93 protein-coding genes and 2 pseudogenes (2 of these 95 running past the window's edge) are annotated in these 115343 nt (G+C 70.6%); 42 read left to right on the top strand and 53 right to left on the bottom strand.

Annotation, left to right across the window (positions count from 1 at the left end):
- From ACWDR4_RS05745 to ACWDR4_RS05765, 5 genes are all read right to left on the bottom strand, one after another.
- A protein-coding gene (locus ACWDR4_RS05745) for a chaperone modulator CbpM (RefSeq protein ID WP_389616000.1) crosses the window boundary here: on the bottom strand, positions 1–77 show its beginning. Its footprint begins 292 nt before the window's first position; 77 of the gene's 369 nt are visible here — the first part of the coding sequence; the start codon lies at positions 75–77; its stop codon lies beyond the left edge, outside the window.
- Positions 77–1012, bottom strand: a complete 936-nt coding sequence (locus ACWDR4_RS05750) for a DnaJ C-terminal domain-containing protein (protein WP_450404300.1) — start codon at positions 1010–1012, stop codon at positions 77–79. Before ACWDR4_RS05750 ends, ACWDR4_RS05745 begins: the two co-directional genes overlap by 1 nt.
- A gap of 6 nt (positions 1013–1018) precedes the next feature.
- Complete coding sequence (grpE, locus tag ACWDR4_RS05755; RefSeq protein ID WP_450404302.1) at positions 1019–1603, bottom strand: nucleotide exchange factor GrpE; 585 nt, start codon at positions 1601–1603, stop codon at positions 1019–1021.
- A 10-nt stretch (positions 1604–1613) separates the two neighbouring features.
- A complete protein-coding gene (dnaK, locus tag ACWDR4_RS05760) occupies positions 1614–3521 on the bottom strand; it encodes a molecular chaperone DnaK (protein ID WP_450404305.1) in 1908 nt (635 codons plus the stop codon).
- A 68-nt stretch (positions 3522–3589) separates the two neighbouring features.
- A complete protein-coding gene (locus ACWDR4_RS05765; RefSeq protein WP_450404308.1) occupies positions 3590–4117 on the bottom strand; it encodes a general stress protein in 528 nt (175 codons plus the stop codon).
- Between the two features lie 251 nt (positions 4118–4368).
- Between ACWDR4_RS05765 and ACWDR4_RS05770 the strand changes: the two genes are divergently transcribed.
- Complete coding sequence (locus tag ACWDR4_RS05770) at positions 4369–6129, top strand: PucR family transcriptional regulator (protein ID WP_450404311.1); 1761 nt, start codon at positions 4369–4371, stop codon at positions 6127–6129.
- A 257-nt stretch (positions 6130–6386) separates the two neighbouring features.
- Here the strand turns inward: ACWDR4_RS05770 and ACWDR4_RS05775 are convergent, their stop codons facing one another.
- Positions 6387–7505, bottom strand: coding sequence for an acetate/propionate family kinase (locus ACWDR4_RS05775; RefSeq protein WP_450404314.1), 1119 nt, complete (start codon positions 7503–7505; stop codon positions 6387–6389).
- A 117-nt stretch (positions 7506–7622) separates the two neighbouring features.
- Here ACWDR4_RS05775 and ACWDR4_RS05780 point away from each other — a divergent pair, with 117 nt between their 5' ends.
- The 3 genes and pseudogenes from ACWDR4_RS05780 (at position 7623) to ACWDR4_RS05790 (ending at position 9115) form a co-directional block, all read left to right on the top strand.
- Positions 7623–7958, top strand: coding sequence for a phosphoketolase family protein (locus ACWDR4_RS05780; protein WP_450404317.1), 336 nt, complete (start codon positions 7623–7625; stop codon positions 7956–7958).
- Between the two features lie 164 nt (positions 7959–8122).
- Positions 8123–8870: pseudogene (locus ACWDR4_RS05785) on the top strand (transposase family protein).
- 17 nt (positions 8871–8887) lie between these two features.
- Positions 8888–9115, top strand: coding sequence for a hypothetical protein (locus tag ACWDR4_RS05790; RefSeq protein ID WP_450404319.1), 228 nt, complete (start codon positions 8888–8890; stop codon positions 9113–9115).
- A gap of 110 nt (positions 9116–9225) precedes the next feature.
- On the opposite strand, the gene ACWDR4_RS05795 is transcribed toward ACWDR4_RS05790, so the two are convergent.
- Positions 9226–10782 carry an oxidoreductase gene (locus ACWDR4_RS05795; protein WP_450404322.1) on the bottom strand — a complete coding sequence of 519 codons (1557 nt, stop codon included), beginning with the start codon at positions 10780–10782 and terminating at the stop codon, positions 9226–9228.
- 333 nt (positions 10783–11115) lie between these two features.
- On the opposite strand from ACWDR4_RS05795, the gene ACWDR4_RS05800 reads away from it, so the two are divergent.
- The gene (locus ACWDR4_RS05800; protein WP_450404325.1) at positions 11116–11850 is read left to right on the top strand and encodes a dienelactone hydrolase family protein; all 735 of its coding nucleotides are present in this window, start codon (positions 11116–11118) and stop codon (positions 11848–11850) included.
- Between the two features lie 229 nt (positions 11851–12079).
- On the opposite strand, the gene ACWDR4_RS05805 is transcribed toward ACWDR4_RS05800, so the two are convergent.
- The 4 genes from ACWDR4_RS05805 to ACWDR4_RS05820 all read right to left on the bottom strand — a co-directional run bounded on the left by ACWDR4_RS05805 (position 12080) and on the right by ACWDR4_RS05820 (position 15733).
- Positions 12080–12826, bottom strand: a complete 747-nt coding sequence (locus ACWDR4_RS05805) for a nucleotidyltransferase domain-containing protein (RefSeq protein WP_450404328.1) — start codon at positions 12824–12826, stop codon at positions 12080–12082.
- Positions 12827–12935: 109 nt separating this feature from the next.
- A complete protein-coding gene (locus ACWDR4_RS05810; protein WP_450404331.1) occupies positions 12936–13808 on the bottom strand; it encodes an NAD-dependent epimerase/dehydratase family protein in 873 nt (290 codons plus the stop codon).
- Between the two features lie 119 nt (positions 13809–13927).
- Complete coding sequence (locus ACWDR4_RS05815; RefSeq protein WP_450404334.1) at positions 13928–14800, bottom strand: LysR family transcriptional regulator; 873 nt, start codon at positions 14798–14800, stop codon at positions 13928–13930.
- A 108-nt stretch (positions 14801–14908) separates the two neighbouring features.
- Entirely contained in the window at positions 14909–15733 is an 825-nt protein-coding gene (locus ACWDR4_RS05820; protein WP_450404337.1) for a hypothetical protein, read from the bottom strand.
- A gap of 255 nt (positions 15734–15988) precedes the next feature.
- On the opposite strand from ACWDR4_RS05820, the gene ACWDR4_RS05825 reads away from it, so the two are divergent.
- Positions 15989–16594 carry a hypothetical protein gene (locus ACWDR4_RS05825; RefSeq protein WP_450404340.1) on the top strand — a complete coding sequence of 202 codons (606 nt, stop codon included), beginning with the start codon at positions 15989–15991 and terminating at the stop codon, positions 16592–16594.
- Between the two features lie 35 nt (positions 16595–16629).
- Here ACWDR4_RS05825 and ACWDR4_RS05830 read toward each other — a convergent pair whose 3' ends face one another.
- A complete protein-coding gene (locus ACWDR4_RS05830) occupies positions 16630–17589 on the bottom strand; it encodes a hypothetical protein (protein ID WP_450404343.1) in 960 nt (319 codons plus the stop codon).
- On the bottom strand, positions 17586–17993 hold the full coding sequence (locus ACWDR4_RS05835; protein ID WP_450404346.1) for a hypothetical protein: 408 nt from the start codon (positions 17991–17993) through the stop codon (positions 17586–17588). Before ACWDR4_RS05835 ends, ACWDR4_RS05830 begins: the two co-directional genes overlap by 4 nt.
- Positions 17994–18078: 85 nt before the next feature.
- Between ACWDR4_RS05835 and ACWDR4_RS05840 the strand changes: the two genes are divergently transcribed.
- Positions 18079–22119, top strand: coding sequence for a CHAT domain-containing protein (locus tag ACWDR4_RS05840; protein WP_450404349.1), 4041 nt, complete (start codon positions 18079–18081; stop codon positions 22117–22119).
- Positions 22120–22140: 21 nt separating this feature from the next.
- On the opposite strand, the gene ACWDR4_RS05845 is transcribed toward ACWDR4_RS05840, so the two are convergent.
- Positions 22141–22671, bottom strand: a complete 531-nt coding sequence (locus tag ACWDR4_RS05845) for a cupin domain-containing protein (protein WP_450404352.1) — start codon at positions 22669–22671, stop codon at positions 22141–22143.
- Positions 22672–22810: 139 nt separating this feature from the next.
- Here ACWDR4_RS05845 and ACWDR4_RS05850 point away from each other — a divergent pair, with 139 nt between their 5' ends.
- The 12 genes from ACWDR4_RS05850 to ssuE all read left to right on the top strand — a co-directional run bounded on the left by ACWDR4_RS05850 (position 22811) and on the right by ssuE (position 35591).
- The gene (locus ACWDR4_RS05850) at positions 22811–23245 is read left to right on the top strand and encodes an RrF2 family transcriptional regulator (protein WP_450404355.1); all 435 of its coding nucleotides are present in this window, start codon (positions 22811–22813) and stop codon (positions 23243–23245) included.
- Complete coding sequence (locus ACWDR4_RS05855; RefSeq protein WP_450404357.1) at positions 23242–24168, top strand: DsbA family oxidoreductase; 927 nt, start codon at positions 23242–23244, stop codon at positions 24166–24168. The genes ACWDR4_RS05850 and ACWDR4_RS05855 overlap by 4 nt, the downstream gene beginning before the upstream one ends.
- A gap of 495 nt (positions 24169–24663) precedes the next feature.
- On the top strand, positions 24664–26235 hold the full coding sequence (locus ACWDR4_RS05860; protein WP_450404360.1) for an ABC transporter substrate-binding protein: 1572 nt from the start codon (positions 24664–24666) through the stop codon (positions 26233–26235).
- Between the two features lie 60 nt (positions 26236–26295).
- On the top strand, positions 26296–27324 hold the full coding sequence (locus tag ACWDR4_RS05865; RefSeq protein ID WP_450404363.1) for an ABC transporter permease: 1029 nt from the start codon (positions 26296–26298) through the stop codon (positions 27322–27324).
- A gap of 3 nt (positions 27325–27327) precedes the next feature.
- Positions 27328–28215 (top strand): ABC transporter permease, encoded by an 888-nt coding sequence (locus ACWDR4_RS05870; RefSeq protein WP_450404366.1) that lies wholly within the window; start codon positions 27328–27330, stop codon positions 28213–28215.
- Positions 28215–29093, top strand: a complete 879-nt coding sequence (locus tag ACWDR4_RS05875; RefSeq protein ID WP_450404369.1) for an ABC transporter ATP-binding protein — start codon at positions 28215–28217, stop codon at positions 29091–29093. The genes ACWDR4_RS05870 and ACWDR4_RS05875 overlap by 1 nt, the downstream gene beginning before the upstream one ends.
- Positions 29090–29956, top strand: a complete 867-nt coding sequence (locus ACWDR4_RS05880) for an ABC transporter ATP-binding protein (protein ID WP_450404372.1) — start codon at positions 29090–29092, stop codon at positions 29954–29956. The genes ACWDR4_RS05875 and ACWDR4_RS05880 overlap by 4 nt, the downstream gene beginning before the upstream one ends.
- A gap of 84 nt (positions 29957–30040) precedes the next feature.
- Complete coding sequence (locus tag ACWDR4_RS05885) at positions 30041–31381, top strand: LLM class flavin-dependent oxidoreductase (RefSeq protein ID WP_450404375.1); 1341 nt, start codon at positions 30041–30043, stop codon at positions 31379–31381.
- Positions 31382–31391: 10 nt separating this feature from the next.
- Positions 31392–33164, top strand: a complete 1773-nt coding sequence (locus tag ACWDR4_RS05890; protein WP_450404378.1) for an FAD-dependent oxidoreductase — start codon at positions 31392–31394, stop codon at positions 33162–33164.
- Between the two features lie 18 nt (positions 33165–33182).
- Positions 33183–34223 (top strand): LLM class flavin-dependent oxidoreductase, encoded by a 1041-nt coding sequence (locus ACWDR4_RS05895; protein WP_450404381.1) that lies wholly within the window; start codon positions 33183–33185, stop codon positions 34221–34223.
- Between the two features lies 1 nt (position 34224).
- Positions 34225–34977 (top strand): alpha/beta hydrolase, encoded by a 753-nt coding sequence (locus ACWDR4_RS05900; RefSeq protein WP_450404383.1) that lies wholly within the window; start codon positions 34225–34227, stop codon positions 34975–34977.
- 56 nt (positions 34978–35033) lie between these two features.
- Positions 35034–35591 carry an NADPH-dependent FMN reductase gene (gene ssuE, locus ACWDR4_RS05905; protein WP_450404386.1) on the top strand — a complete coding sequence of 186 codons (558 nt, stop codon included), beginning with the start codon at positions 35034–35036 and terminating at the stop codon, positions 35589–35591.
- A gap of 44 nt (positions 35592–35635) precedes the next feature.
- Here the strand turns inward: ssuE and ACWDR4_RS05910 are convergent, their stop codons facing one another.
- The gene (locus tag ACWDR4_RS05910; protein WP_450404389.1) at positions 35636–36589 is read right to left on the bottom strand and encodes a helix-turn-helix transcriptional regulator; all 954 of its coding nucleotides are present in this window, start codon (positions 36587–36589) and stop codon (positions 35636–35638) included.
- A gap of 200 nt (positions 36590–36789) precedes the next feature.
- Here ACWDR4_RS05910 and ACWDR4_RS05915 point away from each other — a divergent pair, with 200 nt between their 5' ends.
- Together ACWDR4_RS05915 and ACWDR4_RS05920 are read left to right on the top strand one after the other, a co-directional pair.
- Positions 36790–37203, top strand: coding sequence for a (R)-mandelonitrile lyase (locus ACWDR4_RS05915; protein WP_450404392.1), 414 nt, complete (start codon positions 36790–36792; stop codon positions 37201–37203).
- A 51-nt stretch (positions 37204–37254) separates the two neighbouring features.
- Positions 37255–38289 carry a zinc-binding dehydrogenase gene (locus ACWDR4_RS05920; protein ID WP_450404395.1) on the top strand — a complete coding sequence of 345 codons (1035 nt, stop codon included), beginning with the start codon at positions 37255–37257 and terminating at the stop codon, positions 38287–38289.
- 79 nt (positions 38290–38368) lie between these two features.
- On the opposite strand, the gene ACWDR4_RS05925 is transcribed toward ACWDR4_RS05920, so the two are convergent.
- Positions 38369–39268, bottom strand: a complete 900-nt coding sequence (locus ACWDR4_RS05925) for a helix-turn-helix transcriptional regulator (protein WP_450404397.1) — start codon at positions 39266–39268, stop codon at positions 38369–38371.
- A 258-nt stretch (positions 39269–39526) separates the two neighbouring features.
- On the opposite strand from ACWDR4_RS05925, the gene ACWDR4_RS05930 reads away from it, so the two are divergent.
- From ACWDR4_RS05930 to ACWDR4_RS05940, 3 genes are all read left to right on the top strand, one after another.
- Complete coding sequence (locus ACWDR4_RS05930; protein WP_450404400.1) at positions 39527–41095, top strand: MFS transporter; 1569 nt, start codon at positions 39527–39529, stop codon at positions 41093–41095.
- Between the two features lie 514 nt (positions 41096–41609).
- Positions 41610–42821: an aldo/keto reductase gene (locus ACWDR4_RS05935; RefSeq protein ID WP_450404402.1), complete on the top strand. Its 1212-nt coding sequence runs from the start codon at positions 41610–41612 to the stop codon at positions 42819–42821.
- Positions 42822–42956: 135 nt separating this feature from the next.
- Positions 42957–43253 carry a hypothetical protein gene (locus ACWDR4_RS05940; protein ID WP_450404405.1) on the top strand — a complete coding sequence of 99 codons (297 nt, stop codon included), beginning with the start codon at positions 42957–42959 and terminating at the stop codon, positions 43251–43253.
- Here the strand turns inward: ACWDR4_RS05940 and ACWDR4_RS05945 are convergent.
- From ACWDR4_RS05945 to ACWDR4_RS05965, 5 genes and pseudogenes are all read right to left on the bottom strand, one after another.
- Positions 43169–43723: a winged helix-turn-helix transcriptional regulator gene (locus ACWDR4_RS05945; RefSeq protein WP_450404646.1), complete on the bottom strand. Its 555-nt coding sequence runs from the start codon at positions 43721–43723 to the stop codon at positions 43169–43171. The genes ACWDR4_RS05940 and ACWDR4_RS05945 overlap by 85 nt on opposite strands.
- 110 nt (positions 43724–43833) lie before the next feature.
- Positions 43834–44061, bottom strand: a pseudogene (locus ACWDR4_RS05950) (ABC transporter ATP-binding protein); the annotation flags it as partial.
- A gap of 193 nt (positions 44062–44254) precedes the next feature.
- Positions 44255–46849 (bottom strand): M48 family metalloprotease, encoded by a 2595-nt coding sequence (locus ACWDR4_RS05955; RefSeq protein ID WP_450404407.1) that lies wholly within the window; start codon positions 46847–46849, stop codon positions 44255–44257.
- A gap of 15 nt (positions 46850–46864) precedes the next feature.
- Positions 46865–47392: a hypothetical protein gene (locus ACWDR4_RS05960; RefSeq protein ID WP_450404410.1), complete on the bottom strand. Its 528-nt coding sequence runs from the start codon at positions 47390–47392 to the stop codon at positions 46865–46867.
- A gap of 298 nt (positions 47393–47690) precedes the next feature.
- On the bottom strand, positions 47691–49106 hold the full coding sequence (locus ACWDR4_RS05965) for an MFS transporter (protein ID WP_450404412.1): 1416 nt from the start codon (positions 49104–49106) through the stop codon (positions 47691–47693).
- Between the two features lie 95 nt (positions 49107–49201).
- Here ACWDR4_RS05965 and ACWDR4_RS05970 point away from each other — a divergent pair, with 95 nt between their 5' ends.
- Together ACWDR4_RS05970 and ACWDR4_RS05975 are read left to right on the top strand one after the other, a co-directional pair.
- Positions 49202–49786 carry a TetR/AcrR family transcriptional regulator gene (locus ACWDR4_RS05970; RefSeq protein WP_450404414.1) on the top strand — a complete coding sequence of 195 codons (585 nt, stop codon included), beginning with the start codon at positions 49202–49204 and terminating at the stop codon, positions 49784–49786.
- Positions 49787–49839: 53 nt separating this feature from the next.
- Positions 49840–50271, top strand: a complete 432-nt coding sequence (locus ACWDR4_RS05975; protein WP_450404417.1) for a GNAT family N-acetyltransferase — start codon at positions 49840–49842, stop codon at positions 50269–50271.
- A gap of 6 nt (positions 50272–50277) precedes the next feature.
- Here the strand turns inward: ACWDR4_RS05975 and ACWDR4_RS05980 are convergent, their stop codons facing one another.
- From ACWDR4_RS05980 to ACWDR4_RS06080, 21 genes are all read right to left on the bottom strand, one after another.
- Entirely contained in the window at positions 50278–52665 is a 2388-nt protein-coding gene (locus ACWDR4_RS05980) for a penicillin acylase family protein (protein ID WP_450404420.1), read from the bottom strand.
- Positions 52652–53959: an MDR family MFS transporter gene (locus ACWDR4_RS05985; RefSeq protein WP_450404423.1), complete on the bottom strand. Its 1308-nt coding sequence runs from the start codon at positions 53957–53959 to the stop codon at positions 52652–52654. The genes ACWDR4_RS05980 and ACWDR4_RS05985 overlap by 14 nt, the downstream gene beginning before the upstream one ends.
- A complete protein-coding gene (locus ACWDR4_RS05990; protein WP_450404425.1) occupies positions 53956–58152 on the bottom strand; it encodes an amino acid adenylation domain-containing protein in 4197 nt (1398 codons plus the stop codon). The genes ACWDR4_RS05985 and ACWDR4_RS05990 overlap by 4 nt, the downstream gene beginning before the upstream one ends.
- Positions 58153–58188: 36 nt before the next feature.
- A complete protein-coding gene (locus ACWDR4_RS05995) occupies positions 58189–64962 on the bottom strand; it encodes an amino acid adenylation domain-containing protein (protein WP_450404428.1) in 6774 nt (2257 codons plus the stop codon).
- A 22-nt stretch (positions 64963–64984) separates the two neighbouring features.
- Complete coding sequence (locus ACWDR4_RS06000; protein ID WP_450404430.1) at positions 64985–68368, bottom strand: AMP-binding protein; 3384 nt, start codon at positions 68366–68368, stop codon at positions 64985–64987.
- Positions 68365–70674 carry a pyridoxal-phosphate dependent enzyme gene (locus ACWDR4_RS06005; protein WP_450404432.1) on the bottom strand — a complete coding sequence of 770 codons (2310 nt, stop codon included), beginning with the start codon at positions 70672–70674 and terminating at the stop codon, positions 68365–68367. The genes ACWDR4_RS06000 and ACWDR4_RS06005 overlap by 4 nt, the downstream gene beginning before the upstream one ends.
- 2 nt (positions 70675–70676) lie before the next feature.
- Positions 70677–71705 carry a GHMP family kinase ATP-binding protein gene (locus tag ACWDR4_RS06010; RefSeq protein WP_450404435.1) on the bottom strand — a complete coding sequence of 343 codons (1029 nt, stop codon included), beginning with the start codon at positions 71703–71705 and terminating at the stop codon, positions 70677–70679.
- A gap of 36 nt (positions 71706–71741) precedes the next feature.
- Positions 71742–73235: a lyase family protein gene (locus ACWDR4_RS06015; protein WP_450404437.1), complete on the bottom strand. Its 1494-nt coding sequence runs from the start codon at positions 73233–73235 to the stop codon at positions 71742–71744.
- Between the two features lie 79 nt (positions 73236–73314).
- Positions 73315–74244, bottom strand: coding sequence for an isopenicillin N synthase family dioxygenase (locus ACWDR4_RS06020; RefSeq protein ID WP_450404440.1), 930 nt, complete (start codon positions 74242–74244; stop codon positions 73315–73317).
- A 59-nt stretch (positions 74245–74303) separates the two neighbouring features.
- Positions 74304–75536 carry an ABC transporter permease gene (locus ACWDR4_RS06025; RefSeq protein ID WP_450404443.1) on the bottom strand — a complete coding sequence of 411 codons (1233 nt, stop codon included), beginning with the start codon at positions 75534–75536 and terminating at the stop codon, positions 74304–74306.
- The gene (locus ACWDR4_RS06030; RefSeq protein WP_450404445.1) at positions 75536–75940 is read right to left on the bottom strand and encodes a hypothetical protein; all 405 of its coding nucleotides are present in this window, start codon (positions 75938–75940) and stop codon (positions 75536–75538) included. Before ACWDR4_RS06030 ends, ACWDR4_RS06025 begins: the two co-directional genes overlap by 1 nt.
- Positions 75937–76599, bottom strand: a complete 663-nt coding sequence (locus tag ACWDR4_RS06035; RefSeq protein WP_450404448.1) for an ABC transporter ATP-binding protein — start codon at positions 76597–76599, stop codon at positions 75937–75939. Before ACWDR4_RS06035 ends, ACWDR4_RS06030 begins: the two co-directional genes overlap by 4 nt.
- On the bottom strand, positions 76589–77827 hold the full coding sequence (locus ACWDR4_RS06040) for an ABC transporter permease (protein ID WP_450404451.1): 1239 nt from the start codon (positions 77825–77827) through the stop codon (positions 76589–76591). Before ACWDR4_RS06040 ends, ACWDR4_RS06035 begins: the two co-directional genes overlap by 11 nt.
- Positions 77828–77838: 11 nt before the next feature.
- The gene (chrA, locus tag ACWDR4_RS06045) at positions 77839–78987 is read right to left on the bottom strand and encodes a chromate efflux transporter (protein ID WP_450404453.1); all 1149 of its coding nucleotides are present in this window, start codon (positions 78985–78987) and stop codon (positions 77839–77841) included.
- Complete coding sequence (locus ACWDR4_RS06050) at positions 78984–80036, bottom strand: ABC transporter ATP-binding protein (RefSeq protein ID WP_450404456.1); 1053 nt, start codon at positions 80034–80036, stop codon at positions 78984–78986. Before ACWDR4_RS06050 ends, chrA begins: the two co-directional genes overlap by 4 nt.
- The gene (locus ACWDR4_RS06055) at positions 80033–80872 is read right to left on the bottom strand and encodes an ABC transporter permease (RefSeq protein ID WP_450404459.1); all 840 of its coding nucleotides are present in this window, start codon (positions 80870–80872) and stop codon (positions 80033–80035) included. Before ACWDR4_RS06055 ends, ACWDR4_RS06050 begins: the two co-directional genes overlap by 4 nt.
- A complete protein-coding gene (modA, locus tag ACWDR4_RS06060) occupies positions 80869–81648 on the bottom strand; it encodes a molybdate ABC transporter substrate-binding protein (RefSeq protein WP_450404461.1) in 780 nt (259 codons plus the stop codon). Before modA ends, ACWDR4_RS06055 begins: the two co-directional genes overlap by 4 nt.
- A gap of 5 nt (positions 81649–81653) precedes the next feature.
- Positions 81654–81926, bottom strand: a complete 273-nt coding sequence (locus ACWDR4_RS06065) for a MoaD/ThiS family protein (RefSeq protein ID WP_450404464.1) — start codon at positions 81924–81926, stop codon at positions 81654–81656.
- A gap of 11 nt (positions 81927–81937) precedes the next feature.
- Positions 81938–82714: a HesA/MoeB/ThiF family protein gene (locus ACWDR4_RS06070; RefSeq protein ID WP_450404467.1), complete on the bottom strand. Its 777-nt coding sequence runs from the start codon at positions 82712–82714 to the stop codon at positions 81938–81940.
- Between the two features lie 374 nt (positions 82715–83088).
- Entirely contained in the window at positions 83089–84528 is a 1440-nt protein-coding gene (locus tag ACWDR4_RS06075; protein WP_450404469.1) for an ATP-binding protein, read from the bottom strand.
- A 13-nt stretch (positions 84529–84541) separates the two neighbouring features.
- Positions 84542–85228, bottom strand: a complete 687-nt coding sequence (locus tag ACWDR4_RS06080) for a response regulator transcription factor (protein WP_450404472.1) — start codon at positions 85226–85228, stop codon at positions 84542–84544.
- 583 nt (positions 85229–85811) lie between these two features.
- Between ACWDR4_RS06080 and ACWDR4_RS06085 the strand changes: the two genes are divergently transcribed.
- The 8 genes from ACWDR4_RS06085 (at position 85812) to ACWDR4_RS06120 (ending at position 95963) form a co-directional block, all read left to right on the top strand.
- On the top strand, positions 85812–87050 hold the full coding sequence (locus ACWDR4_RS06085) for a cytochrome P450 family protein (RefSeq protein WP_450404474.1): 1239 nt from the start codon (positions 85812–85814) through the stop codon (positions 87048–87050).
- Between the two features lie 14 nt (positions 87051–87064).
- Positions 87065–90097, top strand: a complete 3033-nt coding sequence (locus ACWDR4_RS06090; protein WP_450404477.1) for a non-ribosomal peptide synthetase — start codon at positions 87065–87067, stop codon at positions 90095–90097.
- Between the two features lie 13 nt (positions 90098–90110).
- Entirely contained in the window at positions 90111–90887 is a 777-nt protein-coding gene (locus tag ACWDR4_RS06095; protein WP_450404647.1) for a leucyl/phenylalanyl-tRNA--protein transferase, read from the top strand.
- Positions 90888–90926: 39 nt separating this feature from the next.
- The gene (locus ACWDR4_RS06100) at positions 90927–91679 is read left to right on the top strand and encodes an N-acetyltransferase (protein WP_450404480.1); all 753 of its coding nucleotides are present in this window, start codon (positions 90927–90929) and stop codon (positions 91677–91679) included.
- 91 nt (positions 91680–91770) lie between these two features.
- On the top strand, positions 91771–92829 hold the full coding sequence (locus ACWDR4_RS06105; protein ID WP_450404482.1) for a methyltransferase: 1059 nt from the start codon (positions 91771–91773) through the stop codon (positions 92827–92829).
- The gene (locus ACWDR4_RS06110; protein WP_450404484.1) at positions 92826–94646 is read left to right on the top strand and encodes an acyl-CoA dehydrogenase family protein; all 1821 of its coding nucleotides are present in this window, start codon (positions 92826–92828) and stop codon (positions 94644–94646) included. The genes ACWDR4_RS06105 and ACWDR4_RS06110 overlap by 4 nt, the downstream gene beginning before the upstream one ends.
- On the top strand, positions 94636–95340 hold the full coding sequence (locus ACWDR4_RS06115; RefSeq protein ID WP_450404486.1) for a thiaminase II/PqqC family protein: 705 nt from the start codon (positions 94636–94638) through the stop codon (positions 95338–95340). Before ACWDR4_RS06110 ends, ACWDR4_RS06115 begins: the two co-directional genes overlap by 11 nt.
- Positions 95340–95963 carry a pyridoxamine 5'-phosphate oxidase family protein gene (locus tag ACWDR4_RS06120; RefSeq protein WP_450404488.1) on the top strand — a complete coding sequence of 208 codons (624 nt, stop codon included), beginning with the start codon at positions 95340–95342 and terminating at the stop codon, positions 95961–95963. The genes ACWDR4_RS06115 and ACWDR4_RS06120 overlap by 1 nt, the downstream gene beginning before the upstream one ends.
- 32 nt (positions 95964–95995) lie before the next feature.
- Here the strand turns inward: ACWDR4_RS06120 and ACWDR4_RS06125 are convergent, their stop codons facing one another.
- A complete protein-coding gene (locus tag ACWDR4_RS06125; RefSeq protein ID WP_450404491.1) occupies positions 95996–96961 on the bottom strand; it encodes a hypothetical protein in 966 nt (321 codons plus the stop codon).
- A gap of 238 nt (positions 96962–97199) precedes the next feature.
- Here ACWDR4_RS06125 and ACWDR4_RS06130 point away from each other — a divergent pair, with 238 nt between their 5' ends.
- The 5 genes from ACWDR4_RS06130 to ACWDR4_RS06150 all read left to right on the top strand — a co-directional run bounded on the left by ACWDR4_RS06130 (position 97200) and on the right by ACWDR4_RS06150 (position 104447).
- Entirely contained in the window at positions 97200–97460 is a 261-nt protein-coding gene (locus ACWDR4_RS06130) for a heavy-metal-associated domain-containing protein (RefSeq protein WP_450404494.1), read from the top strand.
- Between the two features lie 108 nt (positions 97461–97568).
- A complete protein-coding gene (locus tag ACWDR4_RS06135; RefSeq protein WP_450404497.1) occupies positions 97569–99854 on the top strand; it encodes a heavy metal translocating P-type ATPase in 2286 nt (761 codons plus the stop codon).
- A 153-nt stretch (positions 99855–100007) separates the two neighbouring features.
- A complete protein-coding gene (locus ACWDR4_RS06140; protein WP_450404650.1) occupies positions 100008–100790 on the top strand; it encodes a TSUP family transporter in 783 nt (260 codons plus the stop codon).
- Positions 100791–100926: 136 nt separating this feature from the next.
- Entirely contained in the window at positions 100927–102822 is a 1896-nt protein-coding gene (locus ACWDR4_RS06145) for an SMI1/KNR4 family protein (RefSeq protein WP_450404500.1), read from the top strand.
- A 173-nt stretch (positions 102823–102995) separates the two neighbouring features.
- Positions 102996–104447, top strand: coding sequence for a DUF1996 domain-containing protein (locus tag ACWDR4_RS06150; RefSeq protein WP_450404503.1), 1452 nt, complete (start codon positions 102996–102998; stop codon positions 104445–104447).
- Positions 104448–104536: 89 nt separating this feature from the next.
- Here the strand turns inward: ACWDR4_RS06150 and ACWDR4_RS06155 are convergent, their stop codons facing one another.
- From ACWDR4_RS06155 to ACWDR4_RS06165, 3 genes are all read right to left on the bottom strand, one after another.
- A complete protein-coding gene (locus ACWDR4_RS06155; protein ID WP_450404651.1) occupies positions 104537–106183 on the bottom strand; it encodes a SpoIIE family protein phosphatase in 1647 nt (548 codons plus the stop codon).
- A gap of 373 nt (positions 106184–106556) precedes the next feature.
- Positions 106557–107201 carry a class I SAM-dependent DNA methyltransferase gene (locus tag ACWDR4_RS06160; protein WP_450404653.1) on the bottom strand — a complete coding sequence of 215 codons (645 nt, stop codon included), beginning with the start codon at positions 107199–107201 and terminating at the stop codon, positions 106557–106559.
- A 177-nt stretch (positions 107202–107378) separates the two neighbouring features.
- Positions 107379–107852 (bottom strand): winged helix-turn-helix transcriptional regulator, encoded by a 474-nt coding sequence (locus tag ACWDR4_RS06165; RefSeq protein ID WP_450404654.1) that lies wholly within the window; start codon positions 107850–107852, stop codon positions 107379–107381.
- Between the two features lie 146 nt (positions 107853–107998).
- Between ACWDR4_RS06165 and ACWDR4_RS06170 the strand changes: the two genes are divergently transcribed.
- On the top strand, positions 107999–109012 hold the full coding sequence (locus tag ACWDR4_RS06170; protein ID WP_450404506.1) for an NADP-dependent oxidoreductase: 1014 nt from the start codon (positions 107999–108001) through the stop codon (positions 109010–109012).
- A gap of 25 nt (positions 109013–109037) precedes the next feature.
- On the opposite strand, the gene ACWDR4_RS06175 is transcribed toward ACWDR4_RS06170, so the two are convergent.
- From ACWDR4_RS06175 to ACWDR4_RS06185, 3 genes are all read right to left on the bottom strand, one after another.
- Positions 109038–110048 (bottom strand): enoyl-CoA hydratase/isomerase family protein, encoded by a 1011-nt coding sequence (locus ACWDR4_RS06175; RefSeq protein WP_450404508.1) that lies wholly within the window; start codon positions 110046–110048, stop codon positions 109038–109040.
- On the bottom strand, positions 110045–110182 hold the full coding sequence (locus ACWDR4_RS06180) for a hypothetical protein (protein WP_450404510.1): 138 nt from the start codon (positions 110180–110182) through the stop codon (positions 110045–110047). The genes ACWDR4_RS06175 and ACWDR4_RS06180 overlap by 4 nt, the downstream gene beginning before the upstream one ends.
- A 250-nt stretch (positions 110183–110432) precedes the next feature.
- A complete protein-coding gene (locus tag ACWDR4_RS06185; RefSeq protein WP_450404513.1) occupies positions 110433–110933 on the bottom strand; it encodes a PaaI family thioesterase in 501 nt (166 codons plus the stop codon).
- 91 nt (positions 110934–111024) lie between these two features.
- On the opposite strand from ACWDR4_RS06185, the gene ACWDR4_RS06190 reads away from it, so the two are divergent.
- Positions 111025–111492, top strand: a complete 468-nt coding sequence (locus tag ACWDR4_RS06190; protein ID WP_450404516.1) for a winged helix-turn-helix transcriptional regulator — start codon at positions 111025–111027, stop codon at positions 111490–111492.
- An 81-nt stretch (positions 111493–111573) separates the two neighbouring features.
- Positions 111574–112146, top strand: a complete 573-nt coding sequence (locus tag ACWDR4_RS06195; protein WP_450404657.1) for a TetR/AcrR family transcriptional regulator — start codon at positions 111574–111576, stop codon at positions 112144–112146.
- Positions 112147–112180: 34 nt separating this feature from the next.
- Here the strand turns inward: ACWDR4_RS06195 and ACWDR4_RS06200 are convergent, their stop codons facing one another.
- The 4 genes from ACWDR4_RS06200 to ACWDR4_RS06215 form a co-directional block, all read right to left on the bottom strand.
- Complete coding sequence (locus tag ACWDR4_RS06200) at positions 112181–113047, bottom strand: alpha/beta fold hydrolase (RefSeq protein ID WP_450404519.1); 867 nt, start codon at positions 113045–113047, stop codon at positions 112181–112183.
- Between the two features lie 152 nt (positions 113048–113199).
- Complete coding sequence (locus tag ACWDR4_RS06205) at positions 113200–114165, bottom strand: YihY/virulence factor BrkB family protein (protein ID WP_450404522.1); 966 nt, start codon at positions 114163–114165, stop codon at positions 113200–113202.
- A gap of 271 nt (positions 114166–114436) precedes the next feature.
- On the bottom strand, positions 114437–114679 hold the full coding sequence (locus ACWDR4_RS06210; RefSeq protein WP_450404525.1) for a DUF6411 family protein: 243 nt from the start codon (positions 114677–114679) through the stop codon (positions 114437–114439).
- Between the two features lie 220 nt (positions 114680–114899).
- Positions 114900–115343, bottom strand: the 3' end of a protein-coding gene (locus ACWDR4_RS06215) for an alpha/beta hydrolase domain-containing protein (RefSeq protein WP_450404527.1). 1059 nt of this gene lie beyond the right edge of the window; only the last 444 of its 1503 coding nucleotides appear in the window; its start codon lies beyond the right edge, outside the window — the gene reads right to left on this strand; its stop codon occupies positions 114900–114902.

Genomic DNA, 115343 nt, shown 5'->3' on the forward strand with positions numbered 1-115343 from the left:
GGCACGATCGCGTACTGCACGCCCACCTCGGTCGTGCGTGCGCGGGGCGGGCGGGCCTCGGCGGGTCGGTCGCTCATCAGGTCCTCCTGGGGTCGAACGAGGAGACAGCGGCAAGTTCCTCCAGCAGCTCGCGCTCCCGGTCGCTCAGCCGTGGCGGCACCATGATCCGCAGCTCCGCGTACAGGTCTCCGTTCGCGCCGCGCGGGCCCGGCATGCCCTCGCCGCGCAGCCGCAGGCGCCGTCCGCTGGAGGACCCGGCGGGCACGGTCACCTTCGCCGTAGCGCCGCTCGGAGTGGGCACCGGTACGGTCGCGCCCAGCGCCGCCTCCCACGGGGTGACCGGAAGCGTCACGTGGACGTCCCGGCCGTCGAGGCGGAACTCGGGGTGCGGCCGGATCCGCACCCTCAGGTACAGGTCCCCGGCGGGAGCGCCGTCACCGCTCCCGCGCCCGCCCTCCCCGGCCAGCCGGATGCGCTGCCCGTCGGTGGTGCCGGGCGGCACGTCGACCTGGTAGCGCCGCTGACCGGTCGGCCCGGCGAGGGTGACCGTACGGCGGCCGCCCCGATAGGCCTCCTCGACGGTGAGCGGCAGTTCGGCCTCCTGGTCGGCGCCGGGCACGCGCATCCGCCCGGCACCGCCGAACAGCGAACCGAACAGATCCTCGACGTCGACCCCCTCGCCCTCGAAGCCTGCCGTGGAGTACCGCACCCGGGGACCGCCTCCGGTGGTCCAACGGAAGCCGTTGCCGGTTCCAGCTCCGGCGGCGACCCGCTCCTCCCAGTCCTCCGGGACCTTCCGGAAGTCCTCGCCGAAGCGGTCGTACCGGGCTCGCTGCTCCGGATCGGACAGGACGCTGAAGGCCTCGTTGATCTCCTTGAACCGCTCCTCCGCCTCGGGGTCCTTGTTGACGTCGGGGTGGTACCTGCGGGCAAGGGTGCGATAGGCCCGCTGGATCTCGTCCCGGTCGGCGGTGCGCGAAACACCGAGCACCTCGTAGAAGTCGCGTGCCATGGACGGTCACTCCCGCTTGGCGACGGTCACGGCGGCAGGCCGCAGCTGCCGCTCGGCCTCCCCGTAACCGGGTCGCAGCACTTGGACCACGGTGTTCGGATCGGCGTCGGGATCCTGAACCACGCCGACCACCTCGTGCCGGGCCGGGTCGAACGCCACGCCCTTCTCTGCGTGGCGCGGGTAGCCCAGCCGCTCCAGGACGTTCACGGCCTGGTCACGCACAGCCCGGACACCTTCGACAATCGCACCGGGGTCGGCGGCCGCGTGGCTCAGGGCAAGTTCCAGGTTGTCGATGACGGGCAGGAAGGCCGCAGCCGTACGGGCGCGTTCGGCCGCGGCCTCCCGCTCCAGCTCCCTGGCGTGGCGTTTGCGCAGGTTGTCGAGGTCGGCCAGGGCGCGGCGCCAGCGGTCCTCGGCCTCTCGCAGCGCGGCCGCGGATTCGTCCTCGGGTGCGGCGCTGCCGGTTGCGGCGTCGGGCCACGGCTCGGCTTCCTCGGTCGGCGGTCGAGGCTGTGCAAGGTCCCCGCGCGGCGGCTGTACCGCGCCTTCCGGCGACGGGTCGGGCTCTCGGTCCTGGGGTGGGATGGGCATGGCGGGCACCTCAGCCCTTGTCGAAGTCGGCGTCGATCACATCGTCGCCGCCCCCGGCGCCGCCCGGCGCGGCCCCGGATCCGTCCGGTGAGCCGGTGCCCGCCGGACCGCCCGCGGCGGATCCCGCCTGGTGGGCTGCGAGCCCCGCGAAGACCTGCTGGAGTTCGGATGTCAGCGGCCGGACCTTGTCCACCCCGGCCTCGTTCTTGACCGCCTCGCGAGCCTCGGCCACCAGCATCTCGGCGCGGGCCTTCTCATGTGCGGGTGCGGCGTCGCCGAGCTCGCCGAGGCGCTTTTCGACCTGGTAGGCGATGGCGTCAAGTTCGTTGCGGGCGTCGACTGCCTCGCGCAGGGCCTGGTCCTGGCCGCGGTTGTGTTCGGCCTCCTGGACCATCCGCTCGACCTCGCTGCGGTCGAGGTTGGAGCTCTCGCTGATGGTGATGCCCTGCTCCTTGCCGGTGTCCTTGTCCCGCGCGGTGACGTTGAGGATGCCGTTGGCGTCGACGTCGAAGGTGACCTCGACCTGCGGCTCGCCGCGCGGCGCGGGGCGGATGTCGGTGAGCTGGAAGCGACCGAGGACCCGGTTGTCGGCGGCCAGCTCCCGCTCGCCCTGCAGGACGACGACATCGACTGCGGGCTGGTTGTCCTCGGCGGTGGAAAAGGTCTCGGTGCGGCGCACCGGGATGGTGGTGTTCCGCTCGATGATCTTCGTCATCACGCCGCCGCGTGTCTCCACGCCCAGCGACAACGGAGTGACATCGAGCAGCAGGACATCCTTGACCTCGCCCTTGAGGACCCCGGCCTGGATCGCGGCGCCCATCGCCACGACCTCGTCGGGGTTGACGCTCATGTTGGGGTCCTTGCCGCCGGTCAGCCTCCGCACCAGGGCCTGGACGGCGGGGATGCGGGTGGAGCCGCCGACGAGGATGACCTCGTCGATGTCGCTGTCACTTACCTTGGCGTCGTCCATGGCCTGCCGCACCGGGCCCAGGCAGCGCTCCACCAGGTCGCCGGTGATCTGCTCGAACCTGGACCGCATGATCGTCGTGGTCAGATGCTTGGGCCCGGAGGCATCGGCCGTGATGAACGGCAGGCTGACCTGCGTCTGGGTCACCGAGCTGAGCTCGGTCTTGGCCTTCTCTGCGGCCTCGAACAGGCGTTGCAGCGCCTGCGGGTCCTGGCGCAGGTCGATGCCGTTCTCCTTCTGGAAGCCGTCGGCGAGCTGGTCGACCAGCCGGCGGTCGAAGTCGTCGCCGCCCAGATGGCTGTCGCCCGCCGTGGACCGTACCTCCACCACGCCGTCGCCGACGTCGAGGATGCTGACGTCGAAGGTTCCGCCGCCCAGGTCGAAGACGAGCACCGTCTCGTGCTGCTTCTTGTCCATGCCGTAGGCGAGGGCGGCCGCGGTCGGCTCGTTGATGATCCGCAGCACTTCCAGGCCGGCGATGCGTCCGGCGTCCTTGGTGGCGGTGCGCTGGGCGTCGTTGAAGTAGGCGGGCACCGTGATGACCGCCTCCGTGACCCGCTCGCCCAGCTGCTTGGAGGCGTCGTCGGCGAGCTTGCGCAGCACCTGCGCGCTGATCTCCTCGGGCGCGTAGAGCTTGTCGCGCACCTTGAAGCGGGCGGCGCCGCCGTCTCCCTCGACCACGTCGTACGCGACGGCCTTGGCCTCTTCGGAGATCTCGTCGAAGTGGCGGCCGATGAACCGCTTGGCCGAGTAGATGGTGCCCTTGGGGTTGAGGATCGCCTGCCGGCGGGCCAGCTGGCCCACCAGGCGCTCGCCGGTGTCGGTGAAGGCCACCACGGACGGCGTCGTCCGGTTGCCCTCGCTGTTGGGTACGACCGTCGACTCGCCGCCCTCCCAGACGGCGATCACCGAGTTCGTGGTGCCCAGGTCGATGCCTACTGCCTTGGCCATGAGGAACTCCTTCCGCGACGGGCGGTCCCCGGTCGCCCTGGGAGCCGCGCCCGGTCTTCCGCACTCGCTCAGGTGACGGCGGGACCGCCCTGCGGGCGGCTGCTCTTCCAAGCCCCGCTGTCTGTACTGGTGCCGGTTCCGCTGGGCAGCTCGGCCAGCAGCCGCACCGCTTCCTCGGCGACCGCGTCGTCGGCGACGACGTCGTACCAGCTGGGCTGCATGAACCTCACCGAGGCGAAGTTCCTGCGGCCACGCTGGGCCGCGTACACCAGCAGGCCGAGCAGAGCTCCGCCGAGTGCTCCGAAAACCAGCCCGTACAGGGCGAGGAGCAGTCCCGACACGACCGGGTCCAGCCAGTTCAGCAGCCCGAAGATCCACCCGATCAGTGCGCCGGGCAGCGCGCCGCTCGCCGCGCCGTGCAGGGCGGCCCCGCCAGGTCCCATGCCGCCGGTCACCTGCTCGACCAGGCGCACGTCCTGCCCGATGATGGCCAACTTCTCTACGGGAAAACCCTGATCGGCAAGGTGATCGACGGCGCCTTCCGCCTCCTGGTAGGTCGTGTACGAGGCGATGGTCCTGCGGGCCTGCTCGCTCATCAGCCGGTCCTTCCTGCCACGGCCACCGGTGCGCCGACGATCCCTGACGAGCCCAGAGTGGCAAGAGAGCAGCGCGCTCCGCCTGCACCTGGCAGGTCGGAAATCGGCGCGGTCGGTCGGTCCACGAGAACAAAGATCAAATTGGGACAAGTCGGATGCTCTTGCCTAGGCTGGGTGCTCAGGCTCGCCCAGGCGTGGATCCCGCGACTCGCTCGATCGCCTCCGATGACCGGAGGGGAACGGAGTGATCTATGGCCGGCCATCCGTCACAGAGGCTGTCCCTCAATGTCTCCGACCAGGAAGTGACCCGTCATCCGAGCGACACCGCGGGCACCGAACGGCACGATCCCCGTCCGTTCGCGGCGCTGGACCCACACGGGCTGCTGGTGCTGTCCCGCACCCTTTTCACCTGCGCGGAGCAGAGTGAGGTCGTGCGGTTGGCCATGCGGCACGTCAGTGCCCTGGGTCCTTACCACGCCGAGGCCGGATACCTCGCGACGGGCGACGGTTTTTCCCGCGTCCCAGGCCACGACGCGGGAGCGCCAACGGTCGACGACGCACGGATGAAGGAGTTGGGCGAGGCTGACGGCTCCGTGTCCCTTCCGGAGCGGGTCTGGACCTGGGCGTTCGGCCTGCGCGGGGCCGGCGGTCTGCTCGGCTACATCGTGGTCTCCTCCCACTCCGGTCCCGATGAGCAGGGGCACTTCCTCCTCTCGACCCTCGTGGGGCTCACATCGGCGGCCCTGTCGCTGGCGGCCATGCGCCCTGCGCACCACGACAGCGCCGGAGAACTGAGCCGACTCCGTGCCGAACGGGACGCCGTATTGCGGCAGTTGGACACAATGCGCTCCGAGCTGCACCTGCAGAAGACCGTGCACGAGACCCTCGCCCGTGTCGCTGCCCGGGGCGGCGGCGAGGACGCCATCACCCAAGCGCTGTACGAGCTCACCGGGCTGTCGGCGCTCATCGAGGACCGGTTCGGCAACCTGAGGTCCTGGGCCGGTCCCGACCGGCCCGACCCCTATCCGGTGCGGTCCTCGACCTACCAGGAGGAGATGCTGCGGCAGGTCGCGCGCGAGGCGGGCCCGGTCAGAGTCAAGGACCGGCTGATCGCTTTGGCCCGCCCGCGCGGCGACGTCCTCGGCGTACTCGTCATCGAGGACCCCGAGGCGACGGCCGACGAGCACACCATGTTCGCCCTGGATCACGCCCAGCGCTCGCTCGCCCAGGAGCTCATGCATATGCGCGAACTCACCGAGGTCGAACTGCGGCTGCGCCGCCAGCTGATCGACGACCTGTTGGAGGGCACTGACGAGACGAGTGCCTACGCCCGGGCCGAAGCCGTCGGCCACGACCTGCAACGTACCCATTACGTGGTCGTGGTGTACTGGCCCGGCAACGCCCCTGACGACTCCTTCACCCGTGCCCTCGATCAGGCGACGGCCACCACGGCGACCCGTCCGCTGATCACCCGTCGCGGTGACCGGGTGGTCCTGCTGACCGAAGCAAGGCCCCACGACGATGCCGTGCACGCTGCGCTGGCGCATGAACTGGGGACGCCCGACGGTGCGATCGGGGTGAGCACCCGCTGCGACTCCCCGGACGGTGTTCCCCGCTGCTATCAGGAGGCCCTGCGGGCCTTGGAGGTGCGGCAGAACTCCCGCCAGCGCAGCGGGACGACGTTCTTCGACGACCTCGGGCTGTACCGGATCCTGGGGCCCGGAAACGATCTCCGGGAGCTCGAAGGCTTCGTGCGGGAGTGGCTCGGCCAGCTGATCGACTACGACGCGGGGCACGACACGGAGTTGGTGGAGACGCTCTCGCGTTACTTCGACTGCGGAGGCAACTACGACGATGCGGCCGCCGCGCTGACGGTCCACCGCAGCACCCTGCGCTACCGGCTGCAGCGCATCCGTGAGATCAGCGACCGCGACCTGGCGGATGTGGACACCCGGCTCAATCTGCAGGTGGCAACTCGCGTCTGGAAGATCATCTTGGGCGGGCGGCGCTGACCGCAGCCACCCGGAGGGCCGGTGCAGCAGGTCAGCCCGGCTGCCGGAGCCTGCCGACAACTGTCTTGGAACGCTGCTACCCGTGCATTCGCGGCCTTCCGCCGACATCGCCCTGCGCACGTGGGCTGACGGGATGGGAACGGCGCCACTGCGCGCCGGGCCAGTAGAAGCGGTAGCGGTGCTGTGTCGGCCGGTCACGGCCTTCTCGCACTTCTCCTACGAACGCGACGAGGCGAGGCGGAAGGCTCGCATGCGCCTCACGGGCCGCGGAGAAGGGTTCGGGTCTCGTGGTCGATCTGCTGGGCCTCTCCGGTGGGTACGACCACGATCGGTATTTCCGCCCCCGGCCCGCTGACGATTGCCGGACGGCTCGCGTCGTCGGGCGTGCGCAGGCCGCCGGTCAGGCCGAGGGCGGTGAGCCGGGTGCATACCTCTTCGCGGACCTCGGGCTGGTCTTCGCCGATCTCCCCGGTGAAGACCAGGGCGTCGAGCCGGTCGAGGGACGCGGCCATCGCAGCGATGCCGCGGCGACAGTGATGAGTGAAGACGTCCAGGGCGAGAGCGGCGCGCTCGTCGCCCGCTGCCCGGCTGCGGACGAGGTCGCGAGTGTCGTCGGAGGTTCCGGAGAGGCCGAGCAGACCGGAATGGTGATTCAGTACGTCCTCGATGTCGTCGGCGGACAGACGGTGCCGCGTCTGCAGCCAGGTCAGGGCGCCGGGGTCCACGCTTCCGCTGCGATGGCTCATCACCAACCCCTCCAGCGGTGTGAAGCCCATGGTGGTGTCGACGCTGGTCCCGTTGTGCACCGCACAGGCGGAGCAGCCGCCACCGAGGTGGGCGATCACCAGGTGGAGCTGCTGGGGGCGCTGACCGAGCAGTTCGGCCGTCCGGCCGAGTGCCCAGGCGTAGGACAGCCCGTGGAAGCCGTAGCGGCGCATCCCGTACTCCTCGCGCCAGGTGGCGGGCACCGCGTACTCGCGGGCGGCGGCGGGCAGGCCGGCGTGGAAGACGGTGTCGAAGCAGGCTGCGTGCGGGACGTCGGGTAGCAGGTTCCGGGCGGTATCCAGGACAGTGAGGGCCGGCGGGACGTGCAGCGGTGCCAGGTCGGCCACATTCCCGAGGGCGGCCCGGACGTCGTCGTCGACCAGGACGTGGCTGCGCAGTCCGGGTCCGCCGTGGACGATGCGGTGACCCACGGCAGTCGGCGATGGCGTTTGGGCCAGCAGTTGCCGCAGAGGGCCGGACACGTCTTCGCCGGGTGCGGAGGCGCTGTGGTGTTCGGCCAGGACCTGCCCGTCGTCGCCGAACACGGTCAGCCTCAGGCTGGACGAGCCTGCGTCGGCCACCAGGACTGGGCCGGTGTTTCCTGCCGACACGGTGCTCCTTCCCCGCGGTCCCGGACCGCGTCGCACGGCTGTGCCCGCAACGGCTCGGCGTGTGTGCCGAGGCAGCCGGGTACCCGCCTGACCTCGTATGAAACGGAGGCCCATCGGATGAGCTCGGCACACCAGGAAGGTGCGGCGTACCGGCGGGCGGCCGACCATGTGGCCGCATCAGTGATCTTCCTGCGCGGCAACGTGCTGCTACGGGAGCCGCTGCGGCCGGAACACATCAAGCCGAGGCAGCTCGGCCACTGGGGCTCGTGCCCGGGGATCACCATGGTGTACGCGGCGCTCAACACGCTCGTCCGTGAGCGGGACGCCGATGGGCTGTCGGTGCCCGGTCCCGGCCACGGCTCCCCGGCCAACCACGCCAACCTCTGGATGGAGGGCACCCACGAGGAGTACGACCCCGCGCATGTCCGGACCGGCGCAGGTCTGAGGACCTGACAGTCCCGACGTGCGTGACGTGCGCATCCTCGCAATCGGGGAATCATTGAGCCATTTCAGCGCGGGCCCCGATCGGGCGACGCTCGCGGTGTGCGCAACGGACGCGGCTCCCGCGCCGTTGGGGGAGGTGTTCGGAGTCTCGACCCACAGGCCCAGGAGCCGCGTTGGTTCCGTGTTCTGCCGTACTCGACCTGCCCCACGCGCTGGTCGAGTGGGTGACCACGCTCATCGTCACCCGCGAGGGACCGTCGCTGCGAACTCCCTCCGCACCGGCGTGCGCTGGTCGGCCTGGTATACCTGCGCAGGCACGACACGCTCGCGCAGATCGCCGCCGGCTTCGGGATCTCCGTGAGCAGCGCCCACGCCTGCACCACCACGGTGATCAGGCTGCTCGCCGAGCGTGCACCAGGCCTGCTCAAGGTGCTGCGGGAGGCCGATCCCGACTACGTCCTGCTCGACGGAACTCCCGCCGTGTGCGACCGGGTAGGCGACGGCCGGACCGACTGCTCCGCCAAGCACCGTCGGCATGGGGTGAACGTGCAGCTGGTGACCGATCCGGACGGACGACTGCTGTGGATCTCGCCCGCGCTGCCCGGCCGTGCGCACTACCTGACCTCGGCCCGCACCCACCGGATCATCCGGATCTGCGAACGCCAGGGCATCCCGATCCTCGCCGACCGCGCCTACATCGGAGCCGGCCCATGGGTGACAACACGCCTCAGACGCCCGCCAGGCGGGAACCTCACGCCAACCCAGCAGACCGTCGACCACGCGCTGTCCGCAGCACGGGCACCCGTCGAGCGCGGCGTCGCACGACTGAAGTCATGGCGGATCTTCCGCAGGTCCCGACGCAGCCCGAATCGAATATCGTCAATCACCACGGCCATCCTCACCCCGGAGCGGCAACGCTGAAGAAGCTCAGTAGGCCAATGCCGGGCGAGGCTGACGAAGACGTCGTCGAATCGGGGCGCATACTCCCCCAGGCCCTCGGCCTTCCCGTCGGCAGTGACCACGGCCAGTGGGCGCAGGGCCGTGTGCGCGACCGCGCCGATTCGTCGATGCGTGAGCCACTGATCGTTCACCGGGGCAGCGAACGTGACTGCGGACTTCGCGCCCAACGCCGGGGCGTCCAGCGCGCGTTCGCCCATCTGCGCTGATTTCGCCGCCTGCGGGTGCGCCGGCAGATGCGCGACGACCTCCAGGAGGCCTTCCTCACCCTCGGATGCGCACTGCTCTGCCGGTGGCGCCTGGCCTCGGCTGTCGACCCCTAACTCTTCTGCAGAGTGCGGCTGACGCCCGCGATGACCGCGGTCGTCAGCACCCATCCGAGGGCGATCAGCAGGTAGGCCAGCCACTGGAGGCCGTCGTTCGACCAGTACCACGCCGTGCGTTGGCCCAGACCACCGATGGGGATCAGCAGGTCGAGTGTGTAGACGAGGGGCTGGAACGGGGCGCCTTCGCCTCGTTGGAGCCGATGAGGGGAGTGCGTCCCGAAGGACAGCATGCCCAGGAAGGTCAGCGCGAGGAGCCAGACGCCGGCCAGCCAGGGGCGGTAGCCATAGCCGACGGTCACGTCGAGCAGGTGTCCCCACACGCGCGCGGCCGGGAGCAGGGTTTGACGCCGATGGCGCTGTTTGGCCAGGAGTACGCGGCGGGCGTCGTCGTCGTGGCCGGCCTTCCGGTACCAGCTCGCCAACTGCTCATAGGGCTGGGGGTTGTAGCCCGGGCTGTGTCGTATCCACGCCACGCGGCGGGTTACGGAGTCCCGCCGGCCCACTGCCTCCCGCCGCTCGCCTGAATCCTCCACCTTGATGGAGCCGTAGACGAAGCCGTCCAGTTCCACCACGTCCGGCCAACTGTGCTCGCTGTCGTGGAGGTAGGACACCTGCGCGCCCCGCAGGTCCACGGTGCCGGCGGGTGACCGGGCGAGGGTGAGGTCGAAGTCGACGGCCTGCATCAGCGGGGCGACCAATGACGGGCCGTGGCCGTCGGACGGCCCGTTCAGGACGGCTCCTTCGAAGGTCAGGTTGTCCGAGATCCGGGCACCCCGCAGCCGTACGGTCCCGTTCGCGACGAACCCGTCGGAGAAGTCGAGCGTCGAGGCCACGGCGTTGTCCAGGGCGAGCGCCACCCCACGTCGGCCGGGGCGGTCCAGCAGCGCGCCCCGCATGTGCAGCCCGCCGGGCAACTGTGCCCCCATGAGTCGGACTTCGCCGTGCGCGACGAATCCGTCCACACAGTAGACGCCGCCCTCTGCGACGAGTCCGCCGGCGGACACCGCCCATTCCTCGGGTGCGGTGATCTCGGCGCCGCTGAGGTTCACGGCCCCGCTCACGCGGGCGTTGATGAGCGACAAGGCCGTGACCCTGCGGTGGAAGGGCGAGGCAGAGCCGCTTGCGATGCGAGAACGCCGCAGGTCGAGGCGCCCCTCGATCCGGATCAAGCCGGCTTCCACGCCCGGCACTTGACTGCCCACGATCGCGATCGACTGGGTCGACGCACCCGAGAGATCCACGCCTTCCTCGAACCAGCAGTCTTCGAGCCAGAGGGCGTGAGCGACCTGCGCGCCGGCCAGGTCGAGGTGCCCGGATATCCGTGCCCCGACGAGCCTCAGACACGCGACGGCGCCTGGCTGCGCGGTGTTCGCCCCCAGGAGGAGCGCCACGATCACGGCGGCCCGGACCGTCCGCCCGGGACCCCACTGCCCACCCTCGGCAACTCGGTCGTCCTCGGGCACACCAATGCGCAGGTCCACGCGGCGTCCCTCGGGGAACGCGTCCCACAACTCACGCTCTGGTGAAGTCAACTCGTCGTAGGAAAGCACTCATGCAGAGTAGTGATCTTCCTTCGCCCTCGCCCTGCCTCACCGCACGCGGCAGTACGTGGTGAAGTGAACGGGAGCCCGCTCGGGGTGCGCCCGGCCCAGCGCGGAGGCGCTTGGCGGAGGCGGGTGGCTCCGTGGCATCCGGCGATGGAGCCTCCGTAAAACCCGTTGGCGGACCGTGGCGGCCACTGCTAGTTTTCCGGAGGCCGTGCGAGAGAACGAGGAGGTGGTACCCGTGAACGCAGTATCGACATGGGTGCTTCCCTCCGGGGTCACGGTCGGGCGATAGGTCGTCCGGGAGCGCCACTCTGAGCACTCCCGAAAGGCACGACCATGCACTTCATCTCCGAGCAGCGCCTCGACGACGGCGTCCTCGAACGCGAATTCACCCTCGGCGAGATCCCCGGCACCCTGTGGACGCCTGAATCCGCCACATCCGCCACTCCGGCCCCGCTGATCCTGATGGCCCACAACAACGGCCTGCCCAAGCGTGAACCCCGGTTGGTGGCCCGGGCCCGGTACACCGCGGCGCGCGGTTACGCGGTGGCCTCCATCGACGCCGCCGGGTGCGGCGACCGGCCCCGTTCCGCCGCCGACGAGCAGACCCGCGCCGACCTTCGCCGGGCGATGCGGGCCGGCGAGCCGGTCGCCGAAATCTTCGAGTCCCTCGTCGGCCCGCTGGTCGAAAACGCGGTCCCTGAATGGCAGACCACTCTGGACGCCCTCCTCGCGCTGCCCGAGATCGGCGGCCCCGTCGGGTACTCCGGAGGGTGGACCGCCCTCGGCATTCGTCTTGCGGTGGCCGATCCACGCATCGCCGCCGCCGGTTTCTTCGCCGGGGGTTACGTGCCCCGCGCCCAGCGCGAGGAGGCCCGACAGGTCACCATTCCGCTGCTGTTCCTGGTGCAGTGGGACGACGAGGGGAACCCCCTGCAGCAGGCGCTGGACCTGTTCGACGCCTTCGGCAGCAAGGAGAAGACGCTGCACGCCAATCTGGGCGGGCACACCGGCACCCCGTGGTTCGAGCTGGAGGACGGGTGCCGGTTCCTGGACCGACACCTGAAGTGAGGCCGGGCTGTCTGGAGGGCAGCCAACGGTAGTCGGTAGGCGGTGTCGGCCAGGGCGCCGCTCATCGAGGGCAGGCCCCTGCTCTCTTCCATGGCGGTGGCCAGCAGATGCACGACCGCCCCGACCGGCCGGTACCGACCAACGGCGGTACCGGCCGGTCGGGGCGGCGCCCGGCCACCAGCGCCTCCATCAAGCTGGGCCCACGCCCGCGGACTGCCGTCAGCCCCCGTCAATGCCTCCCAGCAGCGGCAACCGATTCAATGACGCCACGCCAGGTCCGGCGATAGCCCTCTCGAAGAGGCCCGCCGACCAGGTCGAGGATCTCCGATACCGCGTCGATCATGAGCATGGGGTCTCCCGACTCGCACAAGTGCCGGTGCCCTTCCAGCAGGGCGGCCCCACGCTCTGGGTCCGCCGCCAGAAGACGTCGCGGCAACCACTTCCCGCCGCCGATCCAGGCATGGTGGTGGTCGCAGAGCAGGTCGGCCGCTGTGTTGAGCACGAACCCGGCCACTGCCAGCCGCTCGATGCGGTCGCCCGCATCAGCGAGATCGTCAAGGGCGTCCGTCAGCCCGTACCTCTTCGTCTCGACCGACGCCGGTTCCAGCGCCGGCGGACCCTTTCGCAGGTCCGCCTCGGCCAGGGCACGGGCCCGCCCGGCCTCACCATTCGTGTCGACCAGGACGATCCCGGCGGCATACATGTTCTGAAGGACCGCACGACGTCCAGCAACGTCCGCTGCGAAGAGCTCCACGAGACCGGCACGGGTGTGGACGAAGAGCTCCACGACACGGCCCTCGTACCGAATCGTCTCCCGGCAGGTTTCGCCGCCGTCCCCGATGAGGACCGCGATGTCCAAGTCACTGTGGGCGGTGGCCCGTCCGGCAGCCGTCGACCCGGCAAGGATCACGGCGAGCGCATCGGGGAAACGGTCACGGGCGAGACGTCGCGCTTGGTCGACGGGATCCGTGTTCATGACGGAATGCTTCCAGGAGCCCTGATCAACAGCGACTGGGTTTCTTGCGACGAGTCCCGATCAACTTTCGACGGCCGGGCAGCCGACCGGTCACCGGGAGTGGGTGGTTTCAGCCCTGGGAGAGTTCAGCCAGGGCGTCGAGCCGCGTGGGTGTCCAGCCGAGTTCGCGCTGGGCCCGGGCGCCGGTGAGCTGCTGGTCGAGGGCGAACGCCTCGGCGATCGGGCCCATCTGCCGCAGGGCCTCGTCCAGGGACAGCGAGTTGATCCTGCCCGGGCATCCGGCGGCGTGGCTGAGGGCCAGGGTGATGTCCGCCAGCGGGAGGTTCTGGCCGCTGACCCCTGCGTAGACGGCACCGGCCAGGGCGTTCAGGGCCAGGACGTACAGCTCGGCGATGTCGTCGACGTGGACCAGTGCCCAGTGGGCGGAGCCGTCCCCGATGCAGGGGACAGCACCGGCGGCGCGCCCCGGCTCGACGAAGAACGACTGCGCGAGCCCTCCGCTGTGGCCGTAGACCAGCCCGGGCATCACCACCACCGGGTGCTCTCCTGTGGTGGCCCGTGCGAGCACGCGCTTCTCGTTGTCCAGCCGCCAGGCGGTGATGCCCGGCGGGTTCAGCGGGGCGTCCTCGTCCACGACCCCGTCGGTGTCCCCGTACACCCACGCTCCGCCGGTGTGCACGTACGGTCGGCTCCCCGCGCCGTCCTGCATCGCCTCGGCCGCGGCGCGGTCGACATCCGCGGTGCCCTCGGAGTAGTCCACCCCGAGGTGGATCACACCGTCGGCCCGTCCTGCGGCCTCCCGCAGGACGTCGGTGTCGGTGTCGGTGAGTGCCCCTACCAGGGGAGTAGCACCCAGGTCCGACACGGTGCGCGCGGACCGCTCGCTGCGCGCCAGTGCCGTCACCTCGATGCCGCGTCGGATCAGCGCCGCGATGACGGAGCGGCCGATGTAGCCGGAGCCGCCGGTGACGAAAACCTTCATTGTCCTCACGGTCCTTTCGGATGTCGGATACGGCGGGAATCCCGCCGCTCCCCCACCCTGCGGCCACGCTGCCGTGAGCGTCCAAGACCTCTTCTGTCAGTGACGATGCCCTGGGGGCATCAGCGCTCGGCGGCGGTGACGTCGGCGAACTCGGACATCAGCGCGGAGTGCCGGTCCGCGCTCCAGGCAAGACAGACCTCATTGGGGCCGATGTCGTCGATGGGCACGTGGGCGACATCGGTGTGGGTGTAGTAGGCCGCGGTCGACAAGGGAAGGACCAGCACGCCGCCCGAGGTCGCGACATGCTCCAGCTTCTCCTCCACACTGCCGAAGGCGGGCCGCTCGCCGACCTCCTCGTCGCTGATCCGGTCCGGGAGGTCGCGCCACTCGGGGACGGCGTCGGGGTCCTGCAGCAGCCGCTCGGCGGCCAGGTCCGCGATACCGATGGACGTCTTGCCCGCCAGACGGTGGTGCGACGGAAGTACGGCGACGCGCGCCTCGCGGAAGACAGAGCGCAGCGTCAGGCCGCGGCGCTCGACCGGCAGCCGCACGAAGCTGACGTCGAGGAGGCCCTCGTGTACGGCCTGGACCTGGGTGTCCCAGGAGGTGCGCACCACCTGCACGTCCAGCTCGGGGTGTCTGGCGGTGAAGTCCCGCACGGCGCCGGTCACGGTGATCCCCGGCATGAATCCGACCGTGAACGTGGACGCCCCGTGCGCGGCCCGCTGGACGCGGCGGCCGAGCGCCTGGGCGGAGGCCAGCAAGGGTCGGGCGTCCTCCAGCAGCTGGTGGCCCGCGGCCGTCAGCTCGGTGGACTGCTTGCCCCTGGTGAACAGCTGCGCGCCCAATTCGTGTTCCAGGGCCCGGATCTGCCGGGAAAGCACCGGCTGTGTGATGTGCAACCGCTCGGCCGCCCGACCGAAGTGTGACTCCTCGGCCACGGCCACGAAGTAGCGCAGCTTGCGCAGGTCGACATCCACGGCATCTCCCACGGTACGAACAGCAACCCCTCAGCCTAGCCCCGCCGGGCCGAGCCGTCGGGGTTGCTCATGCCAACGGGGCGCGTCCCGAGTACGCGCCGGCGGTCCCGGTCAGAAGCCTCACAGACGTGGGCCGCGGACCCCGGGAATGTCGATGCCAGAGTCGTCGGACCCGTCCCCGAGGGACATTCTCTTGGTCGCCGTTCCAGCCTCGCCCGTGTGGACCAGCGAAGGCCCGTGAAAGACGATCACCGGCACGTCGGGCGCCGTTTCCATGATGAGCGGGGTCGGTATGTACGGCAGCTCTGGCGGGAGTGGGGCAGCGGCTCCCGCGTAGTGGCGCAGCGAGGTGGCCAGTTCCCTCAGGCGGCGCACATGGATGTTGTGCAGGGCTTCGCCGATGATGCGGGTCGTGTCGTCGGTGAGGGCCAGGAAGGTGGGGTGCAGGACGTATTTGCCGAGCTTGACCGCCGTCTCCAGCCTTTGGTCGCCGCGGGCCAGGTCGGTGACGAGGGTGGCGGTCCAGCCCTCGGGCGAGGAGTTCGGGAGCAGCAGTCGCCCGAGGACGTCGAAGGTGCCGGCCGACCGGAGTTCCCCGGGGTGCGGGACGTCGGGCTGCCCCGGCACACCGGCCGCGCCGAGGTCGGCCTTCGCCCAGCTGTGCGCCCGTACATGCACGGCGAGAGCAAGAGCGGTACGGACGAATCCCTCCTGCGCCGCGACCCCGACCGGCGGGTGGTCCGGCAGACCGGGCCCCAGCATCGCCTGCGTCTGCCCCGCCAGCATGCCCAGGGCCCAGGTCCGCCGTTCCGGGTCCGGAGGATCCCGCCGCAGTTCCCGGGCCGCCTCACGGGCGGCCATCAGCACCCCACGGGCCGGCCGGTCGAGGTGCTCGGGTGACGTGGTGGCCCACTGAGGCGGCCCCGTACCGTCCTCGGAGCCCACGTTGCTCCCCCTCCCCGGCCGGTCCGACAGTACGAGCGGAAAAGGCCGGTAAGCCCAGGGTGCCCCGCCCGATCCCGTTGTTCCAGCCTCAGTACCGAACGCGGCAGCGCCGGGACGACCGGGGACAGCTCCGCCAGCCCCAGCACCTGCCGACAGCCTCACCCGCCGGCCCGGATGCGCGGCAGGCTCGGCGCCGTCCGGACGACCGCCGTGCCGCCTATGCTGCGGCGAGGCAAGAGGCACGGGGAGGCATGCATGCGTAAGCCTGGCGTCCAGGTGCTGGCCTGGGGTTCGGCGTCGGTGTGGGTGATGGCGGCCGTGGTGGCATGCGGTCACCCGGAGTCGGCGGCCGACGATGCCGCCCGGAGCGCCTCCCAGGATTCTTTCCGGGACTCCTCCACGTACACCTCCGAGTTGCAGAAGAGCGACCTCCCCTGGAGCGGCAGTCCCAGTCCGTACGACGCCGAGGTGAGACTCGATGACGGTCGCCGGGTGGCCATGCACTACCGGCGGGGCCAGGGCCTCGTCGAGCAGCACTACAGTCCTCGGGCGAAGGCCTGGACCCGCGCGGTGGTCATCCACCGTACCGAGGCGGACGCATGCCAGGGCATCGAGCTGCGGGCGAACGGTGGCACCGTCGCGGCGATCGCGGACTTCGGCCCCTACTGCTACGACGGCGAGCCGCCGGCCGTGTCGATCGCGGCCGTCGGCACGGACAGCCTCACCGAGTGGGACGTCAACGTCACGAAGGATTTCGACGGTTGGGAGCGGGCCTCCGTCTCCGACGACGGGGGTGAGGTCGTCTTCAGGAGGGACATCACCCTCCGTTGGAGCCGTACCGACGGGTTCGGCGATCAGTGACGGGCCTTCAGCGCAACGACGGGACCGTCCTCACCTCAGGCCGGTGGGCGCTCGGGGTCCTGTGGGGTGGTCGGGTGGTCGTAGCGGGAGGTCGTGGGGGTGGCCTGGCGCCAGGCGGAGGAGAGTTCGCGGTTGAGGGCGCGTTCTGCCTCCGGGCCTTCCGGCAGCGGGAGGTGAAGGGCCGTCAGCATGTCGAAGCGGTGCAGGTCGAACGCCGTGCGTACGCACTCGCTGTAGGCGAGCGCCGCCCGGACCGCCCCGACGTACGCGACGCGGGCGACGGCGAGCGGCAGCAGAGCGAGACACGCCCACCAGCCCGCGGACGGCAGGAGCAGCGCGGCGGACGTGACGGCGGTGGCCGCCATCGTCACCGCCAGCCGGGCGGCCCCGTCGAGTGTGTTGCGGCGGTCGGTGACGATCGCGCGGGTCGTCTCGCCGAGCACGGGATACAGCCGTGGCCAGGCGACCACGGCATCGAGCCCGTACGGCTCACCGGCCTGCCGTTCCATGGCTGCCAGGACGTTGCCGAGCGCCGTGGGGCGGACCTGTTCCGCAGGCGGAAACCCGCGGCGCAGCCGGGTTCCGGCGAGTCCGGCGGCCTGGATCTCCGCGTTCGAGGGCTCCGTGTCGGCGTCCTCGGGCAGTTCGGCCCGTTCGGCGAGGAGTGCCCTGCGCCGCAGTTGGCGTGCTCGTGACGCCCGGGCCACGGGCGTGGTCCAGCATGGCCAGCCGCCTTCGAGGAGCCGGACGACGGCGAGTTGGAGTGGGTGGCCGAGGGTCGCGCCCAGGGTGACGGCGAGGGCCACCAGCAGGACCTCGCCCGTGCCCAGGTCGGCGGCCGTCCGCCAGGCGCGGTCGAAGTCCGGGGGGCTGCCCGGCGCTCCGGCCCAGACCAGGGTCAGGACGAAGAGTGCCGCCGCGTAGGTGGGCAGGTGGTCGACCAGGAAGAACCGGACGCCTTCGAGACCCGGCCTGGCGGCGGTGTCGAGTCTCACCGCTGGAGTTCCAGGTCGCCGTGTCCGTTCGGACACACCGGAGCGGGGCGGGTGTCGGCGTGGATCCGGCGGCGCAGGGTGTCGCAGGAGGGGCAGCGGTAGCGCAGGATCTCGTACCGCAGCGACTCGCCCGGCAGGGTGGCCCCGTCCCCGTCGCCCACCGAGCGCAGCACCGGCGTGCCGAGTCCGCTGAGGTAGGCGCGGGTGGTGATCCCCACGATCCGGCCGCCGACGCCGACGGCGACCTCCCGCAGGGTGCGGTCGGTCACGAAGAGCGACTCCAGCGCGTCCGCCGCGTCAGGCACCCGGCAGCCCGGCGGCAGGTCGAGGACCGGTATGCCGTCCGGCAGGGGCTCGGCGGGTCTCGACGCGTCGAGCAGGATGTCGAACTTGTCATCGGTCATGACCCATTGAGGTATCAAGCCGTCACGGTCCGCGTCCAGCGCCGTACATTGAGTGCGGGGAGACGCCGGGCGGGGGAGGCCTGTGATGGGGAAGCAGCCGACGGCCGCGCTGTGGGCGCGCATCGAGGCGTACGAGGCGGGCGACGACGAGGCGCTCACCTCTCCGGCGGCGGTCGCCGCGGCCGAGTCGCTGCGCGCCGGCCCCGGTTCCGAGGACGGCGACGTCCTGGCCGTGCTGACGAAGTACCACTGGTACCGCTTCCACGCGGGCCTCGGACCCGAGGAACTGGCCGCTGCCGCACGGACGGGCGACCGGCTGCGCGAGGGGGACCCCGACGCTCTGCCCGGGGCGCTGCGCGACGTCCTCGAACTCGTCGACGCGACCCTCGCGGGCGAGGGGACGACGCTGGACTTCGAGGGCGACGGCGATTGGCGCGACGCGTACATCAACCTCTTCTTCACCCTGGCCCAGGCATGGTGGTTCGCCCACGAGGACGCCGACCCGGCCGCGTCCGCCGCGCTGCACGACCGTGCTGTGGCGGCGATGGGCCTCACCCGGGCCCTCATGCCCGCTGACGACCGGCTGCGCCCGCTGGCCACGGGCCTGCTCGGCCGGTACGTGTCGACGCGGGGCGCCCGCACGGGAGACCGGGACGATCTCACGTCCGCCCTCGCGCTGCTCCACGAGGCCCTCGACACCACCGCGCCCGGCGACGAGTTCCGCGGAACGTTGCACAGCTTCCTCGTCGAGGCGCTCGCCGGCGCCGCCGTCCGGGACGACACCCCCGCCGCCGGCAGCGCCTTCGCCCGGGCGGCCACCTCCGCGTTGCGCGAACTCGACCCGGACAGTGTCGACTTCGGGCACATCGCCGAACTGTCCCGAAGTCTCGCCGCCCGCCGCCTGAGCGTTGACCTGGCCGGGGACCGGGACATCGACGAGCGCGTCGACCACGCCCGGCTCGATGCCGCCGCCCACCCCGTGGCGGACCGGGAACGCGCGGTGGCGCTCTTCCTGCTGGGCACCGCGCTGCAGGCCCGCGCGGGTGCCCGGCTGTCGATCGAGGACAACACCGAGGGGATCGCGGCGCTGCGCGAGATGGCGGGACTCGTCGCGGACGCCGAACTGCCCGCGCAGCGCGCCCTGCCGCACACCCTGCTCAGTGTGCTCCTGGACCAGCGGCTCGGGTTCACCGGCGACACCGCCGCCGCCACCGAGGCGGTCGCCGCCGCCCGTCACGCGGTGGAACTCATGCCGCCGGGCGCGGAGTTGCGGGCGTACTGCCTGGCGAATCTCGGCGCCGCCCTGTCCATGCGGTACGACGTGAGCGGCGCGCTCGCCGACCTGGACGAGGCCATCGACGTGCTGAGCGGCGCCATCGGGGAGGGCGGCGCCGTCGAGGCGAGGACACTGTCCGTGCTGGGCCTCAGCTATTACTACCGCTACGACAAGACGGGCGACGTCGCCGACCTCGAAGCGGGCGTGCACTGGTCACGTCGGGCCGTCGCCGTGACGACCCCCGCCGATCCGGGGCGGCCCGACTGGCTGGGCAACCTCGCCACCGCCCTGCTCATGTGGCACCGGCACGCGGGCGCCCCCGAGGTGCTCGACGAGGCCGTGGACCTGATGCGGGAGGCGGCCTCGCTCACCCCGCCGGAGCACGGCGACCGGGAACGTGCGCAGTCGAACCTGGGTGACGCGTTGTTGGAGCGCTACCAGTCCACCGGCTCCCCCGACGACCTGCGGGAGGCCGTCGCAGCCGTCCGGGACGCGGTGACCCACTCCGTGCCGGGCACACCGGGCGCGGCCAAGGCCCGGACCATGCTGGGCAACACCCTGCTCCAGCTCTACGAACTCACCGGGGACCCGGCCGACCTCGACGAGGCGATCGAGCTGTCGGACCTGACGGACCGCGCGGGCGGCTCCGTACCGGTGACGGCCCGGGATCTGAACAACCTCGGTGTCCCGCTCCTGATCCGCTACGACCTGACGGGCTCGGGCACCGATCTCGACCGGGCGATCACCGCGTACCACGAGGCGCACCGGCTGGCGGCACCCGGCAGCACCGAGGCGGTCCGCGCCCTCCTCAACCTCGGCAACGCTCTCGAATACCGCTACCGGAAGAGCGGGCACCGTCCCGACCTCGACGAGGCCATCGTCTTCCTGGGACGCGCGGCGGACTCCGGTCCCGCCGCGGCCGAACGGCCCATGGTGTTCATCAACCTCGCCAAGGCCCTCGCCGTGCGGTACGAACTCTCCGGTGAGGCCGAGGACATCGACCGGTCGGCCGACGCCATGAAACAGGCGCTCGCCGCCCTGCCGGCCGGTCATGCCCGGCGGCACCGCTATCTCTCGGCGTACGGGAGCGTGCTGGTCCGGCGCGGCGCACGCACCGGCTCCCTCACCGACCTCGACGGCGCCGTGGCCCACGCGGGGGCGGCCGTCGAGGCGACACCCGACTCGGACCCGCGCCGCAGTGCTCACTTCATCAACCTCGCAGCCGCCCTCGTCGCCCGCTTCCGGCACACGGGAGACCCTCAGGACCGGGCCGACGCGGAACGGCTGCTGGGTACGGCCGCCGAGGCGACGGTCTCCCCGGCCGCCGTGCGCGTCCAGGCCGCGCGCGAGGCGGGCGCGCTCGCTCTGGAACGCGGGGACACCGAGGCCGCGCTGGCCTTCCTCGAACAGGCCGTGCTGCTGATGCCGTTGCTGGCCTGGCGGGGCATCCCGCGGGCCGATCAGGAGCGCAGGCTCACCGAGTTGGCCGGCGTTGCGTCCGTGGCCGCCGCGGCGGCCGTCGCCGTCGGCCGCCCCGAGAGAGCGGTCGAACTGCTGGAGCAGGGCAGGTCCGTCCTGTGGTCGCAGATCCTGGACACCCGGGAGGATCTCACCGCTCTGCGTGCCGTACGTCCCGACCTCGTCGACCGGCTCACCGAGGTCCGGGCCGCCCTCGACGTACAAATCGACCACGACTTCGCCGGCCGCGCACCGACGGGGGCGGGTGACCGCACCGCGTCGGCCAGGAGCTGGGACCGACTGGTCGCCGAGGTGCGGTCGTTGCCGGGCTTCCAGGGCTTCCTGAAACCCCGTTCGTTCGAGGAGCTGTCGGTGTCCGCCGCCGAGGGGCCGGTGGTCGTCGTCAATCTCAGCGCGCTGCGCTGCGACGCCCTGGTGATCGTCGACGGCGCGGTGCGGGTGGTACCGCTCCCCGGCCTCGACCCGGAGCGGCTGGTGGAGCACCTCAACGACGTCTTCGGCACGTTCGACGATCCCCCGGCGGGCCTCGCGGCCGTCGTCCGTGCCCATCTGACGGTCACCAGCCTCCTGGAGTGGCTGTGGACGGCCGTCACCGGCCCGGTACTGGCGGCCGTCGGTCCGGTACGGCGCCTGTGGTGGTGCCCCACCGGGCTGCTGGCGTTCCTGCCGCTGCACGCGGCCCTCCGTCCGGGTACGGACGAATCGGCCCTGGACCACGTCGTCTCCTCCTACACCCCCACCCTCCGCGATCTGATCACCGCCCGCTCCCGGCCCGAACCGCCCGACCCCCGCGTGCTCGTCGTGGCCATGCCCGAGACACCGGGGGCGCCCGACCTCGCGGTGGAACCCGAGACCGACGCGCTGAAACGGCTCTTCGGGTCCCGCGCCACCGTGGTGACAGGTCCCGGGGCCACTCGCGCCCGCGTTCTCGACGAAATCGGCCGCCACTCGTGGGTGCACTTCGCGTGTCACGGACACCAGGACCTGGCGGATCCCTCCCGCAATGCCCTCCTGCTGGCCGACGAACCGCTCACGGTCCTGGACCTGGCCCGACTGCGGCCCACCGGCGCCGAGTTGGCCTACCTCTCGGCCTGCCGAACGGCGGCCGGCGGGGCCGCCCTGCCCGACGAGGCGATCCACCTGGCCTCCTCCCTGCGCCTTGCCGGCTTCCGGCATGTCATCGCCACCCTGTGGCCCCTCTACGACTCGGTGGCGCCCCAGGTCAGCGAGGACGTGTACCAGGCACTGGCCGACAGCGGCGGGACCTCCGGCGCGGCAGAACTGCTGCACGCGGCAGTACGCCGGCTCAGGAACGCCTCTGTCGGCCACTCACCGGCCGTGTGGGCGCCGTACGTCCACATCGGCCCCTGACGCCACCAGGGCCGCCCGGAGTCAGCCCGGGAAGTCGGCAGGAGCAACAGCGACCTCTGCCTGGAGCGCGTACAGCCGCGGAAGGTTGACCACGATCGCCTCCTGGGTGCTGCGGGCGATCACGACCACCGCCTCCTCGGCGGGGTCCGGGTTCTCCTCGCGGTGGGGGACGAACGGGGGGACGAAGATGTAGTCGCCCGGGGAGGTGCGCAGGCGGATCTCCTCCGACTGTGGGCCGGAGTCGTCCAGGAAGACGAACTCGGGGTGTCCGCTGACGATGTAGATGGCGGTCTCGGACTCGCCGTGGTGATGGTCGGAGGACGAGGTTGAGGGGGCGACGTGGGTCTGGCCCATCCACAGCTTCTCGGAGCCGACCGTCCGGCCGCTGACCGCGGCGAAGCGCCGCATCCCCCCGGTCTGTGCGGTGTCGCCGTCGAGCGCGTCGGCACGGACGTGGTGCAGCCGGGTGCGCAGGGGCGATGCCGGCTGCCCGGCGGTGTCGTGGAGATGGGGGTGGAAACCCTCGCCCGGGGTCGTCAGCGGCTCGCTCATGGGTCGGGACGCTAGAGCCGTCCCGAAAAGGATGTCAAGAGGTGTCCATTACGCTTCACCTGCGGCAATGTTGCCGCAATGTTCGAGGGGAAGCTGCGGAGACCCGCACCACGGGCGTCTTGTCGGGCATCATGTGCGCATGCATATTTCCGCGAAGGCGGACTACGCCACGCGGGCCCTTCTGGAGCTCGCCCGCGATCCTGCCCGCCCCCTCACGTGCGAGGCCATCGCCTCCTCGCAGCAGGTTCCGTTCCGTTTTCTGAAGTCCGTGGTCGGCGAGCTGCGGAAGGCCGGTCTGGTGCGCAGTCAGCGTGGCTGCGAGGGCGGGTACTGGCTCGGCCGGCCCGCCGACGAGATCACGCTCCTGGATGTGGCGCGTGCCGTGGACGGTGAGTTGATCACCCTGCGCGGCGAGTCGCTGGCCGGGCTCGACTATCCAGGACCCGCCTCCGGCCTGCCCGAAGTGTGGCGGCGGATCGAGGCGGAGGCCGCCGCGATCCTGGGCGGTACGACGCTGACCGCGCTGTTGGCGGATGGGGTGGCCGGGCAGTTGAGCCGGAAGGGAGCGGCGTGACGGTCGTACCGAGCGAGGCGTCGGTGGACGTGGTGGAGGTCGTGGAGTACACCGACCCGCTGTGTCCCTGGTCCTGGGGTGCGGAGCCGGTCCTGCGCGGGCTGCGGGCCGCGCTGGCCGGCCGGGTGCGCTGGCGTCGCGTGTACTGCGTCCTGTTCGACGACCACGACGACCCGGCGCCCGACCCGGCCGCGGAGACCGCCTGGTACTCCCGCTACGTCGAGGACATCAGCGGCCACACGCATGCGCCGAGAGCGGTCAACCTGAGCCGGGTGGCGGCGAGTTCGTGGCCGGCCTCCCTCGTCGCGAAGGCCGCCGAGGCGCAGGGCGCCGAGGTCGCCGAGCGGGTGCTGCGCCGGCTGCGGGAGACCGTCTTCGCCCTCGGGGAGCCTGCCGACACCCCGGCGCTCGCGCTGTCGGCCGTACGGGGCGTGCCGGGACTTGACCTGGAGCGGCTGGCGGCCGACGCCGCGTCGGCCGCCGTACTCGATCACGTGCGCGCCGACCACGCCGAGGCGCGTCGGCCGGTCGCCGAGGTGCTGTCCGTGCGTGCGGGGTCTCCGCATCCCGGTGCCGCGAAGGAGACGCCCGACGGTGGACACCGGTACGCGCTGCCGACGGTGCTGGTCCGTTCGGCGGCCGGGGTGCGTGCGGTGCCGGGCTGGCGGTCGTACGACGAATACGCCTCCGCCGTCGAGGAGTTGACACCCGGGCTGCTGCCGACGCCGGTGACGCTGGACCCGGCGGAGGCGCTCGCGCGGTACCGGAGTCTGACCGACCCGGAGTGCGGGCTCCTGACGCACGGCCCGTGGCCGCCCGCCGGCGCCGTACGCGTCGAGACCGGCAACGGGCCTCTGTGGCTGCATCCCGAGGAGGCCGGGACGCACCCGGCGACCGGCCGTCGTACTTCCGCCGCGCCCTGACAGGCCTCTGATCAGGGGTCAGAGGCCTGTCAGGGCGTCATCCCGCCCAATGAGACACCAAAAGGTGTCCATTGACAGCCGCTGATGACGGGCCCCAGGATGTGCAGCATGCTTACGACGCACCCCGGTGTGGTGTGCCGCTACGTGGACCTGCGGCGCACTTCCAGCGCTCTCTGTCGCTGACCGACCGCCGCCCACGGCCCTCTGGCGCCTGACCGCTCCCGCCGGCACCGGCCTCCCGCCGCGCCACCGCACAGCGCCCGCCATCTCGCGCCCTTCCTCTCGCGCCTCGTCGCGTCCCTTCCTCATGCTTCCCGGCTCTCCCCCGCGAACCCGCCGACGCCTCACGCCCCGAGTTCGGCATGCCCCTGTTGCGCACCGCAGCGTCCCGGCATGCCCGCCCGGTCGTGCGCCGACGTGCCGCGGAGGGGATCCGTCCCTGTGCCCGAGCCCGTAGCCCTGCCACGGCTCCGCACCCTCGAAGAAAGAACTGAGATGTCCGGACGACTCACGCCCCGCAGCCCCAGACCGGCCCTTCGCCCCGCCCGACGACCCGGCCGGCTGCGCGCCGCGGCCCTGGGAACCGCCCTCGCCACCGTGCTCGTTCCCGCCCTCGCCGCGTGCGGTGGAGACGCCGCCTCCGCGAGCGCCGGCGGCGGACTGAAGTGGACCTCCTCCTACTTCCCCACCCACTGGGACCCGGTGGTCAGCGGCAGTGGCGCCCAGTTCCGCGAACTCGCCCTGGTGTACGCCTCGTTGACCCGCACCGACGAGAACGGCAAGGCCGTCCCGGACCTGGCCAAGAGCTGGGAGTACAACGCCGACGGCGACCAGATCACCTTCCACCTGCGGCCCGACCTGAAGTTCAGCGACGGGGAGCCGGTCGACGCTGCTGCCGTGAAGGCGGCCATCGAGCGGGCCCAGAAGCAGAAGAACTCCGCGCTCTTCGGTGACCTCACCTCGATCAAGTCGGTGGACGCCAACGGGCTGGACGCAGTGCTCCACCTCAGTCAAGTCGACTACCAGATCCCGCAGTTGCTCGGTGAGCGCGTGCTGCAGATCGCCAGCCCCAAGGCGGCCGAGTCCCCCGACAAGCTGGACCAGAGCCCGGTGGGCGCGGGCCCGTTCATCGTCACGCAGCTCGTGCCGGGCACCAAGACCGTCCTGAAGAAGAATCCGGACTACTGGGACGCCAAGAACATCCACATCGACAACGTCGAGCTGACCTCGGCACCGGATGCCTCAACGGTCGTTTCCGGGCTCCAGACCGGCGTCTACAACTTCGCCGACATCAAGCCCAGTCAGGCCGACGCCGCCAAGAAGGCCGGCCTCGACGTCTTCGTCCAGCCCGGCTTCAACGCCAACAACATCAGCCTCAACGTCAACAAGGCGCCGTTCGACGACGACAAGGTCGTCGACGCGGTCCGCTACGCGATCGACCGCCAGGAGTTCGTCGACAAGCTGACCTTCGGCTACGGCTCGGCGACCAACCAGCCGTTCCCCAAGGGGTACGTGGCCTACGACCCGGAGTCGGAGAACAACTACGCCTACGACCCGGCGAAGTCGAAGAAGCTCCTCGCCGAGGCGGGATACACCTCCGGCAAGCTCAAGCTGAACCTGGTCATCCCGGCGGAGGACCCGCAGGCGGAGATCGTCCAGTCGCAGCTCGCGAAGGTCGGCATCAGCGTCACCATCAAGATCGACAAGAACTGGGCGACGCCGTTCTTCGCCAAGGACCTGACGTTCTCCCTGTACGGAACCACCGGGCGGGACTCCGCCGCGCAGACCCTCACCGCGCACTTCGGCCCGAACGGCCCGCTCAACCTCAGCTCGCCCTACGAGCCGGGCGGCTTCGACGCGGCCATCGCCAAGGTCCGCCAGACCCCGCTGGACTCGCCGGACTACGCCAAGGTCCTCCAGGCGGCGACCCGGGCCGGCCTGGAGAGCAAGGCGCTGGTGTTCACGTACTCCTCGCCCAACCTCATCGCCAAGAGCAAGTCCATCTCCGACCTGCCCAAGAACCCGGCCCACATCGACTGGACCGGCGTGACCATAGACGGCAACTGACCCTCCGTAGGCCCGGTTCACATTCCATCACCGTGAGTCCATCACTGAGAGGGGGCACCCATGACGACGACGGAGGCTCAGGCCGCACCCGACGTCCGTCGCACGGTCGCGGCGGCCAGGACGCGGCACACACTCGGCCGCATCCTGGTCACCCTCGCCCGGTCGATCGCGATCTTCGTGCCCGTCTTCCTGGTCGCGACGTTCGTGACGTTCGCGCTGCGGGCGCTGAGCGGGCTCAGCCCGGCGCGGATCCAACTGGGCGAGGAGGCGACACCCGAGGCGATCGCCCGCGTCGAGGCGCAGTGGGGCCTGAACCGGCCCTTCCTGGTCCAGTACGGGGACTGGTTCAACGGTGTCCTGCACGGGCAGCTCGGCACGAGCTGGACCAACGGCGCCGACATCTCCACCCTGATCGGTCTCGGCCTCGGGGTGAGCCTGTCGGTGGCGACCTTCGCGCTGCTCATCGGCGTGGTCGCGGGCTTCGGCCTGGGCACGCTCGCGGCGCTGCGCCGGACCACCTGGATCGACCGCGCGGTCACCGGCTTCGTCACGGCGATCTCCGTGATGCCGGCCTTCGTCGTCGGCATCGTGCTGGTCGCGGTCTTCGCCGTCGGACTGGGTCTGTTCCCCTCCGCCGGGTACATCCCGGCGGAACAGGGGTTCGGTCCGTGGCTCGCCCACATCACGCTGCCGGCCATCGCACTGAGCTTCGACGTCGTCGCCGACGTCGCCCGCCAGCTCCGCTCCAGCCTCGTCGCGGCCTACTCCGAGAACTATGTGACGGGCGCGGTCGTACGGGGGTTGAGTCCGCGACGGATCTTCTTCGGCCATGTGCTGCGCAACGGTCTCGGGCCCGCCCTCGCCACCCTCGGGCTGAAGTTCCCCTCGCTGGTCGGAGCCTCCGTCGTCACCGAGTGGATCTTCGGACTCCAGGGGTTCGGCCGGTTCGCGAACGACTCCGCGCAGGCCGGTGACGTACCGGCCGTGCAGGGCGTGCTGGTCGTGTCGATCGTGCTGGTCGTCGTGTTCAACCTGGTCGTCAACCTGGTGCTGGCGCGTGTGACGCCCGCATCCCAGCGGGGAGTGTGAACCATGGTGCGTCGTGTACTCGCCCTGCCGTCCGGCCGGATCGCCGTGGTCATCCTCGTCCTGATCGCGTTCCTCGCCGTACTCGGTCCGCTGCTCGCTCCGCAGAATCCCCTGGCGACCAGCGCCGACACCCTCGCGGGCACCTCCGGCGCCCACTGGCTGGGGACCGACTATCTCGGCCGGGACGTGCTGAGCCGACTCCTCGACGGTTCGCGGATCAGCGTGCTCGGTTCGCTTGAGGTCGCGCTGACGGCGTTGGTGGTCGGTGCGGTGCCCGGGATCCTGTCGGTCTATCTCGGCCGGACCTTCGAGTGGATCACTCTGCGGCTGGCCGACACCCTGGTCGCGCTGCCGTTCCTGCTGTTCGCCGTCGCCGTCATCGCCCTGCTCGGCAACGGCATCACCCAGGCGATGCTGGTCACCGGGGCGCTGGTGTCCCCGCTGTTCTACCGGGTGTCGCGCGCCGCCACCCTGTCCGTGGCGCGCTCGCAGTACGTGGAGGCGGCGGTCATCGCCGGTGCCTCCGTCGGCTGGGTCGTACGCCGTCACGTCTGGCTCAAGGTGCTGCCGCCCATCGCGGTCGCGCTCGCCCAGACCATCGGCGTGGGGTTCGTGATCGTGTCGAGCCTGACGTTCCTCGGGATCGGTGTCCAGCCTCCCGCGCCCACCTGGGGCGGACTGCTCGCCTCGGACCTGGCCTATCTCAGCCGCCGGCCGTGGGCACCGCTCGCCCCCGCCGTCCTGATCATGATCACCGTCTGGGCCTGCAACCTCCTCGCCGACGCGATCCGTGACGTCTCGGGCGAGGCGGGCCGCGCGCTGGTCAACCACCGCAAGGCCCGCGCCAACCGGCTCGACAAGGCCGAACCCGCCCCCGCCGGAGGTGCGTGATGACCACGCTGTCCGAGAAGCTCCACGTACAGGCAGACGAGACGACGGTCTCTGCCGATCCTCCGGCGCCGGTGCTGTCGGTGCGTGATGTCCGCATCAGCGATCAGGCGGCCGACCGGGAGATCGTCCACGGCGTGAGCTTCGCGCTCACCCCCGGGCGGGCCGTCGGCATCGTCGGCGAGTCCGGCAGCGGGAAGACCCTCACCTGCCGGGCCGCGCTGGGCATCCTGCCCGCCCACTTCGAGGTCACCGCCGGTTCGATCGAGATCGACGGCCGCGACATCGCCGGGCTGTCCTCCGCCGAGTGGACGGCCCTGCGGGGCGCCACCATCAGCGCCGTCTTCCAGGACCCGGCCTCCTACCTCAACCCCTCGATCCGGGTGGGCGCGCAGGTCGCCGAGGTCATCCGGGTCAAGAAGGGGGTCAAGCGGGGCGAGGCACGCCGGCAGGCGATCGACCTGCTGCGCGCCGTACATCTGCGGGACCCGGAACTGGTCTACGGCCAGTACAGCTTCGAGCTGTCCGGCGGCATGCTCCAGCGGGTGCTCATCGCCGCCGCGATCGCCGCCGGACCCCGGATCCTCATCGCCGACGAGGCCACGACCGCGCTCGACGTCACCGTCCAGGCCGAGATCCTCGACCTGCTGGCCGACCTGCGCGAGGAGACCGGGCTCGCCCTTGTGGTGGTCTCCCACGACCTGGCCGTCGTCGCCCAGCTCTGCGACGAGGTCCTCGTGCTACGGCAGGGCGAGGTGGTCGAACAGGGCCCCACCCGGCAGGTGTTGCACGACCCGCAGCACGAATACACACGGCTGCTGATCGCCGAGCACGAGCAGTACGGCCTGGACAGGTTCCTGGCTCCGAAGGAGGACGCGTGAGCAACGAACAGACAGCTCTGTCCATCGACCCGGTCGCTCCGGTCCCTCCGGTCCTTCAGGTCGACGGCCTGGAGGTGCACTACGGGCTGCGCCGACGCCGCCGCAGCGCCCTCAGCGGCGTCTCCCTGAGCGTCGCGCCGGGCGAGACGGTCGGCATCATCGGCGAGACGGGCTCGGGCAAGTCCACGCTCGCCCGGGCCGTGCTCGGCCTGGTCCGCGCCTCGGCCGGGTCGATCGTCGTCGGCGGCGAGGACGTCGGCGCGTACGGTCCCCGCCAGTGGCGCGCCCTGCGCCGCCGGGGTGTCATCCAGTACGTCTTCCAGGACCCGCTGCGCAGTCTCGACCCGGACCTCACCATCGAGGCCTCGCTGGCCGAACCCCTGCTCCTCCAGAGCGTGTCCCGCGAGGAGGCCGCGTCCCGGGTACGGGCCTTCCTGTCCCGGGTCCGCCTGGACGAGGAACTGCTCGACCGGCTGCCCGGTGAACTCTCCGGCGGACAGCGCCAACGCGTCGCGGTGGCCCGGGCGTTGGTGACCGACCCGCGCCTTGTCATCCTCGACGAGCCGGTCAGCGCCCTGGACTCCGCCAACCGGGTCCAGATCCTGCAGATCCTCAAGGAACTCCGCGCCGACGGCGTGGCCCTCGTCTTCATCTCCCACGACCTCGGGTCCGTCGCCGGGATCGCCGACCGTATCGCGGTGCTGTACCGGGGCGAGCTGGTCGAGGTCGGTACCGCCCGCGACGTCATCGGCGCGCCTCAGCACCCGTACACGCGGCTGCTCGTCGGCTCCGCGCCCACGCTGCACACCGCGGCGGCCGACCGGGCCGAACGCGCCGCCCTGCGTGCGCTGTTGCACGCCTGAGCACTGCCGCACTCCTTCATCCCTCAGCCCCGCTCCACATCCGAGCTTCGCTCCCCGCCGAGCCCTCGACAGACAGGAACAGTCATGCCCCGCACCCTCCATCTCGCGCTCCACCCCTACGGCGTCGGCGGCCCGGGCCAGCACGGCCTGTGGAAGGACCCGCGCGTCGCGAAGAACGCCAGCATCGACATCAACTACTACATCCGGCTGGCCCAGGCGGCCGAACACGCCCTGTTCGACGCCCTGTTCATCGTCGACAGCCAGTTCATCAACGCCACCTACCCGGCCCACTACCTCAACCGCCTCGAACCGCTGACCCTGTTGTCGGCGGTCGCCACCCACACCAAGCACCTCGGCCTGGTGGGCACCGCGAGTTCGACGTACAACTCGCCCTTCAACCTGGCCCGCCGGTTCGCCTCGCTCGACCACATCAGCGGTGGGCGGGCCGGCTGGAACGTGGTGACCAGCTTCGACACCGGCACCGCGCGGAACTTCGGGCTCGACGAACACCTCGACTACGCCACCCGCTACGGCCGTGCCCTGGAGTTCGTCCAGGTCGCCCGTGGGCTCTGGGACTCCTACGAGGACGACGCCTTCCCCGCCGACGTCGAGCGGGGCGTCTTCCTCGACCCGGCCAAGCTGCACGAACTCGACCACGCGGGCGAGCACTTCAAGATCGCGGGCCCACTGAACCTCTCCCGCTCCCCTCAGGGCCAGCCGGTGATCTTCCAGGCCGGGGTGTCCGAGGAGGGCCGGGATCTCGCCGCCCAGGTCGCCGAGGGCATCTTCGCGCCCGGGGGCTCCCTGGAGTCGGCGCGGGACTACTACGCCGACATCAAGAAGCGCACGGCCGCCTACGGCCGCGACCCCGACCACGTCAAGATCCTCATCCACGGCGGCCCGGTCCTCGCCGCCACGGACGAGGCGGCCCGCCTCCGCGAGCGGGAGATCTTCGAGGAGGACGACGACTTCGACCGCAACCTCGCCCTGCTGGGCCGGTCGTTCGGGGCCCACGACTTCAGCGTCTACGACCTGGACGCGCCCTTCCCGGATGTCGCCCACCTCGCCGAGAAGGGCGGGCGCACGGGTGCCGCGCAGCTCATCGAGCGGGCCAGGACCGAGAAGCTGACGTTGCGTCAAGTGACCGAATCCGTCAACCAGTTCCGTCAGTCGCCGTTCGTCGGGGACCCGCGGACGGTGGCCGACACCATCCAGCAGTGGTTCGAGGCCGGCGCTTTCGACGGCATCAACCTCGCCTTCCGTACCGAGGACGAACTCAACTACTTCGTCGACGGCGTCGTCCCGCTCCTCCAGAAGCGCGGCCTGTTCCGCACCGAGTACACGTCCGACACCCTGCGCGGCAACCTCGGGCTGCCGATCCCCGCCAACCGTCACACTCGCGAGCCTCAGCTCGTGAGCGACTGAGGGCAGCGCCGTGAGTGAACTGTCGGTGCCGGAGGTCAGCGAACTGTCGGTGACGGGAGGCCGTGACGTCCACACCGTCCGCTTCCCGTCCTCAACTCCCCCGGCGTCAGCGGACGTTCTGATCGTCGGCGCGGGCCCGGTGGGCCTGTCCGCGGCGGTCGAGCTGACCGCGCGCGGGGTCCGGGTCGCCGTGGTCGAGCGCGCCCGCACCGCGAGTCTGGTGCGGGCGGGCGCGATGGGCCACACCCCGCGCGTGGTGGAGCATCTGCGCCGCTGGCGGCTTCTCCAGCGCGTCCGCGACGCCTGGACCTATCCGCCGGAGTGGCATCAGGGCGTCAGGCTGGTCACCTCCCTCGCCGGGCACGAACTGGTGTCCGGGCCTCGCCCGTCCTTCACCGACCGGGGCAGCCGCCTCGGCCATTCCTCCGACGAGGCGCTGCGCCGACCGCAGACCGTCCTCCAGCAGGTCTTCCTCGACCATCTGGCCGAGCAGCGGGTGAGCGTGTCCGGCGGCTGGGAGCTGACGGCGCTGCGCGAGGGCCCCGAGGGGATCTCCGCCGAGGTCGTCGACGTCGACTCGGGGACGTCCCGTACCGTCCGCGCCGCCTACGTCCTCGGCACGGACGGGGGCAGCAGCACCACCCGTCGGCTGGCCGGCATCGACCGGGAAGGGGAGCACGCCACCGAGAAGCGGCTGCGTCTGGTCGTACGCACCGGGGACATCTCCGAGCGGGTCGGGGCCGCGCCGAGCGCCACCAACATCGTTGTCAACAGCGGGGCTTCGGGCTTTCTCGCCGCCATCAGCTCGCGTGAGTGGCGGGTGTACGCCGGGCCCTACCCGCTCGAACACGAGCCCAGCGAGGAGGAGTTGCTGACGGTGGCCCGGGCCGCGTTCGGGTTCGACGCCGACCTCGAACTGGCGTCGGCGACAACCTTCTACCACGCCACCCGGATCGCCGAGACCTTCCGCCGCGGACGCGTCCTGCTCGCCGGTGACGCGGCCCATGTGCGCACGCCCGGCGGCAACCTGGGCGAGGGCATCGGCGACGTGGTCAACCTCGGCTGGAAGCTCGCGGCCGTCGTCGGCGGCCACTCCCCGGAGTCCCTCCTGGACACCTACGACCAGGAGCGCCGCCCGCACAACTGGCGGGTCGCCGACCACTCCCTGGAACGGTCCCGCCGTACGCAGGCCACCCTGGCGGAGATCCGGGCCGGCGGCATTCCCGACGACACGGACCGCAGCGCCGAGGCCGATCGGCGCCGTACGGAGATCGCCGAGCGCCTGCGTCAGGACCGCTTCGGCTCCGACGGGGTCGCCTTCGACGAGCGGTACGACGCCTCGGCGACCGTCTGGTACGAAACAGGGCAGCTCGACGACGAACCACCGTGGCGCGCCGATGTCTACGAGGACGACCCGCGCCCCGGCCACCGCGCACCGGACGGCCCCGTCGACCCGGGCGGCGGCACGCTCTACGACCGCCTCGGCACCTCCTTCGGCCTGCTCGTCCTCACCGAGGACCGGACGGTCGAGCGGGCCTTCACCGCAGAGGCCGCCGCCCGCTCCCTGCCCTTCACGGTCGTCCACCTCAACGACGCGGCGGCACACGCCGTGTACGGCACCGCCAACGTCCTGATCCGCCCCGACCAGCACGTCGCCTGGCGCGGCGCACGCCTGCCCGAGGGCGGTGCCGCCGCGGTCCTCGACCTGGTGCTGGGGCGGGCCGGTACGGAGGCCGCGTACACCAGCGTACTCACCGCGGGCGCGGCCACGACCGCCGCCTGAGAAGAAAGGTCATCCCCCATGACGAGCGAGAGACCCCACTTTCGGCTCGGTTTCCTCACCCATGTCCAGGGCCGCGACGGCGACATCGCCCGCACCTACCGCAATGCGCAGGACCTCTTCGTCGTGGCCGACGAACTCGGGTTCGACATCGGCTGGGTCGCCCAGCACCATGTCCCCCTCGGGGGTGGTGGGCTGTCCTCGCCGTGGACCTTCCTCGCCCACGCCGCGGCGCGCACGACCCGGATCAGACTCGGCACCGCGGTGACCGTCCTTCCGCTGGAGGACCCGGTCCGCCTCGCCGAGGACGTCGCCACCGTCGACACGCTCAGCGGCGGCCGTGTCGAGGTCGGCGTGGGCAGCGGGGCGAACGACCTGGAGTACGCCGCGTTCGGCCAGGACGTCGCCCGCAAGCGCGAACTGACCAGCGAGCACCTGGACTTGCTGCGCCAGGAACTGGCCAATCGCGAGGTGCGTGCGCCCGGTTTCCGCATCCAGCCTGCGGCCGGCGACTTCAGCGACCGTGTCTGGCAAGGCGTGTTCAGCGCGCCAGGAGCCGCATACGCCGCGGACAGTGGCTCCAACCTGCTGCTGAACCGGGCCGCCTACGGCTTCGACGCGCCCACCGACGAGGTACAGCGCCCCTGGGCCGATGCCTACCTCGCCGCCTGGGACCGGCCGCGCCGCCCCCGCATCGGCCTCTCCCGGTTCGTGTTCCCGGCCAAGGACCGGCGTACGGCGCTGCGGCACATCAGCGAGGACGTGCACCGGGCTGCGCTGCGCATGGCCGACAGCGGCGCGTTTCCCAAGGGCCTGGACGCGGACGAGGCACTGCGCCGCTTCCACTCCTTCTACGGCCACCCGGACGAGATCGTCGCGGCGCTGCGGCAGGAGCAGGTCCTGCCGGTCGCGACGGATCTGATCACCCAGTTCAACCCAGCCGTTCCCGACCACGACGCCACGATCCGCGCCCTCGAACTCATCGCGACCGAGGTGGCACCCGCACTGGGCTGGTCGCCCGCGCGCCGGACCGAGCCCACAGCCGCATCCGCAGGAGTGTGAAATGACCGACTACAGCGACTACTTCGGCCCTGAGGGCCTGCGCGTCCGTGGCACCGTCATCGTGGTGCCCGGCCGTGGCGAGACCCGGGCGACCTACGCCCGCTTCGGCAGGCGGCTCGCCGCCGACGCATACCGGGTGCGGGTGATCGACGCCCCCGACCTCGCCGATGACCTGACCGGCCTCGCCGCCCGCCTCACCGACGCCACCGAGGACACGGCGGCCGAGGACGGCGTCGTACGGCCCCTCGTCCTCGTCGGAGCCGACTCGGGCGCCGCCGCGATCGCCGCGCTGCTCGACCGGGCACCCGGCGCCCAGGCCGACGCCGTGGTCCTCGCGGGGCTTCCCGGCCGGCCCCCCGGAACCGGCGCCACCGCCGGCACCTGGGACGAGGAACTCGACGTCCGCACCTCCTGCCCCGCCCACCGGGGCACCCTCACCCAGGACCCCGAGGTGCGGCGCGGCTCGCTCGGCGACGCGATACCGGACACGGTGCTCGCCGCCGCCTACAACAGTGAAGCCGCCGTCCCGGCCCTGTTCCTCGTCGGCGACGCCGACCCCCTCGCCGACCACGAGGCGATCGCCCGCACGGCCAAGTCCCTTCCCAGCGCCCGCCTTTCGGTCGTCCACGGGGCTCACCACGACGTCCTCAACGACCTCCAGCACCGCTCCGTGGCCGCCGAGGTCATCACCTTCCTGGAGACCCTGCGCAACGAACTGCGTCCGCTGATCACCGTGCGGTCGAGCGCCTGGTGAGCATCCGTCCGCCCGCCCGGTACACCGTCTGAACCCCGACCCCGGAAGGTCCCGTCATGGCCTCGATCCTGTCCGTCTCCGGAAGCCCCTCCCCCACCTCCCGCACCTCACGACTGCTGCGCCACCTCGACGACCGGCTCCGGCTGCAGGGCCACGAGGTGACCCCGCTGGACGTAAGAACCCTGCCCGCGCAGGCCTTGCTCGGCGCGGACTTCAAGCATCCGGCGATCGTCGCCGCCACCGACCTCTTCGCGCGGGCGGACGGGGTGGTGATCGGCACTCCCGTGTACAAGGCCGCGTACTCGGGCCTGTTGAAGTCGCTGCTGGACCTGCTTCCGCAGTACGCGCTGTCCGGAAAGACCGTGCTGCCCCTGGCCACCGGTGGCAGCACGGCCCATGTCCTAGCGATCGACTACGCGTTGCGTCCCGTACTGAGTTCCATGGGGGCGTCCCACATCGTTCCCGGCTGGTTCACGCTCGACAAGGACGTCGCCGCCGACGACCACGGCACACCGGTCGTCGCGCCCGCCGCCGCCGAGGCGCTGGAGCAGGTGACGGACCTCTTCTCCGCCGCGCTGGGCGGGCGAACCGGCGCACTGCGCCGCACGGCATGAGCCGGTCATCCCTGTGAGTCGTCCGACTCGAGGGCCGGGGCAGGTCAGGACAGCGGGGAGGCGGGGCCGTCCTGCACAGCCGCCGACCGGTCGTCGTGTGCCGGCGGCCGTTTCGCGGGCTGCTCCTGGCCGAGCAGGTCGAGCAGGACCATCGCGTCGTGATCGGCGGTGCCGGGCTCGGCGTAGTACGTCACCATGCGGTGGCCGGGGGTGCCTTCCAGCTCCATGGACTGGTAGCCGAGGGTGAGGTCGCCGACCTCGGGGTGGTGGAAGGTCTTACGGCCGTAGGAGTGGCCCCTGACGTCGTAGCGCTCCCACAGACGGGCGAACTCCGGGCTCTTGAGGAGGAGTTCACCCGCGAGCCGGGTGAGGTCGGGGGCGTCCGGATCGGTGCCGGCCAGGACGCGCAGCCGGGCCACGCAGCCGCGGAGGTGGGTGTTCCAGTCGTGGAACAGGTCGCGCGAGGCGGGGTGGAGGAAGAGGTACCGGGCGATGTTGCGCTCCCTGGCGGGCCAGTCCTGGATGCCGGGGAGGAGTCGCAGTCCGCCGGGGTTGGCGGCGAGCAGGTCGTTGGTGCGGCTGACGACGTGTGCGGGTTGGGGGCGCAGACTCTCCAGGAGCAGTTTCACGCCGGGCCGGACGGTGCGGCTGGGCGCAGCCGGGGGTCCACCCTCCAGAGGCGCCTCGGGCGCACTGCGCGCGGCGCGGGCGGCCAGGCTGCGCAGGTGCTCGTGCTCGTCGTCCTCCAGCAGGAGGGCACGGGCGAGGGAATCGACCACGGACGCGCTGGGCCGGGTCTCCTTGCCACGCTCCAGTCGGACGTAGTAGTCGATGCTGATCCCGGCCAGGGTGGCCAGCTCCTCGCGGCGCAGCCCGGGCGTACGGCGCAGGCCGGAACCGGCCGTCAGGCCGACCTCCTCCGGGGTCACCCGGGCCCGGCGGGCGCGCAGGAAACGCCCCAGCTCGGTGCCCCCGCCGGTCTGCTGCTCGCTGTTCATGACGTCCAGTCTGCGGGCCGCGCGGCCTCTGCGGCATATGCGTGGGGGGCCCTGTCATACCCCGGAACGCCACTCCCCGGCACGGCCCGGCCTGCCACGCGGCACGTGATGCGGGAAGAGTCGACGACATCGAAGATGTCCGTCGAAGGACCGGCGTGGACCGGAGACGCCGGACAGTACGGGAAGCAAGGAGCGGCACGTTGGAAGTCCTCAAGCAGCAGCCCACCGTGAAGGCGCCCGCCGACTGGTTCACCGGGGACGTCTGGTTCGACGTCATCCACGCGGGCCAGGAGCCGTCGCGGATACGCGCGAACATGGTGCGGTTCTCGCCCTGCGCGCGGACCGACTGGCACTCGCACGCGATGGGCCAGACGCTCCACATCGTCTCCGGTGTCGCGCTGATCGGCACGCGCGACGGCACGGTCGTCGAGGCGCACCCCGGCGACACCGTCCACACTCCGCCGGGCGAGGAGCACTGGCACGGCGCCGCCCCGGACCGCTTCATGGAGCACCTGGCGATGTGGGAGGGCACCGGCGACGGCAGCCCCGAGACCGAGTGGCTCGAAAAGGTCTCGGACGAGGAGTACGACGCCCGTCGCACGAGTACCCGCTGAGCCGCCCCTGATCAACGCCCCCTTTCGAGCGACAGAGCTGGGAGAAATCTCGTGCGAGCAACAGTGATGTACGGCGCCGGAGACGTGCGCGTGGAGAACGTCCCCGACCCGAAGATCCAGAACCCCACCGACGCCGTCGTACGCGTCGTGCGCTCCTGCGTCTGCGGCAGCGACCTGTGGCCGTACGGGTCGATGCCCGCCTCCGAGGAGGGCCGGCGCATGGGCCATGAGTTCCTCGGTGTGGTCGAGGAGGTCGGTTCGGAGGTGGCCGGGCTGAAGTCCGGTGACCTGGTGGTCGCGCCTTTCGTCTGGGCGGACAACACCTGCGACTTCTGTACGGAGGGGCTGCACACCTCCTGCCGTCACGGCGGCCAGTGGGGCCCGAACGGTGTGGACGGCGGCCAGGGCGAGGCCGTGCGGGTCCCGCAGGCGCAGGGCACGCTGGTGAAGCTGCCGGTGGCCGAGGACTCGGCTCTGCTGCCGTCCCTGCTGACCCTGTCCGACGTGTACTGCACCGGCCACCACGGCGTGGTGACGTCCAGGGTCGCACCCGGCAAATCGGTGACGGTGATCGGCGACGGCGCGGTCGGGCTGTGCGCGGTGCTGGCGGCCAGGCGGCTCGGCGCCGAGCGGATCATCCTCATGGGCCGGCACACGGACCGGACCGACCTGGGCCGGGACTTCGGCGCCACCGACGTCGTACCCGAGCGCGGCGAGGAAGGCATCGAGCGCGTCCGGGAGCTGACCGGTGGCGACGGTACGCACGCGGTGATCGAGGCCGTCGGCGCCACGCAGGCGATGGACACGGCGCTGAGCATCGTCCGCCACGGTGGTGTGATCAGCCGGCTCGGTGTCGCGCAGTACACCGGGATCCCGCTCGGCTTCGAGTCGATGATGGGCAACATCACGGTCACCGGCGGCGCCGCCCCGGCCCGTGCCTACATCGAGGAGCTGCTGCCCGACATCCTCGACGGCACGGTCGACCCCGGCCGGGTCTTCGACCACACCGTCGGCTTCGACGACGTACCGGACGGCTACCGGGCCATGGCCGACCGGACCGCGCTGAAGGTCCTGATCCGGCCCTAGGTTCTGATGCGCTCCTAGGTTCTGATGCAGTCCCAGGTTCTGATCCGCCCCTGACCCGGTCGGGAGTCCGCGCCGGCTGTCAGGTCCGCTTCTCCTCGGCGGGTTTCACGTCCGACCCGGTGGCGACCATGTCGAGGAGGATCATCTTGTCGTGGTCGGGGGTGCCGGGGTCGGCGTAGTGGGCGACCAGCCGGTGGCCGGGGAAGCCTTCCAGTTGCATGGACTGGTATTCGAGGGTGAGGGTGCCGACGTCCGGGAGGTGGAAGGTCTTGCTGCCGTGGGTGTGCGCCCGTACGTCGTAGCGGTCCCAGAGCTGTACGAACTCCGGGCTCTCGGCGAGGAGTTCGTCGACGAGCCCGACGAGGTCGGGGGCGTCCGGGTCGGTGCCGGCCAGGGCGCGCAGCCGCCCCACGCATGCGCGGATCTGCTCGTCCCAGTGGTCGAACACCGTGCGGGCGCCGGGGTTGAGGAACACCCAGCGCGCGACGTTGCGCTTCTCGACCGGCCACTGCTCCATGCCCACGAAGAGCCGTAGCCCGCCCGGATTCCACGCGAGCAGGTCCATGGTGCGGCTGACCACGACCGCGGGGTGGGGCCGCAGGCTCTCCAACAGCAACTTGATCCCAGGTCCCACCGACGAGGTGGGCGCCGTCGGGGGCTCGGCGGCGGCGGGACGGGCGGCGCACACGGCGAGGTCGCGCAGGTGTGCGTGCGCGTGCTCGTCCAGCAGAAGGACACGGGCGAGCGCGTCGACGACGGACGGGCTGGGGTGGGACTCCTTGCCGCGTTCCAGGCGCGTGTAGTAGTCGATGCTCACACCGGCGAGGGTGGCCAGTTCCTCGCGGCGCAGCCCGGGCGTGCGGCGCAGGCCGGGGCCGGCCTTGAGGCCGACCTCCTCGGGTGTCACCCGGGTGCGGTGGGCGCGTAGGAAACGCCCCAGTTCGGTGCCGTCACTGCCGCCCTGCTGCTCACGTGCCATGCGGTCAGTGTGTCAGGGCGGACAGGACGGATCCACGGACTGGGCCTGGGGGAACCTGGGGCCGGACCCCGGGCCGGGCCTGGGGGGACCTGTCACACCCCCGAACAGCGCTCCCCGGCACAGCCCGGCCTGCCACGCGACGCGTCCGGCGCGCAGGCTGGACGACGGTTGAAGAAGTCGTTCCGCAAAACCCCTCCGCACAACTCGTTCCGCGCAGAGAACCCCATTCGTCTCGTCTCGTCCTCAGGAGAACCACCCGTGTCCAGTTCTGTCGCATCGGACAAGCCGTCGGCGTCGGCCGAAACCGCCGCCGGGCGGCCCGGCACCGCGAACGGTGCCCGGTGGGCGCTGGCGGCGGCACTGCTCGGCTTCTTCGTGATGACGCTCGACGCCCTGATCGTCAACGTCGCGCTGCCCGAGATCGGGCGCGGCTTCGGCGGCGGTATGACGGGCCTGCAGTGGGTGGTGGACGGCTACACGCTGATGTTCGCCGCGCTGCTGCTGTCGGCCGGGTCGGTGACCGACCGGATCGGTGCGCGGCAGGCGTTCGGGGCGGGGCTCGTGGTGTTCACCGTCGCCTCGGCGGCCTGCGGTTTCGCACCGGACCTGGGTGTGCTGGTCGTGGCGCGGCTGGTGCAGGGTGCGGGCGCCGCGGTGATCGTGCCGGCCTCTCTCGCGCTGATCCGCGAGGCGTTCCCCGACCCGGCCGGGCGGGCCCGGGCGATCTCGGTGTGGGCGATGGGCGGCTCGGTGGGCGCCGCGGCCGGGCCGGTGCTGGGCGGGGTGCTGAGTGAACTCAGCTGGCGGATGATCTTCTTCGTCAATCTGCCGGTGGGTGTGCTGGCGCTGTTCCTGCTCACCAGGACCGCCCGCTCGCCCCGCCAGGGCAACGCCCCGTTCGACTGGACCGGCCAGATCGCCGCGGTGGCGGCGATGGGCGGCCTGACGTACGCGGCGATCGAGGCAGGCGACGTGGGCGTGGGCGCGCCGCGCGTCCTGCTCGCACTGACGGTCGCCGTGGTCGCGGCGGTGGTCTTCCTGACCTCCCAGGCGCGCGGCCGGAACCCGATGGTGCCGCTGGAACTCCTGCGCGCCCGGACGATGGCGCTCTCGGCGACCGTGGGCTTCGCGCTCAACGTCGGCTTCTACGGGATGATCTTCCTGCTCGGCCTGTACCTCCAGCAGGAACAGGACCTGTCGCCGATGGCCACCGGGCTCGCTTTCCTCCCGATGACGCTGCTGACCGCGGTCGTCAGCCCGACGGCGGCCCGGCTCGCCGCGAGGTTCGGGGCGCGGATGCCGATCATCACCGTCAGCGCGTTCGACGTCGGCTCGGCCCGCCGCGAGGGTGTCCCGCGCGGACTGTTCTCCGAGGAGTTCCGCGTCCAGCGTCTGAAGGAGATCGGCGAGCAGCGCACAAAGGAGGCGGCGGGCGAACCCCTCCGCATGATCAACTTCGTGCCCATGTCCGCCGAGGAGATCACCGAGGACACTCCGGAGCTGTACCGCGAGGGTTACGACTACTACTGCACCCCTCGCGGGCAGCACCCGAACGCGCCCGGCGAGTACGTCTTCACCAGCCTGGACAAACAGATGGCGTTCGACGCGTTCGCCCACGTCGAGTCGATCTCCCCGCGCCCGCTGCTGATGATCGCCGGCTCCGAGGCGGACACCCGCTACTTCAGCGAGGAGGCCGTCGCCCGGGCCAAGGAGCCCAAGGAGGTGTTCGTCGTCGACGACGCCACCCACATCGACCTCTACGACAGGCCGGAATTCGTCCCGCAGGTGGTCGCGAAGCTGACGGACTTCTACGCCAAGCACCTCTGAGCCGGACGCGAGGCGGGCGCCATGTGGACGGGCGGTACTCGGCCGCGTGCGGACACTCAGCGCCCGGGAACCGTCGCGACGGCCGTCTCGATCCAGGATGCGCCGCATGTGTCGTGCTGCCATCGAGGAGGACGTCAAGTCAAAGCCGGGCTTGGGGACTTGGGGGGTACTGCCGTTACCTGGCACAGCACGCCCTCCCACCCGGACGGGCACGCTGATTGACTCAGCCTCACCGCCCGGCACCGTCCGAACCGCAGGACGCCCATCGCCGGACGAGCAGGGGCGTCGTCCGAAGCCACGGACGCGGACCGAACACCGCCGGACGAAATGCCCAGGCGTTCACCTCGGGCGCGGTCCACTTCGGCCGCTCGGAGCGGTGGCCCCGTCCGCCGGGCCAATCGGACCTATCCGGACCAGGACGGAAACCTGACCAGGGCAACAGGGTCTGCTCCTTCGCCACCGCCGGTGACGCGCCAAGGACGCTCTCAACAGACGACCACGAGGGATGTAACGCATGCACGAACAGGACAGCACGCCGAACGGCAACTCGACCGACCGCGGCCGTCGCGGCTTCCTGAGCACGGCCGCACTCGCAGCGACCTCACTGGTGGCCGTGGCGGGAGCCGCACCGGCACAGGCCCAGGCACACTCGACGTCGTCCGCCACGGGCACCGGGACTCCCACCCGCCGCCGTAACCCCGTGACCGCAGCCATCACACAGACCGGCCGCCGCCGGCTCGGCTCCCTGAAGGTCTCCAGCATCGGCCTCGGCACCCAGACCATGCCGGGCAACCTCTACGGCCCCGTCACCAGCCGCAAGGACATGGTCGCCCTCATCCGGACCGCCGTCGACCAAGGGGTGACGCTCTTCGACACTGCTGAGGCCTACGGTCCGTGGGAGTCGGAACGGATCGTCGGGGACGCCCTGCGGCCCGTGCGCGACGACGTGGTGATCGCGTCCAAGTTCGGCTGGGACATCGACCCGGACACGGGCGCCCGCAATGGCCTCAACAGCCGCCCGGAGCACATCCGCCGAGCTGTCGACGGCATGCTCCAGCGCCTCCGCACGGACCACATCGACCTGCTCTACCAGCACCGGGTCGACCCCACCGTCCCGATCGAGGACGTCGCAGACACGGTCAAGGACCTCATCCGCCAGGGCAAGGTCCTGCACTGGGGCCTGTCCGAACCAGGCTTGCAGACCGTCCGCCGGGCCCACGCGATCCTGCCGCTCACCGCGATCCAGAACGAGTACTCCACCCTGTGGCGCGGCCCGGAGGAGAACGTCCTGCCGCTCTGCGAGGAACTCGGCATCGGCTTCGTCTGCTGGGCACCGCTGGGCATGGGCTTCACCACCGGCTCGATGAGCCCGTACTTCCGGTTCACGGAAGACGACCGCCGGACCGCGTTCCCCCGCAACAGCCGGGACAACCTGGCCGCCAACATGCCACTGGTCCAACTCCTCCAGGACTGGGCCGTACGCAAGGGCGCAACCCCCGCCCAGATCGACCTCGCCTGGCTGCTCGCCCAGAAGCCATGGATCGTACCCATCCCCAGCACCACCCGCCTGTCCCACCTCCTGGAGAACATCGGCGCCGAAGAAGTCCGCTTCACCCCCGACGAACTCCAAGCGCTGAACGCCGCCGTCGCGAACGTCACCATCCACGGCGACCGACTCCCGCCGGCGGCCCTCGCGATGACAGGTGTGGAAGCACCACCCCGCTGACCGGACAAAGGCCCCTTCAACCTGCCTGAGCACAGGACGAGTTGGCGGGCGACCGACTACGGGAAGAGCAGAGGTCTCTGATTGGATGAGTCGGCGACAAGTACTCCAGAAGCAGCCAGACGAAGGATGGACCTCATGGGAACGACTCAGGGCCGACCGGTGGGGTACGAGGACATCCAGGCTCCTCCGGGACGGACCAGGTGGTGGATAGTCGCCCTCATCCTGGGTCTGCCTGCTCTTCTCGTCATCGGCTTCCTCGCCATGGTCGTGATCTGGGTGCTGGCCGACGACTCGTCCGAGGCCGACCAGCGACCTCCCCACGCCCTCCAGACCCACGCCCTTCAGGCCTACGCCCCGCTCGACACCCCGACAGCGCTGTTCAGCCCCGCCGCCGAAGAGGCTCCACCGGTGTCCCGCCTCGGGCGGTCGTAGCGGGCGCGCATGGCGCCGCTCGCGGCAGGGCCGGCGGTGTAGACGTACGCATCGCTGTCGTCGAGGCGGCGGCCGGTCCTGGCGTCGACGACGACGGGCTCGACCTCCTCGCCGCTGTGCGCGTCGACGAGGATCATGCTGCGCTCTTCCGGTGCGAGACGGGAGTTGCCCCACGCGGCCAGGGCCACGATCACCGGGCGCAGCGAACGCCCGAGGTCGGTCAGAACGTACTCATGGCGAACGGGATTGGTCTGATACGGCCGGCGTTCCAGCAGCCCGTCCACGACTAGGGCCTTCAGCCGCGTGGTGAGCATGCTGGAGGAGATGCCCAGGCTCTCCTGGAACTGGTCGAAGCGGGTGTAGCCGTCGAAGGCGTCGTGGAGGATCAGCAGCGTCCACCACTCACCGACGTGCTCCACCGTCGTGGACAGCGGGCACTCCCGGTCCTCCATCCTGATCCGGCTTGGCAATCCGACCACCCTCATTTTGTAACTGCTAAAGCCGAAGCCACTTAGTTCTATTTTAGCACCCACTAGGTGGCGAGGCCTTCGCGTACCCGCGACCGCATCATGCTGCCCAACTACGGCCCCTCCCGGTCGAGGGCGAGCGGCTGGGCGGCGTAGGTGATGCGGACGACGCCGTCGGCGTGCCGTTCCGTGTCGCCCCGTACGCCGAAGACGTCACGGAGGAGGTCCGGTGTCAGGACCTCCAGTACGGGTCCCGCGGCCACCACCTCGCCCTCGTGGAGCACGACGAGGTGGTCGCAGAGCCGGGCGGCGAGGTCGAGGTCGTGCAGGACCGCGAGGGTGCGCCCCGACCTGCCGACCTCGCACGGTGGTCGGCGGGTGGTGGGCTGCGCTGTCGGACCAGTAGTCGGCCGCGGGTGGGGTTGAGTTCCCGCGTCTCCGGGTCGATTTCCCTTGCTGTGGCGGCACTTGGCGGCGCGCTGCCGTCGCGCCAGGTCACGGCTTGTGCGGTCCGCCTGCTGTTGCCGGTCGAGGCTAGGGAAGGTTGCGCAGTACCGCTCCTTCTGCGGCACAGAGGGTGCGGATCTCCTCGACCCGGGCACCGAACGCGAGGGTGTCCTGGTTTCCGGCTGCGGTGAAGAGGCCCTGGAAGGCGGTCGCGAGCCGGTCGTTGCCCGCGAGACGGGCGAGCTGGATCGCTTCGTACAGCTGGGCGTTGGTCTCGGCCGGGGACGAATCGGGGCCGAGCAGACCGTCGAACGTACGGCACGCGGCTGCCGAGGACACGGTGGGTGGGGAGGGCGGTGCGGGCGCGGGACCGGGTGCGTCGCCGGTGGCGTCGACGGCGAGCGCGAGCCCCAGGACGGACACGGCCGAGAGACAGGCCACGCTGATCGCGAGCTGCCGGTGACGGGGTGGAGAACGAAGGGGCAGCGGCGGTACGGCCGTACGCGCACCCCGCAGCCGGAGGACGAACAGGGCTGCCGCCAGCCCCACCAGTGCGCACAGGAACCCTCCCACCAGGATCCTCAGCAGGGTGTTGCGTACGAGGTCAGGAGGGAGGGCCGGTGTGCACGGGCCCGGGCGGATCGCCAGGGCGTCGACGCAGCCGGCCAGGACGACTCCACCGAAGAGCAGTACGGTCGCCAGACAGCCGGTCAGGAAGGCGGCCATCAGGGCGAACGGGGCGGTGAGCCGGGCGTACCGCCCGCGGACCTGGAAAGCGGTGACTGCCGCGACCACGCCCTGGAGCAGCATCGCGCCGCCGATCTGCCAGTAGGCGAACGCGAGGACGAAGCCGTCCTGGTCGCGTGTCTGCGGGCCGACGCCCTGATGGAGTGCCACGCGGAGGACGAGCTGGAGCACCGCGAAACAGCCGGCGGCGACCAGGCTCGTCGTCAGTACGGTCCTGATCCACCCCATGTCGGGCGACGCACCCCGCCGCCACAGGGCGGCGACCGGGAACAGCCACAGCGCCACGACGGCCGCGACGACCGGCGTCCACTGCGTGAACTGGAGCACCATGGGGTGTTCCACCGCGGCCCACACCCAGTAGGGGCCGACCGGCGCCGCCGCGCTGACCGCGTCGAACAGCTCGCGTGTGGAGGCGCCGACCGGGCCGAGGCCGTCGGAGGTGTCGTAGAGGAACATCCAACCGCTCAGGAGCACGGCGAACGGGACGACGGCGGCCAGCTGTCCGACCGGCCACGTCCCGCCGGGCGGGTGCTCCTGGACGGCGTACCAGACGCCGGCGGTCTGTGCGATCCAGGCCACGAGGGCGACCACGAGCAGGCACAGCACGAGCGACCACGCCAAGGCGGCCTGCCCGGGCCACCATTGACGATCCGTGAGGACGATGCCGTTCTGGGGCGCGAGCGGCTGACCGACGATCAGGCCGACGGCCAGGCCCAGGGCCGGCAGCGCGGTGGCGGGCGGTCTCCCGGTGGTGCCGTGGGCGAGCAGGGCGGCGCGCCAGACCCCGAGGCCGACCACGGCGAGAGCGGCGGGCGCGCAGACCAGCACGATGGTCCACCGCGCGTCGAGGGCGTCCAGCCGGTTGGCCAGCAGCCACAGCAGCGTGAGCAGGCCGTTGGCGGCGACGGAGACCGCAAGCCCGGTGGCGAGGCATTCGGCGAACCCGATCCGGAACAGCTCCTTCGGGCGGCCGATCTCGTCCGCCCGTCGCGCGACGGGCGGGTGCGGGGCCAGCGGCCCACGCCACCACCACGGCGCACGACGCCCGGTGCCGGGGCCGAGCGCCTCCAGCAGTCCCTGGCCCGCTCCCCACGTGACGACCCGCACGTCGGCCCCGTACTCGCGCGCCCGCAGTACGGACGCACAGGTGGTGGCGACGAGCGCGACCAGGACCAGTGCTCGCCACGCCACCCCGAGGAACTCCTGCGGCGGCGTTCCGGCCAGTGCCACGGCGAGCGGGAGCAGCCCCGTCGGAACGAAGGCCAGAGCCAGGGCGATCGTGAGGTAGGTGACGTCGACGTCCTTGTTCCGCAGATGCGCCAGCTCGTGCAGGACGACGCCGCGGAATCGTCGTGGGGCCCGGTGGAAGGCCATGGCGGTGCCCTGGTCCAGGACCACCCGGTAGCGGCCGCGCCGCCCGAAGGCGGCGGCATCCGCCCCGCGTACGCCGCTCAGCAGGAACTCGGGTGGCCGGGACAGGCCCGCCTCCCGGCACAGTTCGTGCAGACACGTCAACAAGGGTGCCTGGTCAGGGTCGTTCGGGGACAGCGGCTCCATCCGCGAGCGCCGGACCAGGAACCCGGGCAGGAACAGATACACGGCCGCCGCCGTCACCGCGAGCAGCAGGATTCCGGTGAGGATCCACCATGCTTTCTGCCGCTCGTACGGGGCGATGCACGACAGGAAGCCCTGGGTGTAGGCGAGGGCGTCGGTCCCGGAGCCCTGTGTCGGCGGTGCTGCCGCGCACTGCTGGTAGACGGTGACGGCGCGTTCACCGGCGGGAGCGATCGTGAAGTAGAGCAGGTTGTGGATGAAGACCATCGTCCCCACCAGCGCGGTGACGACGAGCACGAAGCGGAACTTGGTTCCGCTGGGCAGCGCGAACGGATCGGGCGACGCGACGGGCGCAGGGGCACCGGCCGGGGCGGTGGTCACCACACCACCGGCCGGTCACGTGCGCACGCGGGCCGCACCCGCGAGCGCGTTCGACAACAGCCGTGCCTGCTCTTCCGGTTGGCCCGCCTCGCGCAGTGTCCGGTACGCCTCCGCCCGGAGCCACTCCACCTGCTCGGGCGTGAGCGCGCTGTCCGGACCGGCCTCCTCGCCGTCCGGTGCCGGGTCGCCGGTGTCACCGGACCGCCGGAACAGCGCGCCGAGCCACGTCCGCACCGCCGTGCCGCTCCGGGCGGCGAGGTCGCCGGCGAATGCCTCGACGAAGGAGGAGAGGGCTCCTTGGACCATGGCGAGGGCGAACGGGGTCAGCAGCGCCGCGACTTCGGCGGCACCGGAGCCCAGCACGCTCCCCGATGACGTCTGCGCGTCGTCGGCCGCGTCCTTGAGCGTCCCCGCCGGGTCCCGGAAATACGCCCGGCTGTTCATGCCGAACATGACCAGTTCCTCCGGGGCGACCTCCTCCAGGACCCTGCGTGCCACCTCGCGCACCATGTCGTCGTCCGCCGCGACGGAGTAGTGAATCATGGCAGTTCCCCCCTGCTTTCTGCTTTCCGGACTCGGCAGATGGGCCGCACACGACTCACGCCGTCCGGCATCAGATTTTCGAGGAAATATCTGCATCCGGCGTCGAATTGGGCGTCACAACAGCTCCAATAGGAGCGTTCGCCTTGGGCGCACGCCTGCCGTGCACCACTGCGCCGGGGAGCGCTCCGTCCATCCGCCTGCTCCATGAGGACTGGGCGACGTCGCTACGACCGTGCCCCGCCCCGCCCGCACCGGTGCGACGAGCGGGGCCGTGCGACCGTCTCCTCAGCCCGTCACATCACACCGACTCCGGCTGCTGGACGCTCTCACGGGGACCGCGGCCCGGCGTCAGTATCAGTGCCACGACCGCTGCCGCGGCGGCCACTACCGCGCCGGTGGTGAAGCCGCGCGAGAAGCCCGCCTCGTCGGTTCCGGCGATGCTCGCCGCAGCCATGCTGGAGACGACGGCTGCGCCCAGCGAGGCGCCGAACTCGTGGAAGGTGCTCACGATTCCGGAGGCGAGGCCGGCTTCGTGCGGTTCGATCTGGCCCAACGCGGTGGCGGAGGCGACGACGAAGAGCACTCCGGTGCCGGCGGCGGCCACCGCGATGCCGATCACGAGGGCGGGGGTGCTGTCCCAGAGCGCGGGGATCAGCATGCCGACGGCGGCGAGGAGAAGACCGGACACTCCCAGGATCCGGGGTCCGGTGCTCCCGATCACGCCGCCCGCCGCGGTCGCCCCGGCCATCGTCGCCAGCGCGACGGGCAGGAAGAGCAGGCCGGTTTCGAGGGCTCCGAATCCACGGTGGTCCTGTAGGGAGAAGGTGCCGAGGAAGAACACCATGATCATCAGGGCGGTGGCCACGAGGATCAGCAGCGCTCCCACCGCGACCGGCCGACGGACCAGAAGCCTCACGTCCATCAGCGGAGACGCCGCCCGGCGCTGACGGACGACGAAGGCCCCATAGAGAAGTGCCGCGGCGACGACCAGTCCGGCTGTCACCAGCGTGGCCCAGCCCTTGTCGCCGGCCTGGATCAGGGCGTACGTCAGAGTGCCGGTCGCGGCGGTGACGAGCACCGCGCCCACCACGTCGAGCCGACCCCGTACGGCCGGGCGCGGCTGTGGCGGGAGCTGTGTCCGCAGGGCGACGAAAACCACCACGCCCACGGGGACGTTGATGAAGAACACCCACGGCCATCCGGGGCCGGCGGTGAGCAGCCCTCCCAGGAGCACGCCCAACGCCGCTCCGGTCCCGCCGAGGGACGACCAGATACCCAGCGCCTTGTTCCGCTCCTCACCGTCGAAGAGCGTGACGATCAGAGACAGGGCCGCCGGGGAGAGCATGGCCGCCGCGAGTCCCTGCACTACGCGTCCTCCAAGGAGCATGGGGCCGGAGGCGGCCAGGCCCGCCAGCAGCGAGGCTCCGGCGAACAGGAGCAGGGCCACCAGGACCAGACGTCGGGCCCCGAACAGGTCGGCGGCGCGGCCACCGAGCAGGAGGAGGCCGCCGAAGGCGAGGGTGTAGCCGCTCACGACCCAGGTGAGCGCCTCGCGCTCCAGGCCGAGGTCCGCGCCCAGGTGCGGCAGGGCGATGGCGACAACGGTGACATCCAGGATCAGCATCAGCTGGGCGACGCCCACGAGCCCCAGGATCTTCCAACGACGTGGGTCAGGACTGGCGATGGGACTGGTGGCAGCCATCGGTTCGGTCATTGCGGAGGTCCCCCCTTCACAGTAAGTCAAACACCAGTGTTCGAGTTCTAGGCGCTACCCTAACCCGTACATTGGTGTTCGACTTACGGAGTTGCATGTCTCGCCCAGTGCCCGGAACCACCCGCAGAGCCGACGCCCAGCAGAACGTGGAGAGGATCCTCGACGCGGCCATCGACTGCCTCAGCCACAACTCCGACGCGAGCGTGGTCCAGATCGCCCAGGCGGCAGGGGTGGGCCGGGTCACCCTTTACGGCCACTTCCCCTCCCGGGACGGCCTGATCGAGGCGGCTCTGACGCGCTTGCTCGCGCGAGGCGACGAGGTTCTGGAGGATCTCGACCTCACGGGTGATCCGCGCACCGCACTGGACACCCTCATCAGGTCGAGCTGGCTACTGATCGCCCAGTCGAGTGCCGTTCTCGAAGCCGCCCAGACGGTGCTGCCCCCCGGCCGGATTCACGCCCTGCACGCCAGGCCCGAGCAGCGCGTCCGCGACCTGATCACTCGCGGACAGACCGAAGGCGTCTTCCGCGACGATCTCCCCGCGAGCTGGCTGGCGAGCGCCCTCCATCACGTCCTCAAGGGCACGGTGGCGGACGTGGCCAACGGGACGCTGGACCCCGAGGACGCCCCCCGCTTCATCACCCAGATCACCCTGGCGGCCTACACCCCCCACACCTGAGATCCGACCTTCGGGGATTGCGGTCACCCACCTCCACTCCTAACCTGTAGCAGGTGAAAACCGAAACAGACCCTTACCTTGTGCGCAGTGAGACGCCCTCCGTGGAGACCTATCTCCGGCTTCGGTCCGCATCGGGACTGAGTGCCAAGACCGCTGAGGCGGCTCGGGCCGGGCTGCCGAACACCTGGCAGGGCGTGACCGTGCTCTGCGGAAACGAGCCGGTCGGTATGGTGCGCGTCATCGGCGACGGAGGCTGCTTCTTCCAGATCGTCGACATGTGCGTCATGCCCGAGCACCAGGGCCGGGGCCTGGGCAGGCGGATCATGGCGGAGCTGATGCGAGCACTGGAGCAACGAGCGCCGGGCGGTGCGTATGTGTCACTGATCGCGGACGGTGACGCGCACTTCCTGTACGAGAAGTTCGGCTTCATGCCGACAGCGCCGGCCTCGATCGGCATGTATCGCACCGTCCGGGACGCCGGCTGAGTCGGGTCAGCGGGCCCGGAGCCGCAGCAGGCTCGTCGAGGCGTCCGGGAAGGCCAGGAGATCCACGCGGTAGTGCTGCCCTTCGGTGTGGGCCGGGGTCTGGTCGTCGTAGTGCGGGGAGGCCGGGTTGCCCGAGGCACCGTGGCGAAGGATGTCCCACACTCCCGGTCCTGACGGGGACGGCTCGGCCACGAATCTCCACGGCGCTCCGTCGATCACCTTGCCCTTCGGGTCGGACGAGGTCAGGCCGACTGAGTGGGAGCTGCCGCCGGTCGGAGTCGAGGGTGCGCCGAAGAGCGGGGCGAGCGCGGGGACTGCCCTGCCGAGGGGGTGCTGGTCGGCGATCCGGTGCACCCGGTCGTACCGCCAGCGTGACGGGTCCTCACCCAGTTCCCCCGCGATCCGGCGTGCCGTCTCGGTCAGCGCGCGTCGCGCCACGGCCGGCAGCGGTTCCCGGTCGCCGAGTGCCGTCCTGGCGTCGGGAGTGAGCACCAGGTGGTCGACCTGGAGCGTCACGTCCGGCATGGCGGCGGCCAGTTCCTCTCCCAGACGGCTGCCGATCCAGTGCTCCGTGAGCACCTGCATGAACCGGAAGAACACCAGGGGTGCCGCCAGGTGTCCGTGGTCGTGTCCGTCCCACTCCGCCAGCAGCCGACGGCAGGTCACGGCGAGCGGTTTTTCCGGGGGCTCCCGGTCCAGCGCGTCGAGCAGGGTGGGCAGCACGCGGCGGGCCCGGCCGTTCAGGGCGTCGGACTGCCACCGGGCGCACGCCGCCGCGGTCACGGCGTCCTCCGTGGTGATCAGCTCCTCGATCCGCTCCGCCCTGTAGGGCGGCAGCCAGTCGACCCCCACGTCCAGCGGAGCATCGGCGGGCAGCAGCCGGTGGTTGGCGGTGACGATGTATCCCTCGGGCGGGTCGACCACCTCCGGCAGGTCGTCGAAGCCGAGGAAGTCCTCCCAGGAGCGGGCGACTTGGGCGTGTCCGGCCGGGCCGCTCCCGCTGCTGCCCGGCACCCGTGCGGGGATGTTCCCCGCCGTCTTCAGAGCGATGGTGCCGTCCTGGCACGCCACCACCACGTTGAGCACCGGCACCCCGAACGTACGCAGTGCGTCCCGGAGTTGCGAGTAGTCACGCGCCCGCCACATCCGCTGACACGCCTCGATCTCCACCGAGGGCTCCAGGCCGCTCCAGAACAGTCCGTACCGGTCTTCGCCGTTCGAGCCGGGCGCGTCCAGTTCGACGTGTCGAGCGCCCCCGGCCGCCCGTACCCGTACGGGCTCAGCACCTCGTACGGTGATGACGCTCTCCTCGGTCCACGCGTAGTCCGGCGCCTCCTCGGAGTCGGAGTCGGCGTCCGGCCGCAGCATGCACAGGTCCTGGGTGTCCACGGTGGAGTTGGTGATGCCCCAGGCCAGATGGCGGTTGGCACCGGCGATCAGACCGGGCAGGCCCGGGACGGTGACCCCATAGCCGCTCGTGCCGTCCCCGGTCTCCTCCCCCTCGCCCGGCCGGTCGTCGAGCCGCAGGCCCATCTGGTACCAGAGGCTGGGCTGGGTGAGGACGATGTGCGGATCGTTGGCCACCAGGGGGTTCCCGGACTCCGTGCGGGCGCCGGAGACGGCCCACGCGTTGGAGCCGAGGGGGCGCTCGCCGCGCAGCAGGGCGTCGAACCAGGCCCGCGAGGGCGGGGGCAGGTCGGCCGGAGAGGGGGCGCCGGCCTTGGTCGCGGGTGTCTCCCCCGCCGAGGCCGCCGTGACCGCAGCGCCGGTGCGGACGGTCACCGGCCCGTCGGCCGGATACTTCGGGGTGGTGAAAGCCGCCGCGTACTCGGGGCGTTCCTGCGCGAGCCGGGCGCGGAACGCCTCGTTGGCGAGGTTCCGGCCGAGGTCGAAGCCGAGGTGTTTGATGATCGCGATCGAGTCCAAAGGGGTCCAGGGCTCGGGTCGGTAGCGCAACAGCACGAACTCCACCGGGAGCCCGCCACGCCGCCGCATCCTTCGTACGGCCGCGTTGACGCCGTCGCTGAACGCCACCAGGTTGGCCCGGTGTTCCGTGGAGAGCAGTGCCTCGGAGCGGCGGGCGACCCGGCCGAGCGCCAGCTTCCGGGCTCGTACGTCCTCGTCGGCCACGACGGCGCCGAAGACCTCGGCCAGTCGTCCCCGGGCCCTGCGCCGCAGTACGTCCATCTGCCAGAGCCGGTCGGTCGCCTGGGCGTAGCCGACGGCGAAGTAGAGGTCGGGTTCTTCGGCTGCCGTGACGAAGGGGACGCCTCGTTCGTCGCGCCGGATGTCGGCGCCCTCGATCAGCCCGCCGAGCCGGAGCCGGCCGCGGTTTCGCTGGGCGCGCAGGCTGGGCAGCGCCAGCAGTCGCAGCCCTCCCTCACGCCACTTCATCGGCATGCTCCTCCTTCGGCCGCTCCACCGGGCGGTCCGGCCCGGAGGTGCCCAGCCCTGGGACCCGTCGGCCGACGAGCAGGTAAATGGCCACACTGGCCAGGGCGAAACAGCCGACGCCGAGGAACATGGTGGTGCCGTCGTAGGCCGCGAGCAGCAGGCCGCCGGTGAACGGGCCGACGAACACGCCGAGTTGGGCGAAGGTCTGCGCGCCGAAGTAGGCGCCACGGCGTTCCTCCGGCGCGATCCGGTCGATGATGGCGAACTCCGCCGGATAGATGAGGATCTCGCCGACCGAGAACACCACCATCGCGACGACGAAGTGCCAGATCTCCTCCGAGAACGCGAAGCCGACCATGCCGACGACGGTCAGCAACCCGCCGACGACGATGGCCGTCACCGGGTTGCGCTTCTCCATGAACCGGGAGACGAACAGTTGCAGGGCCACCACGGTCACCGCGTTGGTGGTCAGCACGTACCCGAGGATCACGGTGCCGTCGGAGAAGCCGTCGGAGAGATGCTGGGCGAGCAGCGAGGAGATCCGGCCGTGGACGGCCTCCAGCAGCAGTCCGGCGAGGATGAGGAAGAGCAGGCGCTGGTCGGTCGCCACGACCCGCGCGCTTTCCGCGAGCCCCTTGAGCACGCTGCCGAAAAGCTGCTCCTCCCCCGCCGCGTCGGCCGTCCGGCGGGGTACGGCGGCCGACGCGGACGTCAGCAGCAGGATTCCGGCCAGGCCGAGCAGGTAGACGCCGTAGCCCACCGCGCCAACGAGGAACGCCGACCGGCCCCCGGCCAGACCGATCGCCGCGCCGACGACCGGCCCGACGGCGAAGCCCATGTTGATGGCCATGTACTGGTACGAGAACGTCTTCACCCGCCGTTCCGGCGGGAGCAGGTCGCTCAGCAGTGCCTTGCCGACGGGTCCGAAGGAGCTGCTGCTCAACGCCATCGTCGCGTTGAAGACGAACACCGCCAGGACGCCGTGGCTGAAGTAGAGGCCGATGAAGGAGCCGATCACACCCAGGAGGGAGATCAGCAGCAGCCGGGTCCGTCCGAGGAGGTCGGAGAGCGATCCTCCGACGAACCCGGCGAAGATCGAGAAGAACACGGACGAGCCGATGATGAAGCCGATCATGCCCGGCTGGAGCCCGAGTTCCTTGCGGAGGAACACGGCCAGGAAGGGGACGGTGAGCGAGTTGGCGAGGCTCATGATGCCGGCGCCGACGATCAGTACCTTCGCGAGTACGGGCATTGCTGCGGTGGGGGTGGGGGTGGGGGTCGGAGTGGGGGTCATCGCGCTGTTGCGCCTTTCCCTGGTACGGACTTCGTGCCGGGCTTCTCGATGTCATGCGGTGCGTCGTGCGCGGTGAGGAACTGGTGCAGGAGTTCGACCAGACGCGCGGCGTGCGGGTTGCGCAGCATGCCCTCGTGGTCCGCGTCGACGCGTTCCACGCGCAGGGTGCCGGGCAGGTGCCGTGCCCAGCCGGACGGGCGGTCCGCGCTCGCCCTGCCGTCCGCTCCGTCGGCCCGGACGAGGAGCGCGGGATGGTCGGCCGCCCTGGGTTCGGGCCAGCTGAGGTCGCACATCCGCCGGTAGGTCTGGAACGCCGTCTCCAGGCCGCCCTGGAAGAACTCCACGGCGGGCGGTCCGATGATGCTCTCCACGCGTTTCAGTACGGACACGGTGGACTCCGTGCGCAGCAGTTCCCGCAGGTCGGTGTCGCGGTGCCGGGCGAGGTCGGGGAAGAGACCTCCGAGCGTGGCGAGGAACGCCAGGAACTGGTCGTCGTGGCTGCCGGAGAGTGCCTTCGCCAGTGCGGTCGGGTCCAGCGCGTCGAGCAGGACCAGGCCGGCGACCGGTACGCCGCGCTCGCGCAGTTCCTCGGCGACGTGGAAGCCGAGGGAGCCGCCGTAGGAGTGGCCGATGATGTGGAGGGGGCTGTTGTTCACGCTGGCGGCGATGATCCGGGCACATTCCCCGGCGAGGGCCGCGGCGGTCAGCTCTCCGTCGTGTGCCCGCACCAGTTCGGCCGTGGAGAGGGCGTAGAAGGAGCGGTCCTGGAAGTGGGAGGAGAGCTGGGCGAAGGACTCGCCCAGCCCGAGCACACCAGGTATGGCGAACACCGGTGGTGCGCCCGCCGGGTGCTGGCGGAGCCGGACGAGGGCGGGGTGGGCACCGAGGGAGATCTTCGGCGACCGGCCGGCGGAGACCGGCGCGGCGGGCCGCCCGGTCCGATCCAGGGTCGCCGTGCGGGCCTCGGCCGTGCCACCGAGGTGGGTGAGCAGCCGTCCGAACTCGTCCGCCAGGCCGGCGATCGAGTCCCGGCGGAACAGGCCGGTGTTGTAGCGCCACCGGAATGTCAGGTCCCCGGCCTCCTCGACCGCGTCGAGCATCAACTCGGCCTGCGCCCCGGGGTCGGGGCTGCGCACCGGGGTGACGTCGAGTCCGTCCAGGTCGAGCACCGCCGCCTCGTTGTTCTGCAGCACGAGCATGATCTGGAAGAGCGGTGCGTGGTCCGCGCTGTGCGGCGGGTTGAGCCGCTTGAGCAGCAGGGCGAGTGGGACGTGTTGGCGTTCCAGGTCCCGGACGGTCTGCTCGCGTACCTGGGCCAGCAGTTCGCGGAAGGTGGCGGCGCGGTCCAACCGGGTGCGCAGCACGAGGGTGTTGACGAACATGCCGATCACGTCGTCGAGTTCGGCCGTCGGCCGGTTCGCCACGGGGCTGCCGACCACGATGTCGTCGCTGCCGGAGCGACGGGCCAGCAGGAGCGAGAAGGCCGCCTGGAGGAACGTGAAGAGGGTGACGTTCTCCTCGCGGCAGGTGCGCCGTACCGCGTCGGCCACCGGCCCGGTCAGACGGGTGGTGACGGTGTCCGCCGCATGTGTCCGCGTCGGCCGGGGCGAGTCGAGCGGCAGCCGGTGCACGGTGGGCAGCGCGGCCAGGCGCTCCTCCCAGTACGCGACGTCCTCTTCCCGGTCCGGCCCGCTGAGCCACCGCTGCATGCTGTACGCGTAGTCCACATACGTGTACGGGAGCGGTGCGAGGGGGATCCGCGCGTCCTGCGGGTTCTTCCGGAAGTGGGCGTACAGGGTCTTGAGTTCGCGGCTGAGTACGGCGATGGACCAGCCGTCCGTGGCGATGTGGTGCGCGGTGACCAGAAGGACGTGCAGCGCGGGTGCCACACGGACCAGGCGTACCCGGAGCATGGGGTCGCCGCCCAGGTCGAACGGCCGGACGGACTCCCGCTGCGCCAGCCGCTCGACGCTCTGCCGCCACTCCTCTCCCGGGTACTGGGGCAGCTCTTCGGGGACCAGCCGGAAGGGTTCCGCGGGCCGGACGACCTGGGCGAGTTCGCCGTCCTCCACCCGGAGGACGGTACGCAGCGGAGCGTGCCGCTCTACGACGGCGGTGAAAGCCCGCTCCAACGCCTCTGCGTCCAGGCCGCCTTCGAGGAGCAGCGTGGTGTGGAGGTGGTACGCGGGACTGTCCGGTTCCAGTTGGGAGAGGAAGTAGAGCCGCCGCTGGGCGTCGGTGGCCGGCTGGTGCGCGGCCTCTGGTGCCTTGACCATGGCGACGACCCGGCTTCCGCCGCGTGACGGCTCCGCCAGGCGCTCGCGGACGACGGCCGCCAGCGCGCGCGGGGTGGGCTCGCCGAGGAATTCACGCAGCGGCACCTCGACGCCGAAGGCGACTCGTACCCCGGCCAACAGCCGAGTGGCCAGCAGCGAGTGGCCTCCCAGGTCGAAGAAGTCGGCGGTCGGATCCGCCCGGTCGAGGTGGAGCAGGTCGGTGACGATCCCCAGGACACGCTCCTCCACGGCGTCGGCCGGCTCCTCCTCGCCGCCGGTCTCCTGGAAGGTGAGGGTCGAGTCGGCGGTCGGTTCGGGGAGGGCCTTGCGGTCGGCCTTGCCGTTCCGGGTGAGCGGCAGCCGGTCCAGGCGTACGAAGACACGGGGGACCATGTAGCCGGGGAGCGTCGCGGCGAGTGCCTCGTACAGCGACTCCGCCGAGACACTCGCCGCCCCGGCCTGGACGACGTACGCCACCAGGCTGTTGCCCCGTCCGGGCAGCTCGCGGGCGACCACCGCGGCCTCGGCCAGGGAGGGCAGGGCACGTAACGCCTGCTCGATCTCGCCGAGTTCGATGCGGAAGCCGCGGATCTTGACCTGGTCGTCCTTGCGGCCTCGGTACTCGTACTCGCCGGTGGAGGTCAGCCGAGCCAGGTCACCGGAGCGATAACCGCGCCCGCCGCCCTCGGGCAGCTCGACGAAGCGGTCCCGGTTCAACTCCGGGCGCTTGAGATAGCCCAGGCTCACCCCGGGGCCGGTCACCACGATCTCGCCGACCTCCCCGTCCGCCACCTCGCACAGATCCTCGCCCACCAGCAGGAAACCAAGACCCGGCAACGGGTGGCCTATCAGCGAGGCCCCCGCCCGGAGATCCTCACTCCGCACCTGGCGGAAGGAGGCATGCACCGTGGTCTCCGTGATCCCGTACATGTTCACCAGACGGGGTGCGTCGTCCCCGTACTTCTCCACCCACGCCCGCAGGTCCGCGAAATGCAGGGCTTCCCCGCCGAAGACCACCCACCGCAGCGGCAGCCGGTCGGTGAAGCGGGTGTCCTCGGCGGCGAGTTGGTGGAAGGCGGCCGGGGTCTGGCAGAGGACGGTGATCCGTTCGTCGCGGAGCAGCTGTCGCAGCGCCACCGGGTCCATCGCGGTCTCCGTCGGTACGACGACCAGGCGTCCGCCGTACAGCAGGGCGCCCCACATCTCCCAGACGGAGAAGTCGAAGGCGAAGGAGTGGACCAGCGTCCACACGTCCTCGGGGCCGAAGTCGTACCCCTCCTCGCACGCGGCAAGGAGACTCAGGACGTTGCCGTGCGAGACCTGCACACCCTTCGGCCGGCCCGTCGTGCCAGAGGTGAAGATGATGTACGCGCGGGTGTCCCGGTCGATCGCGGCTTCCGGCGCCGCCGGGTCAGGCTGGGGCAGCGGGTCGTCCACGTACACGACGGGCACACCGTCGGGCACCTGCCCGGCCAACGCCCTCGAAGTGATCAGTGCCGCCGGCTCCGCATCCTCGACGATCAGTTCCAGACGCGCACGCGGTGTCTCCGGGTCCAAGGGGACGTACGACGACCCCGTACGCATCACCGCCAGTGCCGCCGCCACCATCCACGCCGACCGCTCCAGCAGAATCCCCACCGGACGCACCGGATCCGACGCGACCGCACCCAACGCTACCGCCAACTGATCGGCGACGGCGTCCAGTTGACGGTATGTCCAGCTCCGTTCCCCGTCCTGGACAGCGACCCGGTCCGGGAACTCGGCGACCACTGCGGCGAACGCCTCGACCAGATGTCCCGTCCGGTTCGGGACGGAGTCGGGCCGGGCGGTGCCGGTCGCCGGGAGGGGCTGGGGAGCGCGCGGGTGGCCGCGCCGGGCGACGCGTCGGCGCAGCAGTTCCGAACGGTCCTTCTTCATCGATTCATCCTTCGCTCGCGTCGCGCGTCCGGCGGGTCAGAGGGTGAGCAGCAACGCCGGCAGGAGGCCCTGGGCCTCCACCTGGTCGACGAACGCCGACCAGTGCGGGGAGTCGGCCACCGTGGCTGCCTCCGCCGCGTTGCCGAAGTCCAGCCTGTCGCTGGTGAGTTCCGCCCAGATGCGGGCGAGTTCCGTGCACTCCTCCTCGGTGGCCAGCGGCACCGTCCCCAGGCTCCGGTCCGGCTCGTCCAGGAAGGCGTCGAGGACCCGGGTGAGGGCGTCGACCAGCCGTTCCGCAGTGGCCTCGGTGAAGAGGGTGGAGTCGTACTGGACGTCGAGGCGCAGCCGGTCCCCTTCCAGGAACCGGAAGAACAGGTCGAACTGGCTGGTCTGCGAGGGCATCTGTTCCAGGGTGGCGGTCAGTCCGGGCAACTCCCCCAGTTCCATGGGGTAGTTGTCCACGGTGACCATCACCTGGACCAGCGGTGGCACGCCGGGCCGACGGGCCACGTCCGCCGTCCTGACGATCTCCTGGAACGGCGTCAGCTGGTGTTCCAGCGCGGTCAGGGCGCTCGCCGTGACGGATTCCAGGAGGTCGGTCGCGGTGTGGTCGAGGTCCACCTGGTAGCGGCAGGGCAGGGTGTTGGCGAAGAAGCCGAGCAGGTGTTCCGTGCCGGGGACGGTGCGGCCGGCCACGCCGGTGCCGAGCACCACGTCGGACTGCTGTCCGAAGCGGGCCATGACGACCGCGGTGGCCGCCTGGACGAGCATGAAGAGGGTGGTCCGGCGCGCCCGGGTGAGGTCGGTGAGACGCCGAGTCGCTTCCTCGTCCCATGTCCGGGTGACGTACCCGGGGGCTCGGGAGCGGTCCTCGGTGCGCTCGTGGTCGGTGACCAGGGGGAGTTCTCCCGGGTAGCCGTCCAGGTAGGAGCGCCAGAAGGCCCGTTCCTGGTCGGCGGAGGACTCCAGCTGCTTCTGCTGCCAGACGGCGTAGTCGCCGTACTGGACGGTGAGTTCGGGCAGGCGCGGCGCGCGGCCCTCCTGGTGGGCCAGGTACGCCTCGGTGATCTCCCGGACGGCGACGTCGATCGACCAGCCGTCGGAGATGACGTGGTGGCTGCTCCACTCCAGGATGTGCTCGGTGGCGGAGAAGGAGTACAGCCGGATCACCGCCAGCGGTCCGCGCTCCAGGTCGTAGCGGTGTTCGGCGGCACGCTGCCAGACGTACTCCTTCCGCACTTCGAGGTCAGCGTCGATGCCGTCGGTCACCTCCTCCACCTCCAGGCGGACCCGGGCCTCGGGCGTCGACACCTGGTACGGGATGCCGTCCCGGACGCGGAAGCGCACGGAGAGGGTCTCGTGGCGGTCCACGAGGGTGTCCACCGCGTACCGGAGGGCGTCGATGTCGACGCGGCCGGTGAGGTGCAGCAGGGAGACCCCCTCGTAGGACCGGTCGTCGGGATCGACCTGGCTGAGGAACCACAGGCTGGCCTGGTTGCCGGCGAGCGGGAGTTCCACCGTGCCCTCCGGCCGCCGGGGAATCGTGACGGCGCCGAGGGAGGCGGGCCGGTCCGTGCCGGTGCCGGCCTCGTAGAGGGCCGCCAGCTCGCGGGGGGTCGGGTTCTCGAAGAGGGTGCGCAGCGGGAGGTCCACGCCGAACCGGTCGCGCAGTCGGGCCATCACCTGGGTGGCGTGGAGCGAGTGTCCGCCGAGGTCGAAGAAGTTGGTGGTCGCGCCGGGGCGGTGCTCCAGCCGGAGGACGGACGCCCAGGTGTCGCACACCGCGGCCTCGGTGGGGGTGGCTGGTTCTTCCGCCCGCTCCGTCGGGGCCGTGATCAGGCTGTCGACGTTCCAGGTGGCGAGCGCCTTGCTGTCCACCTTCCCGTTGGTGTTGCGCGGGAGTTCGTCGAGGCGGATGAGGAAGTCCGGGACGGCGTAGCGGGGCAGCGTCCTGGCCAGCCGGTCACGGACGTCGGACGGGGCGACGTCCAGGCGGAGCACCGGTGCGTCCTGCGCCGGCAGGGTGCCGTCGCCGACGACGCCTTCGGCGACCTTCGGCACGTAGAAGGCGACGAGCTGTTTGCCACGGCCCTCGTCGAAGGTGCGGGCGACGACCGCGCTCTCCTGGAGGTCGTCGAGTCCGGCCAGGGCGGCCTCGATCTCGCCGAGTTCGACGCGCTGGCCGCGGATCTTCAGCTGGCTGTCGATACGGCCGAGGAACTCGTAACCGCCGTCGGCGAGTTGGCGGGCGCGGTCGCCGGTGCGGTACGCGAGGATCCGGGGGTCGTCGGCGAACGGGTCGGGCACGAACGTCCTGGCGGTGCGCTCGGGGTCGTTGAGGTAGCCGGCGCCGACGACCAGGCCGCCCACGTACAGCTCTCCCGGGGTTCCGACGGGAACCGGTTCCCGGTTGTCGTCGAGGACGTAGACGGCACTGTTGCGGATCGGCCGGCCGAGCTGGACCGAGGCGATCCGCTCGTCGACGTCCTCGACGACCTCGAAGTGCGTGACGTCGTCGGAGAGTTCGGTTGCTCCCCACATGTTGAGGAAGCGCACCTTGGGCAGCAGCCGCCGGAAGGTGTTGACGGTCTTGGGCGTCAGCGCCTCGCCGGCGCAGACGACCCAGCGCAGTGCGAGGCCGGGGAAGGTGTCCACGCCGTAGTAGGCGAGTTCCGCGTTGATCACGCTGAGGACGGACGGGGAGACCTCCAGGATCGTGACGCCGTCCTCGGCGAGCGCGCGCAGCAGCCGGGGCGGGTCCTGGCTGACCGGGTCCGGGTAGATCACCGTGGTGCCGCCGACGCCGAGCGGTGCCAGCAGCTGCCACACCGAGATGTCGAAGGTGGCGGCTGCGTCCTGCGACACCAGGTCGCCGGCGGCGATGTCCAGCGCTTCGACCTTGGCCTCGATGTGGTTGAGCATCCCGTCGTGCCGGATCAGCGCGCCCTTCGGCTCTCCGGTGGATCCGGACGTGAAGGTGACGTAGGCGCTGTCCCGGCCGGACGGCACCGGGCCGGCGTACGACTCACGGTCCGCGGCCTCGGCGAGCACCGTCCGCAGGTCGAGCACGGGGATCGGAGCGGCTTCGCCCGCCGCCTCGACGGCCGCGGCGGTCAGCGTCTCGGCGAAGGTCTCACCGCTGAGCAGCAGGGTGGCTTCGCTGGTGCGCAGCATGCTGGCGACGCGCCGGGCAGGGCCGTTGGGCAAGGGCAGATACACCGCGCCGGTGCGCATGACGGCCATGGCGGCGGTGAGGAAGTCCAGGTCGCGGCCCGCGCCCAGCCCGATCACCGTGCCGGGTCCGGCGCCCAGTTCGGCCAGCCGGGTGGCCAGTCCCCCGACCCGCTCGGCCAACTCCCGGTATCCGAGGGCGTGTTCGCCGCACACGGCGGCGGTCTTCTCCGCGTGCGCGGCGACGGACTGCTCGAACACCTGGAACCAGCCGTCCGCCGACAGGGGTTGCGGCGTGGGGTCACCGAAGCCGGCCAGCAGCTCCCGCCACTCCTCCTCCCCCAGCAGTTCCCGCCGGGTGGGCACCCGGTGCACCCCGGCCACGATGCTCTCCAGCACACTGCGGTACAGCCCCGCGATCCGCCGCAGCTGCTCCTCGGAGACCCGCTGCATGTTCCCTTCGAGGTCCAGGGCGAGCAGTCCGCTGAAGGGGTCCCGGTTGAACTCGGCGCGGAGCGTGTAGTTGGTGTGGATGTACGCCTTGGCGTCCAGGACCTCCAGCTCGGTGGCCGCCGCGAGCCGCTGGTAGCTGTGGAAGTGGGTGTAGTTGAAACTGATGTCGGTCAACTCCCGTATCCCGACCAGCCGTTGGATCTCCGCGAGGGGGTAGCGCCGCACCGGCAGGAGCGCCGTCTCCTTCTCCAGGGCCGCGCGGATCAGGTCGCCCCAGCGCACGGCACCGCTGTGCAGCCGGTACGGAACCATGTTGAGGTGCAGGCCGAAGACCTCGGTGCCGCCCTCGTCCTCGGGACGGCCGTTGGACATGACGGACAGGACGACGTCGTCGCGCCCGGTCAGCGTGGCGACCGCCCGGGCGTGGGCGGCGATCAGGACGTGCCGGACGGTGACGCCGCAGGAACGGGCCACCTGGTCGAGGCCGTCCGACAGCTCCGGGGGGATGTCCACGCTGAGGAAGCCCATCGTTCCTTCGTGAACGTCCGAGGAACCACTGACCAGTTGCGGCAGGAGCGTCGGCTCCACGCCCGCCAGTTCACCGGCCCAGAACGTGCGGACGTCCGGGTCGTTCAGCGTCCGTTGCTCCAGGGCGATGAAGTCGGCATAGCGGCGCGCCGTACGGGGAGCGGTCTCCTTCTCCTCACCGTTCTTGATGGCCCAGTAGTCGCTCAGGAACTCGGTCATCAGCGAGGCTTCGCTCCACCCGTCGAGCAGGGCGTCGTGGAAGCTCATGGAGAACAGGAACTCCCGCTCGCCCAGGATGTGGGTGTGGAACCGGGAGAGCGGCGGGTTCGCCCAGTCGTAGCGGACGCGTTCCTCGCGGGCGTGCCACGCCTGAAGTTCCGCTTCCCGTCCGGCGGCCGGAAGGTGCGTCAGGTCGGTGGCGGTGAGCTGGACGGTGGCCGTGCGGTGCACCAGTTGCAGCGGCTCGGAGTAGCCGGTGAGGTCGAAGGAGGTGCGGAGGATGTCGTGGCGGTCCACGGCCCGGGCGATGGCCCGCTCCATGGCCGCGTGGTCGTAGGTGTCCTTGAGCCGGAACGAGAACACGTCGCAGTACATGTTGACGTCGGTCAGGTAGGCGCTGTGGAAGAGCAGACCGGCCTGGAGGGTGCCCACGGGGTAGGCATCCTCGATCCCTGGGGTGGCCGAGACGCGTTCCAGGTCCTCGGGGGCGAGCATGCTGAACGGTGCGACGGGCTCCTCGGCGGTCGGCGCCTGATCGGCGACGGCGGCGAGGGCTGTCGGCGTCTGCAGGGCGTAGATGTCGGCGAGGTCCAGGGTCATGCCGCGCTTCTCGGCGTTCGCGCGCAGCTTGAGCGCCAGGATGGAGTCGCCGCCCACGCTGAAGAAGGAGTCGTTCCCGGTCACGCCCTGAACGCCGAGCACCTCCTCGTAGAGAGCGACGAGCGTACGGACGGTGGTTTCCGCACCCGCCTCGGGCATGTCGTCACCGGGGAGGGCCTGCGGGGTGCTCTCCCTGAGGCTGCCGGCCACTGTCGCAGCGGGCAGGCGGGCCTTGTCGATCTTGCCATTGAGGTTCATCGGAAGGGCGTCGACCGGGATGACGAACGCGGGCATCATGTAGTGCGGCAGGTGTTGCCGGAGGTGGGCGAAGAGCTGGTCGGGGTCGAGCCCGTCTCCCGCGACGACGTAGGCGACGATCCGGGGCGTGCTGTCCGCGGTTCCGGCACGGGGCCGGGCGCCGCCACGGACCAGATCCCGGATATTGGTGATCTCGGTGGAGACCAACCGTTCCTTCACCACCGGGCTCTCCGGCGCCTTCGGCGCGGCGGCGATGACGGCGGCCTGGCGGACACCAGGAACATCGGTCAACGCGGAGCGGATCTCGCCGAGTTCGATGCGGAAGCCGCGGATCTTGACCTGGTCGTCCTTGCGGCCTCGGTACTCGTACTCGCCGGTGGAGGTCAGCCGAGCCAGGTCACCGGAGCGATAACCGCGCCCGCCGCCCTCGGGCAGCTCGACGAAGCGGTCCCGGTTCAACTCCGGGCGCTTGAGATAGCCCAGGCTCACCCCGGGGCCGGTCACCACGATCTCGCCGACCTCCCCGTCCGCCACCTCCGACAGATCCTCGCCCACCAGCAGGAAACCAAGACCCGGCAACGGGTGGCCTATCAGCGAGGCCCCCGCCCGGAGATCCTCACTCCGCACCCGGCGGAAGGAGGCATGCACCGTCGTCTCCGTGATCCCGTACATGTTCACGAGGCAGGGCGAGTCATCCCCGTACTTGGCGAACCACGCCCGCAGATCCGAGAAGTGCAGGGCTTCTCCGGCGAAGATCACCCAGCGCAGGGGCAGCCGGTCGGCGAAGCGGATGTCCTCCGCCCACAGCGGCTGGAAGGCGGTGGGCGTCTGGCTCAGCACGGTGACCTGCTCGTCGCGGAGCAGCCGACGGAACGCCGCAGGATCCTTCGCGGTCTGCGCCGGTACGACGACCAGGCGCCCCCCGTGGAGCAGCGCGCCCCACATCTCGAAGACGGAGACGTCGAAGGCGAAGGAGTGCACCAGCGTCCACACATCCTCGGGACCGAAGTCGTACCCCTCCTCACACGCGGCGAGCAGGCTCAGGACGTTGCCGTGCGAGACCTGCACACCCTTCGGCCGGCCCGTCGTGCCAGAGGTGAAGATGATGTACGCGCGGGTGTCCCGGTCGACGGCGACGCCGGGCTCCTCCGCAGTGGGCTCCGGGAGTGGATCGTCCACGTAGACGGTGGCGACGCCGTCGGGTACTCGCCCGGCAAGGGATCGGGTGGTGATCACCGCTGCGGGCTCGGCATCCTCGACGATCAGTTCCAGTCGCGCGGGAGGCGTCTCCGGATCCAGTGGTACGTACGAGGAGCCGGTGCGCACCACGGCAAGCGCCGCCGCCACCATCCACGCCGACCGCTCCAGCAGAATCCCCACCGGACGCCCAGGATCCGACGCGACCGCACTCAACGCCGCCGCCAACTGTGCGGCTGTCTCGTCCAGTTGACGGTATGTCCAGCTCCGCTCCGCGTCGTTCACCGCGACGCGCTCCGGGTACGCCGCCACCGACGCCGCGAACGCCTCCGCCAAACCGCTGACGGAAGACAGAGTGGTGCCCTGGGTCTCGTTGCGCTTCATTGTGAACCTCCGGAAATCCATCTCACGTTTGGGGAAGGGCGGTCAGTTCTCGCAGGCCGGCCCTGAACTCCTCGCACACGCGCGCCGCTTGGCTCTCCGTGACCAGATCCCGTTGGTACTGGAGGCGGAACACCAGACGGTCGCCGTGGCGGGTGCCGTAGAGGCTGAAGGCGAACGAGACGTCGCGGGGCGGTAGGTCGTACGCCTCCAGTTCGACACCGCCGTAGGTCTGGCGGCAGCCGCTCCACGGAATCGCGAAGCCGTCGTCGAGCCAGCCGCCGGCCGACTGCTGGAAGGTCAACGTCGCCTGGAAGAGCGGGTGTTGGCCGTGTCGCTCGGGTGCCAGGGCTCTGATCAGGCGGGACAGCGGGATGTGCGCCGTGTCCAGGACGGTGCGCAGCTCCCGCCAGGTGCGCTCCGCCAGTTCGTCGAGAGCGTCGCCTTCGGGGAAGTCGCCGAGCAGCGGCAGCATGTTGACGAGGTAGCCGACGGTCTCGGCGTAGCGCCAGTCGCTTCGCCCGTGGTGCGGCGTGCCGATGACGATCTGCCGGTGTCCGGTGACCCGGTGCAGCGCGCGCAGGTACGCGGCGGCAAGAAGGACGAACGGGGTGTGCCCGCGCGCCCGGCCGTGGTCGTGGACCTGGCGTGCGGTCGCGGCGTCCACCTCGAAGTCGACGACGGCCGCCGGGTTGCGTCGGCGCCTGGCCGGTAGCGCCTGGGGCAGGAGCAGTTGGTCGCGCAGTGGGTGCCATCGCTCGGTCAGGGCGGCGAGGTGCGTCTTCGCCGTTTCCGAGTCCAGTACGGCCTTCTGGGCGCCGGCCCACTCGATCGCGCCGGCGCCGGCGACGCCGGGGGCGGGGCCGGGGCCGGGGGTGTCGTCGACGCCCAGCACATCGGCCAGGATCTCGGCCATGACGATCCGCAGCGACCAGTAGTCGACGACCACGTGGTGACAGGCGAGCAGCAGCAGGGTGTTGCTCGGGGTGAGTACGGCGGCGGCCCGTACGAGAGGGCCGGACGTCAGCGGGAACCGCCGGTAGGCGACGTCCTCCAGGAAGCGGCGGGCCTCCTGCGGATCCTCGGTCTCCTGTTCCCGGAGCTGGAAGTCCAGCGGGAGGCTGTCGTGCACGACCTGGGTGCCGGTGCCGAGCGGGCCCAGTGTGGTCCGCAGGGCGGGGTGCCGGATGAGCGCGGCGGTGACGGCGGCGCGGAGGCGGTCCGGGTCCAGCCGGCGGGCGACGCGTAGCGCCGTCGGCAGGATGTTGGCGGTGTCCTCCGGGTGCAGTTCGTCGTGGAAGGCGAGTTGGACCTGGCCCTCGGACGCCGGATGGGTTCCGGTGCCGTCACCCGGCGACCCGGTGGCAGGCGTGATCGGTGAGTTGGCGGGGACCGGGGTGGCGGCGAGTTCTTCGGCGATCTCCGCGAGAGAGCGGTCGCCGTAGAAGAGGCCGGCCTCGACCGGCCGCTCCAGGAGGCGCTCCGCTCCGCCCTTCAGCGTCACCAGTTTGAGCGAGTCCAGACCGAGCGCCGCCAGGGGCTGTTTGTGGTCCTCCGGGGTCGGTTCGTATCCCAGGTGGGCGGCGGCGAGCCGGCCGAGTGTGTCGCGCAGTGTCTCCCGGCCGGTGTTCGGCTCGACCGAGGGGGTGCCGACGGGCGCGGGGCGGGGCCGCCGCACGAGGCGCAGGGTGCCGTCGAGGTGGCGCTGTCTGGTCTCGGCCCTGCGTATCTTCCCGCTGGACGTCTTGGGCAGGGAGCCCGGAAAGACGAGGACCACGTCGGAGAGGTGCACGTCGCACTCAGTCCCGACCGCTCGCCGTACCCTCTCGGCCAGTGCGTGCGCCGTCTGTTCGTCGGCGCGCAGTGCGGCCACGCCGTCGCGGGTCGCCTCCAGCACCAGTATGACGTCCCGCTCCCCCGCGTCCGGCTGGAACGCGGCGGCGGCGCCCCGGCGGAGGTACGGGGAGCTGAGGGAGCCGACGCTCTCGATGTCGTGCGGATGGAAGTTGCGTCCGGCGACGATGATGAGGTCCTTGCTCCGCCCCACCGGATAGAGCTGCCCGTCCTTGACGGCGCCGAGGTCGCCGGTGCGCAGGAACGGTCCCTGGTGCCCGGCGACGCGGGCCCGGAAGGTCTTCTCGGTGGCCGCGGGGTCGCCCCAGTAGCCCTGCGCGACGCTCGGGCCGCGCACGCAGATCTCTCCGACTGCCTCGTCCGGCAGGCTCGCGCCGCCCTCGCCGCGGATGACGACGGTGGTGCCGAGGGCGGCAGCGCCCGAGGAGACGATCGCGACGGCGTTCGCCGATCCCCCGGCGGCGGCCTGGAGCCGCCCCTTCTCCAGGGCGCCCCGGTCGAACAGCCCGGTGCGGTGGCCTGCCCCTGGCTGGGCTCCGGAGACGAAGAGGGTGGCCTCCGCCAGCCCGTAGCAGGGGTAGAGGGCATCCGCGTGGAAGCCGTGCTCGGCGTAGCGGGCGGCGAAGCTCCGCAGAGTCTGCTCACTGACCGGTTCGGCTCCGTTGAAGGCGACCCGCCAGGAGCTGAGGTCCACTCCGGCCAGCCGCGCGGGGTCGTAGCGGTCGACGAGGAGCTGGTAGGCGAAGTTGGGCCCGCCGGAGCAGGTGGCGCCGAAGCGGGCGATCGCGGTCGGCCAGATCATCGGATCGTGGACGAAGGCGAAGGTGTTGAGCAGCACGGCGGGGATGCCGTAGAAGAGCGGCAGCAGCGCGGTGCCGATCAGCCCCATGTCGTGGTACATCGGCAGCCAGCTGAGGATGACGTCGTCGGGGCGGACTCCGAAGCCGTCGGCGATCGCCGTCTCGTTCTCCACCAGGTTGCCGTGGCTGACCATCACGCCCTTGGGCCGGCCGGTGGATCCGGAGGTGTACTGCAGGAACGCGAGGTCCCCGGCGGCGAGTTCGACCGGGCGGAACAGCTCGTGGTCGGTCGTCAGCATGGCCTCGACGGTGTGCACCCCGGGCCCGCCCGCAGCGCCCTCCGGCAGAAAGGTCTCCCCCAGCTTCCCGGCGAGTTCGTCGGTGGTGAGCACGTGCGTGGGGCGGCAGCTGTCGGCCACCGCCGCGATGCGGTCGAGCTTGGCGCCGGGCCGTGGCGCGTAGAGCGGCACCGCGACGACGCCGGAGTACAGGCAGCCGAGGAACGCCGTCAGGTAGTCGAGTCCGGGCGGGAAGAGCAGCAGGACCCGGTCACCGGGGCGGGCCGTGCGCTGGAGGTACGCCGCGACCTTCAGCGCCGACCGCTCCAACTCCCGGTATCCGACGGTGCGTTCCACGGCGAGTTCGGTGCCGACGAAGGTGTACGCGGTGGCGTCCGGCCGTTCCCGGGCCCAGTGGGAGAGGGCGGCCGGGATCGAGCGGAACGCCACGGGCGGGCGGGTTCGCAGCTCCGTCACCGTGCCGTCCTCCCTTCCGCCGTCGAGTAGCCCGGCTCCCGCGGGGCGTCGTGGATCCGGGGTGTGACTTGGCCGATGGCGTCGGCGCAGGTCTTGGTGACCTGTGTGGGCGAGTCGCCGTGGACGATGACGTAGCCCAGGCGGTCGTAGGCATCGCGGGGCGGACGTACGGCGGCTCCCGGACGGGCGGTGACGACCACGCGGTCGACGCCGTCGATGTCGCGTGCCTGCTCGACGCCGTCGACCCCGGCGAGTTCTCCTTCCCGGTCGGCGAGGAGGAACTGGATGCCGGCGTGACGGGTCGGCTCTGCGACCGGCTCCGGGGGCTGTCCCAGGGCGACGCGCAGCTGCTGTTCGAGGAGTTCCGTCCCGGTGGCCAGCCGGATGAGTTCCGGGATCATGCCGCCGGCCATCCGGGCGTTGATCTCGATGAGCGCCGGGCCGTCCTCGGTGAGCCGCACCTCGGTGTGGGTGGCGCCCAGCTCGATGCCGACCGCCTCCACGGCACGGCGCACGAGATCCTCCAGCTGTCCCGCCACCGTGCGGGAGAGCGGGGCGGGGAAGAGGTGACGGTGCTCGACGAAGTACGGGGAGCCGGTGACGCTCTTCTCGGTGATGCCGATGCAGCGCGTCTCCCCCTTCCAGCTGAACATCTCCACGCTGAACTCGGGTCCGTCCAGGTACTCCTCGACCAGCGCGGTTCCGGCCGTGGCCAGGCCCCGCGCGTTGACCCGGACGGCGAGGATCCTCTCGACCTGCGCCTCGGCCTGTTCCCGGGTCGTGCACAGGAGCACGTTCGTGGAGCCCGACTCGTCCGCCGGCTTGACCACGCACGGCAGGCCGACCGTGTCGACCGCCGCGGCCACCGATGCGACGTCGGTCACGGCGGCGAAGCGCGGCTGGCGTACCTGGGCGGAGTTCAGTTTCTGCCGCAGCGCCGACTTGTCGCGGCAGGCGGCCACCGCCGCCACGGGGTTGCCCGGCAGTCCCAGCCACGCCGCCAGGTCGGCGACCATCGGGACGTAGAAGTCGCTGGTGGTGGTGATTCCGGTGATCTCCTCCCGGCGGAAGCGGTCCTGGACGGTACGGCGCAGCTCAGCCAGGGAGTTCGTGTCGCAGAGCAGCACCTCGCACTCCGCCTCGGCGAGGCCGGCGTACCGCTCGGGACTGCTGGTCAGGAGGACGGCTTCGTGTCCGAGCCTGCGCGTCGTCTCCAGCGCGAGCATGCCGGTCCCCGTGGTGTTGGACTCCACGAAGAGAAGGTGCCGGCGCAGCCCGGAGGTGCCGTCGCCCTCGCGTGGTGTGCGGGACCACCCGTGCACGACCCGGCCCGGCTCGACGGCCCGGGGCCCGGATGCTGTGTCCAGCTCGTGCAGCCCCTGTTCCGTCCAGTACGGGTCGCTGTACACGGTGTCGACGTAGCGGTCTCCGCGGTCCGGGAGGATGCCGACGATGCGGATGCCCGGTTCGGCCCGGGCGGCGAGGTCGCACAGCACGCGGTACACCGACCCCGAGGTGTTCCCGGCGAAGATCTGCTGGTCTCTGGCGAGGGCGCGGGTGGACTCGAACGCCTCGGCGTCGTTGAGCCAGTGCACTTCGTCGATCAGGCGGCGGTCGAGGTTCTTCGGCAGCAGGCTGTTGCCGAGGCCGCTCTGCAGCCTGCCGGGGAGGTCGGGCTGTCCGAAGAGCACGCTGCCGACGGCGTCGACCCCGACCACGGTCAGGTCCGGCAGCGTGTCCCGCAGGGCACGGGCGGTGCCGCATAAGGATCCCCCGCTGCCCACCGAGCCGACGAGTACGTCGATCGGCCCGAGGTCGCCCAGGATCTCGTCGGCGAGCAGGCGGTAGGCGCCCGGGTTGTCGGGGTTGCTGTACTGCTGTGGCCAGAAGGCGCCCGGCAGGTCGGCGAGCAGGCGGTCGAGCAGTTCCAGCCGGGCGCTCTGCCACCCGTGTTCGCTCATCGCCTCCACGACATGGACCTGGCATCCCAGCGCACGCAGTTTGGCCAGGGTGACCTCGTCGATCCGAGGGTCGGTGACGATGTGCACGTCGTGACCGAGGGCGGTCCCGACGAGGCCGACGCCCAGTGCCATGGTCCCGGAGGAACTCTCGATGATGGGTGCGCCGTCACGGAGGGCGCCGGTGCGTTTCGCCTCCAGGATCATGTTCCGGGCGACGCGGTCCTTCATGGCGAACAGGTTCTGCAGTTCGAGCTTCGCGAAGACCTCGGCACCGGGGGCGCCGGCCACACGAAGGCGTACCAGCGGGGTGTGCCCGATGGCGTCAACCACACTGTTGAAGAGCATGTTCAGGTCCCTGGGTGGTGGCCGACGGATGTGGTGAACGGTGCTTCGGGGGTTTCCGGATCTCGCAGCAGTGGGTCTTCGGGTCTCTCCGGCCCGTCAGGTCTCTGGCCCTCCGGCCCCAGCGAGCGGTAGACGGACACGCTGCCGGTGAACGCGGCGCACGATTTCCGGACGTACTCGACGCTGTCCGCCTGCTCGTCCTCGTCGCCGGGGAGAAGCACACCGAGGTTCGTCCCGCTGTGCGCGAGCACCAGCCCGAGCCCACCGACGTCCCGGCAGATGCGCAGCAGATCGTCGAAGTGTTTTCGCGGAGAGAGCGTGGAGTTCATTTCCGCGCTCCGGGTGGAGACATCACCCACTGTCCGGAGATCACCGACCTGAACAGCGTCCGTGAGTTCCCTCAACAGATGCGCGTACTCCCGCTTCTCGGCTTCGCTGCGTGGCTTCTTCGACTGATTGAACCGGACGGTGTCCACCATTCCCCCGGCGTCGTGGGCGACGATCGTGAGAGGCGGAAGAAATCCCAGCTTCTCGCGCAGCCGCACTTCCCGGTGGTAAAAGGTGACGATTCCCGGGTACATGACGCCGTCCGACGGCTCGATGCCGCGCAGGAACAACTCGATCTCCTTCTCCGTGAGCCGTACGCCCAATGCCTCACCGACGGCGCGGGCCGTGGCCACCAGATCGGCGGAGGAACTGGCGAGGCCCTTTCCCTCGGGCAGATCGGTGGTGATGGTCAGAGAACCGCCGCCGTGATGGCCATGAGCCCGCAGGATGCGCTCCGCGAGCAGACGGGACTTGGTCTTGTGCGGCGGCTGGACCACTACCTCGCGGTGGGATGGTGCGAAGTGGAATTCCGCGGTGGATGAGGAGGTGATCGGAAGGGTGACGAGGAAGTCCAGTTCGTTCTCGGGCAGCACTCCTTGCAACAGTTCGCCGAAGGTTCCGTTCGCGGCACCGACGCCGACGCCGTCCTCCTGGACGGGGCCGTACAGCGATGCCTCGCGCTGTTCACCTGGTGGTCCAGTCATCTGCTCCCCCGTGTCCGTACCGAGCCGGCACGGCCGCTATATGCCGAGTTGACGATCGATTTCCGCGAGCGCGCCGCGAACCCGTTCGCTGCGCCGTCTCCACTGGGCGCGCTGCTCGTCGAGGTGAGCGGCCTGCCCGGCCAGCAGGTCACGCACCGCGTCGGGGTGCGCCGATCCCGCCGACTGCTTCCGGCGCAGGCTCTCCTCCACGTCGAAGGCCACGGCCAGGGCCGGTCCGGGTTCCGCCAGCTCGAAGCCGTGCTTGAGCGCGATCTCGCGCAGCAGTCCGGGGTCGGTCTCGCGCGGCGACAGCCCTCGGCCGGAGGCGGCGACGATGTACTGCCCGGCGATGACCTGCGCTCTGCGCCAGGGCACTTTCTCGTCCAGGGTCAGCAGGTTGGCGAGAGTGAACCCGCCGAGGTACTCACGCTCGCAGACCTCGCGCATCCGGTCCTCGCGGAAGCGGAGGTTGTCCAGCACGGTGCCGAGCAGGCGCAGCACGCTGCGCGCGGCGGTGAAGGCGGGGTAGAGGTGCGCGCCGGCCTCCTTGGAGACCTCGACCGAGTTCGAGTACGGCGTGTTGCGCTGGCCGAGGACGAGGTCGAGGTGGAAGGCGCTGAGGTGGGCGGTCCTGCCCCGGATCCGTTCCAGGATCGGGAAGTTCTTCTTCTGCGGCATCGCGGAGGAGATGCCGGACAGGTCGTCGGGGAGGTCGATGAATCCGTACTCGCTGCTGCCCCAGCTCATGAGGTCGGTCGCGAAACGGCTCAGTGAGACTCCGAGGATGGAGAACTCGGCGGTGATCTCGACCGCCCAGTCGCGGGAGGCCACGGCCGCGAGGGCGTGCGGCCGGACGGCACGGAACCCGAGAAGGTCGGCCATGTGGCGGCGGTCCCACGGCAGTTCCTGGCCCGCCATGGCACCGGCGCCCAGCGGACTGAGGTCGATCCCGTCGTAGGTGGCGAGGAGCCGGGTCAGGGAGTGGACCGTCTGCTCGCACAGGGCCGCCAGATAGAAGCCGGGCGTGATGATCTGGGCGGTCTGAAGGTGGGTGTAGCCCGGCATCGGGATGTCGAGCGTGCGCGAGGCCACGCGATGCACGGTCCGGGCGAAGTCGAGGAGTTGCTCGGCGGTGCGGAGCAACTGTTCTCTGCCGAAGAGGAGTTGGGCGCACGACTGGAAGTCGTTGCGGCTGCGGTCTGCATGCCATCCGGGGATGGGGGTGGCGAGGCGTTCCTCGACGAAACGTTCCAGAGCGAACGCGATGTCCGACATGTTGTCGTCCGGGCTCGCCCGGACGCGTTCGGCGGTGACCTCGGAGAGCAGACGGCCCAACTCCCGGACTCCCTCCGGGGGAACGATGCCCATCCGCCCGTACTCGATCGCGAGTACCTTTTCGATGGCGATGTACCACGGGAGGAGATGTTCTGCCTCGTAATGGAACTGCGGAGCGAGTATCTCGTCGTGGAGCAGAGCACTCGGCGCCGAGTTGATACGCCCGCTGATCGGAGCGGAGGAATTTCCTGCCAAAGATGTCGAAGGGTCCTGCCTCGACCGGTCCTGCTCGGGAATTTCTTTCACCTCCATGAAAAGCTCGTGTCCGGCCCTGCTACGACGCGGCCTGGTAAGTCGTCTGCATCTTCCAGGAGAACCATTGACCGACGGTCACCTGGTCGAGATCCGCCTCGGTGGTTCCCGCCGCCAGTGGTTGCATCGGTTCGACCGACGTGTCGTGATTCGGCAGGTAGAAGAACGGGATGGAGATCCGCGAGGACGTGTTTCCCGGTTCCGGATTGACCACCCGGTGCACGGTCGACTTCCACCGGCCGCCGGTCCAGAAGGCCATCAGGTCACCGATGTTCACGACGAAGCTGCCCGGAACGGCCGGGACGTCCAGCCAGTCCTCTTCGCCGCGGAGCACCTGGAGGCCGCCGAGTGCGTCCTCCACGTACAGCACGGTCAGACTGCCCCAGTCGGTGTGGGCGTCGCGGCGGAGCTGGTCCGCCTGCGGTTCGGGGTAGTAGTAGTTCGCGAGCAGCAGTGACACGTGCTCGTCGAACTTGTCGTCGAAGAAGTCCTCGTCCAGCTCAAGTGCCAGCGCGAACAGCCGCATGATGTCGGCCGACAGTCCTGCCATGGCGGCGATGTACTCGTCCCAGGTCGCCTTGAACCCGGCGTCCGGCCAGATGTTCGCCGCTTTCCAGGTGGCCGGGTAGTCACCGAGTTTCGAGCGTTCCTCTTCGCTCAGGTCTCCGGTCACGTGCGCCGCGAACGCCTCGTACGGCCCGCCGGGGCGGCGCAGCCCGGACACCCCGGCACCTTGGTTCGCGCTCAGCTCCTTTTCCGCTTCCGACAGCGTGAAGAAGCCCTGCGTCGTGGTGTACATGCGGTCCACGAGGTCCTTCGGCACGCCGTGCCCGACGATCGTGAAGAAGCCCGAGGTCTCGCAGGCTCGCCGGATCGCAGCGGACATCTCCGCGCGGCCGGCTTCGGTGTTCCGGCCGGACAGGTCGATGATCGGGACGAAATCGTCTGTCATGACAGCTCCATCGCTCAGGCGGCCTTGACTGCCGCGCCTCTTGCAGAAGTCGGTGGTCCTCACAGAGAGACAAGGCTCCGTGCGGGCTTGAGCCGGGTCGCGCGCCGGGCGGCCAGGACCCCTGCGCCGGTCGCGCCGACGACGGACACCAGGGCGGCGGCGCCCAGGGCGGTGAGGCTGACGCTGACGGGCAGCCCTTCGCCGCCGGCCTCCGGAGCCTCGCCGTGCCCCGTCACGGAGGGCGGAGCGGAGAAGAGGTCGGGGGCGGGGATGTAGGAGAGCAGGCCGGCCAGCGCCGCGCCGACGGCGATACCCACCGCGGCGCCTACGAGTCCGAGGACCAGGGCTTCGACGCGGAAGGCCCTGACGACGTGGGAACGTCGCCAGCCCACGGCCATGAGCAGTCCGATCTCACGGGTCCGTTCGGAGACCAGACCGCGCAGTGCCGTCCAGCTCAAGACCAGGCCGCCGATGCCGCCGACGACCGCGGCGATGGTCGAGAAACGGGCGGAGATACGTCCGACGGCTCCCATGATCTGGACGAGGCTGTCGGGGGTGATGGCGCTCACCTGGCCGACACGGTCGGTGATCCCGGCGGTGACGGCTTCGGTGTCGGCCGAGTTGCCGACCTGCACATGTACCTGGTTGACCTGGTCCGCCGTCAGACCGGCGAGTTCCTGGGCCTCGGCGAGCGGGAGGTAGATGTTCGAGGCCGCCGTCTGCGCCGAGTCCTTGACCTCGACCACTCCGACCACCGTGAAGCTCCGCTCGCCGACCTCGACACGCTGGCCGACCTTGGTGTCGTAGAACGCGGCGTAGTGGCGGTCGAGGACGGCGGCGCCCCGCTCACCGGTGCGCAGGGAGCGGCCCGCGATCAGGTCGTGGTCCAGGATCCGGCCCGGGCCGACCGTCCGCTGCCCGGGGTCGACTCCGGCGACGGTGGTGGTCGAGCGCGCCCCGAAGTCCCAGATCTGCAGCGAGCCCACGGCCGTGTCGACGCCGGGTACGGCGCCCATCTCCCGGACCTCGCCGCTGTCGAAGGTGGCCAGACCGAACGGCTGGCGTACACCGCGTCCGGTCTGCTCCGAGGGGATGCCGCTGTCCGGCCGTGTGACGACCAGATCGGCGGCGATACCCGCGAGCGGTGCGCGGGCGGCCTCGCGGAACCCGGAGCCGAGGGAGGTGAGCGCGATCAGCAGGGCCGCGCCCAGCGCCACCGCGGCGACCACCGCGAGGGCTCGCCGACGGCGGTGTCGCAGCTGGGAGCGGGTGTAGAGGTTCACCGCGGTCATCAGCCCTTCGTCCGCTGTCGCAGGGCGTCGTCGAGGTCCTCGATCTCCCAGTCGCCCTCGGCGCTCTTGATGGGGGCCTCGCCGGTGGGGAAGCCCTTGAAGCTGACTTTTCCGTCGATGAGGACGGCGATCGCGACGTGGCCGGTCAGGTCGTGCTCATCGGTGAAGTCCTTGCCTTCGGGGGTGTCGGCGTCGTACCGGGAGACGCTCACCTTTCCCTTGTAGTCGGCGAGGACCTGCTCGATGTCTTTCAGGACCGGCTGTACGGGAGGGTGGTTGAGGTACACGAGGTCGACGTCCACTCCGGTTGAGGGGTCGTCGGCCTTTTCCTGGTCCTCGCCGCTGCAGCCTGCGGCGGCGAGGACCGCGCTGAGCACGAGTGCCGGGATGAGTTTGCGGTTCATGCGACTTCCAATCCGTCCTGCAGCCTGATCTGCCGGTCCGCGGCGGCGGCCACCTTCTCGTCGTGGGTGACGACGACCAGTGCGAATCCGGTCTCCTGGCGCAGCCGTTGGAACATGTCGAGGATTTCCTGGCCCGTCGAGCTGTCCAGGTTGCCCGTGGGTTCGTCGGCGAGGATCAGCGTCGGTTCACCGACCAGCGCCCGCGCGATCGCGACGCGCTGCTGCTCCCCGCCGGAGAGCTGACCGGGGCGGTGGGTCGTGCGGTGGCCGAGGCCCACCTGTTCCAGGCGCTTCCGGGCCTGCTCGTGGCGCTCGGTGGCGCTCATGCGCAGGGGGTACAGCGGGATGGCCACGTTCTCCAGCGCCGACAGTGTGGGGATCAGATGGAATGCCTGGAAGACCAGACCGACGTGCTCGCGGCGCCAGTCGGCCAGGGCGTCCTCTGCGGTGGGCAGCGCGTCGCCCCGACTGCTGATCCGTCCCGCGTCGGGCGAGTCCAGCCCGGCGAGGAGGTTGAGCAGGGTGCTCTTCCCCGATCCCGACCGGCCCACGATCGCCAGGAACTCGCCGACGTGGATGGTCAGATCGATGCCGGCCACCGCGGTGACGTCACCGAAGGACTTGCGGATCCCCTCGGCCTTCAGGGCTTCACTGGACACGCCATGCCTCCATGGGTTTGATGCCTGCCGCCCGCCTCGCGGCGAACACGCTGACCAGCGCCGCCGCGACCAGGCCGGCCAGGGCTGCGGAGGCGATCAGAAGCACGTCGAGCGAAGCCCGCAGCGGGACGGTTAGGGACAGTTGCCGGGCTCCGCCGGCGAGGAAGTGCGGGGTGGGGCTGAGTTCCCAGGGGACCGGCACGGTGACCTGAGTGGTGCTCAGGGCCCAGGTCACCCCCACGGCCGCCAGGACGCCGATCACCAGGCCCAGCGCCGTGATGGCCGTCGTCTCCGCGGTGAGCTGGGCGGTCACCGAGCGGCGCGGCCAGCCCACCGCACGCAGTACGGCGACATCCCGGCGCCGCTCGGCGAGGTTGGCGCCGACCGTACGTGCGAGCCCGGCCGCCGCGACGAGCAGGGCGGCGATGCCGACCAGCAGGCCGAAGCGGTCGATCAGGGAGAACGTCGAGCCCAGGGCGTCGTCGAAGGACTGCGGCGTGGTGATGAGACTGTCCTTGCCGAGTCCGGCGGCGATCTCGCGGGCGACCGCCTCGCTCTGGGAGGGCTGGGCGGTGACGAAGACCATGTTGATGTCGGTCGGGCCGGAGATCCCGGCAGCGGCGGTGATCTTCTGCGCGTCACCCAGAGGCAGGTAGGCGTTGGCGTTGGCGATCTGTCCGGCGCGACTGGTGTCGACGAGGCCGACCACCTCGAACGCCCGGCCGGCGATGGAGAAGGTGTCACCGGTCTTGATCTGCTTCTGCTCCGCATAGCTGAGGTCGAGCACGACGGCCCCGGAGTCCTGGGGTTTCAGGAAGCGTCCGTCGCGCAGACCGGCGCTCAGTCGGCCCGGCCCGATCCGCTCCGCCGGATCCATGCCCAGCGTGACGACCAGATCCTCGTCCTGGAAGGACCAGAAGATCAGGGCTCGGCTGGTCGCCTCGACGCCCTCGGTGGCGGCGACGGCCGAAGCCTCCTCGTCGGTGATCGCCGCGGCGGAGTGCGGGAAGACGGCGCCCTCGAACGCCTTCGGCCGGTCACCCTCGCGCTGGGCCACGATGTCGGTGCCGATCTCGGACAGCGGGGCTCTGGCCGCTTCGCGGTAGCCGGTGCCGTACGCCTGGAGGCTCAGGAAGAGCGCGAGGCCGATGGCAAGGCTGATCGCACCGGTGAGTGTCCGGATGGGCCGACCCTTCAACTCGGCCCATACCAGAGTGAATCGGGGCACTGTTTCCTCCTTCACATGAGGTGGTGGGCAAGGAGCCGGAGCAGCCCGAAGGCGGCGCCCGCGGCGACGAGTACGAGGGCGGACTGCGGCCGGCGCCACAGGATCAGGGCCGCTCCCGCGGCGAGGCCTGCGGTGAGCGGGTCCACGATCCCGGTCCGGGCGAACTCGACGGTGACCCCGGCCAGCACTCCGATCGAGCCAAGGGTGATGCCGTCGAGGAGGGCGCGGGTCCAGTCGTGGGCGCGGATGAAGCGCAGCAGCGGGCCGGCCGCCACCATCAGCGCGAAGGACGGAAGCACCACGACGACGGTGACGACGAGCGCGCCCAGCGGCCCGCCCAGGGTGTAGCCGAGGAAGGTGGCCGTGTTCAGGACAGGGCCCGGGGTCACCTGTCCCACCGAGATGGCGTCCAGGAGTTCCGTCTCGGTGATCCAGCCGCGGTCGACCACCAACTCGCCGCGCAGCAGCGCCATCAGCACGGCCCCGCCGCCGAACAGCAGCGCGCCTGCCTTGAGGAACACACCGGCCAGCGAGACCAGATCGGTGTTCCCCATGGGGGCGGCCAGCGGGATCATCAGGGCGCCCTGTTTGTTCTGCCGGACGGTGTCGCGATGCCGGGCCGCCAGCGCGAGAACCCCTGCGGCGGCGAGGAGGAGGAGTTCGTCGACTCCCAGGACGTACGCGAGAGCCACCGCGGCCATGAGGACGGCACGCAGCGGCCTCCGGAGCTTGGCGGTCTTCGCCAGCCGTACGACCGTCCAGGCCGTGACCGCGACGACCACCGGCTTGATGCCGTACAGCAGCCCGGTTGCCGCGGGGGTGGTCCCGTACTCCACATAGAGGGCGCCCAGGAGGGCGGCGAGGAGGGCGCCGGGAAGGATGAACGCCACGCCTCCGAGCACGAACCCCGCCCGCCCGGCCCGGCGCTGGCCTATGTGCATGGCCATCTCGACGGCGTTCGGGCCGGGCAGGACACTGACCATGCCGGTCAGGTCGAGGAAGTCGCGCTTGTCGATCCATCGCAGACCGAGTACGACCTTGCTGTGGACCAGCCCCATGGTGGCCGCCGGTCCGCCGAACGACAGCGAGCCGATGCGCAGGAACACCCAGAAGACCTCGGCTGCCGCCCGGCCCCGCGCAGGTTGCCGTACTTCGGTCATGCCGGGAACACCTCGATCTCGGTGGCCTTCACCGAGGCCCAGACCATGTCACCGGGTCCCAGGCCCAGTTCGGCGAACGCCTCGGCGGTGACCTCGGCGACGAGCGAAGGCTTGCCGGCCAACGCGACCCGCAGCACGTCGCGTTCGACGTCGAGGCTCTCGATCCGGCATGCCCAGGCGTTGCGCGGCGATCCGCCGGGGCGTTCCCGGTGCAGGGCCACCGCACGGGGCCTGATGCCGGCCCACACGTCGCCGTGCCTGCCGTCGGGCACGACCAGTTGGAAGCCGCCGTCCACGGTCAGCCGGCCGCGCTCGGCCCAGCCGCGCAGCAGGTTGACGCCGACGAACTGTGCGACGTACTGCGAACGCGGTCGTGCCGTCACCTCGGCCGGGGTGCCGGTCTGCACCACCCGTCCGTCCTCCAGGATGATCAGCCGGTCGCCGAGGGTGAAGGCTTCGGTGGGGTCGTGCGTCACCACCAGCCGTACGCCGGGGAAGGAGCCCAGCGCCCGCTGCAGGTCGCGGCGCATCTCGGCGCGCATGCCGACGTCGAGCGCGGACAACGGCTCGTCCAGCAGCAGCATCTCCGGTGCCACCGCCAGCGCCCTGGCCATGGCGACCCGCTGTGCCTGGCCGCCGGACAGCTCGGCCGGTCGCGCCGCTGCACGGTCGGCGAGCCCCAGCCGGTCCAGCCACTCGGTGGCCCGCCGGGACGCCTCGCGGCGGGGCACCCGGCGGCAGCACAGCCCGAAGGCGACGTTGTCCACGGCGCTCAGGTTCGGGAAGAGGCGCAGGTTCTGGAAGACGACGCCGACCGGACGGCACTCGGGCGGTACGAAGGTCCTGGCGGCCGGCTCGTCGAGCACCCGGCCGTTCAGGCTGAGCCGTCCCGCGTCGAGACGGTGCAGTCCGGCCAGGGCGCGCAGCATCGTGCTCTTCCCCGCCCCGTTGGGGCCGAGGATGGCGACGGTCTCCCCCTCGCCGACCTCGATGTCGACGTCGAGGCCGAAGGTTCCGTTCACGACGTGCATCTGCGCTGTGAGGGTCACAGGCCACCTGCCCACTGCTTGCGCAGGCCGATCAGGATGCTCAAGGACACCGCCAGGAGCAGCAGGCTGAGGACGACCGCCGCTTCGGGGCTCTGCTCCAGGGCGACGTAGACCGCGAGCGGCAGGGTCTGGGTGGTGCCGGGGAGGTTGCCGGCGAAGGTGATGGTGGCGCCGAACTCGCCCAGGGCACGCGCCCAGCACAGGACCGCCCCCGAGAGCAGGGACGGACGGATCTGCGGCAGGGTGACCCGTCGGAAAACCGTCCACGGGCTCGCGCCGAGGGTCCGGGCCGCCTCCTCCAGCTGACGGTCCGCGGACTGCAGCGCACCGCACACCGTCAGGACCAGGAAGGGCATCGCCACGAACGTCTCGGCGAGGATCACGCCGTGGGTGGAGAAGGCCAGGCGGATACCGAACGTCTCGTCGAGGAACCGGCCGAAGACGCCCTCGCGCCCGAACGCCAGCAGCAGCGCCACACCGCCGACGACCGGCGGCATCACCACGGGCAGGGTGGTGATGGCGCGCAGGACCGAGCGGCCCGGCAGTTGAGTGCGCGTCAGGATCCACGCCACCGGAACGCCCAGGACCAGGCACAGTGCGGTCGCGCAGAGCGAGCACATCAGGGAGACCTGGAGCGCGTCGCGGGCCTGCGGGGACCACAGCTGGGTGGCCGCGTCGGCCCACGGGACGCGCCACAGCAGGGATACGAGGGGCGCGGCGAACAGTGTCAGTCCGAGGCCGCCGAGCAGCATGACCGTCACCGCCAGCCACCGCGAGCGGCGGGCTCGCGGTGGCGGCGGAGCCGCGGCGACCGGGGGTGGGGCCGTGACTGTCATTGCGGGTCCCGGAAACCGTGCTGCTTCAGGATCTCCTTGCCCTCGGAGGACAGCAGGAAGTCCAGGAACACCTTGGCGCCGGCGGCGTTCTCCCCGGACTTGAGGACACTGGCCGGGTAGTGGGCCACGACGTTCTGATCCTCGGCGATGGCCACCGCGTCCGCTTTGCCCGAGGCCGCCTTGGCGTCCGTGGCGTACACGATGCCGGCGTCCGCCTCCCCGAGCGTCACGCGGCTGACGACCTGCTTCACGTCGAGTTCCTCACCGCCTCTCGGCACAGGCACATCCGCGCGCTCCAGCGCCTGGCGTGCGTAGCGGCCGGCGGGGACCTGGGGCCCGCACAGCGAGACCGTCAGATCCTCGCGGTTCAGGTCCTCCAGCCCGCGGATCTTGTCGGGATTGCCCTTCCGGACCAGGAGGCTCAGCGTGTTGTCCGCGAAGAGCCGCACGGGGCCGTCGGTGAGCCCCGCGTCCACCGCCTTGTCCATGGTGGGCTCGTCGGCGGAGGCGAAGAGGTCCGCGGGAGCGCCGTTGCGCAACTGCGCCACCAGGGTGGAGGAACCGCCCAGGTTGAGCCGGATCTCCATGCCCGGATGCACCTTGGCGAACGCGCTCTTCGCCTCTTCCAGAGCGCCGCTGAGGGAGGACGCGGCGAAGACGGTGACCGGCTTCGTCCCGTGCCCGCCCTGCTCGGCGCCGTCTGCACTGCCGCATCCGGACACCGCCAGGGCCAGCACGGCGGAGGTGACAGCCCCGGCGATCCACTGTCGTGCCATGCGGGTCAGCCCCCGGCCATGGCGGGGACGACGTGGACTTCGTCCCGGTCGGTCAGGCCGGTCTTCGGCCCGTCCAGCCCGCGTATGTCGTCGCCGTTGACGAAGACGTTGATGTGCCTGAGCAGCCCGCCGTCCTTGCCGCGCAGGAGATCGCGGACCATGGGGTAGCTGGCGATGAGGTTGTCGAACACCTCGGCCACCGTGCTGCCCGGCACGTCGACGGTGGCCTTGTTCTCGGTGTGCTTGCGCATGATGGTGGGGACGAAGATCTTCGGCATGGGATTCTCCCTCAACAGTCGTTGTTGTCGAGGTGGCCGCAGACCGGACATTCCGGTCGGCGGGCCACGTTGAGCAGCCGGGTCATGTTCGTACGGAGATCGAAGAACATCAGTTGCGAGTCCAGCGGCTCGGCGAATCCGGTGATCATCTTGATCACCTCCATGGCCATCACGGTGCCCACCAGACCGGGCGCCGTGCTCAGGGCGGGGAAGACCTTGATGTTCGTCCAGTAGGGCGGCTTGGTCGGGTAGATGCACGACAGGCACGGCGTGCGGCCCGGCCGGACGGTGGTGATGTAGCCCTCGGTGTCGTACATCGCTCCGGAGACCAGCGGGATGCCCAGTTCGACCGCGGCCTTGTTGAGGGCGTAGCGCTCCTCGAAGAGCGGCGCGCCGTCCGCGATGAGGTTGGCGTCGCCCACTATCCGGAGGACGTTGTCGTCGGTCACGTACTCGGAGTAGGTGGTCACCTCGACGTCGGGATTGATCCGGTGGAGGCTGTCGGCGAACGCGTCCACGCAAGGGCGTCCGACGTCCTTTGGGTTGGCGAGCAGCATTCGGTTCAGGTACTCCGGCACGATCTCGCCGCCGTGTGCGACGGTGATGCGGCCCACGCCGGCCATCGCGAGGTGCGTCGCGACCGTGCCGCCGACTCCGCCGCCGCGCGAGATGGCGACATGGGCGTCGCGGAGCCGGCGCTGGCCTTCGATGCCGAAGCCTTCCAGCCGGAGCTGGCGAGAGTATCGATCGAGTTGGAACTGGGTGAAGTCTGGCGCTTGAAGCGTCATCCTCATTCCCCCCGTTGTCCTGGATCGGCTGATTGTTCGAACAGCGACGACCGTAGGGGGACGCGGATCAGGGGCTGTGCAGCAGAACGTCAAGGGCACGGCAAGAGCCCGACAAGGGTGGGCGCGCCGGTTGGCCGATCGACGATCCCCCAGTAAGGGCGGCGCGGCACCGGGGTCGGATCGATGTCGCACAGGGCAACCGTTTTGATGACAAGTCATACGGTGCCGTCGGACCCGGGGTCCGCCCGGCCGGACAGTGGTGCACCCGTCCCCCACCGGTCACGGGAGCAAGCAGGCCAAGGCTGTTCAGCGGAATGTCAAGAACAAGGCAACGGATCGGCAAGTGCGACGGCGTGTCCTGCGGACCGCCGTCCTCAGTTCGCCGCGGCCCGGGGGCACACGGGCACGAGCACCGGGCTCTCGGTGGCCTGTGCCGCCCGGGGGCAGAGCGGCATCCGCACTCGTGCCTCGATGCCGTGCGGCGCCGTCGGCAGCAGGCGCAGCGATCCGCCGTTGGCCTTGGCGAGGGTGTCGGCGATCGCCAGTCCCAGTCCCGATCCCTCGTGTCCGGCGGATTTCCCGCCGCGCCAGAACCGGTCGAGGGCGCGTCGGCAGTCCTCCGCCGACATGCCCGGGCCTTCGTCGATCACCTGGATCTGCGCGTACGCTCCCGCGACCATGTGACGAACGGTGATCGAGGTGTCCGCGTCGGACACGTGGAGCGCGTTGTCGATCAGCACGTCGAGAATCTGCTCGAGATGGCCCGGTACGCAGGCCGAGACGGTCCCGTTGGTGCCGGGGGCGAGCAGGGTGATCTGTTTGTGGGCGGCGGCCTGCTCCCAGGCGGCCACCCGGGTCGCGATGACCTCCGCGACGTCCACCGGTGCCACGGACTGGTCCCGGCCTTCGGCCCGGGCGAGCCGCAGAAGTTGGTCGAGCAGCGTGGAGAGGCGTTCGATCTCCGCCACGGCCTGCTGAAGCTGCTTCATGGCCTCCGGTCGGACTCCCGACTCCAGAGTCTCGACCCGCAGCCGCAGCGCGGTCAGGGGATTCCGCATCTGGTGCGAGGCGTCGGCCACGAAGGCCCGCTGCGTCTCCAGCAGCGTCACCAGGTGATCAGCCATCCGGTTGAACCCGGCGGCCAGTCCGTGCATTTCAGGGGGACCGGCGCCGCACCGCACGCGGACGTCGTACGCCCCGTCGATGATGGCGTGCACCGTGTTGTCGAACTCCCGGATGGGGCGCAGCAGCCACCGGCTCAGCGGCACGCTGGCGAGGCCGACCGCGGCCAACGCCAGGGCCCCCGCGCAGATCAGCAGCAGGGTGTGGCTCTCCACGTCCCGTTGCACCGCCGCGCTCGAAGCGACGGAACCCAGGGCCCCGATCACCTCGTCCCCCTGGCGGACGGGCTCGGCGAGGAGCACCTTGCCCGGGCGTATGGAATGGCCGAGATCCTGGGACGGTTCGATGCTCTCGCCGCGCAACGCCTTTGCCAGCGGAGAGCGGAGTGCGGTCGCGGCGACGTCGATGTCCGTGCGCGACGCCGCGGTCACCCTGCCGTTGGTGTCGACGAGGACGACCGCGGTCTGGTGGTTCGCTTCGTAGCGTCGCAGCCGCTTCTCGAAGGCCGTCGCCGATGCCTGGTCCTCCAGCACCGCCGTGGCCTCCACGGCCAGTTCACGGGCTTCCCCGGCCCGGGTCATGGCCAGTTGGTGGTAGGCACTCATCGAGTAGCTGAGGGCCAGCGGGACCTCGAGCATCAACAGAATGACCGCAGTGAGGGTCAGATAGGTGAGGAGCAGCTTTCTCCGCACGGGCCCTCCTCCCTCAGCCACACGGGTCGGTCAGCCGGAAGCCCACACCGCGGACGGTCTCGATCCATCGTTTGTCGCCGAGTTTGGTCCGCAGGGTTCCCACGTGGACGTCGAGAGTCCGGGTCGAGCCGAACCAGTTCTCGTCCCAGACGCGTTCGATGATCTGCTCTCTGGTGAGCACCGCCCCGTGTTCGGCCGCGAGCAGGGCCAGCAGGTCGAACTCCTTGGCGGTCAGCGACAGCGGCTCGCCCGCCAGGAAGGCCTTGCGTGCTCGTACGTCGATACTGAGCGCCCCGGTCTCCAGCTCGGAGCCGTCGGGTTCCGGCAGGGCCGTGGGGAGCGGGGCCTGCCTGGTGCGCCGCGTCACCGCCTCGATACGGGCCAGCAGCTCGCGGAAGCCGTAGGGCTTGACGACGTAGTCGTCCGCGCCGGCCTGTAGGACCATGACCCGGTCGATCTCCTCGGACCGTGCCGTCAGCGCGATGATGGGGACCATCGAAGTGGCCCGGATCCGCCGGCACACCTCATAGCCGTCGAGGTCCGGAAGACCCAGGTCGAGGAGGACGAAATCGACCTCCTCCGCGGCGTCGACCGCCTTCCCGCCGTCGGCCCTCCATAAGACGGTGTGACCGTGCTGCCGTAACGCGTCCGTCAGTGCGTCTGCAACGTGCTCGTCGTCCTCAGCCACAAGAATGCGCACGTAGTCCACAACCCCCCGTTAAAGCCCACCTGCTGCCGGGATTCTACTCGCGTCTACATCCCGGAGCTTTGGAATATGCGTTCGGCGTATCACCCGCTGGAGCGGGCGGCGTCCCACCAGGCCGGACCGGGGAACCTCTCTCCCGTCCTGTCGTCTCCGTCTGTCGTCTCCATGCCCGAAGCTGAACGATCTGCTGCACTGCGCTTGCCAGTGCGTTGCACATCCCCGGCCTAGCGTGAGTGCCGAGGTTCGTCGGCCCACGCAGTGATACGGAATCGCGAACCCGACCCGGTACCCGCACAGCCCGCAGGAGGTCCGGCCATGAGGTTCTCGAACTGGCTCCTCATGACCGTCGCGTTCCTCCTGCTGCTCATGGCCGCCTGGCTCCTGTTCAACTTCCACACCCCGTCACCCGTCTGAAGTCCCGCCGCCTGAAGTCTCCTGACACCCCCATCTCCCCCGTTGGGGGTGTCAGGGCTGCCCGAAGAACCCCGTGAACGGAGAGCAGCTCCCCGGACCGGGGCCGCACGGCGGTCCCGGTCCGCTACAGCCACCAAGCCCGGTATCCCACAGGAGATATGACGTGATCGCTTTCAGCACCACGCCCACCGTGGCCCTCGACAGTGCGGGCGGCCACTGCATGTACGCCCAGGTGGACCTGCTGCGCGCCATGGCGCCGGCCGTCCCCGTGCAGCTGCCCGAGGGGATGGCCGCCTGGTCGGTGAGTCGCGGGGACGTCGTCAAGCGGCTGCTCACGCACCCCGATGTCTCCCGGGACCTCAAGGGCACCGTGCCCGACTATGAGCCGGGCTCGGTCGCCTGGCTGTCGCCGTGGGTGGACATCGACCACATGGCCACCGCCGACGGCAAGGAGCACGCCCGGCTCCGCAGACTGATCACGCCTGCCTTCAGCCCCCGACGCGTGACCGCTCTGCAACCCCATGTCGAGGCCCTCGTCGCCCGTCTCCTCGACGACCTGGAGGCCCTTCCGGCCGACGAACCGGTCGATCTGCACACCGCGTTCTCCTACCGGGTGCCGACCGAGACGATCTGCGACCTCTTCGGGGTCCCGGACGACCAGCGGACCGAGCTGCTGCGCCTGTTCCGCGCTGTCGGGGAGACCGATGTGGCGAGCGAGGAGGAATCCGTCGCCATCATCAACGGCCTGGTCGCCGCGATGCACTCGCTGATCGAGGCCAGACGCCGCGAGCCGGGCGACGACCTCACCAGCTTCCTCATCGGCGCCCGGGAGGAGGGCAGCGCCCCCCTCACCGAGCATGAGCTGATCTCCACCCTGCTGTTGATGATCGGCGGAGGCAGCGGCACCACCATCAACCTCATCGACCACACCGTGCGTGAACTGCTCGCCAACCCGGATCAGTTGCGCGTCGTCCAGGAGTCTCCCGAGCGCTGGGCCGACGCGATCGAGGAGTCGCTGCGCGTGCACTGCCCGGTCATGCACCTGCCGATGCGATGGGCCACCGCGGACATCGACCTCGGCGAGGGCGTGGTCATACGGACCGGCGACGCCATCCTGATCTGCTACGGGGCCCACGGCCGCGACCCCGGCGTCCACGAGAAGCCGGACGTCTTCGACATCGACCGGGAGAACAAGGACCACGTCGCGTTCGGTCTCGGCCCGCACTTCTGCCCCGGTTCACGCCTGGCGCTCCTGGAGGCCAGGGTCGCCCTGCCGGCACTGTTCGAACGCTTTCCCCAGCTCGAACTGGCCGTCAAGCCCGACGAGGTCGAGCCCGAGCACACCTTCATCGGGAACGGCGTCGCGTCCTTGCCCGTCCTCCTCCACCACCGCTCGCGGTAAGGGGAGGCCGGGGGATGCGAACAACAACGTTGGTCCACGAACGCTTCGCCGCCCGCGCGGCTGCACAACCCGACGCGCTCGCCGTCGTCCACGGCGACGAGCAGATCGGTTACGGGCACCTCGACCGCCGTGCCGACCAGTTGGCCCATGTCCTGAAGCAGCAGGGGGTACGACGCGGCTCCGTGGTCATGGTGCACCTGGAGCGCTCGATCGACCTGATCGTCTCGCTCCTCGCGACGCTGAAGGCGGGAGCCATGTACCTGCCGGTGGAGCCGGACGCGCCCAGCCACCGCGTGGCGCGCCAAGTCGAGGAAGCTGGCTGCGCGGCGGTGCTCACCCACCACGACACGGTGGAACTCTTCGCCGCCATGCCCGTGACTGTCGTGGCCGTCGACAGGGAACCGGTGGACGAGGTCCCGGCCGCTCCTGTGCGCACCGCGGTCGACGGCACGGACGGCGCCTACGTCATCTACACCTCCGGCTCGACCGGCGTTCCCAAAGGCGTCCGCGTCGATCACGCCTCCCTCGCCTATCTGTGCGACGAGGTCAACGCACGGTACGGAATCGGCCCGGCCGACCGGGTCCTGCAGTTCGCGGCCGTCTCCTTCGACACCTCCATCGAGCAGATCCTCGTGGCCCTGCTCAACGGCGCGGCCCTGGTCCTCCCCGACCATCTCTGGGCGCCGAGCGACCTCGCGGACCGTCTGACGGCGTACGGGGTCACCGTGATGGACCTGACTCCTTCGTACTGGCGGGCCTTCCTGTCCGACCTCAGCCGTACGCCGGCCGACCTCGCGGTGCGCCTGACGATCGTGGGCGGCAGCGCCGTGCACGCCGAGGACTGCCGGACGGCGCTGCGGCTGATGCCCCGCTCACGTCTGGTCAACGCCTACGGCCTGACCGAGACCACCATCACGTCCTGCACGATGGAGGTCACCCCTCAGACGCTGCCCGCACAGGGCCCGGCCCCGGTCGGCCGCCCGCTTCCGGGCACGGTGATCCACGTACTCGACGACGATCTGCGGCCCGTACCACCCGGCCGGCAGGGCGAGATCCACATATCCGGCCCCGGTGTCGCGCACGGTTACCTCGGGGACGCCGCGGACCGGTCCGGATTCCTGCCCGATCCCCGCGCGGAGCGGCCAGGCACTCTGATGTACCGCACCGGCGACGTCGGCGGCTGGACAGCCGCAGGCGATCTGGAGATCACCGGGCGTGCGGACCGGCAGATCAAGGTCCGTGGCTTCCGGATCGAGCCGGCCGAGATCGAGGCGGCCCTGTCCGCCCACGAGTCGGTGGTCGACACGGCCGTGGTGCCGTGGGTCCAGGGCGCGGAGCCGAAGATCACCGCGTACTACACGGTGGCCCCCGCGCAGGGCGGTGTCCCGCCCACCACCAGTGAACTGCGGGCGTACCTCGCCGACCGACTGCCCGCCTATATGGTCCCCTCGGCGTTCGTCCGGCTGCCCGACATGCCGATGACGAGCAACGGCAAGGTCGATCTGAAGGCACTGCCCGCCCCGGACCCCTCCGGAACTCACACCGCACCTGCACCCGACGACGCACCGGACCAGAGCGGCCGGCTGGTCGAGCGTGTGGTCGCCGGCATCTGGCGGCAGGTTCTCGACGTGGAGCGCGTCGAGCCGCACGACAACTTCTTCAGCCTGGGCGGTGACTCCCTCAAGGCCGCCCAGCTGCTCGCCAAGCTCCGCGAGTCCCTCGGCATCCTGATCACCCAGATCCGTCCGCTGATCCGGCTGCTGCTCGACGACGCGACGCTGCGCAGCTTCGCCGCCGCCGTCGAGTCGGCAAGGGCGGGCATGCTCGCCGACGACGCCAAGGCCGTGGACTTCACCGTCGAGGCCGAGTTGGGCATTCCCATCCGGCGTACCCCCGCCGAACCCGCCTCGTGGGAGAAACCGGCCCACATCTTCCTCACCGGGGCCACCGGATTCCTCGGGGGCTACCTGCTCCGGGAGCTCCTGGCCTCCACCGATGCCACCGTGCACTGCCTGGTGCGCGCCGACGGCGATGGCCGCGCGATGGCGCGCCTCCAGAAGAACACCTCTCATTACTTCCAGGACGACCTGGAGCGCTACCGCGAGGAGGGGCGGATCCGCGCCGTTCCCGGCGACCTCGCCGAGCCTCGTCTCGGCCTGACGAAGGAGGAGTTCGACCGGCTGGCCCGGATGGTCGACGTCATCCACCATCCCGGTGGGCTCGTCAACTTCATCTATCCGTACGCCCACATGCGGGCGGCCAACGTCGAGGGAACCCGCGAGATCATCCGCATGGCCGCGCGGTACCGCAATGCACCCGTCCACTACACCTCCACCATGGCGGTGGTCTCGGGCTTCGGGACCGCCGGCGTCCGGCAGGTCAGCGAATCCACTCCGGCCGCCCACGCCGATCGCCTGTCAGTGGGATACGTCGAGAGCAAATGGGTAGCGGAGACCCTACTGCTGGGCGCCGCTCGCCAGGGGCTTCCGGTGGCCGTCTACCGGGCGGCCGACATCTCCGGCGACCGGCAGACCGGCGCCTGGAACACGTCGACGGAGATGTGCGCGATGAAGAAGTTCATCGTGGACACCGGCATGTCCCCCGTTGCCGAACTGCCCCTGGACTACACGCCGGTGGACTGCTTCGCCGCGGCCGTCGCGCACATCGCCGGGTCACGGCTGCCGCAGGGCGAGGTCTACCACCTCACCAATCCGGGCAAGGCGAACGTCTCCGTACTGGCCGAACGCCTGCGCGCCCATGGCCACGAGGTACGTGAGGTCCCGTGGGCGGAATGGGTGGAACGGATCGCCGAGATCGCGGTCGAGGAACCCGGACACCCCATGACGCCCTTCGCCCCGCTGTTCATCGACCGCTGCTCCACCGGCGAGATGAGCGTGGCGGAGATGTACCTGGAGACGACGTTCCCCGTCTTCTCCCGCCACAACGTGGAGCAGGCCCTCGACGGCAGCGGCATCGGGATTCCCCCGGTGGACACCGAGATGCTCGACCGCTACATCCGCTATCTGACCAGCATCGACTTCCTGTGAGGCCCACGTGCTGATGCCAAGCCCGGTCCGCCCCCGGTCCGCATGGGGCCTCCTGGACCTGGACACCGCACCGACCGACGGCCCGGTCGCGTTCGGCGACGACCTCACCCCATGGAGCCTGCTCGACGCGTACCGGCACGGGCTGTACCCCTTCCCCGCCACCACCGCCGAGCACCGGCTGCTCAATGAGCTGAGTTACGAGTCCGAGGTGGCCGCCGGACGGATCGGGCTGCAGACCGGCACCGGCTATCCGTACGGCGTCGCCTGGTGCTCCCCGGATCCCCGCCCGGTCATCCCCGTCGCTCAGGCACACATCCAGCGCAGCCTTCGACGGCAGCTGCGCGGCATCAACTGGACGACCACCGCCGACGTCTGCTTCGAACGGGTGGCCGCCCAGTGCCGCGAGGGGCGCACGGAGTACTGGCTGACCGACGAACTGCTGGCGAGCCTGACCCGCCTGCACGAGTGCGGCTACGCGCACAGCGTCGAGGTCTGGGACGGAGAGGAACTCATCGGCGGGGTGTACGGAGTGCGGATCGGTGGCGTCTTCAGCGCCGATTCCCAGTTCACCCTGCGCAGCGGTGCCGGCAAGGCCGCCGTGGCCGAGCTGACGCGCCGCTTCGCGCAGGCCGGCGGCATCGCGGTCGACGTCCAGCGCGACAGCGACCACACCCGGCTGCTCGGGGCGCGGCCGATCCCCCGCGCCCAGTACCTGGAACTCCTCCGTACCCCCCACCGGCCGTCGCCGCTGCGCACCGGGCGAAGGCCGGTCCGGCTGCTGACGGACTGACAGGACCGGGACCACACGACCACACACCGGAGACCCGCCATGCCTCAGAGCACCGCCGGTACGGGACTGCACGTCGCGAGTCTCGCCGACCGCCCCGACCTGGAGACGGCCATGCTGACGATGGAGTCGTCCTGGCCGGACTACATACGCCCCGACCCGACCCTCGTCCACTGGATCTTCGAGCGGCACGCCCAGCACCAACTCGTGGTCCTGGACGAGTCGAAGACGGTCGTCGCCCGCGCCGCGAGCGCGCCACTGGCCTGGGACGGCAACCCCGACAGCCTGCCCGACACGGGCTGGGACGAAGCACTGCGCCAGTGCATGGCCGACACCTACGGCGGTCACCGGCTCAACGCACTGTGCGCGCTGGAGATCGCCGTGGTGCCCGGCCACCAGTCGCGCAGTCTCTCGGGGCGCACGCTCCAGGCCCTGAAGGACCACGCCCGGAGCCAGGGCTTCGGCGACCTGGTCGCCCCGGTGCGACCGAGCCTCAAGCACACCGCGCCACAGCTGACCATGGCCGCCTACGCCGCGCGGACCCGCTCGGACGGGCTGCCGGAGGACCCCTGGCTGCGCGTCCACGTGCGGACCGGCGGCCGGATCCTGAAGGTCTGCCCGGCCTCGATGACCATCTCCGGAAGCCTCGCGCAGTGGCGCGCGTGGACGGAACTGCCGTTCGACACCAGCGGCCCCGTCGAGGTGCCCGGCGCGCTGACACCGGTGGTGGCCGACGTGGAGCAGGGCTACGCCGTCTACATCGAGCCCAATGTGTGGGTGCGCCACCGCCTCTGACAGCGCCCCAGATCCGTTTCCCGAAGCGGCGCCCCACCTGTTGCACAGCCTGTTCCGTACCGACCGACTGACCAGAAGAAGGACGAACACCATGAGCATCAGTGGACCGGACAAGGACACCACCAGGCGCATCGAGCTGCGGGGCGCCCTGATCGAACGGATCGGCGGCTACATGACCGCGCACGCGCTCGGGGTCGTGGCCGATCTCGGCGTGGCCGACCTGATCAAGGACGGGGTACGCAGCAGCGACGAACTGGCCGCCGAGACCGGGGCGCACGAGCCGTCGCTGCGCCGGGTACTGCGCCTGCTCGCGTCGGTCGGGGTCACCACGGAGCCCGAGCCGGCCCGCTTCAGGCTGACCGAGGTGGGGGCTCAACTGCGGTCCGACTCCCCCGATTCGCTGCGCGCCTTCACCCGGGTCTTCTGCAGCCCGATGTGGTTCACCGCCTGGCAGGGTCTGGGCCAGGCCGTCGCCACCGGCGAAGTGGCCTTCAGCCAGGCCAAGGGCTCCGACTTCTACACCAGCCTGACCGCGGACACCGAGTTCAGTGCCCTGTTCCACGAGGCGATGGGCGAGGAGTCCCGGATAGCGGCCGGACGCATCGCCGCGGGCTACGACTTCTCCCACGCCACCAAGGTGGTGGACCTCGGCGGCGGCGACGGAACCCTCCTCGCGGCCGTCCTCACGACCCACCCCCATCTGAGCGGTACCGTCTTCGACAGCCCGAGCGGTGTGGCCGATGCTCCGGCGGTGCTGGGCAAGGCCGGGGTCGCCGACCGCTGCGAGGTCCAGCCGGGTGACTTCTTCCAGGACATCCCGGGTGACGGCGATCTCTACATCATCAAGAGCGTCTTCCAGGACTGGAACGACGAGGACGCCCTGGCCCTGCTGCGCTCCTGCCGCACCGTGATTCCCGAGTCCGCCACCTTGCTGATCGTGGGTACGGTGCTGCCTGAGACCCCCTCCGCCGACCAGTCGATCGCGTACTTCACCGATGTGAACATGATGGTCATGGCCGGCGGCCGGGAGCGGACCGAGTCGGAGTTCCGGACCATGCTCTCGGAGACCGGCTTCACGGTGCGGTCCGTGCGGTTCGGTGCGGCCGGGCCACTGTCCATGATCCAGGCCACGCCGTCCGCCGCCCGATGACAGCGCCCGGCTTCGGTGCGGAACTCCTCCTCGGACGGCTCCGCACCGGCCTCCTCACCCCACCCCCCGGCGATCCGAGGCGCCTTGAGGACGCGGACGAGCAATTCCTCACCAGGTTGCGGGAGTTCTGCGAGAACAAGGTCGACAGTCATCTGATCGAGCGCGAGGACCGCATCCCCGATCAGGTGATCGAGGGCCTCAAGGACCTCGGCGCTTTCGCCATCAAGATCCCTCAGGAATACGGCGGACTCGGGCTGTCCGGACGGTGTTACCTCCGCGCCCTGATGCTGGTCAACAGCACCCACTCGGCACTCGGCGAGTTGCTCGCCGCCCATCAGGCCATCGGTCTGCCCCAGCCGCTCCTGCTGTTCGGCACGGACGAGCAGAAACGCGCCTTCCTGCCGCGGTGTGTACACGAGATCTCCGCCTTCGCCCTCACCGAACCCGACATCGGCAACGACCCGTTCCGGATGCACACCACCGCCGTTCCCGACCGGTCGGGGGACACGTACACGCTCAGCGGCGTGAAGCTGTGGACCACCAACGGCACCATCGCGGACCTGCTGGTGGTCATGGCCATGGTTCCCCCGGCCGAGGACCGCGCCGGCGGAATGACGGCCTTCGTGGTCGAAGCCGACACACCGGGGGTCACGGTGGAACACCGCAGCTCCTTCCTGGGGCTGCGCGGTCTGGAGAACGGCGTGATCCGGCTGCACGATGTCGCGGTCCCGGCAGCGAACCGCATCGGCGAGGAAGGCGAGGGCCTGACCGTCGCCCTTGCCGCACAGGAGACCGGGCGGCTCTCGCTGCCCGCCGTCTGCGCCGCCGCCGCCAAGTGGAGCGCGAAGGTCGCCCGGGAGTGGGCCGGTGCCCGTGTGCAGTGGGGACGGCCGATCGGTGAACACGACGCGGTCGCCGGAAAGTTGGCCTATATCGCGGCCACCGCCTTCGCCCTGGAGGCGATGGTCGAGATCTCCGGAGGCCGCGCCGACCTCGGCGGCGACACCGCACTCGAAGCCGAACTGGCCAAGCTCTTCGCCTCGGAACACGGCTGGCTGGTCGCCGACGAGCTGATGCAGCTGCGCGGTGGCCGCGGCTACGAGACCGCGGAGTCGGCCGCGGCACGCGGCGAGCGCGGTGTTCCGGTCGAGCGGCTGCTGCGCGACCTGCGCATCGGACGCATCTTCGACGGGTCGACGGAGGCTCTTCGGAGCTTCATCGCTGACGCCGTACTCACCCACCACCGCACAGCGGCGGACACGACACTCGACGCACCCGGCTCCGGCGAGGCCCCGGCCGACTCCCCCGTCGGCAGTCGCGTGCTCGCCGGACACCTGCTCTTCGTCGAGCAGGCAGCCAGGCGGATCGCCGGACCGTTCGCCGAGTTCGCCCGTCGCCCCGAGGGTGAACTCGGCACCTTTCAGCGCCACTTGGGCCGACTCGTCGACATCGGCTCGGAGCTGTACGCGATGAGCACCGCGTGCGCCTACGCGGCGGCCCTCGCCGGCAGCGACGACACGCCCGCCCGCCTTGCCGACCTGTTCTGTCGTCAGGCCCGGATCAGGATCACGGAGCTGTTCGCCCGGCTGGTCGCCAACACCGACGACCATGACCGCGCCCTGGCCCGCGCGGTCCTCGCCGGCGACTTCACCTGGCTGGAAGAGGGAGTCGTCGACCCCTCGATCGACGGGCCCTGGATCGCCGAGCCGAAACCCGGTGCGGCGATCGGTCCCGACCTGCGCAGACGCACCGTCACAAGCGGCGTCGGCGCATCGCCCGACCTGACGGAGTGCAAGGGAGCGGACGATGGACGATGAGATAGGCACCCTCGTGTCAGCGGCACGGCAGCGGATGTCCAAGCAGTGGATGCCGAACCGGTTCATCGATCTGCTGGAGACGGGCGAGGTACCGAAGGGGCATCTGCGCGCGCTGGCGGGAGAGCTGTACCGCCTGGTGGGCAGCGATCGCCGCAGCTTCGCCCTGCTGGCCTCGCGCTTCCCCTCGGCCCCCGCCGGCGACCTGTTCCTGACCATGGCTCAGGGCGAGTCGGAGGCGTTGCGCCTCCTGCTCGATTTCGCGTCCGCCCTCGGGATGGACGAGTCGGAGCTGACGGCGTACGAACCACGGCCGCTTGCTCAGGCGTACCCCGCCTACCTGACCCAGACCGCCCTCCACGGCACCCGCAGCGACATCGCCCTGGCCCTGCTCGCCAACGCGGCCGAGTCGGGAGACCAGTACACGCGCGTGGCCGACGCGCTGTGCAAGCGGTACGGATTCGACGAACAGGCCGTCGGGCACTTCCGGTTCTTCGCCGACACGCCCCAGGAACTGCTGGACCAGGCGGCGGAGACGCTACGTATCGGTCTGGCCGGAGGAGACGACTCCGGCGAGGCCGTCCGGACGGCTCGGATGGTGCACGCCTACGAACTGGCCTTCTGGCGCGCCCTCTCCGACGACATCGTGCGCGGACGGGCAGGCGCCGACCTCGCCCGCGCAGCGGAGGGTCAGTGATGACGACGACCGGCAGCACACCACTCGGAAGAACCCGTCTCCTGCTGGAGAGGGCGCGCTATCTGAACCTGGCCACGGTGTCACCGGAGGGACGGCCCTGGGTGGCCACGCTGGAGTACGCCTGGCAGGCGGACCCGCTGCGGTTCGTGTTCGGCTCGGCGGGGCTGTCCCGGCACGGGCTGAACATCGCGCACACACCGGCCGTCAGCGGAACGCTGTTCGTGGCGCCGACCACGCCCGGCCTGGACATCAGTGCGGTCGACGGCGCCCAGTTCACCGGAACCTGCGGCGAGATCCCGGCGGACGAACTGGGCGACTACTACTCGCACTTCTACCGGGCCGTGTTCCCCGACCCCGAACAACGTGACCAGTACAGGCTCCAGCCGTCACAGCTGCGCGCTCCGGCACCGCACCGACTCTACGTCGTCATCGTCGAGGAGTGGTGGCTGATCGACACCCGCACCTGGGAACACGACAGGATCGACCGGCGGATGGAGGTGCCGCTGACCGATCTGTCCGCGGCTGCCCTCGGCGGAAGGCCGTCGCGGCTTTCGGGGAAGCCGCCGGTGGCCGTCCCCGCGCAGGGGAACGGCCACCGGACGCCGACCGGGCAGGGCCGTTAGGTGGCCCGTTGCCCGCGCCCGGCGGCAAGGCGTCACCCATGCCCGTCGTGCTCCGCCGAGCCGCTCTCCTCGGCTTGCTCGCCCTCCGCCGGGGCCGTGTCGCCGCCGAGGCCGGCCTGGACAGTGAAGTCCGCGGTCCGCACCTTGCCCTCGTGCTTGAAGTCGAGGAAGAGGCGGTAGCCGTGGGCGCTGGGCGCGGTGGCGGTGAAGGACACGGTCGGCCCGGGCTTCGTCTTGGGGTCGCCGACTTCGCTGTTGGGGTGGACGTGCAGGTAGGCCAGGTCTCCGGCGCGCAGCGCGACCAGGTGACCGTAGGCGCCGAGGTAGGGCTGCAGGTCGGTCACCGGCCTGCCGTCCTTGCTCACCTCGAACGTCAACTCCCGTGCGGACCCCGCGTCGAGGTCCCCACGCAGGGTGACCGTGTAACCGTCGACCTCGCTGGTGGGCACCTGCTTGGGCAGCGGCTGCGGCTGGTAGCGCCCCGCGACCGCCAGGTCGGTGCCCAGGGTGAGGCTTTCACCGTCCCCGGCGGCCGGGGCGAAGTCCGCGAAGAGGCGGTAGTCGCCGGCCGTCGGCAGGTTCACGGAGATGCGCCACGTGCCGTCGGTGGAGCGCGTGGGGTGCAGGTGACGGTAGACGGTCAGGTCGCGAGACGCCAGGATCAGGTGGAGTTCCTTCTCCTGCTCCACCGTGTAGTCGGTGACCGGTTGCCCCTTCTCATCCAGGATGGCGAACCGTATCTCGGTGGCGCGCCCGCGCTCGATCCGCGGAGTCTTCAGGTCGATCGAGTAGCCATGGGCCGAAACCTGCAGCCCCTCGGGCACTTCCACTGCCTCGTCCGCGCCGCCGCCCTCCGCCGCCTCGACCTCACTGGCGGCGTGCGAATCCGCGTTGGTGCCCGAGTCGCCGGATCCGGCGAGGCTGCCCACACCGTAGGCCGCGCCGAACACGAGGGCCAGTGCTGCGACGAAGCCAGCGATCTTCGGCCAGGTCTTCATAAGTGTCTCCCGGGAAGGGCCGACAACAGGAACGTCATACGGCCGAACATATACCCCCATGGGGTATCCTGCAAGAGATTTGAACATACACCCCGGGGGTATATCATCTACCCCCTAGGGGTATGTTGGCGAGATCGCGAGAGGTACCCCCTAGGGGGATAGTGCCGACCCATGTCGGGAGGAGCGGTGATCAAGCACCTCCCGGAGCACCCACGCATCGACACCCGAGGTGAAGACCATGACCGATCAGAAGAACTCCGGCACCGCGTCCCTCACCCAGGGAAGTGAGGTGACCGCCGTCTACAAGGTGTCCGGCATGACCTGCGGCCACTGCGAGGGCGCGGTTTCCGAGGAGATATCCGCGATCGACGGCGTGACCTCGGTGAAGGCCGTCGCCGAGACCGGCGAGGTGACGGTCACCTCCGTGGTCCCCCTCGACGAGGAGGCCGTCCGGGCCTCCGTGGACGAGGCGGGCTACGAACTCGTCGGCTCGGTCTGAGATCTTCCGGGGCCGACGGCCCCGGGCCCCGCGTTTCTACCCGCCGGGGCGCGCCGCTCCCGCTGACGCGGCTGTCGGCCGTCCCGGCCAACCCCAGGAGAACCTCCCATGACTAGCGCGGCTCCTGATACGAGACTGCACGGCCCGGCATCCGTGTCCGCCTCCGAGGTCGAGCTCTCCATCGGCGGCATGACGTGCGCCTCCTGCTCGGCCCGCATAGAGAAGAAGCTCAACCGCATGGACGGCGTCACGGCGACCGTCAACTACGCCACCGAGAAGGCGAAGATCTCCTACGCGGACGGCATCGGGGTCGACGACCTCATCGCCACCGTCGAGAAGGCCGGCTACACCGCCAAGGAACCGCCCCCTCCCGCTCCACCGGCCGGCGAGGGGGGCAACGTCCAGGCGGCCGGACCTGTTGTGGACGGGGAGTTGCTCTCCCTGCGGCAGCGTCTGCTGGGGTCGCTCGCGCTCTCGGTGCCGGTCGTTCTGATGGCCATGGTCCCGGCCCTGCAGTTCGACAACTGGCAGTGGCTGTCGCTGACGCTGGGCGCACCGGTCGTCGTCTGGGGTGCGTTCCCCTTCCACAAGGCCGCGTTCACCAACGCCCGGCACGGCGCCGCGACCATGGACACCCTGGTGTCCCTCGGCACGCTCGCCGCGCTCGGCTGGTCGCTCTGGGCGCTGTTCTTCGGCGACGCGGGCATGCCGGGCATGCGGCACGGCTTCGAGTTCACGATCTCCCGTTCGGACGGCTCCTCCTCCATCTACCTGGAGGCCGCGGCCGGCGTGACGACATTCATCCTCATCGGCCGCTACCTGGAGGCGAAATCCAAGCGCAAGGCGGGCGCGGCACTGCGCGCACTCCTGGAACTGGGCGCCAAGGACGTCTCGGTGCTGCGGAACGGCAAGGAAGTACGCATCCCTGTCGCGCAGTTGGCGGTCGGTGACCGCTTCGTCGTACGCCCCGGAGAGAAGATCGCGACCGACGGCACCGTGGTCGAGGGGTCCTCGGCGGTGGACGCTTCGACGCTGACCGGCGAGTCGGTGCCGGTGGACGTGACCGTCGGCGACGCCGTGACCGGCGCGACCGTGAACGCCGGCGGCCGGCTCGTCGTCGAGGCGACCCGCGTCGGCGCGGACACCCAGCTCGCCCGGATGGCGCGGCTGGTCGAGGACGCGCAGAACGGCAAGGCCGAGGTGCAGCGCCTCGCCGACCGGATCTCCGGCATCTTCGTCCCCGCCGTCCTGTTCATCGCCGCCGCCACCCTCGGCGCCTGGCTCGGCGTCACGGGCGACACGGCCGCCGCCTTCACGGCCGCCGTGGCCGTGCTGATCATCGCCTGCCCGTGCGCGCTCGGACTGGCCACCCCGACCGCGCTGATGGTCGGCACCGGCCGCGGAGCCCAACTCGGCATCCTCATCAAGGGCCCCGAGGTCCTGGAGTCCACCCGCCGCGTCGACACCGTCGTCCTGGACAAGACCGGCACGGTGACCACGGGCCGTATGCAGCTCCAGGACGTCTTCACCGCACAGGGCGTGGACGAGACTGAACTGCTGCGGCTGGCGGGCGCGTTGGAGCACGCCTCCGAGCATCCGATCGCACAGGCGATCGCGGCCGGCGCCGGCGAGCGGGCCGGAAGCCTGCCGGTGCCGGAGAACTTCGAGAACGTCGCCGGCCTCGGCGTCCAGGGCGTCGTGGACGGACACGCCGTACTCGTCGGCCGCGAGAGGCTCCTGGACGAATGGTCCATCGTCCTCCCCCGCGAACTTGCCGAGGCCAAGGCCGAGGCGGAGGCCGAGGGCCGTACGGCGGTCGCCGTCGCCTGGGACGGCGAGGCGCGCGGCGTCCTCACCGTCGCCGACGCGATCAAGGAGACCAGCGCTGCCGCGGTGGCGGACCTGCGAGGGCTCGGCTTGAGGCCCGTCCTCCTGACCGGCGACAACCGACTCGTCGCCGAGTCGGTCGCCCGGGCCGTCGGAATCGACGAGGTGATCGCCGAAGTCCTGCCGCAGGACAAGGTCGACGTGGTCAAGCGGCTGCAGAACGAAGGCCGTACGGTCGCCATGGTGGGCGACGGTGTCAACGACGCCGCCGCGCTCGCCACCGCCGACCTGGGCCTGGCGATGGGCACCGGCACCGACGCGGCGATCGAGGCCGGCGACCTGACCCTCGTACGGGGTGACCTGCGCGTGGCCGCCGACGCGATCCGTCTGTCCCGCAAGACCCTGGCCACCATCAAGGGCAACCTCTTCTGGGCCTTCGGCTACAACGTCGCAGCCCTGCCCCTGGCCGCGCTCGGCATGCTCAACCCCATGATCGCCGGAGGCGCGATGGCCTTCTCCTCGGTCTTCGTCGTCACCAACAGCCTGCGCCTGCGGTCCTTCACATAGGGCGGGGCGTACGGCAGGTCGTCATGGAGCCCCGTTTGACAGCGCCACGCCTGCAACCAGCGTCACACGGTGGTGTGTGTGCTCAACCACCCCACGTATTCGCAGCGGTCCACAGCAGCGATACTGGCCGGACGTTCGAACCAGGGGGACGGAGTGGAGTGGTCGACGGGGCTGTCCGGGCTGGCCGTCGGCCTGTTGATCGCGGCGGTGACCGCGCCGGTGGGGGTCTCGGGCGCGGTGTTCCTGCTGCCCGTGCAACTGAGCGTGCTCGGCGTGCCCAGCCCGGCGGTGACCCCCACCAACCTGCTGTTCAACGTCGTGGCCGGACCGGGCGCACTGCTGCGCTATCGCCGTACGGGCCTGCTGTACAGCCCGCTGACCCGCAGCCTGATCGCCGGTACCTTGCCCGGCGTGGCCGTCGGCGCCGTGGTGCGGGTCTTCGCCGTCCCGGGACCGGCCGTCTTCCGCCTCCTGGTCGCCGCCCTGCTGATGCCCCTGGGCCTGTGGCTCGTCACGCGCACTCTCCGCCCGGCCCGACCCGACCCGCCGACGGAACCATCTCCCCGCGCCATCACGGGACTTGCCCTGGTCGTCGGGATCGTCGGCGGAATCTACGGGATCGGTGGCGGCTCCATCCTCGGCCCCGTCCTGGTCGGCCGGGGCATGCCTGTCGCCCAGGTCGCCCCGGCCGCCCTCGCCTCCACCTTCGTCACCTCCCTGGCCGGTGCCGCGGCCTTCGCGCTGCTGTCCCTGACCGGCGCCGGCGATGCCACCCCCCACTGGTACCTCGGGCTGGCCTGCGGCCTCGGCGGACTGATCGGCGGCTACCTAGGCGCACACCTCCAACCCCGCCTGCCGGAGACCGCACTGCGCCTGCTGCTCGGGAGCCTGGCCGCCGCCCTCGGTGTCGTCTATGCCGTGCAGTCGCTGCTCTGACACAGCGAGACCGCCCCCGGACGGGTTCATCAGCCGCCGGCGTGGCACATCATGGGGCCGAGTCGCGTCCGAGAGGGCCCTGTTGGCCGCAGTGAGCAGGACAGCGCTGTCAGTGGTGGGTGGCAGCATCGGGCGCATGACGGACACCACGGCATTCGACTGGCGGTCCTTCCTGCTCGGGTGGAGCGGGGAGTGGGCGGACTCCCTGCCGGACGGCGAGACGCAGGGCGAGGACGACGAGGCCGTGCGACGCGCGCGGTGGTTGGGGTTCTCCCCTGCGCCGGAGGAGCGGATCGCAGCCATGGAGGAGCGCCTCGGCCGCCGGATGCCGCCGTCGTACCGGGAGTTCCTCCAGGTCAGCGACGGGTGGCGGCACGCGGGCGGGTTCGTGTGGCTGCTGGCGGGGACCGAGGGCGCGCACTGGCACGACAACAAGTCGGGACTCGCGGACCTGTTCGAGGAGTACCTGGACGAGGATGCCGGGCCCGAGGAGCGGCTGGAGGTGGACATCTGGCGACGCGGGCTGCAGCTCGACGTCAAGTCCGACGCCATCCACGTCCTCCTGGATCCCGAGGACGTGGACGAGGACGGTGAGTGGGCCGTGTACACCTGGGCGAGCTGGCGGGCCGCGCCGCCCGAACGGCACGCGAACTTCCTGGAGTTCATGCGGGACATGCACCGGGAGTTCCACAGTCTGCGGGCGCACCGGACCGACGGGGAGCCGGTGTTCGCCAACGACACGACGCGAAAGCTGGACGCCCTGGTGGAGGAGGCCCGGCTGGAGGCGCTGCGCGGCGGCTGGGAGCGGTCCGGGAAGGCCCTGGACGAGGCCAAGGAGTACGGCAGACCGCGGGCCGCCGGTCTGGGCGACCAGCTACGCCGCCTGCTCGGACAGACCTCCTTGGTGTACTTCGACGCACTGGTGACGGACCCGCGGTACGCTCCCGAGCTGCTGCCACCGCTGGTCGCGGAGCACGCGGCGCACTCGTACCGGGACGACTCCACGCTGACGTTCCATCTGCGGGGCGCCGACGACGACCTGGTGTCGCTGGCTTACGCGACGCTGGATCAGGTGAGGAACGGCACGTACCGGTACGCGGCGGCCGGACCGTTCGGGGAAGCGGTCGAGCAGGCGCGGGAGTTGGCGCGGTGGGGAGACTCCGACGGGGCCTGGCGGACGCTGATGAGCGCTCTCCCCCTGTGGGAGCCGCTGGGGCCGGACCACCTGGCGCCGTTGGGGTGGGTGGCCGACCTCCTGCTCGGGCCGCTGCTGACCCCGGAGCGGGGCCGCGAGCTGCTGTCCACGCCGAGGGGCGGGCAGACCGGCGAGGCACCGGGACCGACGGCCGGGCTCGACCCGGGCGACCTGGCGTGGCTCGCGGAGCCGGACCCGGGCAACAACCGCACGTCCTACCGGTTCGTCCTGGTGGAAGGTGTGGAGCCGCAGGAACTGCCCGGACGACTCACGGACGAGGACGAGGACGGCAGCGCGCTGAACGAGCCCATGCGCCTTGGGGAAGCGCGCCACGGATCGTCGTACAGCCAGAGGGAGTTCACGTCCTACGACGACAGGGCTCTCATGGCGGTCGGCCGGGGCGGCACCGGCTGGAGCTTCGCCTTCGACGGCGATCCCGCCCCGTTCGACCGGCGGCGCTTCGTCTCCCCGGCCACGGCCGCCGGCGCGGGCACCCGCGCGGTGGTGGTGTGGAGCGGCCTGAGGACATGGCACGGGGAACCTTTCTTCCACCTCTCGGTGGCACGGGACGGTGCCGAGCAGTACGCATTCACGTACGCGGACGGAGAGATCCAGCAGAACGGGGAGATACCACCGACGCTGGATCCGAGCCGGTTCTTCGGCCACCAGAAGGACACGGCGGCGGAACGGTCGCTGCTCGAAGCGGTGGCCGGGGAGTTCGGTGCGTCTCTGCCACGTCACGCCATCGTGAACGGGCGGCTGCACACCTTCACCAGCCTGTCCTGGACACGTCCGCCGAGGGACGGCGAGACGTACGCGGTGATCCGCATGCACTAGACAGCCCCGCAGCCAACCCGGCCCGAATTGGGCATTCATGCACCGTTTGAACTTGGAGGAACCTACGAACCTGAGAATTGGCTGAGTAATCGGCGCTCACATCCGTATCTATGGACGCGCTTCCCCCATGCCGGAAGTCCTGCCGACTCCGGCAGATGTCCTTGAGAGGCCCGATGACACGCAACACGAGAAGAAGATCGAAGACTGCCCGCCGGGCGGTAGGCGCGGCGGCCGCACTGGCCATCGGCGCCGGTGGGCTGGTGGCGGTCAACATCTACGCCTCGGCCGACGAGACCGGCGCGTCGAAGGGCTCCGCCCAGAACCAGGTGCTCGCGGCCGGCAGCTCCACCATCGACTGCCCCGACGTCGGCCAGCAGTTGACGTCCGTGCCCGCCCAGGCGAAGGCCCAGGTCGACAAGGAACTGGCACTCCTCGACAAGCAGATCTCCGAGGCGTACCAGCGCCTTTCCACCTCCCAGAGGGCGATCGCGCAGGACCCCAACTTCGCCCAGAACGCGATCATCGGCCCGCTGAAGGACAAGCGGAAGGCGACGATCGACCGGATCGCCACCGCCATCGGCCGGGTGGCGGCCAAGCCGCAGGGCCTTGACGCTCTGGCGGCCTGCACGCTGAAGGCCACCGGCAACCAGCCCACCGCCGGCCAGCCCTCCGCCAGCCCGAGCAACAACACCAATGCCGGCGTGGCCGGCAACGGCCCCGTGGCCGCCGACTTCGTCGACATCACCAAGGTGAAGGCGAATGTGCGCACGCCGGCCAGGTCGGCGAAGGCCTCGAAGGGTTCCTTCGTCAGCAAGTGCGGGGTGAACGCCAACAAGCTGTACAACAGCGACAACGTCATCGTCGCGCCCGGTGTCACCAACGGTGCCCACCACGTGCACGACTACGTCGGCAACCAGGACAACGACGCCTTCTCCAGCGACCAGGACTTCGCCAAGGCCGGGACCAGCTGCCAGAACAAGGGCGACAAGTCGTCCTACTACTGGCCGGTGCTGCGTGTCCAGGACGGCACCAAGGAGTTCGACAACGACAAGCTGGGCGGCGGCGCCGAGGGCAACACGGGCCGGATCCTGACGGCCAAGCAGGCCACCCTGGACTTCGTGGGCAGCCCGCGCGGCAAGGTGGTCGCGATGCCCAAGTTCCTGCGCATCATCACCGGTGACGCCAAGGCGTTCGTCAACGGCACGGCCAACGCCAACGCCTCCTGGAGCTGCACCGGCTTCGAGAACAAGGTGCAGTTGAAGGACAAGTACCCGCTCTGCCCCCGCGGCAGCAGCGTGGTGCGCACCTTCAAGTTCCAGAGCTGCTGGGACGGCACGAACATCGACAGCGCCAACCACCGCACCCACGTGGCGTTCGCCGACGCCAACGGCAACTGCCCGACCGGCTTCAAGGCCATCCCGCAGTTGGTGCAGCGACTGGTGTACGCGGTGAACGCGCCCAGCGTGAAGAACAACGGCAAGACCAGCCCGTTCTACGCGTTGGACGGCTTCCCCGAGCAGCAGCACAAGCCGGTCACCGACCACGGTGACTTCATCAACGTCTTCGACCCGAAGGTGATGAACAAGGCTGTCCAGTGCATCAACACCGGACGTAAGTGCAGCTAAGTCTGGCCGAGTTACCGAGCGGTGGGCGTCGTCAGTCGGCAAGACTGACGGCGCCCATCGCCATGAACGGAGTGCTCCGGTCGGAGCCTTCAGACGGGTTCCTGGTCGCCGGGCAGGGGCTGTTCGAACCAGACCACCTTGCCCGTGCTCACCCGTGTCGCCCCCCAGCTCTGTGCCAGCTGGTCCACCAGGAAGAGCCCTCGGCCGCCTTCGTCGCTGAGCCGGGCATGTCGCATCCTCGGCACCAGCGGCGAGTTGTCGCCCACCTCGCAGCGCAGCACGTCCGTGCAGAGCAGTCGCAGGGTGATCGGCCGGGAGGCGAAGCGTACGGCGTTCGCCACGACCTCGCTGACCATCAGTTCGGTGGACTCCACCAAGGAGTCGAGACCCCAGTCGCGCAGTGTCCTGCGCGTCAGCCGACGGGCCTGTCGCGCGGTCTGCGGACGGGGCGCCATGTACCAGTACGCGACGGTCTCCGGCAGGATGCCCTCGAACCGGGCGGCGAGCAGCGCGATGTCGTCGTCCCGGTCTCCCGCCCCCAGCGTGCCGAGCGCCTGCTCGCACACCTCCGCCGGCGCCGGGGGCCCGGAACCGGAGGCGGCGGCCCGCAGCCGTGCGCGCAGCCGGTCCACCCCGGTCAGCACGTCGGAGTCACGGGACTCGACCAGGCCGTCGGTGTACAGCAGCAGGGTCGATCCGGCCGGCGCGTGCATCTCGGTGGACTCGAATCCACCGCCGCCCACACCGATCGGCACTCCGGGCGGCACCGGCAGGACCTCCGTACTGCCGTCGGGGTGCAGGAGCACCGGTGGCAGATGGCCCGCGTTGGACACCAGCAACCGGTGCAGTACGGGGTCGTACATGGCGTACAGGCAGGTCGCCGTGTGCTCGCTGCCCAGCCGCTCCGCCTGTTCGTCGAGGTGGTGCAGGACTTCATCGGGCGGCAGGTCGAGGCCGGCCAGGGTCTGCACGATGGTGCGCAGCTGGCCCATGATCGCTGCCGAGGTCATGGAGTGGCCCATCACGTCGCCGATGACGAGGGCGACGCGGTTGCCGGGCAGCAGGATCGCGTCGTACCAGTCGCCGCCGACCTGCGCGGTCCGTGAGGCCGGCAGATAGCGGCTGGCCAGTTGGACTCCGGTCGGCTCGGGCAGCGACGGCGGGAGCATCGTGCGCTGGAGCGCGTCCGCGACGGATGCCTCCCGCGTGTACAGCACCGCTTTGTGGATGCCGAGAGCGGTGTGGGTGGCGAGTTGGGAGGCGACGAGCAGATCGTCGCCGGTGAAGTCCGCCCTGCCGGGGCCGCGGATGAGGACGACGCTGCCCATGGCGTGGCTGCGGCCGTGGAGCGGGGCGAGGATCAGCCGTCGTCCTGGCGGCACCGTGCCCGGAGAGTTGGGCACGCCCAGCAGCTCGGCCACCACGGAACGGATGCCCGGAAGGTCCCCGAACACCGGCCGTCCGGCCCGCAGCAGCCTGGCGAGCGGACCGGTGGGAGACAGCCGTACGACCTCGGCCGCCCGGGCGGTGTCGTCGACCGGTGGGAGCGGGCCGGAACCTCGGACGGCCGCCGTCCGTCGGGGTGCGCGGTCCATGGTGTGGAGGCGTAGGACGCCGGGCGGGTCGGTGGCCTCGTCACCGACCGGCAGTGGGGAGTACAGATGGACGAGGGCCACGTCGGCGAACGCCGGGACGGCCGCCCGGCACAGTTCCTGCAACGTCTCGTCGAGGTTCATGCCGCGGGCGATCTGGCGGGTCGCCGCGTCGAGATAGCGGAGCCTGTCGGTCTGCGGCTCGGCGCCGTCGGACCGGGGACCGCCCGGTCGTACGGCGGGAGCCTCCACCGCCGACGGACGCGTCGCCCGGCCGCTCCCTTCGGAGGCGGGATTCGCACCTGACTGCGTGTGTGCCCCGTCGGCGCGGCTGCCGGACCCGGGCGACGGAGCCGCACACTGCGGCCGGCGCGCGCGAGCAGCGGCCTCTTGCACGTCGGCCGTCCGCCCGTCGGCCGCCTGCCCGCCGGTGGCTCCATCGGCTCCGAGGTGCTTCGTCACGCGAATCCTTCCGACCGTGCGGACCCCGCCGCCGGGGCGGGGTGATCAGAGGGCGTCAGGCGGGCCGTCTGCAGCGCAGGAAGATCTGCACCTCGGGCGGGACGTCCGCGGTCGCCGGAGCGTACGAGTACGAGGACTCCTCGACGATCTCGAAGCCCGCTTCCTCGACGACCTCACGCAGCTCCTCCCGCAGATAGCCGGACACCCGGATGGTGCTTCCGATGAACGGGATGGAGAAGTCGTCGACATCGGCCTCCACCATCGACAGCGCGAACAGACCGTCCGGCAGAAGCAGCTGGTGGATCGTGCGCAGCGCGAGGGGAATCTCGGCGCGCGGCAGCATGAGCAGGGAGAAGAAGGCCGTCACCGCGTCGAAGCGGCCGAGGTCCAGGGGGCCTCCGGGCCGCAGATCCGCGAGGTCCGCCTGATGGAACACCCCGGTGGGCACGTACGTGCGGGCGAGCGCGACCATCCTCTCCGACAGGTCGACCCCGACGACCCGCAGGCCCGACTCCGTCAGCTGGCGGGCGGTCGGAACGCCGGTGCCGCACCCCAGGTCCAGTACCCGGGCCCCGGACGGCAGCGACTCGATGAGCCACTCGGCGGACGCGACCTGCCCTTCCTTGTGCGGGAAGGCCTCGTCGTAGCGGTCACCGATGGCGTCGAAGGCCTCGGCCTGGCCTGTGCGGTCGAGCCACATGCTCCCGTAGCCGACCTCGTCGGCGGGGTTGGTCACGAGGATTCTCCTTCAGCCCGTTATGTAACAGTCTGCGGGTAATTTTTTCACAGTTATGCAAGCTTAGATGTAGATCGCCCGCGATGGCCGCCGTAGCCCGCTTCGAGAGATCGATCGGGTCCCGGCGCGACCTCGCCCAGGTCAGTCGGCGGCCTTCATACGGAAGGCGGGGCCGGGGACACTCTCGATCTCCTCCGCCTGCACGGCGTGGCCTCGTTCGCAGTGGATCCGGGCGTCGACGTGCGCGCCGCATCCACGGTGTCGCGTGAGTACGGCCGGCCCCTCGGGGTCGGCACGGTAGCGGTCGCCCCACTGCAGGAGCCCCATCACGGCCGGGACCAGATCCATGCCCTTGGGCGTGATCACGTACTTGGGCCGGCTCCGCGAGCCCGGTTCCCTGTAGGTCTCGGTGGCCAGGATCCCCTCCTCCACAAGCATCCGGAGCCGCGCCGCGAGGAGGTTGCGGGGACAGCCGAGGACGCGTTCGAAGTCGCTGAAGCGGGACGAACCGTACCAGACCTCGCGCAGGATCAGGATCGTCCACTTCTCACCGACGACCTCAAGGGTCCGGGCGATCGAGCAGTTCGACGCGTCCCGGTCGAGACGGGGGTCCATGCCGGCGTCCTGAAGAGCTTCGGTCCTCGCATCCATGGGGTGATCCTAGCCTCACCTGAGTTTACTTTCCTATACTCAGCAAGTAGCGTCGCGACCAGCACACCAGCCACTCACCACCGAGAAGATCACGCGGAAAGGCGGCCGACATGAAGGCATTCGTCGTCGAGAAGTACGGCAAGGACGGCGCACGCGCCGCACAGGTACCCGAGCCCGCCGTCGGGGACCGCGACGTCCTGGTCAGAGTGAGCGCCGCCGGCATCAACCCGCTGGACAAGATGGTCCGCGACGGGGAGTTCAAACAGCTCCTGAAGTACAGGCTCCCGTTCGCGCTCGGCCATGACCTGGCCGGCGTCGTAACGCGGGTCGGCTCCGCCGTACAAGAGTTCGAGGTCGGTGACGAGGTCTACGCCCGTCCGCGCGACCTGCGGATCGGAGGCTTCGCGGAGTTCGTGGCGATCGACGTGGACGACGTCGCGCCCAAGCCGGCCTCGCTCAGCCTCGACGAGGCAGCCGCGGTGCCGCTGGTGGCCCTGGCCGCCTGGCAGATCCTCGTCGACCGGGCCCGGGTGAAGCCGGGCCAGAAGGTGCTCGTCCACGCCGGTGCCGGTGGCCTCGGGTCGACGGTCGTCCAGCTCGCCAAGCACCTGGGTGCCACCGTGGCGACGACGACGGGCACCGACACGGAGAAGCTGGTCAGGAGCCTCGGTGCCGACATCGTCGTCGACTACGCCAAGGAGGACTTCTCGCAGGTGCTGTCCGGCTACGACCTGGTGCTGGACTCCCTGGGTGGCGCGAACCTGGAGAAGTCACTGACGGTCCTGAAGCCCGGCGGCCTGGCCATCGGTGTCGTCGGCCCGCCGGACGCCGGGTTCGCCAAGCAGCTCGGCGCCCCCTGGTTCATGGGCGTGGTCATGAGCGCGCTCAGCCGCAAGGTCCGCAGGCGGGCCAAGGCGCTCGGCGTGCGCTACCAGTTCTTCTTCATGCAGGCCAACGGCTCCCAGCTGCGCGAGCTGGGTGCCCTCTATGACAGCGGGCGGCTCCGCCCGGTCATCGACAGGACGTTCCCGTTCGACCGGACGCTGGAGGCGATGGCGTACGTCGAACAGGGCCGCACCACGGCCGGCAAGGTCGTGGTCTCGATGGCGCCCGGGAGCGACTGAGACCGGACCGGCCGGAGCCGAATGCTCAGGCCGACGGTGTCCGACCGCCGTGCGACGCACGTGCCCAGGTGGGGCTGCGGTCCTTGTCGACCAGGGCCGCGCGGACGCCCTCCAGGAAGTCCGGCGTACGGATGGTCGTGCGGGTGAGGGCGAGTTCGGCGCCGAGGCACTCGCGCAGGGTGCGCTGCCTGCCCCGGGCCAGCAGGGCGTGGGTCATCTCCAGGCTCTGCGGCGAGGCCGACTCCAGAGCGGCCAGCGCGGCTGCCGCCCAAGGGGTGTCGAGGTGGTGCAGGCGTTTCTCGATCTCGCCGAGGGTCGGCGCACCGAACGCCCGGTCGACCTCCCCGCGTACCTCCGCCAGCCCGCTCTCCGCCACCGGGGAACGGCCGGCGAGGCGGTTCAGGACGACGTCCACCGGGTCGCCGGGGCTGCCGGCCAGGGCATCCGCGACCGCGTCGATCCCGTCCGAGGGGACGAAGTGCGTGGCCAGCCCCGTGTACAGGGCGTCGGCCGCGTCGAGCCGGTGCCCGGTCAGGCCCAGGTACATGCCGATCGCGCCGGGCAGCCTCGGCAGGAAGTGGCTTGCCCCGATGTCGGGGAAGAACCCGATCCCGGTCTCGGGCATCGCCAGCACCGCGCGCTCGGTGACGACACGGAAGCTGCCGTGGACGGACAGACCGAGACCGCCGCCCATGCACACACCGTCGATGAGCGACACGACCGGCACGGGATACTCGGCGATCCGGGCGTTGAGCCGGTACTCGGAGGCGAAGAACCGCTCACTGGCCTCGGCGTCTCCGGCAAGGCTGTGCTCGCGGATCGTACGGATGTCTCCGCCGGCGCAGAACGCCTTCGGGCTGGTACTGGCGAGCACCACGGCGGACAGCGGTGTGTGCTCCCACGCGGCGAGCGCGCTGTCGATGGCGGCGACCATGCCTGTCGTCAGGGCGTTGAGCGCCTTGGGCCGGTTCAGCAGGATCCGGCCGACGCCCCGGTCGACGTGGGCGAGAACCTCGTCAGCGGCGGTGTCGGTCATGGGTTCAGTATCTCCGCGGTGGGTACGACGGGGCCGCGGGCGGGGATTCCGGACGCGAGCGCCTGCCCGGCCGTGAGGGGCGACCGGCGGGACCACTCGTCCTTGTCGATGCCGTGGGCTCTGGGAGTGGGCACCCCAAGATCCTTGCACAGGGCGCGGAGCACCTCCGCGGGCCCACCTCCGCAGTCCCGCCGCTGCTGCACGGGCCGAGCGTGACCGCAGGTGCCCGGGACGCCCGCATGCCTCTGCCTCCGGGCGAGGACTCGGTCGAGGCCTGGAGCACCACGAGGCCGCCGGCAACACGCGAAGGCGGCCGGCACCCGCTCCCCGTCGTGGACTTCCGCCTCGGTCGCGCACAGGCGCCGACTCCCGCAGAGTGTCAGGTCACCCTCGGGCAGGAGGCACCGGGAAGAGCATGCAGCTGCTGGTGGCGTGGGCGAGCAGACGGTCCGTCCCGTCGATCAACTGGGCCTGGGCCAGGGCGGTTTGACGGCCCTTGCTGACGACCGTGCCGATGGCGCGCACCGTGCCCGTGTCCACGGTGATCCGGCGCAGGAACTTCACCGTCAGGTCGAGCGAGGTGTACGCCATGCCCTGCGGGAGGGTGGACTGGACGGCGCAGCCCGCCGCCGAGTCGAGCAGGGTGGCGAAGATGCCGCCGTGCACGCTGCCGATGGGGTTGTAGTGCTCCTCCCCCGGCGTCAGGGAGAAGACCGCCCTGCCGGGCTCCACCTCGTCCAGGGCGAAGTCGACGGAGTGGTTGATGGGCGGCCTCGGCAGTCGCCCCGCCTGCAGCTCGCGCAGGAAGTCGATGCCGGCCATGCGTCCGGCGGCGTCCGCCAGGATCGCGGGATCTTCCCATTGATACGTACGTGTTCGTCCCACGACCGAGTCCTTCCATCTGACTTTTGCAAATGAAGCTAGCCGGGGGCTCAGCTGACTGTCAATGACGAAGCCAGGGCCCTACGATGATGGAATGGAGTGGCTTGAGGCGAGCACGGAGAACTGTCCCGTCCAGCGCACGCTCGACGTGGTCGGAGAGAAATGGACCTTGCTGATCCTGCGTGACGCCGTCAACGGGGTCCGCCGCTTCGACGACTTCCACCGCCATATCGGCCTGTCGGAAGCCGTCCTCAGCGACCGCCTCCGGAAGCTGATCTCGGCGGGCGTCCTCAAGACCGTCCCCTACCGGGAGCCGGGCAGCCGCGCCCGCAACGAGTACCGCCTGACCCGCAAGGGCTGGGACCTGTGGCCCGTCCTGCTGGCGCTCAGCCAGTGGGGCGAAAAGCACGCCCTCGGCTCCGAGGGCCCCGTACTGGACATCCGCCACACCGACTGCGACGCCCCGGTCCGCGTCGTCGTCGAGTGCTCCGCGGAGCACTCGGCCCTCACCCCTGGCGACATCACCGCCCTGCTGGGTCCTGGCGCCCAGCCCCGGTCATAATATTACAATCGTCAGGCCATGAATTAGCCTTGCACGCAGGGCAACAGCTTCACGGAGCGGATGAGCGAACGGAGGAAGCTCGTGGTGCGTTATGCCAAGGAGCACAAGCAGGTGACGCGGCAGCGCATCATCGAGAAGGCCGGTCACCGGTTCAAGCAGGACGGTATCGACGGTTCGGGCATCTCCACGCTGATGTCGGACGCCGGGCTCACCAACGGAGCCTTCTACGCCCACTTCGCGTCCAAGGACGACCTCGTCGCCCATGTCGTGGCCGACGAACTGCGCACACAGGTCGCGAGGTACGGCATCCTGCGCCCCGGCCGCCCGGGACTGGAGGACCTCGTTCGCGAGTACCTGTCTCCCGAGCACCGGGACCACCCCGGCCTCGGATGCCCTTCCGCCGCCCTGCTCGACGAGATCGGCCGCTGCGAGGACGGGACCAAGCAGGCGTACACCGACGGCGCGCGGGACATCGTGGAGGAGATCGCCGCTCGTCTGACACCCGAGGATCCGACGTCCGCTCGCGGCGCGGCCATCGGACTGTTCACCATGCTGGTGGGGACGCTGCAACTGTCCCGCGCCGCCGCCGACCGGAAGTTCGCCGACGAGGTCCTTGAGCGGGGAATCGAGAACGCGCTCGCGTTCATGAGGTGACGGGGACGCCCACGGCCGCCCCGCATCACGCCTTCTACCGTTCGAGGAACTCGACAGCCGTCTCCACGAACTGCCGGTGGAACTGGAAGATGCCACCGTGGCCGGCGTCGGGGTAGATCTCCAGCTCGCCGTTCGGCACTCGCCGGGCCAGGTCGGCCGAGTTCTTCGACGGAACCATTCTGTCGCTGTCACCGTTCGCGACGAGCACGGGCTGCTGGATGACGGAGAGATCGTGGGGCCGCTCCAGGCCCCAGCGGTGAATGGCCTTGAGCTGGTTGTTGTACGCGAGGGGGGACATCGCCTTGTCCCGGTCGGCGGTGCGCTCCTTCAAGCGGGCCAGGAACTCCTTGCCCGCCCGACGCCCGCCCGCGGTGCGGGTGAAGAAGAGGAACTGCTTCGGGTCCTGGAAGGTGAGCAGGGCCCGGGCGGTGTCGAGGTGGGACAGCACCGTCACGTTCTTGATGCCCTCGCCGCCCGCAGGGCCGGTGCCGCTGAGGATCAGCTTGCGGACGAGCTGCGGGTCGGTCTGCACGATCACCTGGGCGATCATGCCGCCCATCGAGAAGCCGTGGATGTCGACGTGCTCCAGTCCGAGCGCCCGGATGAAGGTGACGGCATCCTTCGCCATCTCCTGGATGGTGCGCGGGGTCGAACCGGTGGAGGCGCCGACGCCCCTGTTGTCGAAAATGATGACCCGGCGCTTGGCGGCGATGCCGTCGACAACCCGGGGGTCCCAGTTGTCGAGGACCCCGTAGAGATGGTTGAGAAAGACCACCGGGACACCGGACCGGGGACCCACCTCGCGGTAGGCGAAGGTCACTCCCCCGGCGGTGACGGTGCGGGTCGGAGCGTTCTTGTACGACGTCACGACATCGCCTTGTACGTCTTGTGAGTCATTCATGGCCGTGCCCTTCGGGGTGGGGTGCTGCGAGGGCGCCGGAGCTCCGAACGGTCGATTCCCTCAGCATGACGTCGACCATTAAAGTATGACCGTAATACCATGAGGCGGCAAGTCGACAAGCGCACAGCTCAGCCAGCTCTACGGGGTCGGGGTCACGGGCCCGAGCCCGGATCCGGCTGCACCGCCTCGGTGATCCCGGCCCGGGCCGCTTCGAGTTGGGCGGCGAACGCGATGCCCAGGAACAGGGCCACCCCCGTCAGGTTGGCCCAGAGCAGCAGGGCGACGAACGCCGTCAGGGGGCCGTACACGGCGCCGAACGCCCCGCTCTTGTCGACGTAGAGCGCCAGCAGCCACGTGGCCGTGATCCACAGGACCAGGTGGACGGCCGAGCCGAACGCGAGCCAGGTGTAGCCCGGTTGGTCCCTGCGGGGAGCCCAGCGGAAGATCGCCGCCGACGCGACCCAGGCGAGTACTACGCCCAGGGGCACTTCTAGAGGCCGCCACCAGTCGAGTAGTTCCCGGGGCCAGCCGAGGGCCTGCACCACCGCGTTCCCGATGGCATCCCCCGCGACGAGCACGAGGAATCCCAGGACCATCGGCATGCCCGCCGCGAGGGCGAGGAGCAGGGAACGCCCGTACTTGGTCAGGAACGGCCGGTCGCGTTCGATGCCGTAGATGCGGTTGGCGCCTCGCTCGACCTGCCCCATCGCCGAGGCGAGGTTGAGCACGGCGAAGGCCAGTCCCAGCCACATGGCGACGGCGTTCCAGACCCCGGAACCGGCGCTGCGCGCGGTGGCGTCCAGGGCGTCCTCGACCAGACTCGCGCTGGCGCCCGGCACGATCCGGCCCAGGGTGAGTTCGATGATCCGTCCCACGCTCTCCGTGTGCACGGTGGTGGCCACGCCGACCAGTGCGATGGTGAACGGCACCAGGCCCAGGACCACTTGGAACGCGAGCGAACGGGAGTTGGTGAAGCCGTCGGCGTAGCGGAAGCGGGAGAACGCGTCGAGGAGCAGTCGGCGACCGCCGTAGTGCCGCAGCGCGGTGAGCGCCTCGTCTCCGGAAAGCTCGTCCCCGATCATGTCCCGCGTCTGCGGGACGTGCACGACGGTGCCCATCGAGAACGTCTCCTCCTGTCGTCCGTACGGCGAGACGAGGAACACGATCTTGCCGCCGGGAGAACCGTACCGTCGGACGGCTGTGGCGGTCGGTCGTCAGGTGGATTCAGAGGGCAGCGCCGACGATGGGCGGGGCGGGGGTACCGGCCGCCTCGGGGTTCTCGGTGGTGCGGCCGAGGCGCGACCGGACTGTCCGGGACAGGATCCGGCGCCGGCCGGGGAGACCTCACCTCCCCCGGACCGGCACGCCGGTCGGCATGGCCTCGACAGGTCAGAAGGGCATACGGCGACGGCTGCGACGGCCTGCCTTGCCGCTGCGGCCCACGGCGCGGGAACTCGTCCGGAACGGCTTGCTGAACAGCTTGCCCAGGACGCCGGGCGCCTTTCCGCCGGTCCGCGCGCCGGCGCCGAGCGAACGCTGCGTACCGCGTTCGGGGTGGCGGGAGAGACGCGGGACGAAGAAGGCCAGCACGGCCAGGACCACACACACTCCAACAACTGCGGCAATGATCACGAGTCTGCTCCCTTGCTCGGTCGGGAGGAGACGGGTGCCCGGGACCCGGGCTCCTACGCTCGGCCGACAGGGATCAGTGGTCCAGGGCCGGACAGTCCAGACAGTCTGGACAGTTGGGTCACGGTCGTACGGCGGTGAGCCGGCCGGCGAGGCTCCCCGCGCCGGGAGTCGAGGCATCGAGCACCTCGCCTCGCCCGCCGGGGAGCCTCCCCGTTGTCCGTCAGCCGCCGATGCCGGACTCGGTCGCCGCTCCGATCAGTTCAGCCGCGTCGGCCGGACGGAGGAAACCCGCGGCGGCCCCTCGTACGGTCGCGGCCGACCACTTCGCGACGAACGTGGCGTGGTCGGGGTACAGGGCCGCCAGTTTCTCGGCGGAGAAGGGGGTGGTCGTGCCGAACAGGAAGCAGAACGACGCCCCGGTCTGTCCGAGGCCGGACAGGGCGGCGACCGGTACGTCGACCGCGGGTGTGCGGACGCCGCCCACGACGTTGCCGTGGGTGTCCAGGACGAAGGCGGGTGTGGAACCGGAGATGTCCACCTGGAGGCGGGGTGCCCTGGCCGGGGGGATGCCGGTCCTCACCCAGCGGTTCAGTGCGAACTCGGCGGTGTCCAGGACGTAGTGCGCCTGGCCGGTGTTGATCGGCGAACCGCAGCCGGTCCGGGT

The sequence above is a fragment of the Streptomyces sp. NPDC000878 genome, from assembly GCF_053599695.1.

Coding starts and splice junctions, on each gene's coding strand:
- ACWDR4_RS05750 (WP_450404300.1), bottom strand. CDS start 1,012: ATGGCACGCGACTTCTACGAGGTGCTCGGTGTTTCGCGCACCGCCGAC.
- grpE (WP_450404302.1), bottom strand. CDS start 1,603: ATGCCCATCCCACCCCAGGACCGAGAGCCCGACCCGTCGCCGGAAGGC.
- dnaK (WP_450404305.1), bottom strand. CDS start 3,521: ATGGCCAAGGCAGTAGGCATCGACCTGGGCACCACGAACTCGGTGATC.
- ACWDR4_RS05765 (WP_450404308.1), bottom strand. CDS start 4,117: ATGAGCGAGCAGGCCCGCAGGACCATCGCCTCGTACACGACCTACCAG.
- ACWDR4_RS05770 (WP_450404311.1), top strand. CDS start 4,369: ATGGCCGGCCATCCGTCACAGAGGCTGTCCCTCAATGTCTCCGACCAG.
- ACWDR4_RS05780 (WP_450404317.1), top strand. CDS start 7,623: ATGAGCTCGGCACACCAGGAAGGTGCGGCGTACCGGCGGGCGGCCGAC.
- ACWDR4_RS05790 (WP_450404319.1), top strand. CDS start 8,888: ATGCCGGGCGAGGCTGACGAAGACGTCGTCGAATCGGGGCGCATACTC.
- ACWDR4_RS05800 (WP_450404325.1), top strand. CDS start 11,116: ATGCACTTCATCTCCGAGCAGCGCCTCGACGACGGCGTCCTCGAACGC.
- ACWDR4_RS05805 (WP_450404328.1), bottom strand. CDS start 12,826: ATGAACACGGATCCCGTCGACCAAGCGCGACGTCTCGCCCGTGACCGT.
- ACWDR4_RS05810 (WP_450404331.1), bottom strand. CDS start 13,808: ATGAAGGTTTTCGTCACCGGCGGCTCCGGCTACATCGGCCGCTCCGTC.
- ACWDR4_RS05825 (WP_450404340.1), top strand. CDS start 15,989: ATGCGTAAGCCTGGCGTCCAGGTGCTGGCCTGGGGTTCGGCGTCGGTG.
- ACWDR4_RS05835 (WP_450404346.1), bottom strand. CDS start 17,993: ATGACCGATGACAAGTTCGACATCCTGCTCGACGCGTCGAGACCCGCC.
- ACWDR4_RS05840 (WP_450404349.1), top strand. CDS start 18,079: ATGGGGAAGCAGCCGACGGCCGCGCTGTGGGCGCGCATCGAGGCGTAC.
- ACWDR4_RS05845 (WP_450404352.1), bottom strand. CDS start 22,671: ATGAGCGAGCCGCTGACGACCCCGGGCGAGGGTTTCCACCCCCATCTC.
- ACWDR4_RS05850 (WP_450404355.1), top strand. CDS start 22,811: ATGCATATTTCCGCGAAGGCGGACTACGCCACGCGGGCCCTTCTGGAG.
- ACWDR4_RS05860 (WP_450404360.1), top strand. CDS start 24,664: ATGTCCGGACGACTCACGCCCCGCAGCCCCAGACCGGCCCTTCGCCCC.
- ACWDR4_RS05865 (WP_450404363.1), top strand. CDS start 26,296: ATGACGACGACGGAGGCTCAGGCCGCACCCGACGTCCGTCGCACGGTC.
- ACWDR4_RS05870 (WP_450404366.1), top strand. CDS start 27,328: ATGGTGCGTCGTGTACTCGCCCTGCCGTCCGGCCGGATCGCCGTGGTC.
- ACWDR4_RS05875 (WP_450404369.1), top strand. CDS start 28,215: ATGACCACGCTGTCCGAGAAGCTCCACGTACAGGCAGACGAGACGACG.
- ACWDR4_RS05885 (WP_450404375.1), top strand. CDS start 30,041: ATGCCCCGCACCCTCCATCTCGCGCTCCACCCCTACGGCGTCGGCGGC.
- ACWDR4_RS05895 (WP_450404381.1), top strand. CDS start 33,183: ATGACGAGCGAGAGACCCCACTTTCGGCTCGGTTTCCTCACCCATGTC.
- ACWDR4_RS05900 (WP_450404383.1), top strand. CDS start 34,225: ATGACCGACTACAGCGACTACTTCGGCCCTGAGGGCCTGCGCGTCCGT.
- ssuE (WP_450404386.1), top strand. CDS start 35,034: ATGGCCTCGATCCTGTCCGTCTCCGGAAGCCCCTCCCCCACCTCCCGC.
- ACWDR4_RS05910 (WP_450404389.1), bottom strand. CDS start 36,589: ATGAACAGCGAGCAGCAGACCGGCGGGGGCACCGAGCTGGGGCGTTTC.
- ACWDR4_RS05925 (WP_450404397.1), bottom strand. CDS start 39,268: ATGGCACGTGAGCAGCAGGGCGGCAGTGACGGCACCGAACTGGGGCGT.
- ACWDR4_RS05935 (WP_450404402.1), top strand. CDS start 41,610: ATGCACGAACAGGACAGCACGCCGAACGGCAACTCGACCGACCGCGGC.
- ACWDR4_RS05940 (WP_450404405.1), top strand. CDS start 42,957: ATGGGAACGACTCAGGGCCGACCGGTGGGGTACGAGGACATCCAGGCT.
- ACWDR4_RS05960 (WP_450404410.1), bottom strand. CDS start 47,392: ATGATTCACTACTCCGTCGCGGCGGACGACGACATGGTGCGCGAGGTG.
- ACWDR4_RS05965 (WP_450404412.1), bottom strand. CDS start 49,106: ATGACCGAACCGATGGCTGCCACCAGTCCCATCGCCAGTCCTGACCCA.
- ACWDR4_RS05970 (WP_450404414.1), top strand. CDS start 49,202: ATGTCTCGCCCAGTGCCCGGAACCACCCGCAGAGCCGACGCCCAGCAG.
- ACWDR4_RS05980 (WP_450404420.1), bottom strand. CDS start 52,665: ATGAAGTGGCGTGAGGGAGGGCTGCGACTGCTGGCGCTGCCCAGCCTG.
- ACWDR4_RS05985 (WP_450404423.1), bottom strand. CDS start 53,959: ATGACCCCCACTCCGACCCCCACCCCCACCCCCACCGCAGCAATGCCC.
- ACWDR4_RS05990 (WP_450404425.1), bottom strand. CDS start 58,152: ATGAAGAAGGACCGTTCGGAACTGCTGCGCCGACGCGTCGCCCGGCGC.
- ACWDR4_RS05995 (WP_450404428.1), bottom strand. CDS start 64,962: ATGAAGCGCAACGAGACCCAGGGCACCACTCTGTCTTCCGTCAGCGGT.
- ACWDR4_RS06005 (WP_450404432.1), bottom strand. CDS start 70,674: ATGCTCTTCAACAGTGTGGTTGACGCCATCGGGCACACCCCGCTGGTA.
- ACWDR4_RS06010 (WP_450404435.1), bottom strand. CDS start 71,705: ATGACTGGACCACCAGGTGAACAGCGCGAGGCATCGCTGTACGGCCCC.
- ACWDR4_RS06020 (WP_450404440.1), bottom strand. CDS start 74,244: ATGACAGACGATTTCGTCCCGATCATCGACCTGTCCGGCCGGAACACC.
- ACWDR4_RS06025 (WP_450404443.1), bottom strand. CDS start 75,536: ATGACCGCGGTGAACCTCTACACCCGCTCCCAGCTGCGACACCGCCGT.
- ACWDR4_RS06030 (WP_450404445.1), bottom strand. CDS start 75,940: ATGAACCGCAAACTCATCCCGGCACTCGTGCTCAGCGCGGTCCTCGCC.
- chrA (WP_450404453.1), bottom strand. CDS start 78,987: ATGACCGAAGTACGGCAACCTGCGCGGGGCCGGGCGGCAGCCGAGGTC.
- ACWDR4_RS06055 (WP_450404459.1), bottom strand. CDS start 80,872: ATGACAGTCACGGCCCCACCCCCGGTCGCCGCGGCTCCGCCGCCACCG.
- modA (WP_450404461.1), bottom strand. CDS start 81,648: ATGGCACGACAGTGGATCGCCGGGGCTGTCACCTCCGCCGTGCTGGCC.
- ACWDR4_RS06065 (WP_450404464.1), bottom strand. CDS start 81,926: ATGCCGAAGATCTTCGTCCCCACCATCATGCGCAAGCACACCGAGAAC.
- ACWDR4_RS06070 (WP_450404467.1), bottom strand. CDS start 82,714: ATGACGCTTCAAGCGCCAGACTTCACCCAGTTCCAACTCGATCGATAC.
- ACWDR4_RS06090 (WP_450404477.1), top strand. CDS start 87,065: ATGCGAACAACAACGTTGGTCCACGAACGCTTCGCCGCCCGCGCGGCT.
- ACWDR4_RS06095 (WP_450404647.1), top strand. CDS start 90,111: ATGCCAAGCCCGGTCCGCCCCCGGTCCGCATGGGGCCTCCTGGACCTG.
- ACWDR4_RS06100 (WP_450404480.1), top strand. CDS start 90,927: ATGCCTCAGAGCACCGCCGGTACGGGACTGCACGTCGCGAGTCTCGCC.
- ACWDR4_RS06105 (WP_450404482.1), top strand. CDS start 91,771: ATGAGCATCAGTGGACCGGACAAGGACACCACCAGGCGCATCGAGCTG.
- ACWDR4_RS06110 (WP_450404484.1), top strand. CDS start 92,826: ATGACAGCGCCCGGCTTCGGTGCGGAACTCCTCCTCGGACGGCTCCGC.
- ACWDR4_RS06115 (WP_450404486.1), top strand. CDS start 94,636: ATGGACGATGAGATAGGCACCCTCGTGTCAGCGGCACGGCAGCGGATG.
- ACWDR4_RS06120 (WP_450404488.1), top strand. CDS start 95,340: ATGACGACGACCGGCAGCACACCACTCGGAAGAACCCGTCTCCTGCTG.
- ACWDR4_RS06125 (WP_450404491.1), bottom strand. CDS start 96,961: ATGAAGACCTGGCCGAAGATCGCTGGCTTCGTCGCAGCACTGGCCCTC.
- ACWDR4_RS06130 (WP_450404494.1), top strand. CDS start 97,200: ATGACCGATCAGAAGAACTCCGGCACCGCGTCCCTCACCCAGGGAAGT.
- ACWDR4_RS06135 (WP_450404497.1), top strand. CDS start 97,569: ATGACTAGCGCGGCTCCTGATACGAGACTGCACGGCCCGGCATCCGTG.
- ACWDR4_RS06145 (WP_450404500.1), top strand. CDS start 100,927: ATGACGGACACCACGGCATTCGACTGGCGGTCCTTCCTGCTCGGGTGG.
- ACWDR4_RS06150 (WP_450404503.1), top strand. CDS start 102,996: ATGACACGCAACACGAGAAGAAGATCGAAGACTGCCCGCCGGGCGGTA.
- ACWDR4_RS06155 (WP_450404651.1), bottom strand. CDS start 106,183: ATGAACCTCGACGAGACGTTGCAGGAACTGTGCCGGGCGGCCGTCCCG.
- ACWDR4_RS06160 (WP_450404653.1), bottom strand. CDS start 107,201: ATGTGGCTCGACCGCACAGGCCAGGCCGAGGCCTTCGACGCCATCGGT.
- ACWDR4_RS06165 (WP_450404654.1), bottom strand. CDS start 107,852: ATGGACCCCCGTCTCGACCGGGACGCGTCGAACTGCTCGATCGCCCGG.
- ACWDR4_RS06170 (WP_450404506.1), top strand. CDS start 107,999: ATGAAGGCATTCGTCGTCGAGAAGTACGGCAAGGACGGCGCACGCGCC.
- ACWDR4_RS06175 (WP_450404508.1), bottom strand. CDS start 110,048: ATGACCGACACCGCCGCTGACGAGGTTCTCGCCCACGTCGACCGGGGC.
- ACWDR4_RS06190 (WP_450404516.1), top strand. CDS start 111,025: ATGGAGTGGCTTGAGGCGAGCACGGAGAACTGTCCCGTCCAGCGCACG.
- ACWDR4_RS06200 (WP_450404519.1), bottom strand. CDS start 113,047: ATGAATGACTCACAAGACGTACAAGGCGATGTCGTGACGTCGTACAAG.
- ACWDR4_RS06205 (WP_450404522.1), bottom strand. CDS start 114,165: ATGGGCACCGTCGTGCACGTCCCGCAGACGCGGGACATGATCGGGGAC.